Source organism: Streptomyces sp. SD15, assembly GCF_054462255.1.
This window is the reverse complement of sequence record NZ_JBTLMO010000002.1, coordinates 1-114917: the sequence shown is the minus strand read 5'-3', so window position 1 is coordinate 114917 and position 114917 is coordinate 1. Positions and strand designations below refer to the sequence as shown.

105 protein-coding genes, 2 pseudogenes and 1 riboswitch (1 of these 108 running past the window's edge) are annotated in these 114917 nt (G+C 70.2%); of the genes and pseudogenes, 85 read left to right on the top strand and 22 right to left on the bottom strand.

Features of this window, described 5'->3' with window-relative positions; genetic code table 11:
- Positions 1-596, bottom strand: the 5' portion of a protein-coding gene (locus ACX28W_RS02440; protein WP_458997077.1) for an exonuclease domain-containing protein. The gene continues 130 nt to the left of window position 1, outside the view; 596 of the gene's 726 nt are visible here — the first part of the coding sequence; its start codon is at positions 594-596; the stop codon falls past the left edge of the window.
- Between the two features lie 170 nt (positions 597-766).
- Here ACX28W_RS02440 and ACX28W_RS02435 point away from each other — a divergent pair, with 170 nt between their 5' ends.
- The 3 genes from ACX28W_RS02435 (at position 767) to thrS (ending at position 4639) form a co-directional block, all read left to right on the top strand.
- Positions 767-1333 carry a DUF4365 domain-containing protein gene (locus ACX28W_RS02435; protein ID WP_362069818.1) on the top strand — a complete coding sequence of 189 codons (567 nt, stop codon included), beginning with the start codon at positions 767-769 and terminating at the stop codon, positions 1331-1333.
- The gene (locus tag ACX28W_RS02430; RefSeq protein WP_458997076.1) at positions 1330-2547 is read left to right on the top strand and encodes a hypothetical protein; all 1218 of its coding nucleotides are present in this window, start codon (positions 1330-1332) and stop codon (positions 2545-2547) included. The genes ACX28W_RS02435 and ACX28W_RS02430 overlap by 4 nt, the downstream gene beginning before the upstream one ends.
- A 115-nt stretch (positions 2548-2662) precedes the next feature.
- A complete protein-coding gene (gene thrS, locus ACX28W_RS02425) occupies positions 2663-4639 on the top strand; it encodes a threonine--tRNA ligase (protein WP_458997075.1) in 1977 nt (658 codons plus the stop codon).
- A gap of 59 nt (positions 4640-4698) precedes the next feature.
- On the opposite strand, the gene ACX28W_RS02420 is transcribed toward thrS, so the two are convergent.
- Positions 4699-5355 carry a potassium channel family protein gene (locus tag ACX28W_RS02420; RefSeq protein WP_458997074.1) on the bottom strand — a complete coding sequence of 219 codons (657 nt, stop codon included), beginning with the start codon at positions 5353-5355 and terminating at the stop codon, positions 4699-4701.
- Positions 5356-5422: 67 nt separating this feature from the next.
- Here ACX28W_RS02420 and ACX28W_RS02415 point away from each other — a divergent pair, with 67 nt between their 5' ends.
- Positions 5423-5983, top strand: coding sequence for an HIT family protein (locus ACX28W_RS02415; RefSeq protein ID WP_458997073.1), 561 nt, complete (start codon positions 5423-5425; stop codon positions 5981-5983).
- 160 nt (positions 5984-6143) lie between these two features.
- Here ACX28W_RS02415 and ACX28W_RS02410 read toward each other — a convergent pair whose 3' ends face one another.
- Positions 6144-7817 carry a CvpA family protein gene (locus ACX28W_RS02410; protein ID WP_458997072.1) on the bottom strand — a complete coding sequence of 558 codons (1674 nt, stop codon included), beginning with the start codon at positions 7815-7817 and terminating at the stop codon, positions 6144-6146.
- A 207-nt stretch (positions 7818-8024) separates the two neighbouring features.
- Positions 8025-10220 carry an elongation factor G-like protein EF-G2 gene (locus ACX28W_RS02405; RefSeq protein WP_458997071.1) on the bottom strand — a complete coding sequence of 732 codons (2196 nt, stop codon included), beginning with the start codon at positions 10218-10220 and terminating at the stop codon, positions 8025-8027.
- A 216-nt stretch (positions 10221-10436) separates the two neighbouring features.
- On the opposite strand from ACX28W_RS02405, the gene pgsA reads away from it, so the two are divergent.
- From pgsA to ACX28W_RS02325, 16 genes are all read left to right on the top strand, one after another.
- On the top strand, positions 10437-11156 hold the full coding sequence (pgsA, locus tag ACX28W_RS02400; RefSeq protein WP_458997263.1) for a phosphatidylinositol phosphate synthase: 720 nt from the start codon (positions 10437-10439) through the stop codon (positions 11154-11156).
- Positions 11153-12064 (top strand): phosphatidylinositol mannoside acyltransferase, encoded by a 912-nt coding sequence (locus ACX28W_RS02395; protein ID WP_458997070.1) that lies wholly within the window; start codon positions 11153-11155, stop codon positions 12062-12064. Before pgsA ends, ACX28W_RS02395 begins: the two co-directional genes overlap by 4 nt.
- Positions 12061-13221: a glycosyltransferase family 4 protein gene (locus ACX28W_RS02390; protein ID WP_458997069.1), complete on the top strand. Its 1161-nt coding sequence runs from the start codon at positions 12061-12063 to the stop codon at positions 13219-13221. Before ACX28W_RS02395 ends, ACX28W_RS02390 begins: the two co-directional genes overlap by 4 nt.
- A 2-nt stretch (positions 13222-13223) precedes the next feature.
- Positions 13224-14189 (top strand): formylglycine-generating enzyme family protein, encoded by a 966-nt coding sequence (locus ACX28W_RS02385; RefSeq protein WP_458997068.1) that lies wholly within the window; start codon positions 13224-13226, stop codon positions 14187-14189.
- Positions 14190-14214: 25 nt separating this feature from the next.
- A complete protein-coding gene (locus tag ACX28W_RS02380; protein WP_458997067.1) occupies positions 14215-14760 on the top strand; it encodes a LemA family protein in 546 nt (181 codons plus the stop codon).
- Between the two features lie 393 nt (positions 14761-15153).
- The gene (gene pdxS / locus ACX28W_RS02375; RefSeq protein WP_458997066.1) at positions 15154-16077 is read left to right on the top strand and encodes a pyridoxal 5'-phosphate synthase lyase subunit PdxS; all 924 of its coding nucleotides are present in this window, start codon (positions 15154-15156) and stop codon (positions 16075-16077) included.
- A gap of 13 nt (positions 16078-16090) precedes the next feature.
- Entirely contained in the window at positions 16091-16696 is a 606-nt protein-coding gene (pdxT, locus tag ACX28W_RS02370; protein ID WP_458997065.1) for a pyridoxal 5'-phosphate synthase glutaminase subunit PdxT, read from the top strand.
- A gap of 75 nt (positions 16697-16771) precedes the next feature.
- On the top strand, positions 16772-17524 hold the full coding sequence (locus ACX28W_RS02365) for a YebC/PmpR family DNA-binding transcriptional regulator (protein ID WP_458997064.1): 753 nt from the start codon (positions 16772-16774) through the stop codon (positions 17522-17524).
- Between the two features lie 199 nt (positions 17525-17723).
- Positions 17724-18266 carry a crossover junction endodeoxyribonuclease RuvC gene (gene ruvC, locus ACX28W_RS02360; RefSeq protein WP_362069858.1) on the top strand — a complete coding sequence of 181 codons (543 nt, stop codon included), beginning with the start codon at positions 17724-17726 and terminating at the stop codon, positions 18264-18266.
- Positions 18263-18871, top strand: a complete 609-nt coding sequence (gene ruvA, locus ACX28W_RS02355) for a Holliday junction branch migration protein RuvA (protein WP_458997063.1) — start codon at positions 18263-18265, stop codon at positions 18869-18871. Before ruvC ends, ruvA begins: the two co-directional genes overlap by 4 nt.
- A 132-nt stretch (positions 18872-19003) precedes the next feature.
- On the top strand, positions 19004-20098 hold the full coding sequence (ruvB, locus tag ACX28W_RS02350; RefSeq protein ID WP_458997062.1) for a Holliday junction branch migration DNA helicase RuvB: 1095 nt from the start codon (positions 19004-19006) through the stop codon (positions 20096-20098).
- 163 nt (positions 20099-20261) lie between these two features.
- Positions 20262-20795 carry a preprotein translocase subunit YajC gene (yajC, locus tag ACX28W_RS02345; protein ID WP_458997061.1) on the top strand — a complete coding sequence of 178 codons (534 nt, stop codon included), beginning with the start codon at positions 20262-20264 and terminating at the stop codon, positions 20793-20795.
- A 142-nt stretch (positions 20796-20937) separates the two neighbouring features.
- Positions 20938-22707, top strand: coding sequence for a protein translocase subunit SecD (gene secD, locus ACX28W_RS02340; protein ID WP_458997060.1), 1770 nt, complete (start codon positions 20938-20940; stop codon positions 22705-22707).
- Between the two features lies 1 nt (position 22708).
- Entirely contained in the window at positions 22709-23833 is a 1125-nt protein-coding gene (gene secF, locus ACX28W_RS02335) for a protein translocase subunit SecF (protein WP_458997059.1), read from the top strand.
- A complete protein-coding gene (locus ACX28W_RS02330; RefSeq protein ID WP_458997058.1) occupies positions 23830-24369 on the top strand; it encodes an adenine phosphoribosyltransferase in 540 nt (179 codons plus the stop codon). Before secF ends, ACX28W_RS02330 begins: the two co-directional genes overlap by 4 nt.
- A gap of 231 nt (positions 24370-24600) precedes the next feature.
- On the top strand, positions 24601-27120 hold the full coding sequence (locus ACX28W_RS02325; RefSeq protein WP_458997057.1) for a RelA/SpoT family protein: 2520 nt from the start codon (positions 24601-24603) through the stop codon (positions 27118-27120).
- A gap of 95 nt (positions 27121-27215) precedes the next feature.
- Here the strand turns inward: ACX28W_RS02325 and ACX28W_RS02320 are convergent, their stop codons facing one another.
- On the bottom strand, positions 27216-28445 hold the full coding sequence (locus ACX28W_RS02320) for a DUF349 domain-containing protein (RefSeq protein WP_458997056.1): 1230 nt from the start codon (positions 28443-28445) through the stop codon (positions 27216-27218).
- Between the two features lie 135 nt (positions 28446-28580).
- Positions 28581-29402 (bottom strand): peptidylprolyl isomerase, encoded by an 822-nt coding sequence (locus ACX28W_RS02315; protein WP_458997055.1) that lies wholly within the window; start codon positions 29400-29402, stop codon positions 28581-28583.
- A 180-nt stretch (positions 29403-29582) separates the two neighbouring features.
- Here ACX28W_RS02315 and ACX28W_RS02310 point away from each other — a divergent pair, with 180 nt between their 5' ends.
- The 5 genes from ACX28W_RS02310 to rpsD all read left to right on the top strand — a co-directional run bounded on the left by ACX28W_RS02310 (position 29583) and on the right by rpsD (position 34942).
- Positions 29583-30296, top strand: coding sequence for an MBL fold metallo-hydrolase (locus tag ACX28W_RS02310; protein ID WP_458997054.1), 714 nt, complete (start codon positions 29583-29585; stop codon positions 30294-30296).
- 11 nt (positions 30297-30307) lie between these two features.
- Positions 30308-31570: a histidine--tRNA ligase gene (gene hisS / locus ACX28W_RS02305; protein ID WP_458997053.1), complete on the top strand. Its 1263-nt coding sequence runs from the start codon at positions 30308-30310 to the stop codon at positions 31568-31570.
- 399 nt (positions 31571-31969) lie between these two features.
- Positions 31970-32605, top strand: coding sequence for a vitamin K epoxide reductase family protein (locus tag ACX28W_RS02300; protein ID WP_458997052.1), 636 nt, complete (start codon positions 31970-31972; stop codon positions 32603-32605).
- A gap of 44 nt (positions 32606-32649) precedes the next feature.
- Positions 32650-34005: a replication-associated recombination protein A gene (locus ACX28W_RS02295; RefSeq protein WP_458997051.1), complete on the top strand. Its 1356-nt coding sequence runs from the start codon at positions 32650-32652 to the stop codon at positions 34003-34005.
- Positions 34006-34327: 322 nt separating this feature from the next.
- Positions 34328-34942: a 30S ribosomal protein S4 gene (gene rpsD, locus ACX28W_RS02290; RefSeq protein WP_046260069.1), complete on the top strand. Its 615-nt coding sequence runs from the start codon at positions 34328-34330 to the stop codon at positions 34940-34942.
- Between the two features lie 36 nt (positions 34943-34978).
- On the opposite strand, the gene ACX28W_RS02285 is transcribed toward rpsD, so the two are convergent.
- Positions 34979-37147, bottom strand: coding sequence for an ATP-binding protein (locus tag ACX28W_RS02285; protein ID WP_458997050.1), 2169 nt, complete (start codon positions 37145-37147; stop codon positions 34979-34981).
- Positions 37148-37361: 214 nt separating this feature from the next.
- Between ACX28W_RS02285 and ACX28W_RS02280 the strand changes: the two genes are divergently transcribed.
- The 13 genes from ACX28W_RS02280 (at position 37362) to nusB (ending at position 50464) form a co-directional block, all read left to right on the top strand.
- A complete protein-coding gene (locus ACX28W_RS02280; RefSeq protein ID WP_458997049.1) occupies positions 37362-37796 on the top strand; it encodes a DUF948 domain-containing protein in 435 nt (144 codons plus the stop codon).
- 7 nt (positions 37797-37803) lie between these two features.
- Complete coding sequence (locus tag ACX28W_RS02275; RefSeq protein ID WP_362069908.1) at positions 37804-38160, top strand: DUF6167 family protein; 357 nt, start codon at positions 37804-37806, stop codon at positions 38158-38160.
- A complete protein-coding gene (alaS, locus tag ACX28W_RS02270; RefSeq protein ID WP_458997048.1) occupies positions 38160-40832 on the top strand; it encodes an alanine--tRNA ligase in 2673 nt (890 codons plus the stop codon). Before ACX28W_RS02275 ends, alaS begins: the two co-directional genes overlap by 1 nt.
- Positions 40833-40870: 38 nt before the next feature.
- A complete protein-coding gene (ruvX, locus tag ACX28W_RS02265; RefSeq protein ID WP_458997262.1) occupies positions 40871-41335 on the top strand; it encodes a Holliday junction resolvase RuvX in 465 nt (154 codons plus the stop codon).
- A gap of 122 nt (positions 41336-41457) precedes the next feature.
- Entirely contained in the window at positions 41458-43206 is a 1749-nt protein-coding gene (mltG, locus tag ACX28W_RS02260; protein WP_458997047.1) for an endolytic transglycosylase MltG, read from the top strand.
- On the top strand, positions 43187-44023 hold the full coding sequence (locus ACX28W_RS02255) for a shikimate dehydrogenase (protein ID WP_458997046.1): 837 nt from the start codon (positions 43187-43189) through the stop codon (positions 44021-44023). Before mltG ends, ACX28W_RS02255 begins: the two co-directional genes overlap by 20 nt.
- Before the next feature lie 177 nt (positions 44024-44200).
- Positions 44201-45385: a chorismate synthase gene (gene aroC / locus ACX28W_RS02250; protein WP_458997045.1), complete on the top strand. Its 1185-nt coding sequence runs from the start codon at positions 44201-44203 to the stop codon at positions 45383-45385.
- 29 nt (positions 45386-45414) lie between these two features.
- Positions 45415-45897: a shikimate kinase gene (locus ACX28W_RS02245; RefSeq protein ID WP_458997261.1), complete on the top strand. Its 483-nt coding sequence runs from the start codon at positions 45415-45417 to the stop codon at positions 45895-45897.
- A complete protein-coding gene (gene aroB / locus ACX28W_RS02240) occupies positions 45894-46985 on the top strand; it encodes a 3-dehydroquinate synthase (protein WP_458997044.1) in 1092 nt (363 codons plus the stop codon). Before ACX28W_RS02245 ends, aroB begins: the two co-directional genes overlap by 4 nt.
- 208 nt (positions 46986-47193) lie before the next feature.
- Positions 47194-48069, top strand: coding sequence for a Pro-rich N-terminal domain-containing protein (locus tag ACX28W_RS02235; protein ID WP_458997043.1), 876 nt, complete (start codon positions 47194-47196; stop codon positions 48067-48069).
- 223 nt (positions 48070-48292) lie between these two features.
- Complete coding sequence (locus tag ACX28W_RS02230) at positions 48293-49399, top strand: aminopeptidase P family protein (RefSeq protein ID WP_458997042.1); 1107 nt, start codon at positions 48293-48295, stop codon at positions 49397-49399.
- A 61-nt stretch (positions 49400-49460) separates the two neighbouring features.
- Positions 49461-50027 carry an elongation factor P gene (efp, locus tag ACX28W_RS02225; RefSeq protein WP_010988257.1) on the top strand — a complete coding sequence of 189 codons (567 nt, stop codon included), beginning with the start codon at positions 49461-49463 and terminating at the stop codon, positions 50025-50027.
- Between the two features lie 2 nt (positions 50028-50029).
- Positions 50030-50464 (top strand): transcription antitermination factor NusB, encoded by a 435-nt coding sequence (gene nusB / locus ACX28W_RS02220; protein WP_458997041.1) that lies wholly within the window; start codon positions 50030-50032, stop codon positions 50462-50464.
- Positions 50465-50664: 200 nt separating this feature from the next.
- Here the strand turns inward: nusB and bldD are convergent, their stop codons facing one another.
- The gene (gene bldD, locus ACX28W_RS02215) at positions 50665-51165 is read right to left on the bottom strand and encodes a transcriptional regulator BldD (RefSeq protein ID WP_391353437.1); all 501 of its coding nucleotides are present in this window, start codon (positions 51163-51165) and stop codon (positions 50665-50667) included.
- 253 nt (positions 51166-51418) lie between these two features.
- On the opposite strand from bldD, the gene pyrR reads away from it, so the two are divergent.
- The 14 genes from pyrR to ACX28W_RS02145 all read left to right on the top strand — a co-directional run bounded on the left by pyrR (position 51419) and on the right by ACX28W_RS02145 (position 68190).
- Positions 51419-52006 carry a bifunctional pyr operon transcriptional regulator/uracil phosphoribosyltransferase PyrR gene (gene pyrR, locus ACX28W_RS02210; protein WP_458997040.1) on the top strand — a complete coding sequence of 196 codons (588 nt, stop codon included), beginning with the start codon at positions 51419-51421 and terminating at the stop codon, positions 52004-52006.
- 137 nt (positions 52007-52143) lie between these two features.
- Positions 52144-53121, top strand: a complete 978-nt coding sequence (locus ACX28W_RS02205) for an aspartate carbamoyltransferase catalytic subunit (RefSeq protein WP_266756494.1) — start codon at positions 52144-52146, stop codon at positions 53119-53121.
- A gap of 4 nt (positions 53122-53125) precedes the next feature.
- On the top strand, positions 53126-54412 hold the full coding sequence (locus tag ACX28W_RS02200; protein ID WP_458997039.1) for a dihydroorotase: 1287 nt from the start codon (positions 53126-53128) through the stop codon (positions 54410-54412).
- Positions 54409-54987 (top strand): PH-like domain-containing protein, encoded by a 579-nt coding sequence (locus tag ACX28W_RS02195; RefSeq protein ID WP_458997038.1) that lies wholly within the window; start codon positions 54409-54411, stop codon positions 54985-54987. The genes ACX28W_RS02200 and ACX28W_RS02195 overlap by 4 nt, the downstream gene beginning before the upstream one ends.
- Entirely contained in the window at positions 54984-56120 is a 1137-nt protein-coding gene (gene carA / locus ACX28W_RS02190; protein WP_458997037.1) for a glutamine-hydrolyzing carbamoyl-phosphate synthase small subunit, read from the top strand. The genes ACX28W_RS02195 and carA overlap by 4 nt, the downstream gene beginning before the upstream one ends.
- A complete protein-coding gene (gene carB / locus ACX28W_RS02185; protein WP_458997036.1) occupies positions 56113-59421 on the top strand; it encodes a carbamoyl-phosphate synthase large subunit in 3309 nt (1102 codons plus the stop codon). Before carA ends, carB begins: the two co-directional genes overlap by 8 nt.
- A 70-nt stretch (positions 59422-59491) precedes the next feature.
- Complete coding sequence (locus ACX28W_RS02180; protein ID WP_458997035.1) at positions 59492-60598, top strand: quinone-dependent dihydroorotate dehydrogenase; 1107 nt, start codon at positions 59492-59494, stop codon at positions 60596-60598.
- A 32-nt stretch (positions 60599-60630) separates the two neighbouring features.
- A complete protein-coding gene (gene pyrF, locus ACX28W_RS02175; RefSeq protein WP_458997260.1) occupies positions 60631-61473 on the top strand; it encodes an orotidine-5'-phosphate decarboxylase in 843 nt (280 codons plus the stop codon).
- A gap of 311 nt (positions 61474-61784) precedes the next feature.
- Positions 61785-62108, top strand: a complete 324-nt coding sequence (locus ACX28W_RS02170; RefSeq protein WP_016638838.1) for an integration host factor — start codon at positions 61785-61787, stop codon at positions 62106-62108.
- 37 nt (positions 62109-62145) lie between these two features.
- Positions 62146-62703, top strand: coding sequence for a guanylate kinase (gmk, locus tag ACX28W_RS02165; protein WP_458997034.1), 558 nt, complete (start codon positions 62146-62148; stop codon positions 62701-62703).
- Between the two features lie 47 nt (positions 62704-62750).
- Complete coding sequence (gene rpoZ / locus ACX28W_RS02160) at positions 62751-63023, top strand: DNA-directed RNA polymerase subunit omega (protein ID WP_003982715.1); 273 nt, start codon at positions 62751-62753, stop codon at positions 63021-63023.
- Between the two features lie 126 nt (positions 63024-63149).
- Positions 63150-64352, top strand: a complete 1203-nt coding sequence (gene coaBC, locus ACX28W_RS02155; protein ID WP_458997033.1) for a bifunctional phosphopantothenoylcysteine decarboxylase/phosphopantothenate--cysteine ligase CoaBC — start codon at positions 63150-63152, stop codon at positions 64350-64352.
- A 240-nt stretch (positions 64353-64592) separates the two neighbouring features.
- Positions 64593-65816 (top strand): methionine adenosyltransferase, encoded by a 1224-nt coding sequence (metK, locus tag ACX28W_RS02150; RefSeq protein ID WP_458997032.1) that lies wholly within the window; start codon positions 64593-64595, stop codon positions 65814-65816.
- 226 nt (positions 65817-66042) lie between these two features.
- Positions 66043-68190 carry a primosomal protein N' gene (locus ACX28W_RS02145; RefSeq protein WP_458997031.1) on the top strand — a complete coding sequence of 716 codons (2148 nt, stop codon included), beginning with the start codon at positions 66043-66045 and terminating at the stop codon, positions 68188-68190.
- Positions 68191-68269: 79 nt separating this feature from the next.
- Here the strand turns inward: ACX28W_RS02145 and ACX28W_RS02140 are convergent, their stop codons facing one another.
- Positions 68270-68812, bottom strand: coding sequence for a hypothetical protein (locus ACX28W_RS02140; protein WP_458997030.1), 543 nt, complete (start codon positions 68810-68812; stop codon positions 68270-68272).
- A gap of 637 nt (positions 68813-69449) precedes the next feature.
- Here ACX28W_RS02140 and fmt point away from each other — a divergent pair.
- From fmt to ACX28W_RS02080, 12 genes and pseudogenes are all read left to right on the top strand, one after another.
- Positions 69450-70382, top strand: a complete 933-nt coding sequence (fmt, locus tag ACX28W_RS02135) for a methionyl-tRNA formyltransferase (RefSeq protein ID WP_458997029.1) — start codon at positions 69450-69452, stop codon at positions 70380-70382.
- Positions 70383-70478: 96 nt separating this feature from the next.
- Positions 70479-71909 (top strand): RsmB/NOP family class I SAM-dependent RNA methyltransferase, encoded by a 1431-nt coding sequence (locus ACX28W_RS02130; protein ID WP_458997028.1) that lies wholly within the window; start codon positions 70479-70481, stop codon positions 71907-71909.
- Between the two features lie 83 nt (positions 71910-71992).
- Positions 71993-72406 (top strand): annotated as a pseudogene (locus ACX28W_RS02125) (mycothiol transferase); the annotation flags it as partial.
- Entirely contained in the window at positions 72334-73020 is a 687-nt protein-coding gene (gene rpe / locus ACX28W_RS02120; protein ID WP_458997027.1) for a ribulose-phosphate 3-epimerase, read from the top strand. The pseudogene ACX28W_RS02125 and the gene rpe, both read left to right, overlap by 73 nt.
- Positions 73021-73098: 78 nt before the next feature.
- Positions 73099-74145: a sugar-binding transcriptional regulator gene (locus ACX28W_RS02115; RefSeq protein ID WP_458997026.1), complete on the top strand. Its 1047-nt coding sequence runs from the start codon at positions 73099-73101 to the stop codon at positions 74143-74145.
- A gap of 169 nt (positions 74146-74314) precedes the next feature.
- On the top strand, positions 74315-74743 hold the full coding sequence (locus ACX28W_RS02110) for a guanyl-specific ribonuclease (protein ID WP_458997025.1): 429 nt from the start codon (positions 74315-74317) through the stop codon (positions 74741-74743).
- Positions 74740-75072 (top strand): barstar family protein, encoded by a 333-nt coding sequence (locus ACX28W_RS02105; protein ID WP_362069989.1) that lies wholly within the window; start codon positions 74740-74742, stop codon positions 75070-75072. Before ACX28W_RS02110 ends, ACX28W_RS02105 begins: the two co-directional genes overlap by 4 nt.
- 309 nt (positions 75073-75381) lie before the next feature.
- Positions 75382-76848: a GuaB1 family IMP dehydrogenase-related protein gene (locus ACX28W_RS02100; protein ID WP_458997024.1), complete on the top strand. Its 1467-nt coding sequence runs from the start codon at positions 75382-75384 to the stop codon at positions 76846-76848.
- A 58-nt stretch (positions 76849-76906) separates the two neighbouring features.
- A pseudogene (locus ACX28W_RS02095) lies at positions 76907-77185 on the top strand (amino acid permease C-terminal domain-containing protein); the annotation flags it as partial.
- 10 nt (positions 77186-77195) lie between these two features.
- The gene (locus tag ACX28W_RS02090) at positions 77196-77648 is read left to right on the top strand and encodes an Lrp/AsnC family transcriptional regulator (protein ID WP_458997023.1); all 453 of its coding nucleotides are present in this window, start codon (positions 77196-77198) and stop codon (positions 77646-77648) included.
- Positions 77649-77810: 162 nt separating this feature from the next.
- Complete coding sequence (locus ACX28W_RS02085; RefSeq protein WP_458997022.1) at positions 77811-78599, top strand: carbon-nitrogen hydrolase family protein; 789 nt, start codon at positions 77811-77813, stop codon at positions 78597-78599.
- A gap of 41 nt (positions 78600-78640) precedes the next feature.
- Complete coding sequence (locus ACX28W_RS02080) at positions 78641-80350, top strand: flavin monoamine oxidase family protein (protein WP_458997021.1); 1710 nt, start codon at positions 78641-78643, stop codon at positions 80348-80350.
- Between the two features lie 23 nt (positions 80351-80373).
- Here the strand turns inward: ACX28W_RS02080 and ACX28W_RS02075 are convergent, their stop codons facing one another.
- Together ACX28W_RS02075 and ACX28W_RS02070 are read right to left on the bottom strand one after the other, a co-directional pair.
- Positions 80374-81303 carry a TIGR03619 family F420-dependent LLM class oxidoreductase gene (locus ACX28W_RS02075; RefSeq protein ID WP_458997020.1) on the bottom strand — a complete coding sequence of 310 codons (930 nt, stop codon included), beginning with the start codon at positions 81301-81303 and terminating at the stop codon, positions 80374-80376.
- 67 nt (positions 81304-81370) lie between these two features.
- Complete coding sequence (locus ACX28W_RS02070) at positions 81371-82075, bottom strand: DUF5995 family protein (RefSeq protein ID WP_458997019.1); 705 nt, start codon at positions 82073-82075, stop codon at positions 81371-81373.
- Between the two features lie 181 nt (positions 82076-82256).
- On the opposite strand from ACX28W_RS02070, the gene ACX28W_RS02065 reads away from it, so the two are divergent.
- Positions 82257-83375, top strand: coding sequence for a glycoside hydrolase family 6 protein (locus ACX28W_RS02065; RefSeq protein WP_458997259.1), 1119 nt, complete (start codon positions 82257-82259; stop codon positions 83373-83375).
- On the opposite strand, the gene ACX28W_RS02060 is transcribed toward ACX28W_RS02065, so the two are convergent.
- Positions 83357-84748 carry a uracil-xanthine permease family protein gene (locus ACX28W_RS02060; RefSeq protein WP_458997258.1) on the bottom strand — a complete coding sequence of 464 codons (1392 nt, stop codon included), beginning with the start codon at positions 84746-84748 and terminating at the stop codon, positions 83357-83359. The two genes, ACX28W_RS02065 and ACX28W_RS02060, sit on opposite strands and share 19 nt — an antisense overlap.
- A 177-nt stretch (positions 84749-84925) precedes the next feature.
- Between ACX28W_RS02060 and ACX28W_RS02055 the strand changes: the two genes are divergently transcribed.
- Positions 84926-85387 carry an acyl-CoA thioesterase gene (locus ACX28W_RS02055; protein ID WP_458997018.1) on the top strand — a complete coding sequence of 154 codons (462 nt, stop codon included), beginning with the start codon at positions 84926-84928 and terminating at the stop codon, positions 85385-85387.
- Here the strand turns inward: ACX28W_RS02055 and ACX28W_RS02050 are convergent.
- Positions 85347-86567 (bottom strand): MFS transporter, encoded by a 1221-nt coding sequence (locus tag ACX28W_RS02050; RefSeq protein ID WP_458997017.1) that lies wholly within the window; start codon positions 86565-86567, stop codon positions 85347-85349. The two genes, ACX28W_RS02055 and ACX28W_RS02050, sit on opposite strands and share 41 nt — an antisense overlap.
- Positions 86568-86730: 163 nt before the next feature.
- Here ACX28W_RS02050 and ACX28W_RS02045 point away from each other — a divergent pair, with 163 nt between their 5' ends.
- The 10 genes from ACX28W_RS02045 (at position 86731) to ACX28W_RS02000 (ending at position 96043) form a co-directional block, all read left to right on the top strand.
- Positions 86731-87924, top strand: coding sequence for an ROK family transcriptional regulator (locus tag ACX28W_RS02045; RefSeq protein WP_458997016.1), 1194 nt, complete (start codon positions 86731-86733; stop codon positions 87922-87924).
- 462 nt (positions 87925-88386) lie between these two features.
- Positions 88387-88517, top strand: a riboswitch (FMN riboswitch).
- A 150-nt stretch (positions 88518-88667) separates the two neighbouring features.
- Entirely contained in the window at positions 88668-89303 is a 636-nt protein-coding gene (locus ACX28W_RS02040; protein WP_458997015.1) for a riboflavin synthase, read from the top strand.
- The gene (locus ACX28W_RS02035) at positions 89300-89944 is read left to right on the top strand and encodes a nicotinamide mononucleotide transporter family protein (protein ID WP_458997014.1); all 645 of its coding nucleotides are present in this window, start codon (positions 89300-89302) and stop codon (positions 89942-89944) included. Before ACX28W_RS02040 ends, ACX28W_RS02035 begins: the two co-directional genes overlap by 4 nt.
- Complete coding sequence (locus tag ACX28W_RS02030; protein ID WP_458997013.1) at positions 89941-91230, top strand: bifunctional 3,4-dihydroxy-2-butanone-4-phosphate synthase/GTP cyclohydrolase II; 1290 nt, start codon at positions 89941-89943, stop codon at positions 91228-91230. The genes ACX28W_RS02035 and ACX28W_RS02030 overlap by 4 nt, the downstream gene beginning before the upstream one ends.
- A 19-nt stretch (positions 91231-91249) precedes the next feature.
- Positions 91250-91735, top strand: a complete 486-nt coding sequence (ribH, locus tag ACX28W_RS02025; protein ID WP_266467742.1) for a 6,7-dimethyl-8-ribityllumazine synthase — start codon at positions 91250-91252, stop codon at positions 91733-91735.
- Positions 91736-91769: 34 nt separating this feature from the next.
- On the top strand, positions 91770-92042 hold the full coding sequence (locus ACX28W_RS02020) for a phosphoribosyl-ATP diphosphatase (RefSeq protein WP_020128904.1): 273 nt from the start codon (positions 91770-91772) through the stop codon (positions 92040-92042).
- Positions 92043-92109: 67 nt separating this feature from the next.
- Positions 92110-92967, top strand: a complete 858-nt coding sequence (gene hisG / locus ACX28W_RS02015; protein ID WP_458997012.1) for an ATP phosphoribosyltransferase — start codon at positions 92110-92112, stop codon at positions 92965-92967.
- A 14-nt stretch (positions 92968-92981) separates the two neighbouring features.
- On the top strand, positions 92982-93437 hold the full coding sequence (locus tag ACX28W_RS02010) for a PH domain-containing protein (protein ID WP_458997011.1): 456 nt from the start codon (positions 92982-92984) through the stop codon (positions 93435-93437).
- Positions 93438-93635: 198 nt separating this feature from the next.
- Complete coding sequence (locus ACX28W_RS02005) at positions 93636-94961, top strand: hemolysin family protein (protein ID WP_458997010.1); 1326 nt, start codon at positions 93636-93638, stop codon at positions 94959-94961.
- Positions 94958-96043: a hemolysin family protein gene (locus tag ACX28W_RS02000; RefSeq protein ID WP_458997009.1), complete on the top strand. Its 1086-nt coding sequence runs from the start codon at positions 94958-94960 to the stop codon at positions 96041-96043. Before ACX28W_RS02005 ends, ACX28W_RS02000 begins: the two co-directional genes overlap by 4 nt.
- Positions 96044-96109: 66 nt before the next feature.
- Here the strand turns inward: ACX28W_RS02000 and ACX28W_RS01995 are convergent, their stop codons facing one another.
- Positions 96110-97975 carry an AAA family ATPase gene (locus ACX28W_RS01995; protein WP_458997008.1) on the bottom strand — a complete coding sequence of 622 codons (1866 nt, stop codon included), beginning with the start codon at positions 97973-97975 and terminating at the stop codon, positions 96110-96112.
- Between the two features lie 463 nt (positions 97976-98438).
- On the bottom strand, positions 98439-99092 hold the full coding sequence (locus ACX28W_RS01990) for a uridine kinase family protein (protein ID WP_458997007.1): 654 nt from the start codon (positions 99090-99092) through the stop codon (positions 98439-98441).
- A 189-nt stretch (positions 99093-99281) separates the two neighbouring features.
- On the opposite strand from ACX28W_RS01990, the gene ACX28W_RS01985 reads away from it, so the two are divergent.
- Complete coding sequence (locus ACX28W_RS01985; protein WP_458997006.1) at positions 99282-100634, top strand: peptidase C39 family protein; 1353 nt, start codon at positions 99282-99284, stop codon at positions 100632-100634.
- 145 nt (positions 100635-100779) lie between these two features.
- Here ACX28W_RS01985 and ACX28W_RS01980 read toward each other — a convergent pair whose 3' ends face one another.
- Positions 100780-101220 carry a M1 family aminopeptidase gene (locus ACX28W_RS01980; RefSeq protein WP_458997005.1) on the bottom strand — a complete coding sequence of 147 codons (441 nt, stop codon included), beginning with the start codon at positions 101218-101220 and terminating at the stop codon, positions 100780-100782.
- The gene (locus ACX28W_RS01975; RefSeq protein WP_458997004.1) at positions 101217-101459 is read right to left on the bottom strand and encodes a hypothetical protein; all 243 of its coding nucleotides are present in this window, start codon (positions 101457-101459) and stop codon (positions 101217-101219) included. The genes ACX28W_RS01980 and ACX28W_RS01975 overlap by 4 nt, the downstream gene beginning before the upstream one ends.
- 179 nt (positions 101460-101638) lie before the next feature.
- Between ACX28W_RS01975 and ACX28W_RS01970 the strand changes: the two genes are divergently transcribed.
- From ACX28W_RS01970 to ACX28W_RS01960, 3 genes are all read left to right on the top strand, one after another.
- Entirely contained in the window at positions 101639-101785 is a 147-nt protein-coding gene (locus ACX28W_RS01970) for an SCO1431 family membrane protein (RefSeq protein WP_362070059.1), read from the top strand.
- 136 nt (positions 101786-101921) lie between these two features.
- Entirely contained in the window at positions 101922-102581 is a 660-nt protein-coding gene (locus ACX28W_RS01965; RefSeq protein ID WP_458997003.1) for a TetR/AcrR family transcriptional regulator, read from the top strand.
- 245 nt (positions 102582-102826) lie between these two features.
- Entirely contained in the window at positions 102827-103999 is a 1173-nt protein-coding gene (locus ACX28W_RS01960; RefSeq protein WP_458997002.1) for an acyl-CoA dehydrogenase family protein, read from the top strand.
- A 648-nt stretch (positions 104000-104647) separates the two neighbouring features.
- Here the strand turns inward: ACX28W_RS01960 and ACX28W_RS01955 are convergent.
- Entirely contained in the window at positions 104648-105085 is a 438-nt protein-coding gene (locus ACX28W_RS01955) for a hypothetical protein (protein WP_458997001.1), read from the bottom strand.
- A gap of 267 nt (positions 105086-105352) precedes the next feature.
- On the opposite strand from ACX28W_RS01955, the gene ACX28W_RS01950 reads away from it, so the two are divergent.
- The 4 genes from ACX28W_RS01950 to fxsA all read left to right on the top strand — a co-directional run bounded on the left by ACX28W_RS01950 (position 105353) and on the right by fxsA (position 109476).
- Entirely contained in the window at positions 105353-105793 is a 441-nt protein-coding gene (locus tag ACX28W_RS01950) for an Lrp/AsnC family transcriptional regulator (protein ID WP_266824639.1), read from the top strand.
- A gap of 47 nt (positions 105794-105840) precedes the next feature.
- Positions 105841-107466, top strand: coding sequence for an amidohydrolase (locus ACX28W_RS01945; protein WP_458997000.1), 1626 nt, complete (start codon positions 105841-105843; stop codon positions 107464-107466).
- Positions 107467-108005: 539 nt separating this feature from the next.
- Entirely contained in the window at positions 108006-108797 is a 792-nt protein-coding gene (locus ACX28W_RS01940; protein WP_458996999.1) for a polyprenol monophosphomannose synthase, read from the top strand.
- Between the two features lie 100 nt (positions 108798-108897).
- A complete protein-coding gene (gene fxsA / locus ACX28W_RS01935) occupies positions 108898-109476 on the top strand; it encodes an FxsA family membrane protein (RefSeq protein ID WP_458996998.1) in 579 nt (192 codons plus the stop codon).
- A 244-nt stretch (positions 109477-109720) separates the two neighbouring features.
- Here the strand turns inward: fxsA and ACX28W_RS01930 are convergent, their stop codons facing one another.
- The 4 genes from ACX28W_RS01930 to yczE all read right to left on the bottom strand — a co-directional run bounded on the left by ACX28W_RS01930 (position 109721) and on the right by yczE (position 113248).
- Positions 109721-110095, bottom strand: coding sequence for an RNA polymerase-binding protein RbpA (locus ACX28W_RS01930; RefSeq protein WP_003977404.1), 375 nt, complete (start codon positions 110093-110095; stop codon positions 109721-109723).
- Between the two features lie 254 nt (positions 110096-110349).
- On the bottom strand, positions 110350-111699 hold the full coding sequence (locus ACX28W_RS01925) for an MFS transporter (RefSeq protein WP_458996997.1): 1350 nt from the start codon (positions 111697-111699) through the stop codon (positions 110350-110352).
- 41 nt (positions 111700-111740) lie between these two features.
- The gene (locus ACX28W_RS01920) at positions 111741-112508 is read right to left on the bottom strand and encodes a glycerophosphodiester phosphodiesterase (RefSeq protein ID WP_458996996.1); all 768 of its coding nucleotides are present in this window, start codon (positions 112506-112508) and stop codon (positions 111741-111743) included.
- The gene (yczE, locus tag ACX28W_RS01915; protein ID WP_458996995.1) at positions 112505-113248 is read right to left on the bottom strand and encodes a membrane protein YczE; all 744 of its coding nucleotides are present in this window, start codon (positions 113246-113248) and stop codon (positions 112505-112507) included. Before yczE ends, ACX28W_RS01920 begins: the two co-directional genes overlap by 4 nt.
- A 34-nt stretch (positions 113249-113282) precedes the next feature.
- On the opposite strand from yczE, the gene ACX28W_RS01910 reads away from it, so the two are divergent.
- Positions 113283-114782: an SCO1417 family PLP biosynthesis transcription factor gene (locus tag ACX28W_RS01910; RefSeq protein WP_458996994.1), complete on the top strand. Its 1500-nt coding sequence runs from the start codon at positions 113283-113285 to the stop codon at positions 114780-114782.
- The last annotated feature ends 135 nt before the right edge of the window (positions 114783-114917 follow it).

The window sequence follows — 114917 nt, the reverse complement described above, 5'->3', positions numbered from 1 at the left end:
AACTCGGCCGGGGAGAGCCGCTCCAGCCGGGCCGCGAAACGGCGCCCGACCGCTCGTACGACATCCATCGAGGCCAGCGCGTCGGCCTCCGCGTCATGCGCGCCCTCCAGCGCCACCCCGTAGTGCGCGCACAGATCGGTCAGCGTGCGACGACCCTTGCGATAGCGGTCCAGATGTTTGTCGAGGACCCTCGGATCGAGCACCAGCAGCGGCGCCGTCTCGAACCAGCGATCCAGGCAGGAGGCACGATGACGGCGCAACTCCCGGTCCAACAGCGTCAGATCGAACGGCGCGTTCATCACCACGAGAGGACGGCCCGCCGCCGCCTGCTCGCCCAGCATCCTGGCTATCTCGTCCATCACCGGCGACGGCCAACGGCCGTTGCGCTGCAGATGTTCATCCGTCAGCCCGTGCACCGCCGTCGCCCCCTCGGGCACCGGCACTCCCGGGTTCACCAGCCACCGGGTCACCCGTGGCCGGGAACCCGCGGCGTCCTGGACGACGACGGCGGCCGACACGATCCTGTCGGTCTCGACGTCCACGCCCGTGGTCTCCGTGTCGAACGCGGCCAAAGGGCCCTCGTACCAGCACGTCATATGGACACAACTCCTCGTTCACCCACGGCAGCTGACGCACCGTCTTCTGCCCGTTTGGTGATACCCGGGCTGTTTGCGCCGTACGCCGGAAGGAGACAACAGAGGTACGGGTCTTTGCAGATCAGCGACCCGACGCGCGGACTCTCCTGGCTTGGAAGGCTGTTGGACTCATGGCACTCGCGCAGCCCGAGCGGGGCGGGCTGCTGCCCCAGCGGACGGCACCCCATCGCGGCACACTCGCCACCACCGCCTGCATGGAGACACTTCAGGTGGGCTACTTGCACGCCGTCGCGGCGGCTGCCGGCTGCTCGCTGTCCCAGCCCTTTCCCGACAACGGCATCGACTGGCACGTCAGCCACAGCGCCCCCGGGCACACGGTCGACGACGAAGTCACCATCAAGGTGCAACTCAAGTGCACGTACCAGATCCCGCCGAACCCGCCGGGGCCCGCCTTCTCCTTCACGCTCGACAACGCCCACCTGGAGAAGCTGGCCCGCACCCCGGTCTCGGTGCACAAAATACTGGTCGTGATGCTCGTGCCCAGATCCCAGGACGACTGGCTGCGCGCCAGCCACGACCGCCTCGACCTGCGGCACTGCTGCTACTGGACCAACCTCGCCGGCCACGCCATCACCGGCCGGACCCGGACCACCGTGCGAATACCGACCTCGCGCATCTTCGACGACCGGGCGCTCTGCGAGATGATGACGCGAGTCGGGACGGGAGGCAGACCGTGACGCACCGCCCGATCGACGAACCCCTCCGGCCGGTCAGGCCGCACCCCGTCGAGGACCAGTGGCCCGAGCCGCCCGAGCCCGGCCAGGTCGACCCCGCCGTGCTCAGCGCACTCCTGCACCGACACGGCTGGCAGCGCCGCGGGGGAGCGGCGGGACGGTACGGCAGGTGGACCCCACCGGGACCCGCCGGCGGCGGCACGAGCCTGCTCGTGCCGGAGAACCGGGCCTTCCCCGACAGCGACGACCTGCTCGGCGAGGCGCTCGTCGCGCTCTCCCGCAGCGGTTCGCCGTCCGCGCGCGACGTGCTGGTCGCGCTCGCCGTGCCCAGCGACGAGATCCGCTGGTGGCGCGACGTCCCGACCGGACCGGTCGGCGCCACGCCCTGGAGCGTCGAGGAGCGGCTGCGCATGGCCGCCCGCCAGATGTTGCTCGCGGCGGCGCTCGCCACGCGTGCGCGTGCGGGCTATTACGGCGCCCGGCACCGCAGGCCCGCCGCCGCGGCCCTGGAGAACGTCCTCGTCGGCGCCGACCCCGGCGGACGCCGACTCACCGCCTTCGTGCCCGTCACCACCGGCCGACCGCTCTCCGTACGCCTGCACCAGGCGCTGTACGCCGCCCGTGAGGCCATCGACTACCAGCGGGCCACCGGCGGCATGGACGCCTTCGACGCGGCCGTCGAGGCGGGCGTCAGCCACGAACTCACCGAGGCCGTCGTCGCCCTCGTCCGCGGCACGGAGGGCGCCCGCATCGCCGTCGAGTGGGCACCCGCCGCCGGAGTCCCCGAGGGCTGCACGGCCCCCGCCGAGGCCATCGAGTTCTCGCCCGGCGACCTGCCCGTGCTGCGCCAGGCCGGGGCCCGCTATCTGCGCGAGGAGCCGTCCATGCCGGTGCGCATCACGGGTGCCGTGGTGCGGATGCGCAGGTCGGAGCCGCGCGGCGAGGGCACCGTCCGGCTGCGGGTCATCGCCGGGGCGGAGGTCTCGCACGTCCGGATGACCCTCGATGAGGAGGCGTACCGAATAGCGGGACAGGCGCATCTGGTGGGACTGCCGGTGCGGGTGCACGGGCGGCTGGAGAGCCGCGGCGGATTCCGTCGGCTCACCGACGCCTCCGGAGTCGTGCCCGTGCAGGTCGACGAGGCCGAGCGGGACCGGCTGATGAAGTCGCTCCAGGAGAACCTGGACTTCTTCGAGGAGGCGTGCAGCGGGGACTGAGAGCGGCTGTGACCAGCGGAAAGGTTAACCGTTTCGCGGGTGACGTCTCCGGCTCGGTACGATTCCCGGTGCGTGCGTGGTTACGTACGCGACCACCTTCAGTCAGGAGAGACCGGTGTCAGACGTCCGTGTGATCATCCAACGCGATTCCGAGCGGGAAGAGCGCGCGGTGACGACGGGCACTACGGCCGCCGATCTCTTCGCCGGTGAGCGCACCATCGTCGCCGCCCGCGTGCGTGGCGAGCTCAAGGATCTCGCGTACGCGCTGGCCGAGGGGGACGAGGTCGAGCCGGTCGAGATCTCCTCCGAGGACGGCCTGAACATCCTGCGCCACTCCACCGCGCACGTCATGGCCCAGGCCGTGCAGGAGCTCTTCCCCGAGGCGAAGCTGGGCATCGGCCCGCCGGTCAAGGACGGCTTCTACTACGACTTCGACGTCGAGAAGCCCTTCCACCCCGATGACCTCAAGGCCATCGAGAAGAAGATGCAGGAGATCCAGAAGCGCGGGCAGCGCTTCTCGCGGCGCGTCGTGACCGACGAGGCGGCCCGCGAGGAGCTGGCCGACGAGCCCTACAAGCTGGAGCTCATCGGGATCAAGGGATCCGCGTCCTCGGACGACGGCGCGGACGTCGAGGTGGGCGGCGGCGAGCTGACCATCTACGACAACCTCGACGCCAAGACCGGCGAGCTGTGCTGGAAGGACCTCTGCCGCGGTCCCCACCTGCCCACCACCCGGAACATCCCGGCGTTCAAGCTGATGCGCAACGCCTCGGCATACTGGCGCGGCAGCGAGAAGAACCAGCAGCTCCAGCGCATCTACGGCACCGCCTGGCCGACCAAGGACGAGCTGAAGGCGCACCTCGACTTCCTCGCCGAGGCGGAGAAGCGCGACCACCGCAAGCTCGGCTCCGAGCTGGACCTGTTCTCCATCCCGGAGCAGATCGGCTCCGGCCTCGCCGTCTTCCACCCCAAGGGCGGCGTCATCCGCCGGGTCATGGAGGACTACTCGCGGCGCCGCCACGAGGAAGAGGGCTACGAGTTCGTCTACACCCCGCACGCCACCAAGGGGAAGCTCTTCGAGACCTCGGGCCACCTGGACTGGTACGCCGACGGCATGTACCCGCCCATGCAGCTCGACGAGGGCGTGGACTACTACCTCAAGCCCATGAACTGCCCGATGCACAACCTGATCTTCGACGCGCGCGGCCGCTCGTACCGTGAACTGCCGCTGCGCCTCTTCGAGTTCGGGACCGTGTACCGGTACGAGAAGTCGGGCGTCGTGCACGGCCTGACCCGGGCCCGCGGCTTCACCCAGGACGACGCGCACATCTACTGCACGCGCGAGCAGATGGCCGACGAGCTCGACAAGACGCTCACCTTCGTGCTGAACCTGCTGCGGGACTACGGCCTCACCGACTTCTATCTGGAGCTGTCCACCAAGGACCCGGAGAAGTCCGTCGGCTCCGACGAGGCCTGGGAGGAGGCCACCGAGACGCTGCGGCAGGTGGCCGAGAAGCAGGGCCTTCCCCTGGTCCCGGACCCGGGTGGCGCCGCGTTCTACGGGCCGAAGATCTCCGTCCAGACCAAGGATGCGATCGGCCGGACCTGGCAGATGTCGACGGTGCAGCTCGACTTCAACCTGCCGGAGCGGTTCGACCTGGAGTACACCGGACCGGACGGCTCCAAGCAGCGGCCGGTCATGATCCACCGTGCGCTCTTCGGCTCTATCGAGCGCTTCTTCGCGGTGCTCCTCGAGCACTACGCGGGCGCGTTCCCGGCCTGGCTGGCGCCCGTGCAGGCGGTCGGCATCCCGATCGGCGACGCGCACGTCGAGTACCTGGAGAAGTTCGCCGTCGAGGCGCGGAAGAAGGGCCTGCGCGTCGAGGTCGACTCGTCGTCGGACCGCATGCAGAAGAAAATCCGCAACGCGCAGAAGCAGAAGGTGCCCTTCATGGTCATCGCGGGCGACGAGGACATGGCGGCCGGCGCTGTCTCCTTCCGCTACCGCGACGGCTCGCAGGAGAACGGCATCCCGGTCGACGAGGCGATCGCCAAGATCGTGAAGGTCGTCGAGGAACGCGCGCAGGTCTGACGCGTACGGCGATTCTCTGACGCCTGTGTCGCGTATGTCGTGCGAGGCCCCCGGGATGCTCAGGCTCCCGGGGGCCTTTCGTCGCCCTCGCGCGCGAACACCTGCAACAGCCACGACGAGAACGACCCCGTCACCGCGCCGAGCAGCGCCAGGCCGCAGGCCATCAGCCCCACGGCGATCACTCGTCCCCACCGCGTCACGGGGGTGACATCGCCGTAGCCGACCGTCGCGAGTGTGGAGCAGGTCCACCACACCGAGTCCCCGAAGGTGAGGATCGTCGCGTTCGGCGCCGCGTGCTCCACCTGATAGACGGCGAGGGCACCGGCGAAGCCCAGGAGGGTCACGGAGAGGGTCGCGTACGTGATCACGCGCGCGTGCAGGCTGAATCGGGGCTGTCCGTGGCGGCGCTGTACCGCGTCGTAGAGCTTGACGATCCGCAGCGGGCGCAGCAGGGGCAGGGCGAGTACCAGGGTGTCCAGCCAGTGTGTCCGTACGAAGCGCAGGCGCTGCCCGCTCAGCCGCCAGCGCACGGCGTAGTCGACGGCGAACAGGGCCCAGGTGACGAGCAGGGCCGCCAGGCAGGCGTTCTTCCACTCCTCGGCCAGGCCGTGGGCCAGGACAAGGGCGGCGTACAGGGAGAGAAACAGCAGTGACCCCAGGCCGAGCGGGATCTCGGTGCGCCGCTCCCAGCGGGCCTGTGGGCTGTCGTCGTCCATTGCGCCAGCTTGGCCGCAGGTCCTTTTGTACGGCCCCCGCCGACACGCCGCGAACGGGCGAAGCCATATGCTTCCCCACATGACGAGTGAGCCGGAGCAGCAGATCGGAGTGGGAACGCAGGACGCGTTCCAGCGCTTGTGGACGCCCCACCGGATGGCTTACATCCAGGGCGAGAACAAGCCCACCGGCCCGGGGGCCGAGGACGGCTGTCCGTTCTGCTCGATCCCTGCCAAGTCCGACGAGGACGGGCTCATCGTCAAGCGCGGTGAGCAGGTGTACTCGGTGCTCAACCTGTACCCGTACAACGGCGGCCACCTCATGGTCGTGCCCTACCGCCACGTCGCGGACTACACCGACCTGACCGCCCCGGAGACCGCAGAACTCGGTGAGCTGACCAAGCAGGCGATGACCGCGCTGCGCACCGCCTCGGGCGCGCACGGCTTCAACATCGGTATGAACCAGGGCACTGTGGCGGGTGCGGGCATCGCCGCGCACCTCCACCAGCACATCGTGCCTCGCTGGGGCGGCGACACGAACTTCATGCCGGTCGTAGGCCACACCAGGGTCCTGCCCCAGCTCCTCGCGGACACCCGCAAGATGCTGGCAGAGGCCTGGCCGACGCGGTAATCGGCCGCTGTGCCGGGGCGCCTTGTCGCGGGCGCCCTGGCAGACGCGCCCCTCAGGGGGCGCGGGGCCGTGACATGTGCGGCTCCGGCGCGTGGGTGCGACCAGCCCACCACGACCCGCACCGAACCCACCGCCGTTTCCCCGCGAATCCGCCGGAAGTCTACGCGTCGTAGGCGTCCGCCTTCCGCGGCGACGGGTCCTGGACCGCTCCGCTGAGGAACGACGAGCGGTTGCCGAACTTCTCCGTGTCGACGCCGTTCTCGTCGAGGACCTTGATCGCCGCTGCGTGCACCACGCGGAGCACGGGCGTCGCGGCGCGCAGCGCGTCGTCGGCCATGAAGCGGTGCCGCCACGGCTGGTCGGCCCAGGCGTGCCGGAGGCCGAAGGGCTCGGGGAGTGTCAGGGAGCCGCCGAGCCAGTTCAGCAGCGGTGGGTACCCGGTGAGCGGGGCGCGCGCCGCGAGTCGCACGACCTCGTCGGTGGTGACCAGCGGCAGCTTCACCTTGCGGGTCTCCCAGAACTTGACGGCCTTGGCGACCTCTTTTGTCGGCGCCTCGGGCTTGCTGGTGAACAGCGAGTGCACGGGCCCCAGCGCATGGCCGGTGATCTCGATGCGCAGTGTCTCGTGCAGCACGGTCACGGTGATCAGCATGGTGATGATCAACTGGCCGTCCCACAGCGTCCACTGAACGCCGAGGTAGTGCCGGTCGCCGCTGCCGAACTGCTGCTTGTTGCAGATGTCCTGTATGGCGTGGGTCTTGATCGTGTACGCCTCCACGTCCGTACCGCCCGGGCGCGACACCGCTTTGGCGTTCTCGCCGACCGGCGAGACGATCCAGTGCTTTATCGAAGGCTTCGTAAAACCACCGGTGTTGAGCGGGCCGCGCTCCAGCATGCGGAGCTTGTCGTGGACGGAGCGGATGACGTCCCAGCTGCGGAAGGGGTGGATCTCCTTGTCCGGGTCCTTGGGCACCAGGTCCTCGGCGAGCTGCCAGCTGCCCCAGCGGGTGCCCATGCCGAGTATGCCCTTGGGGCCGGCGTAGAAGACCGAGTTCGACTGCTGCTCGGCGCTGAGGTTGGCCAGGGACTGGCGCAGCCGCTCGGCCGCGGTCTCGCCCGGGCTGCCGGGCACGGCCTCGGGGATCTTGGCGCCGATGCCGCCGCCGGACAGGAGGCTGTCCCAGCGCTCGCGCAGGTCTTTGGCGGTGCGCTCGCAGATCTGCTTGGCCCAGAGCCAGCCGACGACCGGGAGGACGACCGACGCGCGTGCGTACCAGGCCCAGAAGCCGGTGAACGGCATGCGGATGAGGAAGAGCACGGCGAAGGCGCCGACGGCGACCAGGAGCGCGGTGGCGAGGGCGCCGGCGCGCTTGTTCGTCTGCTTGGCGATCATGGATCGGAGCTGGAAGACCAGCAGCCAGGCCAGGAGTCCGGGCAGGAAGAGCACGCCGCACAGCACCATCACGGCCGACAGCCAGTTGTCCCGCTCCCTGCGGATGCGGTTCGCCGCGAGACAGTGCTCCACGACGACTTGCGGTTCGGTGCCGAAGGACTGGATGAGCGGCTTGCGCTCCGCGCCCAGCATGCGGTCCACCACTGCCCGCCCGAAGGCCTCGCCGAGGTTGGGCTTGAAGATCGTCGCCCACTTGCGGCCGGAACTGACGGTGGACTCGTGCCATTCGTTGTTGGCTTTGAGGATCTCCGTGACGTCGCTGTCCCGGTACGCCGCCGAAGCGAGGGCGAAGGTCGCCGCCGTCTGGCCCGCGGAGCCCGAGAGCGGCACCTGCGCCCCGGGAGTGAAATCGAAACCGTCGAACGCCACTTCCGCCCCCATCGCCGCCGCACCCCGCTCCTGCGGCTCTTCCCGACTTACCTGCCCCGCACACCTGTTGATCAGGTCATCGTCTTGATCAGGTTCTCAGAGTATCGGCCGTGACCGACATTCGTCGGCGGACGGCCGAAGCCGCCCGCCGACGGATGAAGCGATGAACGGAGCGATGAATGGAGCGATGAATGGAGCGACGGATGAAGTATTGAACTGTCAGGCGTCCTGGGCCTGTTCGCGGATCCTTTCGGCGACCTGAGGCGGCATCGGCTCGTGCCGCGCGTAACTGCGGTTGAAGCGTGCGGTGCCGTGCGAGACGGAGCGCAGATCGACGGCGTACCGCCCGATCTCGATCTCCGGGACCTCGGCCCGTACGAGCGTGCGCCCGCCACTCGCCTGCTCGGTGCCGACGACCCGGCCGCGACGCCCGGACAGGTCGCTCATCACGGCGCCCACATAGTCGTCGCCGACCAGAACCGTCACTTCGGCCACCGGTTCCAGGAGATGGATCCTGGCGTCGGCGGCCGCCTCGCGCAGGGCGAGCGCGCCCGCGGTCTGGAACGCGGCGTCGGAGGAGTCCACGGAGTGCGCCTTGCCGTCGAGCAGGGTGATCCGTACGTCGATGAGCGGATAGCCCGCGGTCACGCCCTTGGCGGCCTGGGTGCGCACGCCCTTCTCGACGGACGGGATGAACTGCCGGGGCACGGCCCCGCCGACGACCTTGTCCACGAACTCGACGCCCGAGCCGTTCGGGAGGGGCTCGACCTCGATCTCGCAGATCGCGTACTGACCGTGGCCGCCGGACTGCTTCACATGGCGCCCGCGCCCCGCGGACCTGTCGGCGAACGTCTCCCGTAGGGAGACCTTGTGCGGTACGACGTCGACCTGGACGCCGTAGCGGTTGCGCAGCCGTTCCAGGGCGACGTCCGCGTGGGCCTCGCCCAGGCACCACAGAACGACCTGGTGGGTGTGCTGGTTCTGCTCCAGGCGCATGGTGGGGTCCTCGGCGACCAGCCGTCCCAGCCCCTGCGAGAGCTTGTCCTCGTCGGCCTTGCTGTGCGCCTGGATGGCGAGCGGCAGCAGCGGGTCGGGCATCTGCCAGGGCTCCATGAGCAGTGGGTCGTCCTTGGCCGAGAGCGTGTCGCCGGTCTCCGCCCGGTTGAGCTTCGCCACGCACGCCAGGTCGCCCGCGATGCAGTGCGTGAGGGCGCGCTGCTGCTTGCCGAACGGCCTGGACAGGGCGCCGACGCGCTCGTCGACGTCATGGTCCTCGTGGCCGCGGTCGGCGAGGCCGTGGCCCGAGACGTGCACCGTCTCGTCGGGGCGCAGGGTGCCCGAGAAGACGCGTACGAGGGAGACCCGGCCCACATAGGGGTCGCTGGCCGTCTTCACGACCTCGGCGACCAGCGGCCCGTTCGGGTCGCACGCCTTGACCTCGCGCGCCGCGCCGTCCGGTGTGGTCACCGTGGGCGCCGCGCGCTCCAGCGGGGTCGGGAAACCGCCGGAGACCAGCTCGAGGAGTTCGACCGTGCCGATCCCCTGACGGGCGCCCGCGGGGGCGGGGGCGGCAGCCAGTACGGGGAAGAAGACCCCGCGCGCCACGGCCCGTTCCAGGTCCTGCACGAGTGTCTTGACGTCGATCTCCTCGCCGCCGAGATAGCGGTCCATGAGGGTTTCGTCCTCGCTCTCGGCGATGATCCCCTCGATCAGCCGGTTGCGCGCCTCCTCGATCAGCGGCAGCTGCTCGGGGCCCGGCTCCGCCTCCTTGCGCTCCCCGGAGGAGTAGTCGAACAGTCGCTGCGTAAGGAGCCCGATCAGCCCGGTCACGGGCGCGTGCCCGTCGGGTCCCTGTGTGCCGTGCAGCGGCAGGTACAGCGGCAGTACGGCGTCGGGGTCGTCCGCGCCGAAGGCCTCCGCGCAGGTCCGGGTCATCTCGTCGAAGTCGGCCCGGGCCGCTTCGAGGTGGGTGATCACGATGGCTCGCGGCATGCCGACCGCCGCGCACTCCTCCCATACCAACCGGGTCGAGCCGTCCACGCCGTCCGAGGCGGAGACGACGAAAAGGGCCGCGTCCGCGGCGCGCAGACCAGCCCTGAGTTCACCGACGAAGTCGGCGTATCCGGGGGTGTCGAGAATATTGATCTTGTATCCGTCCCAGTCGACGGGTACCAGGGAGAGCTGCACCGAGCGCTGCTGCCGGTGCTCGATCTCGTCGTAGTCGGAGACGGTGCCGCCGTCCTCCACGCGGCCCGCCCGGTTCACCGCTCCCGCCGTCAGCGCGAGAGCTTCCACCAGAGTCGTCTTGCCCGATCCGCTGTGGCCGACCAGCACCACATTCCGTACGGACGCGGGGTGGTCGGCCGCTGTAGCCCTGCCGGCGGCTCCGGGGTGTGTGTTCGCCTTGTCGCCCATGGCCTTGCCTCCCGTGCACGGTGAGGTCACTGTGGGCGCGGGCATACCGGATCCGCGTGCGGTGCGGCACCGATGACGCCCGCGGTTCTTCGAGCTTTGCACTCGCGTCACGGTGCGTCCATACGGCGGACGGGATCGCGCCATGACACCGGCGGCATCCCGTCGAGACGCGGGGTGCGGGTGCCCGACCGTCGCACCCGCACGCGCGTGACTACGATGGGCCAGCCGGTAGCCATAAGGGGCCGCACGGCGACACCGACCCTCGGGAAGGCCATGCTGAACAAGTACGCGCGTGCATTCTTTACGCGTGTCCTCACACCGTTCGCCGCGTTTCTCATCCGCCGGGGGGTGAGCCCCGACACGGTCACCCTCCTGGGCACGGCCGGAGTCGTGGTGGGCGCGCTGGTCTTCTACCCCCGGGGGGAGTTCTTCTGGGGCACGGTCGTCATCACGCTCTTCGTCTTCTCCGACCTCGTCGACGGCAACATGGCGCGCCAGCTCGGCCGCACCAGCCGCTGGGGCGCCTTCCTGGACTCCACGCTCGACCGGGTCGCCGACGGCGCGATCTTCGGCGGCCTGGCGCTCTGGTACGCGGGCGGCGGCGACAACAACGCCCTGTGCGCCGTCTCGATCTTCTGCCTGGCCAGCGGCCAGGTGGTCTCGTACACCAAGGCCCGCGGTGAGTCGATCGGCCTGCCGGTCGCCGTCAACGGCCTGATCGAGCGCGCCGAACGCCTGGTGATCTCGCTGGTCGCGGCGGGCTTGGCGGGGCTGCACAAGTTCGGGGTGCCCGGCATCCAGTGGCTGCTGCCCATCGCCCTGTGGATCGTCGCCGTCGGCAGCCTGGTGACGCTGATCCAGCGCGTCGTCACGGTGCGCCGCGAGTCCGCGGAGGCGGACGCGGCCGCCGCCCAGAACAGTGGGGCCACGTCGTGACCAGCCTCCAGGAGCGACTGGTGGACGGGGCGTACGCAGCCGGCTGGAGCACGATCAAGAAGCTCCCCGAGCCGGTCGCCGTGCGCCTCGGCCGCACGGTCGCGGACATCACCTGGAAGAAGCGCGGCAAGGGCGTACGGCGCCTGGAGAGCAACTACGCACGCGTGGTGCCCGGCGCGACCCCGGAGCGGCTCGCCGAGCTCTCCCGGGCGGGCATGCGCTCGTATCTGCGCTACTGGATGGAGTCCTTCCGCCTTCCGGCCTGGAGCGAGGAGCGCGTTCGGACGGGTTTCGACGCCAAGGACCTGCACTACCTGACGGACTCCCTCGCGTCCGGGCGAGGCGTCATCCTGGCCCTCCCGCACATGGGCAACTGGGACCTCGCGGGCGCCTGGGTGACCACCGCACTCCGGACGCCCTTCACGACGGTCGCCGAGCGCCTCAAACCGGAATCGCTGTACGACCGTTTCGTCGCCTACCGCGAGGGTCTCGGCATGGAGGTCCTGCCGCACAGCGGGGGTTCGGCGTTCGGCACACTGGCCCGCCGGCTGCGCGACGGCGGTCTGGTCTGCCTGGTCGCCGAACGCGATCTGTCCGCGTCCGGCGTCGAGGTCGAGTTCTTCGGCGAGGCGACCCGGATGCCCGCGGGGCCGGCCCTGCTGGCGCAGCAGACCGGCGCCGCGCTGCTGCCGGCGACGCTCTGGTACGACGACTCGCCGGTGATGCGGGGGCGCGTTTATCCCCCCGTCGAGGTCCCCGGGACAGGTACCCGGGCCGAGAAGACGTCTGTCATGACACAGGCGCTGGCCGATGCCTTCGCCACCGGTATCGCCGAACACCCGGAGGACTGGCACATGCTGCAGCGCTTGTGGCTCGCGGATCTCGATCCGACGAAGGGCTCCCCGTGAGGATCGGCATCGTCTGCCCGTACTCCTGGGACGTGCCGGGCGGCGTCCAATTCCATATCCGCGACCTGGCCGAGCACCTCATCCGCCTCGGGCACGAGGTTTCCGTGCTCGCCCCCGCGGACGACGAGACACCTCTGCCGCCGTACGTCGTCTCGGCCGGCCGGGCCGTTCCGGTGCCGTACAACGGCTCCGTGGCGCGACTGAACTTCGGCTTCCTGTCCGCGGCCCGGGTGCGGCGCTGGCTGCACGACGGCACCTTCGACGTGATCCACATCCATGAACCGGCCTCGCCGTCCCTGGGACTGCTCGCGTGCTGGGCCGCACAGGGGCCCATCGTCGCCACCTTCCACACCTCGAACCCGCGCTCGCGCGCGATGGTCGCCGCGTACTCGATCCTGCAGGCGGCCCTGGAGAAGATCAGCGCCCGGATCGCGGTGAGCGAGTACGCGCGCCGCACCCTCGTCGAACACCTGGGCGGCGACGCGGTCGTCATCCCGAACGGCGTCGACGTCGACTTCTTCGCCCGCGCCGAGGCCAAGCCCGAGTGGCAGGGCGACACCCTCGGCTTCATCGGCCGCATCGACGAGCCCCGCAAGGGCCTGCCCGTCCTCATGAAGGCACTCCCGAAGATCCTCGCCGAGCGCCCGGGGACCCGGCTCCTGGTCGCCGGACGTGGCGACGAGGAGGAGGCCGTGGAGTCGCTGCCGTCCGAGATGCGCTCGCGCGTCGAGTTCCTCGGCATGATCAGCGACCAGGACAAGGCCCGCTTCCTGCGCAGCGTCGACCTGTATGTGGCGCCCAACACCGGCGGCGAGAGCTTCGGCATCATCCTGGTGGAAGCGATGTCGGCGGGGGCGCCGGTACTGGCCTCCGATCTCGACGCCTTCGCGCAGGTCCTCGACCATGGGGCGGCCGGGGAGCTGTTCGCCAACGAGGACGCGGACGCGCTGGCCACCGCGGCCGTACGACTGCTCGGCGACCCCGAGCGCCGGGCCGAGCTCCGCACGCGGGGGAGCGCCCATGTGCGGCGCTTCGACTGGTCGACCGTCGGGGCGGACATCCTGTCCGTCTACGAGACCGTGACGGACGGGGCGGCGGCGGTGGCCGCGGACGAGCGCACCGGGCTGCGGGCGCGGTTCGGGCTGGCCCGGGACTGAGCGTGACGGACAGGTCTGCCCCGGGCGGGACAGAGTCGTGCTGCGCGCCCGCGCGCGGCGAGGCCAGTTCGCTTTTCCAACTGGCGGCGCCCGCTCGGCGGAGGCGTGAAGGTCCGGCGCGCGACGGTCGCGACGTTTCAGCCATCACCTTGCCCGGCGGTGCGTTCCGTATGGGCGACGCCTTCGGCGAGGGGTACCCGGACGACGCCGAGGGGCCGGTCCGTACGGTGATCCTCGAGCCGTTCCGGATCGACGCGACGGCCGTCACCAACGCCCGCTTCGCCGACTTCGTGCGGGAGACGGGGTACGTGACGGAGGCGGAGCGATACGGCAGTTCCTTCGTGTTCCATCTGCTGCTGCATCCACGCGCGCGGGACGCGGTTTTCGGGGCGGTCGCCGCGGCACCCTGGTGGCTGGGCGTCGAGGGCGCCCGCTGGAGCGCGCCCGAGGGTCCCGGCTCGGACGTCGACGGGCGTGCGGACCACCCGGTGGTGCACGTCTCGTACCACGACGCTCTCGCGTACTGCGCCTGGGCGGGCGCCCGGCTGCCCACCGAGGCCGAGTGGGAGTACGCGGCTCGTGGTGGTCTCGAGGGGCGCCGCTACCCCTGGGGTGACGATTTCGCGCCCGGCGGGCAGGAGCGGATGAACACCTGGCAGGGGGAATTCCCCCGGGTCAGCACCCGCCCCGGCGGCGTCACCGGGACCGTCCCCGTGGACGCGTACGAGCCCAACGGCTTCGGCCTGTACAACACTTCGGGCAACGTGTGGGAGTGGTGCGCCGACCCCTTCTCCGCGGCGGACGCCGCCGGGGCGGGCGCCGAGCAGCGCGTCATCCGTGGCGGCTCCTACCTGTGCCACACCTCGTACTGCAACCGCTACCGGGTGGCGGCCCGGTCGAAGAACACGCCCGACTCCTCGACCGGGCACGGCGGGTTCCGCTGCGCCTGGGACGTGACGGCGGGGTGACCGCACCGGGGTAGCCTTGCCGCCCGTGACCGCAACCCTGATCTGGATCCTCGTCGGCCTCGTCGCGATCGGCCTCTACCTGAGCTGGACCGCGGGGCGTCTCGACCGGCTGCACGCCCGGATCGACGCCGCGCGCGCCGCCCTCGACGCGCAGTTGTTGCGCCGTGCCTCGGTCGCCCAGGAGTTGGCGACCTCCGGGGTTCTCGATCCGGCCGCCTCGATCGTGCTGTACGAGGCGGCGCACGCTGCCCGGCAGGCGGAGGAGGAGCAGCGTGAGGTCGCCGAGAGCGAGCTCAGTCAAGCGTTGCGGGCCGTTTTCGGGGAGGCGCAGCAGGTGGAGGCGGTGCGGGAGGCGCCGGGTGGCGAGGCGGCGGCAGGTGAGCTGGCTCAGGCGGTGCGGCGGGTGCCGATGGCTCGGCGCTTCCACAACGACGCGGTACGTGCCGCGCGTGCCCTGCGTCGGCACCACAAGGTGCGTTGGTTCCGGCTCGCTGGGCACGCGCCGTTTCCCATGGCCTTCGAGATGGACGACGAGCCGCCGACGGCCCTCGCGGACCGTCCGACCAGCTGAACGCCCCGGGGTTTCCCGCCCCCGCCGCCCCTACCGGTCCCATCCCTGGGGGCTGCGCCCCCTGGACCCCCGCTCGCCCGAAAGGCTCGTCCTCAAACGCCGGACGGGCTGGATATCCCCGGCCGGGGTCAGAAGATTTTCAGCGCCGGGCCGCACTCTTTCAGCCCGTCCGGCGCTTGAGGACGAGACCGTTCAGGTCGAAGCGGGGGTCTGGGGGCGGAGCCCCCAGGGGACGGGAATGGGTAGGGGCGGCGGGGGCGAACACCCCCCCCGCCTCCACCCCCACACACCGAAAAACGAGCCACCGCCTCCCCATTGGCCCTTGCTGTGGCCTGGTCGCGAGATGTTCCCTCGGTGCTGCAGAAACCCTCTTTCACCGAGTGAGGTCAACCCGTGTCCAGCACCCTCTCCAACTCCGCCCAGCCCGCTGAAAGCACTGCGACCGGCACCGCGCGCGTGAAGCGCGGCATGGCCGAGCAGCTCAAGGGCGGCGTGATCATGGACGTCGTCACGCCCGAGCAGGCGAAGATCGCCGAGGATGCGGGCGCCGTCGCCGTCATGGCCCTGGAGCGGGTCCCGGCCGACATCCGCAAGGACGGCGGTGTGGCCCGCATGTCCGACCCGGACATGATCGAGGGCATCATCGACGCCGTCTCGATCCCGGTGATGGCGAAGTCGCGGATCGGCCACTTCGTCGAGGCCCAGGTGCTCCAGTCCCTCGGCGTCGACTACATCGACGAGTCCGAGGTCCTCACCCCGGCCGACGAGGTCAACCACTCCGACAAGTGGGCCTTCACGACCCCCTTCGTCTGCGGCGCCACCAACCTGGGCGAAGCCCTGCGCCGCATAGCCGAGGGCGCGGCCATGATCCGCTCCAAGGGCGAGGCCGGCACCGGCAACGTCGTCGAGGCGGTCCGCCACCTGCGCCAGATCAAGAACGAGATCGCCAAGCTGCGCGGCTTCGACAACAACGAGCTGTACGCCGCCGCCAAGGAGCTGCGCGCCCCGTACGAGATCGTCAAGGAGGTCGCCGAGCTGGGCAAGCTCCCGGTCGTGCTGTTCTCCGCCGGTGGTGTCGCCACCCCGGCCGACGCCGCCCTGATGCGCCAGCTCGGCGCCGAGGGCGTCTTCGTCGGCTCCGGCATCTTCAAGTCCGGTGACCCGGCCAAGCGCGCCGCCGCCATCGTGAAGGCGACCACCTTCTACGACGACCCGAAGATCATCGCGGAAGCGTCCCGCAACCTGGGCGAGGCCATGGTCGGCATCAACTGCGACACCCTCCCCGAGACCGAGCGCTACGCCAACCGCGGCTGGTAAGGCAACACCACTCATGAACACCCCCGTCATAGGCGTCCTGGCTCTCCAGGGCGACGTACGGGAGCACCTGATCGCCCTGGCCGCGGCTGACGCCGTGGCCAGGCCGGTGCGGCGCCCCGAGGAGCTCGCCGAGGTGGATGGCCTGGTCATCCCCGGCGGCGAGTCCACCACCATCTCCAAGCTGGCCGCTCTGTTCGGGATGATGGAGCCCCTGCGCGCACGCGTGCGGGACGGCATGCCGGTCTACGGCACCTGCGCGGGCATGATCATGCTCGCCGACAAGATCCTCGACCCGCGCTCGGGCCAGGAGACGTTCGGCGGCATCGACATGATCGTGCGCCGCAACGCCTTCGGACGTCAGAACGAGTCCTTCGAAGCGGCTGTCGACGTCAAGGGCGTAGAGGGCGATCCTGTAGAGGGCGTCTTCATCCGCGCCCCCTGGGTCGAATCCGTAGGCGCCGCGGCCGAAGTGCTCGCCGAGCACGAGGGCCACATCGTCGCCGTACGCCAGGGCAACGCGCTCGCCACGTCGTTCCACCCCGAACTGACCGGCGACCACCGCGTGCACGGCCTCTTCGTCGACATGGTGCGCGCGAACCGCTCACCGGAGTCCTTGTAGGATCTGGGGGTCCCCCCAGACTCTTAAGGTCTGGGGGAGTTCGTGCAGGATGGGTTACGCGAAGGAGACAGGCAGATGTCCGGCCACTCTAAATGGGCTACGACGAAGCACAAGAAGGCCGTGATCGACGCCAAGCGCGGCAAGCTCTTCGCGAAGATGATCAAGAACATCGAGGTCGCGGCCCGCACGGGTGGCGCCGACCCCGCCGGCAATCCCACGCTGTTCGACGCCATTCAGAAGGCCAAGAAGAGCTCGGTCCCGAACAAGAACATCGACTCCGCGGTCAAGCGTGGCGCCGGCCTCGAAGCCGGTGGCGCCGACTACGAGACGATCATGTACGAAGGCTACGGCCCGAACGGTGTCGCGGTGCTCATCGAGTGCCTCACCGACAACCGCAACCGCGCCGCCTCGGACGTCCGGGTCGCCATGACCCGTAACGGCGGCAACATGGCCGACCCGGGTTCCGTCTCGTATCTCTTCAACCGCAAGGGCGTCGTGATCGTCCCCAAGGGCGAGCTGACCGAGGACGACGTCCTGGGTGCCGTGCTCGACGCGGGTGCCGAGGAGGTCAACGACCTGGGCGAGTCCTTCGAGGTGCTCTCCGAGGCGACCGACCTGGTCGCGGTCCGCACCGCCCTCCAGGAAGCCGGGATCGACTACGACTCGGCCGACGCCAACTTCGTCCCGACCATGCAGGTCGAGCTGGACGAGGACGGCGCCCGGAAGATCTTCAAGCTGATCGACGCGCTCGAGGACAGCGACGACGTGCAGAACGTCTTCGCCAACTTCGACGTCAGCGACGACGTGATGGAGAAGGTCGACGCCTGAGGCGCGAGGCTTCCTTCTGGCGGGCTGGTGGGACGCGTCCTACCGGCCCGCCGTCGTTGTCAGTGGCAGCAGATAGCCTGGCGACAACAGATGATGATCGTCGCCCGCGGGACCGCAACCATCAATTGAGCAACCACGACGGCGATCAGCCACCTCCGCGAAAGCGGCGGCGGTTTAGCCGCAGAAGGGGCGCATTGGGGTGCGGGTACTGGGGGTTGACCCGGGGTTGACCCGGTGCGGTGTCGGCGTGGTCGAAGGTGTCGCGGGCCGGCCCCTGACCATGCGCGGCGTCGGTGTCGTACGCACCCCGGCGGACGCCGAATTGGGCCTGCGCCTCGTCGCCATCGAGCAGGGCATCGAGCAGTGGCTCGACGAGTACGAACCCGAATTCGTCGCCGTGGAGCGGGTGTTCAGCCAGCACAACGTCCGTACGGTGATGGGCACGGCACAGGCCAGCGCCGTCGCCACGCTCTGCGCCGCCCGGCGCGGCATCCCCGTCGCCCTGCACACCCCGAGCGAGATCAAGGCCGCCGTCACCGGCAGCGGCCGCGCCGACAAGGCACAGGTGGGCGCCATGGTCACCCGCCTCCTTCGGCTCGACGCGCCCCCCAAGCCCGCCGACGCCGCCGACGCTCTCGCCCTCGCCATCTGCCACATCTGGCGCGCACCCGCCCAGAACAGACTCCAGCAGGCCGTCGCCCTGCACGCATCGAAACTCGCATCGAAAGGGCGTACCGCATGATCGCCTTCGTCAGCGGCCCGGTCGCCGCCCTCGCCCCCGACTCCGCGGTGGTCGAGGTGGGCGGCATCGGCATCGCCGTCCAGTGCACGCCGGGCACGCTCTCCGGGCTGCGCATGGGACAGCCGGCCAAGCTCGCCACCTCCCTCGTCGTACGCGAGGACTCGCTCACTCTCTACGGCTTCGCCGACGACGACGAGCGGCAGACCTTCGAGCTGCTGCAGACCGCGAGCGGCGTCGGCCCGCGCCTGGCCCAGGCCATGCTGGCCGTGCACACGCCCGACGCCCTGCGCCGCGCGGTGGCCACCGACGACGAGAAGTCGCTCACCGCCGTCCCCGGCATCGGCAAGAAGGGCGCCCAGAAACTTCTCCTCGAGCTCAAGGACCGGCTCGGCGAGCCGCTCGGCACGAGCACGGGAATCGGGTCTCCGGTCAGCACCGGCTGGCGCGACCAACTGCACGCCGCCCTGATCGGCCTCGGGTACGCGACCCGTGAGGCCGACGAGGCCGTCTCCGCGGTCGCCCCGCAGGCGGAGGCCGCCGCGGGCGCACCCCCGGTGGGCCAGCTGCTGAAGGCCGCCCTGCAGACCCTCAACAGAGCACGCTAGGGGCCGTGAGCCCCGAAGCCCGTAGGACCCCCCTGCGACCGCGAGGCACAAGCAACGCTGTGCTTCCCCGGGGGACGCACCCCGGACCCCCGGCCGACGACTCACCCGGCCCGCACGGCTAGGAGAACTTCAGTGAACTGGGACGACACGACCGACGAGACCGCCGCCGAGCGGCTTGTCGGCCCCGCCGCGGAGCGGCTGGTGGGCTCTGTCGCCGACCGTGAGGACCAGGCCGTCGAGGCGGCCCTGCGCCCCAAGGACCTGGACGAGTTCATCGGCCAGGAGAAGGTCCGCGAACAGCTCGACCTCGTCCTGCGCGCCGCACGCGCGCGCGGCGCCACCGCCGACCATGTGCTCCTCTCCGGCGCCCCGGGCCTCGGCAAGACCACCCTCTCGATGATCATCGCGGCCGAGATGGGCGCCCCGATCCGCATCACCAGCGGCCCGGCCATCCAGCACGCCGGAGACCTCGCCGCGATCCTCTCCTCGCTCCAGGAGGGCGAGGTGCTGTTCCTCGACGAGATCCACCGCATGTCCCGGCCGGCCGAGGAGATGCTCTACATGGCGATGGAGGACTTCCGCGTCGACGTCATCGTCGGCAAGGGCCCCGGCGCCACCGCGATCCCGTTGGAGCTGCCGCCGTTCACCCTGGTCGGCGCCACCACGCGCGCGGGACTGCTGCCGCCCCCGCTGCGCGACCGCTTCGGGTTCACCGCGCACATGGAGTTCTACGAGCCCGCCGAGCTGGAGCGTGTCATCCACCGCTCCGCGAGCCTCCTCGACGTCGAGATCGACTCCCACGGCGCCGCCGAGATCGCCGGCCGCTCCCGGGGCACGCCCCGTATCGCCAACCGCCTGCTGCGCCGTGTACGGGACTATGCGCAGGTGAAGGCCGACGGCGTCATCACGCGCGAGATCGCGGCGGCCGCGTTGAAGGTCTACGAAGTCGATGGCCGCGGCCTCGACCGCCTCGACCGCGGCGTCCTGGAAGCCCTGCTCAAGCTCTTCGGCGGCGGCCCGGTCGGCCTGTCCACGCTCGCGGTCGCGGTGGGGGAGGAGCGCGAGACCGTCGAGGAGGTCGCCGAGCCCTTCCTGGTGCGGGAAGGCCTGCTCGCCCGGACACCGCGCGGTCGGGTCGCGACCCCGGCCGCCTGGGCGCATCTCGGCCTCACCCCGCCCTCCCGGTCAAACGGGGGAAACGGACAAGGGGACCTGTTCGGGGCGTGACGGCGAGGGCACTCGCGAGGTCAGGAACCCCGGTGCCATGCTGAGCGTTGTTCCCTGAGTGCGGACTCGCTTAGACTCCGCCGATGCCGCCCTTGTCGGCGACGTACATACCCCCATCCAGCAGGCCGCTCACCATTGCGGTCGAAGAAGGAAGTTCCGACCCGTGAGTCTCGTGACCCTCCTCCCGTTCATCGTGCTCATCGGGGCCATGTTCCTGATGACCCGGTCGGCCAAGAAGAAGCAGCAGCAGGCCGCGTCCATGCGCAATGAGATGCAGCCCGGCTCCGGCGTGCGCACGATCGGTGGTATGTACGCCACCGTCAAGGAGGTCAACGAGGACTCGGTCCTTCTTGATGCGGGCCCGGGTGTCGACCTGCTCTTCGCGAAGAACGCGATCGGCGCCGTGCTCTCCGACGACGAGTACAACCGCATCGTCCACGGCATCGAGCACGAGCTGGAGGCCGACGGTTCGATCGTTCCGGACGACGCCTCCTCCCTCACCAAGACCGACGAGCCCGCCGCCGACGTCGCTTCCGACGCTTCCGACGCCAAGCCCCTCGACCTCGGCAAGAAGGACGCCGCGGACGAGCCGTCCGACAAGGTCGACGAGACCGCCGAGGCGAAGGTCGAGGCGAAGGCCGACAAGGACGACGAAGCCGAGCCGAAGAAGACCGACGGCGAGTCCGACGCGAAGTAGGCACCCCCCGGGGACGCGGCGCGATCCGCTCGTGCCCCGCGTCTCCCGGGATGTGCGTCTTACCGCACGGAGTCCCGACACCATGTCATGGCCGCCCACGCGCTGACCCCGCGCGAGGCGGCCCGAGAGGGAGTACGAGAAGGTGGCAGCACCGAAGAAGGGCCGGAGCGCGAGCGCCCAGAGCAGGCCGGGGCGCTCGCTGGCCCTCATCCTGATCGCCATCGTGGCGCTCACCGGGGGGATGTTCCTCTCCGGGCACACCACTCCGCGTCTCGGCATCGACCTCGCCGGCGGCACGAGCATCACGCTCGAAGCGAAGAACGAGCCGGGCCAGCCGAACGCGATCAACAAGACCAACATGAACACCGCGGTCGACATCATGAACCGCCGTGTCAATGGTCTTGGCGTCTCCGAGGCGGAGGTCCAGACCCAGGGCGATCGCAACATCATCGTCAACATCCCCAAGGGCACGAACTCCAAGCAGGCCCGGGAGCAGGTCGGCACCACCGCCAAGCTCTACTTCCGTCCGGTCCTGACCACCGAGGTCACCGGGACGGCCGCGACGGCCAGCCCGTCGACGAGCGCCTCCGGCAGCGCGTCGCCGAGCGCCTCCGAGTCGGCCGCCGACAAGGCGACCTCGTCCTCGTCGAGCTCCGCGAGCCCGTCGGCCACCGCCACCTCCCAGGGCCGCGCGGTCACCGACGCCCTGAAGGCCGACTCCACGCCGTCCGCGAGCAGCTCCGCGACTTCCTCGGCCTCCGCCAGCGCCTCCCCGTCCGCGAGCAGCAGCGCCGACGCCGCGACCACCGCGCTCCAAGCGCAGTACACCGCGCTCGACTGCACCGACCCGGCGGTCCGGGCCAAGACCGGCGAAGGCGTCAAGCCCACAGACACCACCGTGGCCTGCGGCCAGAACTCCTCGGGCCAGTGGCAGAAGTACATCCTCGGCCCCGCCGAGGTGTCGGGTACGGACATCAAGTCGGCCTCCGCCGTCTTCGACACCCAGAGCACCGCGGGCTGGAAGGTCACCATGGACTTCACGTCCGGTGGCTCCAAGAAGTTCGCCAGCATCACCGGCAAGCTCGCGCAGAACCAGTCCCCGCAGAACCAGTTCGCCATCGTCCTCGACGGTGAGGTCGTCTCCGACCCGTACGTCAACCAGGCGCTGACCGGCGGCAGCGCGGAGATCTCCGGCAGCTTCGACCAGACCGAGGCGCAGGACCTGGCGAACATGCTGAAGTACGGCGCGCTGCCGCTCACCTTCAAGGAGGCGAGCGTCACCACCGTCACCGCCGCGCTCGGCGGTGAGCAGCTCGAAGCCGGTCTGATCGCGGGCGGCATCGGCCTGGCCCTGGTCGTCGTCTACCTGGTGGTCTACTACCGGGGCCTGTCGCTCATCGCGATCGCCTCCTTGCTGGTCTCCGGCATCCTCACGTACGTGATCATGGCGCTGCTCGGTCCCACCATCGGGTTCGCACTGAACCTGCCGGCCGTCTGCGGTGCGATCGTCGCGATCGGTATCACAGCGGACTCGTTCATCGTGTTCTTCGAACGCATCCGGGACGAGATCCGCGAGGGCCGCTCCCTGCGGCCCGCCGTCGAGCGTGCCTGGCCACGGGCCCGGCGCACCATCATGGTGTCCGACTTCGTGTCGTTCCTGGCCGCCGCGGTGCTCTTCATCGTCACCGTCGGCAAGGTCCAGGGCTTCGCGTTCACGCTCGGTCTGACCACCGTGCTCGACGTGGTCGTGGTCTTCTTCTTCACCAAGCCGCTGATGACGATCCTCGCCCGCAAGAAGTTCTTCGCGAGCGGCCACAGCTGGTCCGGTCTCGACCCGAAGCGACTGGGCGCCAAGCCGCCGCTGCGCCGCACCCGTCGCGCTTCCGCCCCCGTCGACACGAAGGAGGCGTGAGATGTCGAAACTCGGCACCCTCGGCGCCCGGCTCCACCGCGGCGAGATCGGCTACGACTTCGTCGGCAAGCGCAAGATCTGGTACGGCATCTCGATCCTGATCACCATCACGGCCATCCTCGGCCTGACGGTGCGCGGCCTGAACATGGGCATCGAGTTCCAGGGCGGCGCCGTCTTCACCACCGAGAGGACCAGCGTCTCGGTGTCCCAGGCCGAGACGTACGCGGAAGAGGCGTCCGGCCACGACGCGATCGTCCAGCAGCTCGGCAACGGCGGCCTGCGCATCCAGATCGCCGGCATCGACACCGGCAAGTCCGACCAGATCAACGAGCAGCTCGCCAAGGACCTCAAGGTCGACGCTGACAAGATCAACGCGGAGCTGGTCGGCCCCAGTTGGGGTGACCAGATCGCCAACAAGGCCTGGCAAGGCCTGGCGATCTTCATGGTCCTCGTCGTGATCTACCTGGCGATCGCCTTCGAGTGGCGCATGGCCTTGGCCGCGCTCGTCGCACTGATCCACGACATCACCATCACGGTCGGCATCTACGCCCTGGTCGGCTTCGAAGTCACTCCAGGCACCGTGATCGGTCTGCTCACGATCCTCGGCTACTCGCTCTACGACACGGTCGTCGTGTTCGACAGCCTCAAGGAACAGACGAAGGACATCACCAAACAGACCCGCTGGACCTACAGCGAGATCGCCGACCGCTCGATCAACGGCACGCTGGTCCGCTCCATCAACACCACGGTGGTCGCGCTGCTGCCGGTCGCGGGCCTGCTGTTCATCGGTGGCGGTGTGCTCGGCGCGGGCATGCTCAACGACATCTCGCTGTCGCTGTTCGTCGGCCTCGCGGCCGGTGCGTACTCCTCGATCTTCATCGCCACGCCGCTCGTCGCCGACCTCAAGGAGCGCGAGCCGCAGATGAAGGCCCTGAAGAAGCGCGTGCTCGCCAAGCGGGCTCAGGCCGCCGCGAAGGGCGAGCCCCTGGAGACCGAGACCGAGGTCTTCGACGAACCGCTGGACGACGACGAGCCGGAGGACGCCGCAACGGCGGTCGTCGGCCCGCGCAGCCAGCCCGCTTCCCGCAGCCGTGGCCGCGGCCGACCCTCGGGAAAGCGCCGATGACCGACATCGAAGGGCTGCTGCTCAGCCGTATCCGTGACGTTGCCGACTACCCGGAGCCGGGCGTGATGTTCAAGGACATCACCCCGCTCCTGGCGGACCCCGCGGCGTTCACGGCGCTCACCGAAGCGCTGGCCGACATCGCCGTCCGCAACGAAGCCACGAAGATCGTCGGCCTGGAGGCCCGCGGCTTCATCCTCGGTGCCCCCGTCGCCGTCCGTGCCGGGCTCGGCTTCATCCCCGTACGCAAGGCGGGCAAGCTTCCCGGAGCGACGCTGTCGCAGGCGTACGACCTGGAGTACGGCTCCGCCGAGATCGAGGTCCATGCCGAGGACCTGGTCGCGGGCGACCGTGTCATGGTCGTCGACGACGTCCTCGCCACCGGTGGCACGGCCGAGGCCTCGCTCGAGCTGATCCGCCGGGCGGGCGCCGAGGTCGCGGGCGTCGCCGTACTGATGGAGCTCGGCTTCCTCGGCGGCCGCGGCCGCCTGGAGCCGGCCCTCGCGGGCGCTCCGCTGGAGGCGCTCCTCAAGGTCTGAGCGTCCTGAGGACCCAGCAAGGTCCGATCCCCCCGGGGAAAGCCTCAGGAAAGGCCTGAGACACCCCTAGGACACCGCAGAGGCGGGCCCGGAGGAATCCGGCGCCCGCCTCTTGCGTTGCTCCTGTACGAGGCCGTCCCAGCGGCCGAAAGAGAGTCCGACGCTCAGGATCGCTACCATGGGGTATCCGGAGCCTGACCGGGGGACCCGGATCGCGCACGAGGAGTCCTCTTGCCAGACGAGGCCCAGCCACTCACCGCCGCCAAGCCCGAGCCCACCTCGGGTCCCGCGGACACGCCCGCCAAGAACGCCACCAGCGGGCCGGTCGAACACGCCCAGTCCGCGCCGGACGACAAGGCGGCCGAGCAGCCACGCCCCAAGCCGGCCACTCCCGAGCGCCCCGCGAGCACCCCGGCAGTCCGTTCCGCGGCGGGCCAGCCCACGCGCACCGGCGGCTCCTCCAACCGCGTACGGGCCCGCCTCGCCCGGCTCGGCGTCCAGCGCTCCAACCCGTACAACCCGGTCCTGGAGCCGCTGCTGCGGATAGTGCGCAGCAATGACCCGAAGATCGAGACGGCGACGCTCCGGCAGATCGAGAACGCCTACCAGGTCGCCGAGCGCTGGCACCGCGGCCAGAAGCGCAAGAGCGGCGACCCGTACATCACGCACCCGCTCGCCGTGACCACGATCCTCGCCGAACTCGGCATGGACCCGGCCACGCTGATGGCGGGCCTCCTGCACGACACCGTCGAGGACACCGAGTACGGCCTCGACACCCTGCGTCGCGACTTCGGCGACCAGGTCGCCCTCCTCGTCGACGGCGTCACCAAACTCGACAAGGTCAAGTTCGGCGAGGCCGCGCAGGCCGAGACCGTGCGCAAGATGGTCGTCGCCATGGCCAAGGACCCCCGCGTCCTGGTCATCAAGCTCGCCGACCGTCTGCACAACATGCGCACCATGCGCTACCTCAAGCGCGAGAAGCAGGAGAAGAAGGCGCGCGAGACCCTGGAGATCTACGCGCCTCTCGCCCACCGGCTGGGCATGAACACCATCAAGTGGGAGCTGGAGGACCTCGCCTTCGCGATCCTCTACCCCAAGATGTACGACGAGATCGTGCGCCTTGTCGCCGAGCGGGCCCCCAAGCGCGACGAATACCTCGCCATAGTGACCGACGAGGTCCAGTCCGACCTGCGCGCCGCCCGCATCAAGGCCACCGTCACCGGCCGCCCGAAGCACTACTACAGCGTCTACCAGAAGATGATCGTCCGCGGCCGTGACTTCGCGGAGATCTACGACCTGGTGGGCATTCGTGTACTGGTCGACACGGTGCGCGACTGTTACGCGGCCCTCGGCACGGTGCACGCGCGATGGAACCCGGTCCCCGGCCGGTTCAAGGACTACATCGCGATGCCCAAGTTCAACATGTACCAGTCGCTGCACACGACGGTCATCGGACCCAACGGCAAGCCCGTCGAACTCCAGATCCGTACGTTCGACATGCACCGCCGTGCCGAGTACGGCATCGCCGCGCACTGGAAGTACAAGCAGGAGCCCTCCGCCGGTGCCTCCAAGGTGCGCACCGACGCCCCGAGGAGCGCGGGCAAGGACAAGGACGCCGTCAACGACATGGCGTGGCTGCGCCAGTTGCTCGACTGGCAGAAGGAGACCGAGGACCCCAGCGAGTTCCTCGAGTCCCTGCGCTTCGACCTGTCCCGCAACGAGGTCTTCGTCTTCACGCCCAAGGGCGACGTCATAGCGCTCCCGGCGGGCGCGACCCCGGTGGACTTCGCGTACGCGGTCCACACGGAGGTCGGCCACCGCACCATAGGCGCACGGGTCAACGGCCGCCTCGTACCGCTCGAATCCACGCTGGACAACGGCGACCTGGTGGAGGTCTTCACCTCCAAGGCGGCCGGCGCGGGCCCCTCCCGCGACTGGCTCGGCTTCGTGAAGTCCCCGCGCGCCCGCAACAAGATCCGCGCCTGGTTCTCCAAGGAGCGCCGCGACGAGGCGATCGAGCAGGGCAAGGACGCCATCGCGCGCGCCATGCGCAAACAGAACCTGCCGATCCAGCGCATCCTGACCGGCGACTCCCTGGTCACCCTCGCGCACGAGATGCGCTACCCCGACATCTCGTCGCTGTACGCGGCGATCGGCGAGGGCCATGTCGCCGCGCAGAGCGTCGTGCAGAAGCTGGTGCAGGCGCTCGGTGGCGAGGAGGCGGCCACCGAGGAGATCGACGAGTCGGTTCCGCCCGCGCGCGGCCGCGGCCGCAAGCGGCGCTCCAACGCCGACCCGGGTGTCGTCGTCAAGGGCGTCGACGACGTGTGGGTCAAGCTCGCCCGCTGTTGTACGCCCGTCCCCGGCGACCCGATCATCGGCTTCGTCACCCGCGGCAGCGGCGTCTCGGTGCACCGCAGCGACTGCGTCAACGTCGACTCGCTGTCCCGTGAGCCCGAGCGCATCCTCGAGGTCGAGTGGGCGCCCACCCAGTCCTCGGTCTTCCTGGTCGCCATCCAGGTCGAGGCCCTGGACCGCTCCCGACTCCTCTCGGACGTCACGCGCGTCCTGTCGGACCAGCACGTCAACATCCTGTCCGCGGCCGTCCAGACGTCCCGCGACCGCGTCGCCACCTCCCGCTTCACCTTCGAGATGGGCGACCCCAAGCACCTGGGGCACGTCCTGAAGGCGGTCAGGGGCGTCGAGGGCGTCTACGACGTGTACCGCGTCACTTCGGCCCGCAGGCCGTAATCGGCCGCTACGTAGAGGGGCTCCCGTACGCACCGTACGGGAGCCCCTCTACGTAGCAGCGGAAAAACTCAGCCGCCTCAGCCGCCTCAGCCGCCTCAGCCGCCGAACTCCTGCAGCCCCTTCAGCGCCTGGTCGAGCAGCGCCTGACGGCCGTCGAGCTCCCTCTGGAGCTTGTCGGCCTTCGCGGTGTTGCCCGCGGAGCGCGCCGCCTCGATCTGGCCACGGAGCTTGTCCACGGCAGCCTGCAGCTGACCGGTCAGACCCTCGGCACGCGCGCGTGCCTCCGGGTTGGTCCGGCGCCACTCGGCCTCCTCGGACTCCTGGAAAGCCCGCTCCACCGCGTGCATCCGGCCCTCGACCTTCGGGCGGGCGTCGCGCGGCACATGGCCGATGGCCTCCCAGCGCTCGTTGATCGAGCGGAAAGCGGCCCGGGCCGCCTTCAGGTCCTGCACCGGGACGAGCTTCTCGGCCTCCTCGGCCAGCTCCTCCTTGAGCTTCAGGTTCTCCGTCTGCTCCGCGTCCCGCTCGGCGAAGACCGAGCTGCGCGCCGCGAAGAAGACGTCCTGGGCGCCGCGGAAGCGGTTCCACAGGTCGTCCTCGTGCTCGCGCTGGGCGCGGCCCGCGGACTTCCAGTCCGTCATCAGCTCGCGGTAGCGCGCCGCGGTGGGACCCCAGTCCGTCGAGCCGGACAGCGACTCGGCCTCCGCGACCAGCTTCTCCTTGGTCTTGCGGGCCTCCTCACGCTGCGCGTCCAGCGAGGCGAAGTGCGCCTTGCGCCGCTTGGAGAACGCCGAGCGGGCATGCGAAAAGCGGTGCCACAGCTCGTCGTCCGACTTGCGGTCGAGTCGTGGCAGCCCCTTCCACGTGTCCACCAGGGAGCGCAGCCGCTCACCGGCCGCCCGCCACTGGTCGCTCTGCGCCAGTTCCTCCGCCTCGACGACCAGCGCCTCCTTGGCGTGCCGCGCCTCGTCGGACTGCTTCGCGCGCTGGACCTTGCGCTCCTCACGGCGCGATTCGACCGTCTCGACGAGCTTGTCCAGCCGCTGCCGCAACGCGTCCAGATCACCCACCGCGTGGTGGGCGTCCACCTGCTCGCGAATGTGGTCGATGGCCGTCTGCGCGTCCTTCGCCGACAGGTCGGTGGTCTTCACTCGCTTCTCGAGGAGGCCGATCTCGACAACCAGGCCTTCGTACTTGCGCTCGAAGTAAGCCAGCGCCTCATCAGGAGAGCCGGCCTGCCAGGAACCGACGACCTGCTCGCCGTCGGCCGTACGCACGTACACGGTCCCCGTCTCGTCGACGCGGCCCCACGGGTCGCTGCTCACAGCGCCTCCTCCACATGATGCCTGCGAGGGGCTTCAGTGCCCCCGGGCATCGTCCACAGTTTCGTCACGGCCAACATAGGCGACCAGCACGGCGGCTGTCCGCATCCAGCGCGACCGAAATTTCGCAGTTGACGGTCAGGATTTCGTCACGGTCATCTTGTTGACGACGACGGTCGCGTTGGGCGCGCCATCGCCCTGGCCTGTGCTCTCGCCGGCCGCCGCGATCTTCTTGAGGACCGTCAGGCCGGACTTGGAAATAGTTCCGAACGGTGTGTAGCTGGCCGGCAGCTGACTGTCCTGGTACACGAGGAAGAACTGGCTGCCGCCGGTGTGCGCCGTGCCGGTGTTCGCCATGGCGACCGTGCCTGCCGGATACACGCCGCCCTTGAGGGTTTTGTCCTTCAGGTTCTCGTCCGGGATCGTGTACCCGGGACCGCCGCTGCCGGTGCCCTGCGGGTCACCGCACTGCAGCACGTAGATGCCGTTCGTGGTGAGCCGGTGGCACTTGGTGTGGTCGAAGAACCCCTTGCCCGCGAGGAAGCTGAACGAGTTCACGGTGTGCGGGGCCGCGGCCGTCTTCAGGGCGATGTCTATGTCGCCGCAGGTCGTGGCCATCTTCATCGTGTAGTCCGCGGACTTGTCGATGGTGACCGCCGGCTCCTTCTTCCAGCTCAGCGACTTCGCCGCGCCCTCGGCGGCCTTCTCGCACGGATCCGGTGCCGCGCTCGTCGCCGAAGCGCTCGGGGTCACCTCCGCGCCCGCGTTGGCCTTCTTGTCGTCGCCGTTGAACACCCCGGTCGCGTACGACACCACGCTGCCGACGACGACCACACCGAGGACCGATGCGATCACCGAGTTGCGCATGTTCGTCTTGCGCCGCGCGGCCGTACGCCGCTGCTGCTGCCGCAAGAACTTCTCCCGGGCGAGCTGACGTCGCCGCTGTTCCTGGGTGACCACCGGGTTATCTCCTCATGCGTCTCGTACGTCAAGTGGGACGCGTGCGTCTTGTGAGCCGACCGCCTGCGTGTGCCCCGTACCGTATATGGGTTCGCTGAGGAATCGGCAGCGCCGGTAGGCTCTGATCCACAGCCGCCCACCCCGTACGACACATCGCGTACGCCACCACGAAGGACGATCGTGCTCATTGCCGGGTTCCCCGCCGGGGCCTGGGGCACCAACTGTTACTTGGTCGCCCCCGCCGCGGGTGAGGAGTGCGTGATCATCGACCCGGGCCATCAGGCCGCCCAGGGAGTCGAGGACACGCTTCTGAAGCATCGGCTCAAGCCCGTCGCGGTCATCCTCACCCATGGCCACATCGACCATGTCGCCTCGGTCGTCCCGGTGTGCGGAGCGCACGACGTACCGGCCTGGATCCACCCCGAGGACCGGTACATGATGAGCGACCCGGAGCGGGCGCTCGGCCGGTCCATCGGGATGCCGCTGATGGGCGAGCTGACGGTGGGGGAGCCGGACGACGTGAAGACGCTCACCGACGGCGCGCGACTGGAACTCGCCGGCCTGGAGCTGTCCGTCGCGCACGCGCCCGGCCATACGAAGGGGTCGGTGGCCTTCCGGATGCCCGAGAGCGCGGACATCCCGTCCGTGTTCTTCTCCGGGGATCTGCTCTTCGCCGGCTCCATCGGACGCACCGACCTGCCCGGCGGTGACATGGACGAGATGCTCGGCTCGCTGGCCCGCGTGTGCCTGCCGCTCGACGACTCGACCGTGGTGCTGTCCGGCCACGGCCCCCAGACGACCATCGGCCAGGAGCGCGCCGCCAACCCGTATCTGCGGCAGGTGGCAGCCGGCCAGGGAGCTGATGTGAACACCGCTCCCCGACGAGGAATGTGACGAGACTTTCCGTGAGCACCTTCAAGGCCCCCAAGGGCACGTACGACCTGATTCCGCCGGAGAGCGCCAAGTACCTCGCCGTGCGTGAGGCGATCGCCGCCCCGCTGCGGAACTCCGGCTACGGCTACATCGAGACGCCCGGCTTCGAGAGCGCCGAGCTGTTCGCGCGCGGGGTCGGTGAGTCCACCGACATCGTGACCAAGGAGATGTACGCCTTCGAGACCAAGGGCGGCGACAAGCTGGCGCTGCGCCCCGAAGGCACCGCGTCCGTGCTGCGCGCGGCGCTCGAGGCCAATCTGCACAAGCTCGGCAATCTGCCGGTCAAGCTCTGGTACTCGGGCTCGTACTACCGCTACGAGCGCCCCCAGAAGGGCCGTTACCGCCACTTCTCGCAGGTCGGCGCCGAGGCGATCGGTGCGGAGGACCCGGCGCTCGACGCCGAGTTGATCATCCTGGCGGACCAGGCGTACCGCTCGCTCGGTCTGCGCGACTTCCGGATCCTGCTCAACTCGCTGGGCGACAAGGAGTGCCGTCCCGTCTACCGGGCTGCCCTCCAGGACTTCCTGCGTGGGCTGAGCCTGGACGAGGACACGCTGCGCCGCGCCGAGATCAACCCCTTGCGCGTCCTCGACGACAAGCGCGACGACGTACAAAAGCAGTTGGTCGGCGCGCCGCTGCTGCGCGACTACCTGTGTGACGGGTGCAAGGCGTACCACGAGGAGGTGCGCGAGCTGATCACCGCCGCGGGCGTCTCCTTCGAGGACGACCCGAAGCTGGTGCGCGGCCTCGACTACTACACCCGGACCACCTTCGAGTTCATCCACGACGGTCTGGGTTCCCAGTCCGCCGTGGGCGGCGGCGGGCGCTACGACGGGCTGTCCGAGATGATCGGCGGTCCTGCGCTGCCGTCCGTCGGCTGGGCACTGGGTGTCGACCGTACGGTTCTCGCGCTGGAGGCGGAGGGCGTCGAGCTCGAACTTCCCGCGGCCACCAGTGTGTTCGCGGTGCCGCTGGGTGAGGAGGCTCGGCGGGTGCTTTTCGCCAAGGTCACGGAGTTGCGGAGGCTGGGCGTTGCCGCGGACTTCTCGTACGGGGCGAAGGGGCTCAAGGGGGCGATGAAGAACGCGAACCGGTCGGGTGCGCGGTACACGATCGTCGCCGGGGAGCGGGATCTCGCCGAGGGTGTCGTGCAGCTCAAGGACATGGAGTCCGGTGAGCAGGTTGCGGTCGGGGTGAGCGAGATCGTGGCGGAGGTCGAGGCCCGACTGGGCTGAGGCCGGGCTTCCTCGCCCCCGCCTCTCCTACCCGTCCCATCCGTTCCTGAGGGCTTCGCCCCCCAGACCCCCGCCTTCGTCCGAAGGGCTCGTCCTCAAACGCCGGACAGGCTGACATACCCAGCCCGTCCGGCGTTTGAGGACGAGGCCGTCCAGGCGGAACGGGGGTCTGGGGGCGGAGCCCCCAGGGGATGGGAATGGGTAGGGGCGGCGGGGGCGAAAAAAAGGCCCTCAGCCCGGCGATGCCGACGTGTGGCCATGCCGATGAACCTCCCGCCGAAACCGAGCACTCCGGGACGACCGCGCGTACCTCCTTATGCCCATCGAACGGTGGGCACACATGCGCGTGCGGCACAATGTCGGTGCCCGCAGGCCCTTCGAAGCTACGGAAACGGCGTGATGAGCAAGACGACAGTCAAGGACGTCTCCACCGACCCGGAACGCGTCGACGGTCCCCGGACGGTCGGCGGCAGCCGTGCGCTCGCCCTGATGCTGGTGATCACCGGCGCGGCCGGGCTGCTCGCCGCGTGGGTCATCACGATCGACAAGTTCAAGCTGCTGGAGAACCCGAACTTCGTGCCGGGGTGCAGCCTGAACCCGGTCGTCTCCTGCGGCAACATCATGAAGAGCGACCAGGCCTCGGCCTTCGGGTTCCCGAACCCCATGCTGGGACTCGTCGCGTACGGCATGGTGATCTGCGTCGGCATGACCCTGCTCGCGCGGGCCACGTTCCCGCGCTGGTACTGGCTGACCTTCAACGCGGGCACGCTCTTCGGCGTCGGATTCTGCACCTGGCTGCAGTTCCAGTCGCTGTACCGCATCAACTCGCTGTGCCTGTGGTGCTGCCTCGCCTGGGTCGCCACGATCATCATGTTCTGGTACGTGACCTCGTCCAACGTCCGCAACGACTTCCTGCCCGCCCCGCGCTGGCTGAAGAGCTTCTTCGGCGAGTTCACCTGGGTCCTGCCGGTGCTGCACATCGGCATCATCGGGATGCTGATCCTGACCCGCTGGTGGGATTTCTGGACCAGCTGACAGCCCTGCGGGCAATGTCAGTGGCGTGACATAGGGTTTTGTACGTGGAGCCCGACTTGTTCACCGCCGCAGCAGAAGAACGCCAGGAGAAGGACCCGACCGGCAGCCCCCTGGCGGTACGGATGCGCCCGCGCACCCTCGATGAAGTCGTGGGCCAGCAGCATCTGTTGAAGCCGGGCTCGCCCCTGCGCAGACTCGTCGGCGAGGGGAACGGCGGCCCGGCGGGACCATCCTCGGTGATCCTCTGGGGCCCGCCCGGCACCGGCAAGACGACCCTCGCGTATGTCGTCTCCAAGGCCACCAACAAGCGCTTCGTGGAGCTCTCCGCGATCACCGCGGGCGTCAAGGAAGTGCGCGCGGTCATCGACGGTGCACGCCGCGCCACCGGCGGCTTCGGCAAGGAGACCGTTCTCTTCCTGGACGAGATCCACCGCTTCAGCAAGGCGCAGCAGGACTCCCTGCTCCCGGCCGTCGAGAACCGCTGGGTGACCCTGATCGCCGCGACCACCGAGAACCCGTACTTCTCGGTGATCTCCCCGCTGCTCTCCCGCTCCCTCCTCCTCACCCTCGAACCCCTCACCGACGACGACGTGCGCGGTCTCCTCAAGCGCGCGCTCACCGACGAGCGCGGCCTGCGGGAAGCCGTCACCCTCCCCGAGGACACCGAGCAGCACCTGCTGCGGATCGCCGGCGGTGACGCCCGCCGCGCCCTGACCGCCCTGGAGGCCGCCGCCGGGTCCGCGCTCGACAAGGGCGAGCCGGAGGTCACCCTCCAGACCCTGGAGGAGACCGTCGACCGCGCCGCCGTGAAGTACGACCGCGCCGGCGACCAGCACTACGACGTGGCGAGCGCCCTGATCAAGTCCATCCGCGGCTCGGACGTGGACGCCGCGCTGCACTACCTGGCCCGGATGATCGAGGCGGGCGAGGACCCCCGCTTCATCGCCCGCCGCCTGATGATCTCCGCCAGCGAGGACATCGGACTGGCCGATCCGAACGCGCTGCCCATAGCCGTGGCCGCCGCCCAGGCCGTCGCGATGATCGGCTTCCCCGAGGCCGCGCTGACCCTCAGCCACGCCACCATCGCCCTCGCCCTGGCACCGAAGTCCAATGCCGCGACGATGGCGATCGGCGCCGCCATGGAAGACGTACGCAAGGGACACGCGGGTCCGGTGCCGATGCACCTGCGCGACGGGCATTACAAGGGCGCGGCCAAGCTCGGGCACGCCCAGGGGTACGTGTATCCGCACGACCTGCCCGAGGGCATCGCCGCCCAGCAGTACGCCCCGGAGGAGCTCAAGGACCGGGAGTACTACGCGCCGACCCGGCACGGCGCCGAGGCGCGCTACGCGGACGCGGTGGAGTGGACCAGGAAGCACCTCGGTCGAGGGCGGCCCTGATCGGCCTGTAACATGTGTGGAAGCGCTGCGTCCCGTGTCCGGCTCCGGTCGGCACCACCAGAACGGGACATCCAGCCGGAGCCCCTGCCTCCACGGAGGGATTCCAGGAGCGTCGCGCACCGTCGAAGGTGTCGCGGGCAGCCCACCACCACCCGGTCTTCCGGGAACGGTCGGTGGGCCACTCGCGTGCTGCACGTATGTGCCCAGACCAGGGAGCGGCTGCCCAGCGGGTTCGACCGACCGGACCCGCGGGGTTTCCCAGGCTGCGGATGCGACCTCCTTTAACTCTGGTGAGCCGAAAACCAGGAAAGAGAAAAAGACAGTGGCGAATCAGTCCCGCCCCAAGGTCAAGAAGTCGCGTGCCCTCGGCATCGCGCTGACCCCGAAGGCCGTCAAGTACTTCGAGGCCCGCCCCTACCCGCCGGGCGAGCACGGCCGCGGCCGCAAGCAGAACTCGGACTACAAGGTCCGTCTGCTCGAGAAGCAGCGTCTGCGCGCGCAGTACGACGTGTCCGAGCGCCAGCTCGTCCGCGCCTACGAGCGTGCCTCCAAGGTTCAGGGCAAGACCGGTGAGGCCCTGATCATCGAGCTCGAGCGCCGTCTCGACGCGCTGGTCCTGCGTTCGGGCATCGCCCGCACGATCTACCAGGCCCGCCAGATGGTCGTCCACGGCCACATCGAGGTCAACGGTGGCAAGGTCGACAAGCCCTCGTTCCGTGTCCGTCCCGACGACGTCGTGATGGTCCGCGAGCGCAGCCGCAGCAAGACGCTGTTCGAGGTCTCCCGCGCGGGCGGGTTCGCCCCCGACGGCGAGACCCCGCGCTACCTCCAGGTGAACCTCGGCGCCCTGGCGTTCCGCCTGGACCGTGAGCCGAACCGCAAGGAGATCCCGGTGATCTGCGACGAGCAGCTCGTCGTCGAGTACTACGCCCGCTGATCTTCCAGCGGACGTAGCACCACCTGCGCGTCAGCGTCAGCCCGTCGTCTCCCCACCCTTCGAGGTGGGCGAGACGGCGGGCTTTTGCGTGTCCGGGGGCAGCCTGCGAGGCGACGGCACCGCGCCGAGCGGCCGGGCCCCGGCCCGCCCCAGCGCCCGCGCCACCGCCGCCTTCTGGCCGAGCCGTGCCCCCGCCCGTACGCACTCCTCGTACCGCTCATCGCCCAGCCGCTCCCGGGCCATGGCCTCGCACCGCTCGTGCGGGGCGTTGTAGTAGGCCGAGCCGAACAGCGGCAGGCCCACCGACGGCCACATCCGGGCCGCCGCCCCTTGCAGCAGCGCGGCCTCGGCCGGATCGCCCTGCACCGCCGTGACCAGCGCGAGGAGCTCGATCGAGAGGACCGTGCCGAGCAGATCGTGGAAGGCCGGCGCGATGCCGAGGCACTCCTGAAGGAGATCCCGGGTCCGCGCCGCATCGCCGTCGGCCAAGGCTTCGTACGCCAGTACGTACAGCGCGTACGTCAGCGCCCAGCGCTCCCCATGGTCCTCGCAGACCTGGCGGACGTCCTCGCACAACCGCACCGCGCCCGGCAGATCGCCCTGGAACGCCAGCGCCATCGCCAGCTCGACCTGGCCCATCAGTACATTGCTGTTCAGCTCGCCGATCTCGTGATATCGGCTCAGCGCCGAGCGCAGCAGGGTTTCCGCGCCCGCCATGTCGTCCGTGATCAGCGCCAGACAGCCGGTGCGGTGCTCGGCGTACGCGAACGCGATGGCGTTGCCGGTGCGCTCCGCCTCCTCGCGGCACTCCTGGAGCGCGGTCAGCGCGGGCACCGTGTCGCCCTGCAGGATCGCCACATAGCCGAGCACCCACAGGGCCTTCAGCCGCGACTGGTCACCATCGCCGTCGAGATCCACGGCGCGTTCCAGCCAGTGCCGTCCCTCCGACAGTCGGCCGCAGCCGACCCAGTGGAACCACAGGGTGCCCGCGAGGTACTGGCCCAGATGCGCCTCGCCCGGCTCGGTCAGGCAGTACTCCAGGGCGTGGCGCAGATTCGGCAGCTCCGTCTCGACGCGCCCGGCCACCTCACCCTGCCGCGGAGAGAACCAGTCCAGCTCGCACCAGGTGGCCAGGCCCAGATACCAGTCGCGGTGGCGACGGCGCAGCCTGCCCGCGTCGCCCACCGCCTCCAGCCAGTCCCCGCCGTACGCCCGGACCGTGTCCAGCATGCGGTAGCGCGGGCCCGCCGCCGTCTCCTCGCGGGACAGCACCGACTGCGCGAGCAACTCGCCCAGCAGGTCGAGGACGTCGTCGGCGTGCAGTCCGTCGCCGCTGCAGACGTACTCGGCGGCCTCCAGGTCGACATGTCCGGCGAACACCGAGAGCCGCGACCACAGCAGCCGCTCCTCGGGTGTGCACAGCTCATGGCTCCAGCCGACCGCCGTACGTAAGGTCTGGTGCCGGGGCAGTGCGTCGCGCCCGTCGCCGGTCAGCAGCCGGAAGCGGTCCTCGAAGCGGGACAGGAGCTGCGCGGGGGACAGGGCGCTCAGCCGCCCCGCCGCCAGCTCGACCGCGAGCGGGATCCCGTCCAGGCGCCGGCACAGCTCCCGGACGTCCGACCGGTTGCCGTCGTCGAGCGCGAACCCGGGCACCCGGGCCGCCGCCCTGTCCTCGAACAGCTCCGCGGCCTCCGACTCGGTCAGCGGCGCCAGCGGGAACAGCCGCTCGCCCTCGACCGCCAGCGGCCTGCGCCCCACGGCGAGCACCCGCAGCCCCGGCGTACGCCGCAGCAGCTCGCTGATCAGCGCGGCGCACGCGTCCACCAAATGCTCGAACCCGTCCACGACCAGCAGGAGTTGACGCTCGGCGAGATGGTCGAGGAGCACCTGGCGCGGTGGCCTCGACGTCTGATCCGTCAGACCGAGGGCCTCCACGAGCGCGTGGGCGACGAGGTCCGGATCGCGTACCGCGGCCAACTCCACCCGCCACGCCCCGCCGGGCCACCGCGCGCCCGCCGCGGCACGCGCCGCGAGGCGCGACTTGCCGACGCCACCCATGCCGGTCACCGTCACCAGCCGGGCCCTGCCCAGCTCCTCGGCCAGCTGCGCGAGTTCGGCCGAGCGGCCCACGAACGCGTTGAGTTCCAGGGGCAGATTGCCGTGCGGCGCACCATCGGAGCGCTGGGACCGGTGAAAGTGCTGCATGGACTGCGGAGCGTACTGACCCGTAAGCACTCCGTACAATCCTGTCGCGCAACTCCGGTCCCGTCGGGGCGGTAATGCGGTACGGAGCGGCGGCCCTGGCGCGATAGGCTCGGGGGACGACTTTTCGATGGTCAAGCACGATGTTCAAGCACGATGTTCAGGCGCGATGTTCAGGTCCGATATTCAGGCACGTACTTAGGGAGCGGGTGCGACAGTGTCCGGTGGAGAGGTGGCCGGGATCCTGGTGGCCGTCTTCTGGGCGATCCTGGTCTCCTTCCTCGCCGTCGCACTGGCGAGGCTGGCCCAGACGCTCAGGGCGACCACCAAGCTCGTGGCCGACGTGACCGACCAGGCCGTCCCCCTGCTGGCCGACGCCTCCACGGCGGTGCGCTCCGCACAGACCCAGATCGACCGGGTCGACGCCATCGCATCGGACGTCCAGGAGGTCACGTCGAACGCGTCGGCGCTCTCCACGACCGTCGCGTCCACCTTCGGCGGCCCGCTGGTGAAGGTCGCGGCGTTCGGCTACGGCGTCCGCCGGGCCCTCGGCGGCCGCCGAGAGAACGTGCCCCCCAAGGCGTCCCGGCGTACCGTGATCGTGGGCCGCACCGTCCCGTCCGCGCGACGGGGAAAGCGGAAGAAGGACTGACGCAGCGATGTTCCGCCGTACGTTCTGGTTCACCGCCGGCGCAGCCGCAGGTGTGTGGGCCACCACCAAGGTCAACCGCAAGCTCAAGCAGCTGACCCCCGAGAGCCTCGCGGCCCAGGCCACGAACAAGGCGATCGAGGCCGGGCACCGGCTCAAGGACTTCGCGCTCGACGTCCGCGACGGCATGGCCCAGCGGGAGGCCGAACTCGACGAGGTGCTCGGCCTGAACGCGCCCGTCGACCACGAGCTCCCCGGTCCGCGACGCCACACCGCGATCGAGAACCGCAACAATCCGAACTACAGCAAGAACCCGACGTACGTCGAGAGGTCGACGTACTCGCACAACCGGAATGAGGACCACTGATGGAGTCGGCCGAGATTCGCCGCCGCTGGTTGAGCTTCTACGAGGAGCGCGGTCACACCGTCGTCCCCTCGGCGTCGCTCATCGCGGACGACCCGACTCTGCTCCTGGTCCCCGCGGGCATGGTCCCTTTCAAGCCGTACTTCCTCGGTGAGGTCAAGCCGCCGTGGTCGCGCGCCACCAGCGTGCAGAAGTGCGTGCGCACGCCCGACATCGAAGAGGTCGGCAAGACCACCCGCCACGGCACGTTCTTCCAGATGTGCGGCAACTTCTCCTTCGGCGACTACTTCAAGGAAGGCGCCATCACCTACGCCTGGGAGCTGCTCACCTCGCCCCAGGACAAGGGTGGTTACGGGCTCGACCCCGAGCGTCTGTGGATCACGGTCTACCTCGACGACGACGAGGCCGAGTCCATCTGGCGCGACAAGATCGGCGTCCCGGCCGAGCGCATCCAGCGCCTCGGCAAGAAGGACAACTACTGGTCCATGGGCGTCCCCGGCCCCTGCGGCCCGTGTTCCGAGATCAACTACGACCGCGGCCCCGAGTTCGGCGTCGAGGGCGGCCCGGCCGTCAACGACGAGCGGTACGTGGAGATCTGGAACCTGGTCTTCATGCAGTACGAGCGCGGCGAGGGCACCTCGAAGGAGGACTTCGAGATCCTCGGCGACCTGCCCAGCAAGAACATCGACACCGGCCTCGGCATGGAACGCCTCGCCATGATTCTGCAGGGCGTGCAGAACATGTACGAGATCGACACCTCCATGGCCGTCATCAAGAAGGCCACCGAGCTGACGGGTGTCGAGTACGGCGCCGCCCACGACTCCGACGTCTCGCTGCGTGTCGTCACCGACCACATGCGCACGTCCGTGATGCTCATCGGCGACGGCGTGAGCCCCGGCAACGAGGGCCGCGGCTACGTCCTGCGCCGCATCATGCGCCGTGCCATCCGCAACATGCGTCTGCTCGGCGCCACCGGTCCGGTCGTCAAGGACCTCATCGACGTCGTGATCGAGATGATGGGCCAGCAGTACCCGGAGCTCGTCACCGACCGGCAGCGCATCGAGACCGTGGCCCTCGCCGAGGAGGCCGCCTTCCTCAAGACGCTGAAGGCCGGCACGAACATCCTCGACACGGCCATCACCGAGACCAAGGAGTCCGGCGGCGCCGTCCTCGCCGGCGACAAGGCGTTCCTGCTCCACGACACCTGGGGCTTCCCGATCGACCTCACCCTCGAAATGGCCGCCGAACAGGGCCTTTCCGTGGACGAGGACGGCTTCCGGCGCCTGATGAAGGAGCAGCGGGACAAGGCCAAGGCCGACGCCCGGGCCAAGAAGACCGGCCACGCCGACCTCGGTGCCTACCGTCAGATCGCCGACGCCGCCGGTGAGACCGACTTCATCGGCTACGACCGGACCGAGGGCGAGTCGCGCATCGTCGGCATCCTCGTCGACGGTGTGCCCTCACCCGCCGCCACCGAGGGCGACGAGGTCGAGATCGTCCTCGACCGCACCCCGTTCTACGCCGAGGGCGGCGGCCAGATCGGCGACACAGGCCGCATCAAGGTGGACACCGGCGCCGTCATCGAGGTCCGCGACTGCCAGAAGCCCGTTCCTGGCGTGTACGTCCACAAGGGCGTCGTCCAGGTCGGCGAGGTGACCGTCGGCGCGAGCGCCCAGGCCACCATCGACGCCCGCCGTCGCACGGCCATCGCCCGCGCCCACTCGGCCACGCACCTCACCCACCAGGCGCTGCGCGACGCCCTCGGCCCCACGGCCGCCCAGGCCGGTTCCGAGAACCAGCCGGGCCGCTTCCGCTTCGACTTCGGCTCCCCGGCGGCCGTGCCCACGGCCGTGATGACCGACGTCGAGCAGAAGATCAACGAGATCCTGACCCGCGAGCTGGACGTCCAGGCCGAGGTCATGTCCATCGACGAGGCCAAGAAGCAGGGCGCCATCGCCGAGTTCGGCGAGAAGTACGGCGAGCGGGTGCGCGTCGTCACCATCGGCGACTTCTCCAAGGAGCTGTGCGGCGGCACGCACGTCAACAACACCGCCCAGCTCGGCCTGGTCAAGCTGCTCGGCGAGTCGTCGATCGGCTCCGGTGTGCGCCGCATCGAGGCTCTGGTCGGCGTCGACGCCTACAACTTCCTCGCCAAGGAGCACACGGTCGTCGCCCAGCTCCAGGAGCTGATCAAGGGCCGCCCCGAGGAGCTCCCGGAGAAGGTCTCCGCCATGCTCGGCAAGCTGAAGGACGCCGAGAAGGAGATCGAGAAGTTCCGCGCGGAGAAGGTCCTCCAGGCCGCCGCCGGTCTCGCCGGGTCCGCCAAGGACGTACGCGGTGTCGCTCTCGTCACCGGCCAGGTCCCGGACGGCACGACCGCCGACGACCTGCGCAAGCTGGTCCTCGACGTGCGCGGCCGCATCCAGGGCGGCCGGGCCGTCGTCGTGGCCCTGTTCACCACAGTCAATGGCAAGCCGCTCACGGTCATCGCCACCAACGAAGCCGCCCGCGAGCGCGGCCTCAAGGCCGGCGACCTGGTCCGCACGGCCGCCAAGACCCTCGGTGGCGGCGGTGGCGGCAAGCCGGACGTCGCCCAGGGCGGCGGCCAGAACCCGGCCGCCATCGGCGAGGCCATCGACGCGGTCGAGCGGCTCGTCGCCGAGACGGCCAAGTGAGCGCGGACGGTCAGGAACAGGGCGGAGACGGCCCGGGCATGCGCCGCGGCCGTCGGCTCGCGATCGACGTCGGGGACGCCCGGATCGGGGTCGCCTCGTGCGACCCCGACGGGATCCTCGCGACCCCCGTCGAGACGGTGCCGGGACGCGATGTGCCCGCCGCCCAGCGCCGGTTGAGGCAACTCGTCGAGGAGTACGAGCCGATCGAGGTCGTCGTCGGGCTCCCTCGCTCCCTCAAGGGGGGCGAGGGCCCGGCCGCCGTCAAGGTCCGAGCCTTCGCGCAGACCCTCGCCCAGGGGATCGCGCCCGTTCCGGTGCGGCTCCTCGACGAGAGGATGACCACAGTGACGGCCAGTCAGGGGCTGCGTGCCTCGGGCGTGAAGTCCAAAAAGGGTAGGTCCGTCATCGATCAGGCGGCCGCCGTCATCATCCTGCAGCAGGCCCTGGAGTCCGAACGGGCGTCTGGAAAGGCACCGGGCGAGGGCGTCGAAGTGGTCATCTGATCGCGGTACGGTAACGTTCCGCGCGATGCGGCGGTGTGCGAACAGCCACTGCACAGCGAAGAGGCGGACGGGAGCCGAGCCACCAGCGCCAGCAGCCACCGCCTCGCGGCTCTAGGGGATCGATGACTGAGTATGGCCGGGGCCCAGGCTCCGAACCGTGGAATCCGGAGGACCCGTTGTACGGGGACGGCGGATGGGGAGGGCAGGCCGCCGACGGCCAGTCCCCCTACGGCGGCCAGCCGCAGCACTATCCGCAGCAGCCGCAACAGCAGCAGGCGCAGTACGGCGACTGGGGCAGTGGTCAGCAGGGCGCCTACGGCCAGGATCAGCAGCAGTATCACGACCAGGGCCAGCAGCACTTCCGCGAGCAGGGGCACCAGCAGTTCGCCGGCCAGGGCCAGCAGCAGTACGTGGACCAGACGCAGCAGCAGTACGTCGATCAGGGGCAGCAGCCCTACAACGGCCAGGCGCCGCAGGGTTACGACAACGGCGGCTGGGACAACGGGACGCAGCACCAGGTCGCTTACGCCGCCGACCCGGCCGACCCGTACGGGAACCAGACCGTCGCGTACGGCGGCGAGCAGCCCGACTTCTACGGCACCCCCGACGCCTACCCGCCGCCGGAGCCGCCCGCCCGCCGCCGTGCCGAGCCGGAGCCGCAGCCCGACTGGGATCCCGGTCCCGACCAGGGCGAGCACGCCTTCTTCGCGGGGGGCGGCGACGATGACGACGTCGACGACGACCCGAAGGCCGGCCGCGGCGGCCGGAAGGGCAAGGGCGGCAAGGAAAAGAAGCGTCGCAACGGCTGTGCCTGCCTGGTGGTCGTCCTGGTCTTCGGCGGTGGCATCGGCGGAGTCGGATACTTCGGGTACCAGTTCTACCAAAATCGTTTCGGCCCGGCTCCGGACTACGCGGGTAACGGTACGGGCCAGGTGGTGACCGTCGAGATCAAGAAGGGCGCGGGCGGTTATGAGATCGGGCAGGCGCTGAAGGCGGCCGGCGTCGTCAAGAGCGTCGACGCCTTCGTCTCGGCGCAGCAGCAGGACCCCGAGGGGACGACCATCCAGGCGGGCGCCTACCTGCTGGAAAAAGAGATGTCGGCCGCCAAGGCCATCGAGATGATGCTCGATCCCAAGAGCCAGAACAATGTGATAGTCGCTCCCGGGCAGCGCAACGTCGCCATTTACGCCGCGATCGACAAGAAACTGGAACTGTCCAGCGGTACCACCAGGAAAATCGCCGAGAAGGAATACAAGACCTTCGGGCTGCCGAAATGGGCGAACAACAACAAGGACATCAAGGATCCGCTCGAAGGTTTCCTCTATCCGGCGACCTATCCCGCTGCCAAGGGTATGAAGCCCGCGGCGATCCTGAAGCAGATGGTGACGCAGGCGGCGTCGAAGTACGCCACGTACGACCTCGAGGCCAAGGCCGAGGAGCTCAACCTGGACGACCCGCTGCAGGTCATCACGGTCGCGAGCCTTGTCCAGGCAGAGGGCAAGACCCATGACGACTTCCGTAAGATGGCTGAGGTGGTCTACAACCGTCTCAAGTCCACGAACACGGAGACCAACCAGCTGCTTCAGTTCGACTCCTCCTTCAACTACCTGAAGGGCGAGAGCAACATCAACATCAGCGAATCCGAGATCAACAGCAACCAGGACCCGTACAACACGTACACGCAAAAGGGTCTGCCGCCCGGGCCGATCGGTAATCCCGGTGACGACGCACTCAAGGCGGCGTTGGATCCGACCGACGACGGATGGATCTACTTCGTGGCGACCGACGGTGAGAACAAAACCGAATTCGCCGAGACCTATGCGGAATTCGAGCAACTCAAGGAAAAGTTCAATGAGAGCTCGGGCAACTGACGCCCACCGAGCCGCCGTACTCGGTTCCCCGATCGCCCATTCCCTCTCGCCGGTGCTGCACCGCGCCGCGTACCGGGCACTGGGACTCGACGACTGGTCGTACGACCGTTTCCAGGTCGACGAGGAGGGGCTGCCCGGGTTCTTCGGGGAGTTGGGGCCCGAGTGGGCGGGCCTGTCGCTGACCATGCCGCTCAAGCGGGCCGTGATGCCGCTGCTCGACGAGATCAGTGACACGGCGGCGTCGGTGGAAGCCGTGAACACCGTCGTGTTCACCGAGGACGGCCGTGTCGGTGACAACACCGACATTCCCGGGATGGTCGCCGCCCTGCGCGAGCGCGGCATCGAACAGGTGGACTCCGCCGCCATCCTCGGCGCGGGCGCCACCGCCTCCTCCGCGCTGGCCGCACTGGCACGGATCTGCACCGGCGAGGTCGTCGCGTATGTGCGCAGCTCCGAACGTGCCGCCGAGATGCGGCAGTGGGGCGAGCGGCTCGACGTGGAGGTGCGTACGCGGGACTGGGCGGACGCCCACCAGGCCCTGCGCGCCCCGCTCGTGATCGCCACGACCCCGGCGGGCACGACGGACGCGCTCGCCGCCGCGGTCCCGGAGCGGCCCGCGACCCTCTTCGACGTGCTGTACGAGCCGTGGCCCACCGATCTCGCGGCCCGCTGGTCGGCCTACGGCGGTGCCGTCGTCAGCGGACTCGACCTGCTCGTGCACCAAGCGGTGCTCCAGGTCGAGCAGATGACCGGGCGTTCTCCCGCGCCGCTCGACGCCATGCGCAAGGCGGGCGAGCAGGCGCTCGCGAGTCGCTGAGCGCTGCTCCTGCGGGTGCGGATCCGTCCGCCTGGTGGACCTGCGGCCGGACAACGACCCAGGACATGGGAGGATCGGAGGTGGCGGGCCAGGGCCGCGCACCCGGTCGCGCCGTCGCCGTACGCGAGGACGCGCGTACGCAGCAGCAGCACCAGGGCGCGAGCATGAGGAGCACCGTTGAGCAGGTTGCGCTGGCTGACCGCGGGGGAGTCCCACGGTCCCGCACTTGTCGCGACGCTGGAGGGCCTTCCCGCCGGCGTGCCGATCACCACGGAGATGGTGGCCGACCACCTGGCCCGGCGGCGCCTGGGCTATGGACGCGGTGCCCGGATGAAATTCGAACGCGACGAGGTCACCTTCCTGGGCGGCGTTCGCCACGGGCTCACGCTCGGTTCGCCGGTGGCCGTCATGGTCGGCAACACCGAGTGGCCCAAGTGGGAGCAGGTCATGGCGGCCGACCCGGTCGACCCGGCGATCCTCGCCGACGTGGCCCGCAACGCCCCGCTGACCCGGCCGCGGCCCGGTCACGCCGACCTCGCCGGCATGCAGAAGTACGGCTTCGACGAGGCCCGGCCGATCCTGGAGCGCGCCTCCGCCCGTGAGACCGCCGCCCGCGTGGCACTGGGCGCGGTGGCCCGGTCGTACCTGAAGGAGACGGCCGGGATCGAGATCGTCTCGCACGTCGTCGAGCTGGCCGCGACCAGGGCGCCGTACGGCGTCTACCCCAAGCCCTCCGACGTCGAGAAGCTCGACGCCGACCCGGTGCGCTGCCTGGACGCCGACACGTCGAAGGCGATGGTCGCCGAGATCGACCAGGCCCACAAGGACGGCGACACCCTCGGTGGTGTGGTCGAGGTGCTCGCGTACGGTGTGCCGGTGGGCCTCGGCTCGCACGTGCACTGGGACCGGCGGCTCGACGCCCGGCTCGCGGCCGCGCTGATGGGCATCCAGGCGATCAAGGGCGTCGAGGTCGGCGACGGCTTCGAGCTCGCCCGGGTGCCGGGCTCCAAGGCGCACGACGAGATCGTCCACACCGAGGACGGCATCCGGCGCACATCCGGCCGCTCCGGCGGCACCGAGGGCGGTCTCACCACCGGTGAGCTGCTGCGCGTGCGCGCCGCGATGAAGCCGATCGCGACGGTGCCGCGCGCCCTGGCCACCATCGACGTGGCCACCGGCGAGGCCGCCAAGGCGCACCACCAGCGCTCCGACGTCTGCGCGGTCCCGGCCGCCGGCATCGTCGCCGAGGCCATGGTCGCCCTCGTCCTGGCGGACGCGGTGGCCGAGAAGTTCGGTGGCGACAGCGTCCCGGAGACCCGCCGCAACGTGCGGTCGTACCTCGACAACCTGGTCGTGCGGTGACCGCTCCGCGCGTCGTCCTCGTCGGCCCGATGGGCGTCGGCAAGTCCACGGTGGGCGCGTTGGTCGCCGAGCGGCTCGGCTGCGCCTTCCGGGACACGGACGACGACATCGTGGCCGAGCAGGGCCGTTCCATCGCCGAGATCTTCGTCGACGAGGGCGAGACGGTCTTCCGTGCCATCGAGAAGCGGTCGGTCGGCCGGGCACTCGCCGAGCACGACGGCGTGCTGGCGCTCGGCGGTGGCGCGATCCTCGACGCGGACACCCGCGCGCTGCTCGCCGGACACACCGTCGTCTACCTCTCGATGGACGTCGAGGAGGCGGTCCAGCGCACCGGCCTGAACGTGGCCCGCCCGCTGCTCGCCGTCAACCCGCGCCGGCAGTGGCGCGAGCTGATGGAGGCGCGCCGTCACCTCTACACCGAAGTCGCCCGCGCGGTCGTGGCCACCGACGACCGCACCCCCGAAGAGGTCGCCCAAGCGGTCCTCGACGCACTGGAGTTGAAGGAAGCATGAGCGAGGCAGTGACCCGTATCCAGGTCGGCGGCACCGCGGGCACCGACCCCTACGAGGTCCTGGTCGGCCGTCAACTCCTCGGAGAACTGGGCGGATTGATCGGCGACAAGGTCAAGCGAGTCGCCGTGATCCACCCCGAGGCGCTCGCCGAGACCGGTGAGGCGCTCCGTGCCGACCTGGCCGGGCAGGGCTTCGAGGCCGTCGCCATCCAGGTGCCGAACGCGGAGGAGGCCAAGACCGCCGAGGTCGCCGCCTACTGCTGGAAGGCTCTTGGCCAGTCCGGCTTCACCCGCAGCGACATCATCGTCGGCGTGGGCGGCGGTTCCACCACCGACCTGGCCGGTTTCGTCGCCGCGACCTGGTTGCGCGGGGTGCGCTGGATCGCCATCCCCACCACCGTGCTGGCCATGGTGGACGCGGCGGTCGGCGGCAAGACCGGCATCAACACCGCCGAGGGCAAGAACCTCGTCGGCTCCTTCCACCCGCCCGCGGGCGTCCTGTGCGACCTGGCCGCGCTCGACTCGCTGCCCGTCCACGACTACGTCTCCGGCCTCGCCGAGATCATCAAGGCCGGCTTCATCGCCGATCCGACGATCCTGGAGCTCATCGAGGCCGACCCCGAGGCGGCCCGCACTCCCGCGGGCCCGCACACCGCCGAGCTCATCGAGCGGTCCATCAAGGTGAAGGCCGAGGTCGTCTCCGGCGACCTCAAGGAGTCGGGCCTCCGCGAGATCCTCAACTACGGCCACACCCTCGCGCACGCCATCGAGAAGAACGAGCGCTACCAGTGGCGGCACGGCGCGGCGGTCTCGGTGGGCATGCACTTCGCCGCCGAACTGGGCCGTCTGGCGGGCCGGTTGGACGACGCGACCGCCGACCGGCACCGCACGATCCTCGAATCCGTGGGTCTCCCGCTGAGCTACCGCTACGACCAGTGGCCCAAGCTCCTGGAGAACATGAAGGTCGACAAGAAGTCCCGCGGCGACCTGCTGCGCTTCATCGTCCTCGACGGGCTGGCCAAGCCGACCGTCCTGGAGGGCCCCGACCCGGCCGTTCTCCTCGCCGCCTACGGCGAAGTGGGGGAGTAACGCCCAACGGGCCCGCACTTGGCCCGATTTGCCCTTCGTCGGCGGGCACTTCATCCCTTCCCCGGCCGTTCACACAACGGCGGCCGGGGAAGGTACCGTTCGGTAGCGACGGGACCGAGGCCCCATTCGCCGGCGCCCATTGCCTGCCGCGAGTGAGACGCGTCCCGGAGGCGAACGAGCCAAGAGACACGAGACGGAGTGGCACCGGATGCAGCACGCAGTGGGGGCTCCGCTGCCGCCGCCCCACCAGCCGGGGCACGGACCGGCCACCGGCGGCTGGCCGCCGGCCGCGCAGCACCCGGGACACCCGGGCGGGCACCCCGGTCCGGCACCCTCGAGCCCGCCTGCCCCCGGCTTCGTCGGCCCTCCCCCGGGACATCCTCCGGCACCACCGTCACACCTGCCACAGCCCGCGCCTCCGCAGCACGCCCCCGCGCCGGACACCACGGGCCATGTGCAGCTGCCCCCGGGCGGCCCGGTCGGCATGCCGAGCGCGCCGCCCGCCACGGGCGTCTCCGATCTCACGTCGACCACGCTCGCGGTGCTGCTCATCGGCCCGGCGGGCGCGGGCAAGACCAGCGTCGCCAAGTACTGGGCGGACCACCGCCGGGTCCCGACGGCCCACATCAGCCTCGACGACGTACGCGAATGGGTGCGCTCGGGCTTTGCCGACCCCCAGTCGGGGTGGAACGACCATTCGGAGGCGCAGTACCGCCTGGCCCGCCGCACCTGCGGCTTCGCCGCGCGGAACTTCCTGGCCAACGGCATCTCCTGCATCCTCGACGACGCCGTCTTCCCGGACCGCCCGGTCGTCGGCCTCGGCGGCTGGAAGCGACACGTCGGGCCGGGTCTGCTGCCCGTCGTCCTGCTGCCCGGCCTGGAGATAGTCCTGGAGCGCAACGCCCAGCGCTCCGGAAACCGTCGCCTCGCCGACGAGGAAGTCGCCCGCATCCACGGCCGGATGGCCGGTTGGTACGGCTCGGGGCTGCCCATCATCGACAACTCGCAGCTCGACGTACCGGCCACGGCCCGCGTCCTGGACGACGTACTCGCCCGGTCGATCGCCAGCCCGCCGCAGTGGTAGTCCGCCTGCGGCAATAGACCTGCGGCAATAAACCTGTGGCCAATGCACCTGTGACCAATGCACCTGCGGTCAATGCACGTGCGGTCAATGCACGTGCGGTCAATGCACGTGCGGTCAATGCACGTGCGGTAGTGCATGCGCCCCTGCCGCCCATCCGGCCCTCAACCGCCCGTCCGGCCCCGCTGAACCGGCGCAATTCGGTCAGCGCTCGTAGGCTCGATTCATGTCAGAGGTGTACGGGGCCCGCCGCGAGCGGCTACGAGAGCGCTGTACCGCGGGCGGCAGCGCGGCCGCGCTTGTCACCCGCCCGGCCAACGTGAGGTATCTCGCCGGGGCGGCCCCGCGGGGTGCCGTCCTCCTGCTGGGCAGGGCTGAGGATGTGTTGCTCTGCGGAGGCCCGCCGAGGGGCGAGGCCGACGAAGGGCGGCCCGATGACGCGCTGCGCGTTCAGGTGCTGTCCAGGCCCGGCGGGGACCCCGCTGTCGCCGCGGCCGACGTCGCCGCAGGTCAGGGCGCCGAGTCCGTCGCGGTCGAGGAACACCACCTGACCGTGAGCCGGCATCGGGCCATGGGCTCGGTGGCGCCGCGGCTGCGGCTCACCGACCTGGGCGGTGCGGTGGAGCAGCTGCGGTTGACCAAGGACGAGGAGGAGATCTCCTGTCTGCGGATCGGCGCCGAAATCGCCGACCAAGCGCTGGGTGAACTGCTCGAATCCATCCTCGTCGGCCGTACGGAGCGCCATCTCGCCCTGGAGCTGGAGCGCCGTCTCGTCGATCACGGCGCCGACGGGCCCGCCTTCGCGACCTCGGTCGGCACCGGGCCGAACTCCGGGCGGCGCGGTCACCAGCCCACCGACCGACGGGTCGAGGAGGGCGATTTCCTGTCCGTCTGTCTCGGCGCGACCTACCGGGGCTACCGATGCGAGATCGGCCGTACCTTTGTGATCGGTACCTCTCCAGCCGACTGGCAGATCGAGCTGTACGACCTCGTCTTCGCCGCCCAGCGTGCCGGACGCGAGGCGCTGGCGCCCGGCGCCGCCTACCGTGACGTGGACCGCGCGGCCCGCCAGGTGCTCGACTCCGCGGGGTACACGGAAGGCCTTCCTCCGCTGATCGGGCACGGTGTCGGGCTCGAAATCGACGAGGACCCGCAGCTGGCCCCCGCGGCCATGGGTAAACTGGACGCTTGCGTGCCGGTCACCGTCGAACCGGGGGTCCACCTCCCGGGCCGGGGCGGTGTCCGGATCGATGACACGCTCGTCGTACGCCCCGAGGCGGACGGCGGACCCGAGCTACTCACCATCACGACCAAGGAACTGCTCGCGCTCTAGCTTCTTCGAGCTACGCGCGTGTCCCGGGGTCGTCCACGTCAGTCCAGGAGATTCCGCAACCGTGGCTTCCACGAACGACCTCAAGAACGGCCTGGTGCTCAAGCTCGACGGAGGCCAGCTCTGGTCCGTCGTCGAGTTCCAGCACGTCAAGCCCGGCAAGGGCCCGGCCTTCGTGCGCACCAAGCTGAAGAACGTGCTCTCCGGCAAGGTCGTCGACAAGACGTTCAACGCCGGCGTCAAGGTCGAGACGGCCACGATCGACAAGCGCGACATGCAGTTCTCGTACATGGACGGCGAGTACTTCGTCTTCATGGACATGGACACGTACGACCAGCTCATGGTCGACCGCAAGTCCGTCGGCGACGCCGCCAACTTCCTGATCGAGGGCTTCACCGCCACCGTCGCGCAGCACGAGGGCGAGGTGCTCTTCGTCGAGCTGCCGGCCGCCGTCGAGCTCGTCATCCAGGAGACCGAGCCGGGTGTCCAGGGCGACCGCTCCACCGGTGGCACCAAGCCCGCCACCCTGGAGACCGGCCACCAGATCCAGGTCCCGCTCTTCATCACCACCGGTGAGAAGATCAAGGTCGACACCCGTACGAGCGACTACCTCGGCCGGGTGAACAGCTAACCGTGGCTGCCCGCAACACGGCCCGCAAGCGCGCCTTCCAGATCCTCTTCGAGGGTGACCAGCGCGACGTGGACGTCCTGACGGTTCTCGCGGACTGGATCCGGCACTCCCGGACCGACACCCGGCAGCCGCCGGTGAGCGAGTACACGATGCAGCTGGTCGAGGGCTACGCCACGAAGGCGAGGCGGATCGACGAGCTCATCGCGACGTACGCCGTCGACTGGACACTGGACAGGATGCCGGTCGTCGACCGCAACATCCTGCGTCTCGGTGCCTACGAGCTGATCTGGGTCGACGCGACCCCGGACGCCGTGGTGCTCGACGAGGCGGTGCAGCTGGCGAAGGAGTTCTCCACGGACGAGTCGCCCTCGTTCGTGAACGGCCTGCTGGGCCGGCTGAAGGACCTGAAGCCGTCGCTCCGCCGGGACGAGGACTAGACGTACGCGACGTACGTGAAAGCTACGAGAACGCCGGAGGGCCCGCAGCGGATGCTGCGGGCCCTCCGGCGTTCCGGTCCGGTGATGCCTCGCCGGGTACCCATGAGGCTCCCGAGGCCCGCAGAAAGCCGCCGGGGTGGCCGGAACCTGTTGGTCCCGGCCACCCCGGCGGCACGTTTCTGCACAGCTGTCCGAAGGGGTCAGCCCTCGTCGTGGGTGACGGCGCGGCGCGCGTCCGCGTCCAGGACGCCCCAGCTGATCAGCTGCTCGGTGAGGACCGAGGGCGACTGGTCGTAGATGACGGCGAGCGTGCGCAGGTCGTCCTGGCGGATCGACAGCACCTTGCCGTTGTAGTCACCGCGCTGCGACTGGATCGTCGCCGCGTAGCGCTGCAGGGGACCCGCCTTCTCCGCCGGCACATGCGCCAGGCGCTCCAGGTCCAGGACGAGCTTGGGCGGCGGCTCGGCGGCCCCGCCCGGGGTGGTGCCCGGCAGCAGCTCCTGCACGGGGACCCCGTAGAAATCCGCCAGCTCGGCAAGGCGCTGCACGGTGACGGCGCGGTCGCCGCGCTCGTACGAACCGACCACGACCGCCTTCCAACGTCCCTGGGACTTCTCCTCGACGCCGTGGAGGGAAAGGCCCTGCTGGGTGCGGATGGCCCGGAGCTTGGCCCCGAGCTGTTTGGCGTATTCGCTGGACATATAGCTCCCCGGACGCTGTATCAACGTGCGGCTCGGCCGCGCGGCTGGTGACTCTGGTGACTCACTGTGAGGTTACGCAGCGTTACTCTCCCCCGTCAAGCCGAACGGTCCGGGCCGACCCTTCCGTGGGAGTCACCGGCGGTGGCCCGAAGGGGGGTGATCAGGCACGTTTCCGGACTGGTACCGTGGGTGGCGCAATTCCGACGTCCTTTAATGATCCGTCCCGTGAGGCGGAGAAGGAGGTCCGTTTCGTATGGACACAGAGCAGAACCAACAGCAGTACGCGTCCGATGCGCGGCCCGTTCTCGAAGGCCCCGACATCGCCCGGGTGCTGACCCGCATCGCCCACGAGATCGTCGAGCGCGCCAAGGGTGCCGACGACGTGGTGCTCCTCGGCATTCCGACCCGAGGCGTCTTCCTCGCCCAGCGGCTCGCCGCCAAGCTCGAGGAGATCACCGACCGCAAGATCCCGGTCGGCTCGCTCGACATCACCATGTACCGCGACGACCTGCGCATGCACCCGCCGCGTGCGCTGGCCCGCACCGAGATCCCCGCCGACGGCATCGACGGCCGACTGGTCGTCCTCGTCGACGACGTGCTCTTCTCCGGTCGCACCATCCGCGCCGCGCTCGACGCGCTGAACGACATCGGACGCCCGCGCGCCGTTCAACTCGCGGTCCTCGTCGACCGGGGCCACCGCGAACTGCCCATCCGTGCCGACTATGTCGGCAAGAACCTCCCCACGTCGTTGCGGGAGACGGTCAAGGTCCAGCTCGCCGAGGAGGACGGTCGCGACACCGTGCTGCTCGGTGCGAAGCGGACCTCCCCGGGCGGGGAGTAGCAGCCACTCGCGGGCGTGCGCCTCTGACGTACGCCTCCTGAGTGCACTCCATGCACGCCCACGCGCCTGGCTGCGCCCTCTGGGGACACCCCCAGACCTCCGCCTCCCGAACCGAACTGCCTTACGGAGCCTGACAGATGCAGCGTCATCTCATCTCGGCCGCCGACCTCACCCGCGACGACGCCGTCCTGATCCTCGACACCGCCGAGGAGATGGCCCGGGTCGCCGACCGGCCGATCAAGAAGCTACCGACCCTGCGCGGCCGCACCGTCGTCAACCTCTTCTTCGAGGACTCGACCCGCACCCGGATCTCCTTCGAAGCCGCCGAGAAGCGCCTCTCCGCGGACGTCATCAACTTCACCGCCAAGGGTTCCTCGGTGTCGAAGGGCGAGTCCCTCAAGGACACCGCCCAGACCCTGGAGGCGATGGGTGTCGACGCCGTCGTCATCCGCCACGGCGCCTCCGGAGCCCCGTACCGGCTCGCCACCTCCGGCTGGATCGACGCCGTCGTCATCAACGCCGGTGACGGCACCCACCAGCACCCCACGCAGGCCCTGCTCGACGCCTTCACCATGCGCCGCCGTCTGGTCGGCCGGGACGCGGGGATAGGGCAGGACCTGTCCGGCAAGCGCATCACGATCGTCGGCGACGTGCTGCACAGCCGGGTCGCCCGCTCCAACGTCGACCTGCTGCACACCCTCGGCGCAGAGGTCACGCTTGTCGCCCCGCCGACCCTGGTGCCGGTCGGCGTCGAGACCTGGCCCTGCGAGATCTCGTACGACCTCGACAGCACGCTCTCCAAGTCCGACGCGGTGATGATGCTGCGCGTGCAGCGCGAGCGGATGAACGCCGCGTTCTTCCCGACCGAGCGCGAGTACTCGCGGCGCTACGGCCTCGACGGCGACCGCATGGCGCGGATGCCCGAGCACGCCATCGTGATGCACCCCGGCCCGATGGTCCGCGGCATGGAGATCACCGCCGAGGTCGCCGACTCCGACCGCTGCACCGTCGTCGAGCAGGTCGCCAACGGGGTCTCGATCCGCATGGCCGTGCTCTACCTGCTCCTTGGCGGCAATGAGCCCGCCGTCACCCACACCCGTACCGAGGAGAAGTAAGAACATGAGCAAGATCCTGATCCGCGGTGCGAAGGTGCTCGGCGGCGAGCAGCAGGACGTACTCATCGACGGCGCCGTCATCGAGGCGGTCGGCACCGGGCTCTCCGAAGAAGGTGCCGAGGTCGTCGAAGCCGACGGCAAGGTGCTGCTCCCGGGGCTCGTCGACCTGCACACCCATCTGCGTGAGCCGGGCCGTGAGGACTCGGAGACCGTGCTGACCGGTACCCGGGCGGCGGCCTCCGGCGGTTACACGGCCGTGTTCGCCATGGCCAACACCTTCCCGGTCGCCGACACCGCCGGTGTCGTCGAGCAGGTCTACCGGCTCGGCCAGGAGCACGGCTACTGCGACGTACAGCCCATCGGCGCCGTCACCGTGGGCCTGGAGGGCAAGAAGCTCGCCGAACTGGGCGCGATGCACGAGTCCGCCGCCGGGGTCACGGTCTTCTCGGACGACGGCAAGTGTGTGGACGACGCGGTGATCATGCGCCGGGCGCTGGAGTACGTGAAGGCCTTCGGCGGCGTCGTCGCACAGCACGCGCAGGAGCCCCGCCTCACCGAGGGCGCCCAGATGAACGAGGGCGTCGTCTCCGCCGAGCTGGGGCTCGGGGGATGGCCGGCGGTGGCCGAAGAATCGATCATCGCCCGAGATGTCCTGCTCGCCGAGCATGTCGGCTCGCGCGTCCACATCTGCCACCTCTCGACCGCGGGATCGGTCGAGATCGTGCGCTGGGCCAAGTCCCGCGGTATCGACGTCACCGCCGAGGTCACCCCGCACCACCTCCTCCTCACCGACGAGCTCGTGCGGACGTACAACCCGGTCTTCAAGGTCAACCCTCCGCTGCGCACCGAGCGTGACGTCATGGCCCTGCGCGAGGCGCTCGCCGACGGCACCATCGACATCGTCGCCACCGATCACGCGCCGCACCCGCACGAGGACAAGGACTGCGAGTGGGCCGCCGCGGCCATGGGCATGGTCGGCCTGGAGACCGCGTTGTCAGTGGTCCAGGAGACGATGGTCGACACCGGGCTCCTCGACTGGGCCGGGGTCGCCGACCGTATGTCCGTCAAGCCCGCGCAGATCGGGCAGGCAGACGGGCACGGCCGTCCCGTCTCGGCTGGTGAGCCCGCGAACCTCACGCTCGTCGACACGCAATACCGTGGGTCCGTGGACCCCGCGGGTTTCGCCTCGCGCAGCCGCAACACCCCGTACGAGGGACGTGAGCTGCCGGGTCGTGTGACACACACGTGGCTCCGGGGCAAGGCCACGCTCGTCGACGGGAAGCTCACGTGACACCTGCAACTCTGCTCGCAGTGGAACAGAAATCGGCCGAAGTGACCGACTGGGCCGCCCGGATCGGCTGGCTCGTCGGCCTCGCCCTCTTCGTCGCGCTCGTCTACTGGCTGATGCGCGAGGGCTGGAAGTGGCGCGGCACCCTCCAGAGTGACCTGCCCGAGCTGCCCACCGCGCCGGAAGACCTCGGTCCGGCGAAACTGAGCATGAGCGGCCGCTATCACGGCTCCACCACCGCCGGGCAGTGGCTGGACCGCATCGTGGCGCACGGCCTGGGCACCCGCAGCCGGGTCGAGCTCACGCTGACGGACGCGGGACTGGACGTCGTACGCCCCGGGGCCACCGACTTCTTCATCCCGGCCGAAGCACTGCGCGAGGCCCTGCTCGGCAAGGGCATCGCCGGAAAGGTCCTCAGCGAGGGCGGTCTGCTCGTCGTCACCTGGGCGCACGGCGACAAGCTGATCGACTCCGGCTTCCGCTCCGACCGTGCGGCCGAGCACAACGAGTGGGTCGACACCCTGAACAGCATGATCAACAAGAGCATCGACACGATCGACACGGAAGGCGCACGATGACGACCTCCACCAGGGGAGCCGCGAAGGTTCCCGCCGTACTCGTCCTGGAGGACGGCCGGATCTTCCGCGGCCGCGCCTACGGGGCCGTGGGGGAGACCTTCGGCGAAGCGGTGTTCTCCACCGGCATGACCGGCTACCAGGAGACCCTCACCGACCCGTCGTACCACCGCCAGGTCGTCGTGATGACCGCCCCGCACGTCGGCAACACCGGCGTCAACGACGAGGACTCCGAGTCGAAGCGCATCTGGGTCTCCGGCTACGTCGTACGCGACCCCGCGCGCGTGCCGTCCAACTGGCGCGCCCAGCGCTCGCTGGACGAGGAGCTGCGCAACCAGGGTGTCGTGGGCATTTCCGGTATCGACACGCGTGCTTTGACGAGGCACCTGCGCGAGCGCGGCGCCATGCGCGTCGGCATCTTCTCGGGCAACGCACTGCCCGACGAGGGCACCATGCTCGCCGAGGTGCGTCAGGCGCCTGAGATGGTCGGCGCCAGCCTCTCCCAGGAGGTCGCCACCACGGAGGCGTACGTCGTCCCCGCGATCGGGGAGAAGCGTTTCACCGTCGCCGCCCTCGACCTGGGGATCAAGGGCATGACCCCGCACCGGATGGCCGAGCGCGGCATCGAGGTGCACGTGTTGCCCGCGACCGCCACGGTCGAGGACGTGTACGCGGTCAACCCGGACGGCTTCTTCCTGTCCAATGGCCCCGGCGACCCGTCCACCGTGGACCTGACCGTGGTCAAGGCGGTGCTGGAGCGCAAGACCCCCCTCTTCGGCATCTGCTTCGGCAACCAGATCCTGGGCCGCGCCCTCGGCTTCGGCACCTACAAGCTGAAGTACGGCCACCGCGGCATCAACCAGCCCGTGCAGGACCGTACGACCGGCAAGGTCGAGGTCACCGCGCACAACCACGGCTTCGCCGTCGACGCCCCGCTCGACAAGGTGTCCGAGACCCCCTACGGGCGTGCCGAGGTCTCGCACGTCTGCCTGAACGACCAGGTCGTCGAGGGGCTCCAGCTCCTCGACCAGCCGGCCTTCAGCGTCCAGTACCACCCCGAAGCGGCAGCGGGCCCGCACGACGCCGCCTACCTGTTCGACCGCTTCGTATCCCTGATGGAGGGCCAGCGTGCCTAAGCGCACCGATATCCAGTCCGTCCTGGTCATCGGCTCCGGCCCGATCGTCATCGGCCAGGCCGCCGAGTTCGACTACTCCGGCACCCAGGCGTGCCGCATCCTGCGCGCCGAGGGCCTGCGGGTCATCCTGGTCAACTCCAACCCGGCGACGATCATGACCGACCCGGAGATCGCCGACGCCACGTACGTCGAGCCGATCACCCCCGAGTTCGTCGAGAAGATCATCGCCAAGGAGCGCCCGGACGCGCTCCTGCCCACCCTCGGTGGCCAGACGGCCCTCAACACGGCCATCTCGCTGCACGAGGCCGGGACCCTCGACAAGTACGGCGTCGAGCTCATCGGCGCCAACGTCGAGGCGATCAACAAGGGCGAGGACCGCGATCTCTTCAAGGGCGTCGTGGAGGCGGTGAACGCGAAGATCGGGTACGGCGAGTCCGCCCGGTCGGTCATCTGCCACTCCCTGGACGACGTCCTGAACGGCGTCGAGACCCTCGGCGGCTACCCCGTCGTCGTCCGGCCCTCCTTCACCATGGGCGGCGCCGGCTCCGGCTTCGCACACGACGAGGAGGAACTGCGCCGCATTGCGGGTCAGGGCCTGACCCTGTCTCCCACCACCGAGGTGCTCCTGGAGGAGTCCATCCTCGGCTGGAAGGAGTACGAGCTGGAGCTGATGCGCGACAAGCACGACAACGTCGTGGTCGTCTGCTCCATCGAGAACTTCGACCCGATGGGCGTGCACACCGGTGACTCGATCACCGTCGCCCCGTCGATGACGCTCACCGACCGCGAGTACCAGATCCTGCGCGACATCGGCATCGCCGTCATCCGCGAGGTCGGCGTCGACACCGGCGGCTGCAACATCCAGTTCGCGGTGAACCCCGAGGACGGCCGGGTCATCGTCATCGAGATGAACCCGCGCGTGTCCCGCTCCTCGGCCCTCGCCTCCAAGGCGACCGGCTTTCCGATCGCCAAGATCGCCGCGAAGCTCGCCGTCGGCTACACGCTCGACGAGATCCCGAACGACATCACCGAGCAGACGCCGGCGTCCTTCGAGCCGACCCTCGACTACGTGGTCGTGAAGGCCCCGCGCTTCGCCTTCGAGAAGTTCCCGAGCGCCGACTCGACCCTGACCACGACCATGAAGTCGGTCGGCGAGGCCATGGCGATCGGCCGCAACTTCACCGAGGCGCTGCAGAAGGCGCTGCGGTCGCTGGAGAAGAAGGGCTCGCAGTTCACGTTCGTGGGCGACCCGGGCGAGAAGGGTGAGCTGCTGGCCGAGGCGGTCCGTCCGACCGACGGTCGTATCAACACCGTCATGCAGGCCATCCGCGCGGGCGCCACCCCCGAAGAGGTCTTCGAGGCGACCAAGATCGACCCGTGGTTCGTCGACCAGCTGTTCCTGATCAAGGAGATCGCGGACGAGCTGGCCGCCGCCGACAAGCTGGACCCGGAGCTGCTCGCCGAGTCCAAGCGGCACGGGTTCTCCGACGCGCAGATCGCCGAGATCCGTGGTCTGCGCGAGGACGTCGTGCGCGAGGTGCGGCACGCGCTGGGCGTGCGCCCGGTGTACAAGACGGTCGACACCTGCGCCGCCGAGTTCGCGGCGAAGACGCCGTACTTCTACTCCTCCTACGACGAGGAGTCGGAGGTCGCGCAGCGTGAGAAGCCCGCGGTGATCATCCTGGGCTCCGGCCCGAACCGCATCGGCCAGGGCATCGAGTTCGACTACTCCTGCGTCCACGCCTCCTTCGCGCTCAGCGACGCGGGCTACGAGACCGTGATGGTCAACTGCAACCCCGAGACCGTCTCCACGGACTACGACACCTCCGACCGCCTGTACTTCGAGCCGCTGACGCTCGAGGACGTGCTGGAGATCGTCCACGCGGAGTCGCTGGCCGGTCCGATCGCGGGTGTGATCGTGCAGCTCGGCGGACAGACCCCCCTGGGTCTGTCGCAGGCGCTCAAGGACAACGGCGTGCCGGTCGTCGGTACGCCCCCCGAGGCGATCCACGCCGCCGAGGACCGCGGCGCCTTCGGGCGGGTCCTGGCCGAGGCCGGTCTCCCGGCCCCCAAGCACGGCACGGCCACCACTTTCGCCGAGGCCAAGGCCATCGCAGACGAGATCGGCTACCCCGTCCTCGTACGGCCGTCGTACGTGCTCGGCGGGCGCGGCATGGAGATCGTGTACGACGAGACGCGGCTGTCCTCGTACATCGCCGAGTCGACCGAGATCAGCCCTTCCCGGCCCGTCCTGGTCGACCGGTTCCTCGACGACGCGATCGAGATCGACGTCGACGCGCTGTACGACGGTGAGGAGCTCTACCTCGGCGGCGTCATGGAGCACATCGAGGAGGCCGGTATCCACTCCGGCGACTCGGCGTGCGCGCTGCCGCCGATCACCCTCGGCGGGTTCGACATCAAGCGGCTGCGGGCGTCCACCGAGGCCATTGCGAAGGGCGTCGGGGTTCGCGGACTGATCAACATCCAGTTCGCCATGGCGGGCGACATCCTGTACGTCCTCGAAGCCAACCCGCGTGCCTCGCGCACCGTCCCCTTCACGTCGAAGGCGACCGCGGTGCCGCTGGCGAAGGCCGCCGCCCGGATCTCGCTGGGCGCGACCGTTGCCGAACTGCGGGCGGAGGGGCTGCTTCCGGCCACCAGTGACGGCGGTGAGCTGCCGTTCGACGCGCCGATCTCCGTCAAGGAGGCCGTCATGCCCTGGTCGCGGTTCCGCGACATCCACGGACGTGGCGTCGACACGGTGCTGGGCCCGGAGATGCGCTCGACCGGTGAAGTCATGGGCATCGACTCGGTGTTCGGGACGGCGTACGCCAAGTCCCAGGCGGGGGCGTACGGTCCGCTGCCGACGAAGGGCCGTGCCTTCATCTCCGTCGCCAACCGCGACAAGCGCTCGATGATCTTCCCGGCGCGTGAACTCGTCGCTCATGGCTTCGAGTTGCTCGCCACCTCCGGCACCGCCGAGGTGCTCAAGCGCAACGGCATCAACGCGACGGTCGTGCGCAAGCAGAGCGAGGGCGAGGGCCCGAACGGCGAGAAGACCATCGTCCAGCTCATCCACGACGGCCAGGTCGACCTCATCGTCAACACGCCGTACGGTACCGGCGGCCGACTCGACGGCTACGAGATCCGTACGGCGGCCGTGGCGCGGTCCGTCCCGTGCCTGACGACGGTGCAGGCGCTCGCCGCCGCCGTCCAGGGCATCGACGCGCTCAACCACGGTGACGTGGGCGTGCGTTCGCTCCAGGAACACGCCGAGCATCTGACCGCGGCCCGCGACTAGCAGCCCTGAGGGGGACATCGGAAACGGTGTCCCCCTCTTCGTGAGGACTCCATGTCTTCGTGAGGACACCATGTACAAGATCTTTTTCAACCTCGTCTTCCAGCGGATGGACCCCGAGCAGGCCCATCACCTCGCCTTCCGCTGGATCCGCCTCGCCGCCCGCATCCCGGTCCTGCGCACATTCGTCGCCGCCGCGCTCGCACCCCGCCACAAGGAGCTGCGCACGGAGGCGTTCGGGCTGCGGATGCACGGCCCGTTCGGACTCGCGGCGGGCTTCGACAAGAACGCCGTCGCGATCGACGGGATGTCGATGCTCGGCTTCGACCACATCGAGATCGGCACGGTCACGGGGGAGCCGCAGCCCGGCAACCCCAAGAAGCGGCTGTTCCGGCTTGTGCCGGACCGCGCGCTGATCAACCGCATGGGGTTCAACAACGAGGGCTCCGAGGCCGTCTCCGAGCGCCTGGCGGCCCGTACGCCCGTGTTCAGGACCGTCGTGGGTGTCAACATCGGCAAGACCAAGGTCGTTCCCGAGGCGGAGGCCGTCGGCGACTACGTGAAGTCGACGGAGCGACTGGCCCGGCACGCCGACTATCTCGTGGTCAACGTGAGCTCGCCGAACACGCCCGGTCTGCGCAATCTGCAGGCCACCGACGCGCTGCGGCCCCTTCTGAGCGCCGTCCGCGAAGCCGCCGACGGTGCGGTCACCGACCGGCGCGTGCCGCTGCTCGTCAAGATCGCTCCCGACCTCGCCGACGAGGACATCGACGCGGTCGCCGACCTCGCCGTCGAGCTGGGCCTGGACGGGATCATCGCCACGAACACCACCATCGCGCGCGAGGAACTCGGTTTGAAGTCCGAACCCTCCGTGGTCAAGGAGACCGGCGGACTCTCCGGCGCGCCGCTCAAAGCACGCTCCCTGGAGGTGCTGCGCCGCCTCTACGCGCGCGTAGGCGACCGGATCACCCTCGTGGGCGTCGGCGGCATCGAGAACGCCGAGGACGCCTGGCAGCGCATCCTGGCCGGCGCCACGCTGGTCCAGGGCTACAGCGCCTTCATCTACGAGGGGCCCTTCTGGGGTCGCGCCATCCACAAGGGGCTCGCCGCGCGCCTGCGCACAAGCCCGTACGCCACTCTCGCCGACGCGGTCGGCGCCGATGTGAAGAAGGCAGCATGAGCGAGGCAGGCGGCATGAGTGAGGAAGGCAGCATGAGCCCGGAACCCTTCGGCGCCCGGCTGCGCCGCGCCATGGACGACCGGGGCCCCCTGTGCGTGGGCATCGACCCGCACGCCTCGCTGCTCACCGACTGGGGCCTGGGCGACGACCTCGCGGGCCTGGAGCGATTCAGCCGCACCGTCGTCGAGGCGCTGGCCGAGCGGGTCGCGGTCCTCAAGCCGCAGAGCGCGTTCTTCGAGCGCTTCGGGTCGCGCGGCATCGCCGTCCTGGAGAAGTCGGTCGAACAGGCGCGAGCGGCCGGGGCGCTGGTCGTGATGGACGCCAAGCGCGGCGACATCGGGTCGACCATGGCCGCGTACGCGGAGACCTTCCTGTGCAAGGACGCGCCGCTGTTCTCGGACGCGCTGACCGTGTCGCCGTATCTGGGCTATGGCTCCCTGAAGCCCGCGGTGGAGCTGGCGCGCGAGAGTGGCACCGGGCTGTTCGTGCTCGCCCTTACCTCCAACCCGGAGGGCGCCGAAGTGCAGCACGCGGTCCGCGGGGACGGACGCAACGTCGGAGCGGCCATGCTCGGGCATCTGGCCGCCGAGAACGCCGGGGAGACGCCCCTGGGGTCCTTCGGTGCCGTCGTCGGTGCCACGCTGGGCGATCTCTCCTCCTACGACCTGGACATCAACGGACCGCTCCTCGCGCCCGGAATCGGCGCCCAGGGGGCCACGGCGGCCGATCTCGCGGGTGTCTTCGGTGCGGCGGTGCGCAATGTCGTCCCGAACGTCAGCCGGGGTGTTCTTCGTCACGGACCCGATGTCCTCGCGCTGCGGGAGTCCGCGGATCGCTTCGCGGAGGAGATCAGGGCCGCTGTGGCGGCCGCCTGAGTGCTCGGACGGCCGCGCGACAGTCCTCCGATGAGTGTCTCCGGAGCGGCCCGAGTCTGAATACATCCTCAAATCCAGGGCAGTATGTCGTAAATGCCCGGCTCTAGGGAGGCTGACCAGGACTTTTCCTCTGTTCTCGCTGACTCTGGCGCACTTGCCCGCTAGTCTCCGTCGAGTGGGGGCACCTCCCACGCCCCTCAAGGCAGTGGGGGAGAACGGGCAAGCGTGTTGCTCGTAGCTCCCCAGGTGTGGGGCGACTAGGTTCCTCACCGGTCCGTATCCGACAGTTCGACATCCGAGGTGACGTAGGCGTGGCTCTTCCGCCCCTTACCCCTGAACAGCGCGCAGCCGCGCTCGAAAAGGCCGCCGCGGCTCGCCGGGAGCGGGCCGAGGTCAAGAATCGACTCAAGCACTCCGGCGCCTCCCTGCATGAGGTCATCAAGCAGGGTCAAGAGAACGACGTCATCGGCAAGATGAAGGTCTCCGCCCTGCTCGAGTCCCTGCCGGGCGTGGGCAAGGTCCGCGCCAAGCAGATCATGGAGCGACTCGGGATCTCCGAGAGCCGCCGCGTGCGCGGCCTCGGCTCGAACCAGATCGCCTCCCTGGAGCGCGAGTTCGGCGGCTCTGGCGCTTGAGTCCTGGGCACACCGGGATTGCTGGAATAATCGCTGCATGAGTGAACGTCCGCGGCTGACCGTGCTCTCCGGCCCCTCAGGGGTCGGCAAGAGCACGGTCGTCGCTCATATGCGCAAGGAACACCCCGAGGTCTGGCTCTCGGTGTCGGCGACGACCCGCAGGCCACGCCCCGGTGAGAAGCACGGAGTCCACTACTTCTTCGTCTCCGACGAGGAGATGGACAAGTTGATCGCCAACGGCGAACTGCTGGAGTGGGCCGAATTCGCCGGCAACCGCTACGGGACGCCCCGCGCGGCCGTCCTCGAGCACCTGGAGGCGGGCGTGCCGGTCCTCCTGGAGATCGACCTCCAGGGGGCCCGACAGGTTCGCGAGTCCATGCCGGAGGCCCTGCTCGTGTTCCTGGCTCCGCCCTCCTGGGAGGAGCTGGTGCGCAGGCTCACCGGGCGGGGCACCGAGCCGCCCGAGGTGATCGAGCGCCGTCTGGAGGCCGCCAAGATCGAACTGGCGGCCGAGCCCGAGTTCGATGTCACCCTGGTCAACACCTCCGTCGAGGACGTGGCGCGTGAGCTGCTAGCCTTGATGGAAGTTGTTTGATCTTTAGGTCACCTTCAGGTCAATTTCCACCTTTCGGAAGGCAGAGCGTGTCCTCTTCCATCACTGCTCCCGAGGGCATCATCAACCCTCCGATCGACGAGCTCCTCGAGGCCACCGACTCGAAGTACAGCCTCGTGATCTACGCGGCCAAGCGTGCCCGTCAGATCAACGCGTACTACTCGCAGCTCGGCGAGGGTCTCCTCGAGTACGTCGGTCCGCTCGTCGACACCCACGTCCACGAGAAGCCGCTCTCGATCGCCCTGCGCGAGATCAACGCGGGTCTGCTGACGTCGGAGGCCGTCGAGGGCCCCGCGCAGTAATCATTTCTTGCTCATCGCAGGCCCGGCAGCTCATCTGTCGGGCCTGTGGTCTGCTCGGGGGCGCGGGGGTCGTCCCCCGCCGTGATGCAGCATGGGGTTGTACGTTTTCGAGTGTGGGGAGGCCCGGTGGACAAGCCGAAGGTCGTGCTGGGAGTCAGCGGTGGCATCGCCGCGTACAAGGCCTGCGAGCTGCTGCGCAGGCTGACGGAGTCGGGCCACGACGTACGCGTCGTACCCACCGCGTCCGCACTGCACTTCGTCGGCGCCGCCACCTGGTCCGCGCTCTCCGGCCACCCCGTGTCCACCGAGGTCTGGTCGGACGTCCACGAGGTCCCGCACGTCCGCATCGGGCAGGACGCGGACCTGGTGGTCGTGGCCCCGGCGACGGCCGACATGCTCGCCAAAGCGGCCCATGGCCTGGCCGACGACCTCCTCACGAACACCCTGCTCACCGCCCGCTGTCCGGTCGTCTTCGCGCCCGCCATGCACACCGAGATGTGGGAGCACCCGGCGACCCAGGAGAACGTGGCGACGCTGCGCCGCCGCGGCGCCGTGGTCATCGAGCCCGCGGTGGGGCGCCTCACCGGTGTGGACACCGGCAAGGGGCGACTGCCCGACCCCGCGGAGATCTTCGAGGTCTGTCGCCGCGTGCTCGCCCGGGGCGTGACCGAGCCGGATCTCGCCGGCCGTCACGTCGTCGTGAGCGCGGGCGGCACCCGCGAGCCCCTCGACCCGGTCCGCTTCCTCGGCAACCGCTCCTCCGGCAAGCAGGGGTACGCCCTGGCGCGCACGGCGATCGCGCGGGGCGCCCGGGTCACGCTGATCGCCGCGAACACCGGGCTGCCGGACCCCGCGGGCGTGGACGTCGTCCAGGTCGGGACGGCCGTGCAGCTGCGCGAGGCGGTATTGAAGGCGGCCTCGGACGCCGACGCCGTGGTGATGGCGGCGGCGGTGGCGGACTTCCGCCCGGGCACGTACGCGGCCGGGAAAATCAAGAAGAAGGACGGCCAGGAGCCGGAGCCGATCGTTCTGGTCCGGAATCCGGACATCCTCGCGGAGATCTCCGCGGACCGTCCGCGCCCCGACCAGGTGGTCGTCGGCTTCGCCGCCGAGACGGACGACGTCCTCGCCAACGGTCGTACGAAGCTGGAGCGCAAGGGGTGTGATCTCCTCGTCGTGAACGAGGTGGGGGAGCGCAAGACCTTCGGTTCCGAGGAGAACGAGGCGGTGGTTCTCGGGGCCGACGGCAGCGAGACTCCGGTGCCGTACGGGCCCAAGGAGGCTCTGGCCGAGACCGTGTGGGATCTGGTGACACTCCGCCTGCGGTGAATGTCTCATTCGCCTCAACGGATGCCTCCATCCGCGCGAAATCTGGCGTGACGGCACTGGTGGAGACCGGTCGTCATGGCGCAGAATGCGCGTGCCGCAGGTCACAGCGCTTCCGAGAAGCGAGACAAGAGGACCTGCGGGCGAGCGTGACCGATAAACTGTTCTCGGACGATGCCGGGCGCAGCTCCCGTCCCGTCCGCCAATGATCAGCCAGCAGCCGCTGCAACCACAGGGAGCGTTGTGTCCCGTCGCCTGTTCACCTCGGAGTCCGTGACCGAGGGTCACCCCGACAAGATCGCTGACCAGATCAGCGACACCATTCTCGATGCGCTTCTGCGCGAGGACCCGAACTCCCGGGTCGCCGTGGAGACGCTGATCACGACCGGCCTGGTGCACGTGGCCGGAGAGGTCACGACCAAGGCGTACGCGCCGATCGCCCAGCTGGTCCGCGACAAGATCCTGGAGATCGGCTACGACTCGTCGAAGAAGGGCTTCGACGGAGCGTCCTGCGGCGTGTCCGTGTCGATCGGCTCGCAGTCTCCGGACATCGCGCAGGGCGTCGACACGGCGTACGAGCAGCGTGTCGAGGGGGCCGCCGCAGGTGAAGAAGGGGACGAGCTGGACAAGCAGGGCGCCGGCGACCAGGGCCTGATGTTCGGGTATGCGACGGACGAGACCCCGGAGCTGATGCCGCTCCCGATCCACCTCGCGCACCGCCTCTCCCGCCGCCTCTCCGAGGTCCGCAAGAACGGGACCATCCCGTACCTGCGCCCCGACGGCAAGACCCAGGTCACCATCGAGTACGACGGCGACAAGGCGGTCCGCCTGGACACGGTCGTCGTCTCCTCGCAGCACGCGAGCGACATCGACCTTGAGTCCCTGCTCGCGCCCGACATCCGCGAGTTCGTGGTCGAGCCGGAGCTGAAGGCCCTCCTCGACGACGGCATCAAGCTGGAGACCGAGGGCTACCGCCTCCTCGTCAACCCGACCGGCCGCTTCGAGATCGGCGGCCCCATGGGCGACGCCGGCCTCACCGGCCGCAAGATCATCATCGACACGTACGGCGGCATGGCCCGCCACGGCGGCGGTGCCTTCTCCGGCAAGGACCCGTCCAAGGTCGACCGCTCCGCCGCCTACGCGATGCGCTGGGTCGCGAAGAACGTCGTCGCCGCGGGCCTCGCCTCCCGCTGCGAGGTCCAGGTCGCCTACGCCATCGGCAAGGCCGAGCCGGTCGGTCTCTTCGTCGAGACCTTCGGCACCGCCAAGGTCGACGCCGAGAAGATCGAGACCGCCATCGCCGAGGTCTTCGACCTTCGCCCGGCGGCCATCATCCGCGACCTCGACCTGCTGCGCCCGATCTACTCCCAGACGGCCGCGTACGGCCACTTCGGGCGGCCGCTGCCCGACTTCACGTGGGAGCGGACGGACCGCGTGGAGGCGCTGCGCAAGGCTGTCGGCCTGTAGTTCTTCCGGCTTTGTGGTGAGGCCCGGTGCCCCCCTCGGGGGTGCCGGGCCTCACTGTGTCACCTGCCGTGCCTCTCGCCGTCCTCAGCAAGACGGAACCTCGCCGCCCCCGCCAGAACCCCACGGTCAGCGCGATCAGGCTCGTCGTGGGCCGGATCCCGCACGGGGGATCGCGCTGGATCTCGGGCGCGCGGCGGTGTCAGTGCGCTCTGGTAGGAATGTTGGTGTGAGCAGCGTGAATGGGCGGGGCGAGGGCGGTGCGGAGGGTGCGCCGCCCGAGCAGCTTGCGTTGATTCGAGAGGGTGTGCGGCAGGCCAGGGCGCCCAAGGCGAAGCCGCGGACCTGGCGGGGCGCGGCACTCGCCAAGGAATTGCCTGTCGCGCGCGTGCTCGTCGACAAGGGTGTGCTGCATCTTGATCGGTACTTCGATTACGCCGTGCCCGAGGAGCTTGACGCCGATGCGCAGCCGGGCGTCCGCGTCCGAGTGCGGTTCGGAGCCGGGCGGCATCGGGTGCGGGACGGGCGGCGTGAGGGTGGCGGGCTGATCGACGGGTTTCTCGTCGAGCGGCTGGCCGAGTCCGACTACTCGGGCCCGCTCGCCGCGCTGGCCCAGGTGGTGTCTCCCGAACCCGTGCTCGGGCCCGAGCTGCTGGGGCTCGCGCGGGCCGTCGCCGATCGGTACGCGGGCAGTCTCGCCGATGTGCTGCAGCTCGCCCTGCCGCCGCGCAGCGCGCGAGCAGAGGGGAAGCCCTCGCCTCCACCGCTTCCTCCTCCCGGCGTGCCCGCGGTCGGGTCCTGGGTGCGGTACGGGCGGGGGGCGGCCTTTCTGGAATCCCTCGCCGCGGGCGGGGCGCCGCGGGCCGTGTGGAACGCGCTGCCGGGTCCCGGTTGGGCCGAGGAACTGGCGCGGGCCGTGGCCGCGACGCTCGCCTCGGGGCGCGGCGCGCTCGTCGTCGTACCGGACGGTCGGGCCGTGTCTCGCGTGGACGCCGCGCTGACCTCGTTGCTGGGGGAGGGGCGGCACGCGGTGCTCACCGCCGAGGCCGGGCCCGAGAAGCGGTATCGGGAGTGGCTCGCCGTGCGCCGTGGGTCCGTACGGGCCGTGGTGGGGACCCGGGCCGCCATGTTCGCGCCCGTGCGGGATCTGGGGCTGGTCGCCATCTGGGACGACGGGGACGACAGCCACAGTGAGCCGCACGCGCCGCAGCCGCATGCGCGGGAAGTGCTGCTGCTGCGGGCGGCCCATGACAAGTGCGCCTTCCTGCTGGGCAGTTGGGGCTGCACCGTCGAGGCCGCGCAGCTGGTCGAGAGCGGGTGGGCGCTGCCGCTGATCGCGGACCGGGAGCAGGTGCGGGGGGCGGCGCCGCTCGTGCGGACCGTGGGGGACGGGGATCTCGCCCGGGACGAGGCCGCGCGGGCCGCCCGGCTGCCGACGATGGCTTGGCAGGTGGTGCGAGAGGGGCTGCGGCACGGGCCGGTACTGGTGCAGGTGCCGCGGCGTGGCTACGTACCGCGGTTGGCCTGTGCGCAGTGCCGGGCGCCCGCGCGCTGTCGGCACTGCGCCGGGCCGCTGGAGGCGCCGGACGCCGGGGTGCCGCGGTGTACGTGGTGCGGACGGGACGAGGCGGCCTGGCACTGCCCCGAGTGCGGCGGGTTCCGGCTGCGGGCGCAGGTCGTGGGCGCCCGGCGGACCGCGGAGGAGCTGGGCCGGGCGTTTCCGGCCGTGCCCGTGCGAACGTCGGGGCGGGAGCAGGTGCTCGACACCGTGCCCGGGGCGCCCGCGCTCGTCGTGAGCACTCCGGGGGCCGAGCCCGTCGCCGAGGGCGGGTACGCCGCCGCGCTGCTCCTCGACGGCTGGGCGATGCTGTCGCGGCCCGATCTGCGGGCCGGCGAGGACGCGCTGCGGCGGTGGATCGGAGCGGCGTCGCTCGTGCGCGGACAGGGAGAGGGGGGCACGGTGGTGGTCGTGGCCGAGCCGACCTTGCGGCCCGTGCAGGCGCTCGTACGGTGGGATCCTGTCGGGCACGCGGTGCGGGAGCTCGCCGAGCGGGCCGAGTTGGGGTTTCCGCCGGTGTCACGGATGGCGGCCGTGTCGGGGACGGTGGAGGCTGTCAGCGGGTTTCTCGCCGTGGTTGAACTTCCTGGTGACGCCGAGGTGTTGGGGCCCGTGCCGTTGCCTGTCACGGATGCCGGGCGGCCGCGTCGGGTGGGGGCGCCGCCTCCGGGAGAGCACTGGGAGCGGGCGCTCGTTCGGGTGCCCCCGGGCAGTGGCGCGGCGCTGGCGGCCGCGTTGAAGGCCGCGCAGGCGGCGCGGATGGCGCGGGGGGGGAGCGAGCCCGTACGGATTCGGATCGATCCGCCGGACATTGGGTGACGCCGGAGCATGAGCGGGGGCGTGAGCAAGGGGCTGCCTCCCGGGGCTTGGTGGCTCCGAGAGGCAGGCCGAAAGTGGGTCAGCCGTTGCGGGGGCCCGGGAACGCCGTGGGCCTGACCTCGTCGCGGAGCGTGGGGCTGCCCGCCGTCGGCTGGGTCGGCATGGAGCGGGCCGCGGGGACCGTCGGGACGGTGGGAATGCCGGTGTTGACGGTTACAGCGCCGGTGCCCGACGTCTCCGTGGCGCGCTCGGCATCGGCGGCGGCCTGGGCGGCGGCGCGGCGGGCGCCGTAACGGCGGTGCACCGCCTGCTTGGTGACCCCGAGTGCCGAGCCCACCGCGTCCCACGAGAAGCCCAGTGAGCGATCGAAGTCCACGGCGGCCGTGACCAGGGTCTCGACGCTGTCCCGCAGCTCCTGGGCGAGGCGGACGGTCGGGGCGGGGGCGCGTCCGTAGACGACGAAGCCCGTGGAGGGGCCGGAGCGGCGCGGGCGATAGACGTTGCCCAGTTGGGCGGTGAGCGTGCGCAGTGCGTCCACCTGCCGGCGGACCCGCTCGATGTCCCGCACCAGCAAGTGCAGGCTGGCCCGAGCCTGGGCGTCGTGGGTTGCGTGGTCGGCCATGAACAAGCCTCTCGAACCGGCGTTGAAAAGGATCGGGCCGCGATTGCGGCCCCTTGTGGTCAACTCTCTCTTGACCAACGCATTTCCGGGTGAGTGGTCACGCTGCGGGGGCGTAAGGGCATATGCACGGGGCGCGATCGGGGGCGTACGCCCCCGGTGCGGCCTTGACTCGCGTCGCCTTCGGCCTTGGCTCGGGTGTTCCCACCCGGATCGCCCGTGCGAGTGCGTTGTCGGGTGCGGAGTGTCCTGCGGGGGTGTGCCGCCGACGGCGGGTGCAGGTGACACGGAAGTGTGACGAGCTTCGTGGTGTGGGCCGTGGAAGCCCGCGCGGGTCGTCCGGACGTGGCGCGCGCAGAGCGCCCGAGCGCCGAGACACGAGCCCCTGAGCGGCGAGGCACGGGCCCCTGAGCGGTGAGACACGGGCCCCTGAGCGGCGAGCCCCTGAGCGCCCGAGTCGCGAGCCCTCGAGGCCCACGCCCTCGAGGCCCACGCCCTCGAGGCCCACGCCCTCGAGCCCCAACGCCCGCACGCCGCATACACCCCACGCCGCATAGACTGGTGCGCTGTCCGCACCCCGCCTCCACCGGCACGTGTGCGGGGTCTGAAGAGCTCCCGTCCGAGAGGCCAACCGCCACCCATGAAGCTTGTCTTCGCAGGTACCCCCGAGGTCGCCGTTCCGGCTCTGGACGCCCTGATCGCCTCCGGGCGGCATGAGGTGGCCGCCGTTGTCACCCGGCCCGATGCGCCGGCCGGGCGGGGACGGCGGCTCGTCGCGAGTCCGGTCGCCGAGCGGGCGGAGGAGGCCGGGATCGAAGTGCTGAAGCCGGTCAAGCCGCGGGACGAGGAATTCCTGGCGCGGCTGCGGGAGATCGGACCCGATTGCTGCCCTGTGGTGGCGTACGGTGCGCTGCTGCCTCGGGTCGCCCTCGACGTTCCCGTCCACGGGTGGGTCAATCTCCACTTCTCGCTGCTTCCCGCCTGGCGCGGCGCCGCCCCCGTCCAGCACGCGATCATGGCGGGGGACGAGATCACCGGTGCTTCCACCTTCCTCATCGAGGAAGGGCTCGACTCGGGGCCCGTGTACGGAACCGTCACCGAGGAGATCCGGCACACCGACACCAGCGGGGACCTGCTCACCCGGCTCGCCTTCGCCGGTTCCGGGCTGCTCGTCGCGACGATGGACGGCATTGAGGACGGCGCCCTGAAGGCCGTACCGCAGCCGGCCGACGGCGTCACCCTCGCGCCGAAGATCACCGTCGAGAACGCGCACATCGACTGGTCCGCACCGGCGCTGCGGGTCGATCGGGTCGTGCGCGGCTGCACCCCCGCGCCCGGCGCGTGGACCGTCTTCCGCGGCGAGCGGCTCAAGCTCATCCACGCCGCGCCCGTGCCCGAGCGCACCGACCTCGCCCCGGGCGAGCTGTCCGTCGGCAAGAACAACGTGTACGTCGGGACCGGTTCGTACGCCGTCGAACTGCTCTGGGTCCAGGCCCAGGGCAAGAAGCCGATGCGCGCCGCGGACTGGGCGCGCGGGGTGCGCATCGGCTCCGGGGAGCGCCTCGGGGCCTGAACCACCGCCTGCCCCGACACCGTCACCGCCGGGCACAAACCTCGCGGCGTACGCTGATAGACGCACCTTTTTTCCTGGATCCGGAGCACCTTTTTCGTGAGTGAGCAGTCCCGTCGGCCGCACAAGCCCGGCAAGCCCTACCGCCGTCCTCAGAAGGACCCGGTCCGCATGCTCGCCTTCGAGGCGCTGCGGGCCGTGGACGAGCGGGACGCGTACGCGAACCTCGTCCTGCCGCCGCTGCTGCGCAAGGCGCGCGAGAAGGGCGACTTCGACGGACGGGACGCGGCGCTGGCGACCGAGCTGGTGTACGGGACGCTGCGCCGCCAGGGCACGTACGACGCCGTCATCTCGGCCTGTGTCGACCGGCCGCTGCGCGAGGTCGACCCGCCGGTGCTGGATGTGCTCAGCCTGGGCGTCCATCAGCTGCTCGGGACGCGCATCCCGACCCACGCCGCCGTCTCCGCTTCCGTGGAACTCGCCCGGGTCGTGCTCGGCGACGGGCGTGCCAAGTTCGTCAACGCCGTGCTGCGCAAGGTCGCACAACACGACCTGGACGGCTGGCTGGAACAGGTCGCGCCGCCCTACGACGAGGACCCGGAGGACCATCTCGCCGTCGTGCACTCGCATCCGCGGTGGGTCGTCTCCGCGCTGTGGGACTCGCTGGGCGGCGGGCGGGCCGGGATCGAGGATCTGCTGGAGGCCGACAACGAGCGGCCCGAGGTGACGCTCGTCGCCCGGCCCGGTCGCTCCACCGCCGACGAACTGCTCGACGTACTCGGGGACGAGTCCGCGCTGCCCGGTCGCTGGTCACCGTACGCCGTGCGGCTGACCGAGGGCGGCGAGCCGGGTGCCATCGACGCCGTACGGGAGGGCCGTGCGGGCGTCCAGGACGAGGGCAGCCAGCTGGTGGCGCTCGCCCTCGCGAACGCGCCGCTCGACGGACCCGACAAGGCGTGGCTGGACGGCTGCGCCGGACCCGGCGGCAAGGCCGCCATGCTGGCCGGGCTCGCCGCCGAACGCGGCGCCGTGCTGCTCGCCTCCGAGAAGCAGCCGCACCGGGCCGGGCTCGTTGCCAAGGCGCTCGCCGGGAACCCCGGGCCGTACCAGGTCATCGCCGCCGACGGCACCCGTCCGCCGTGGCTGCCCGGCACCTTCGACCGGGTGCTCATGGATGTGCCCTGTACGGGGCTGGGCGCGCTGCGCCGTCGTCCCGAGGCCCGCTGGCGGCGCCGCCCCGAGGATCTGGCAGGCTTCGCACCGCTGCAGCGCGGGCTGCTGCGCACGGCGCTCGACTCGGTGCGGGTCGGCGGTGTCGTCGGGTACGCGACCTGCTCGCCGCACCTCGCCGAGACCCGCGCGGTCGTCGACGATGTGCTCAAGCACTACGACGGTGACGCCGAGCTGCTGGACGCCCGCCCGCTCCTGCCGGACGTACCGGCGCTGGGCGACGGCCCCGACGTACAGCTGTGGCCGCATCTGCACGGGACGGACGCCATGTACCTGGCGCTGATCCGGCGGACCGCCTGATTTCCAGCCGGCGAAGACGGCGAAGACGGCGAAGGCGGCTGAGGGGCTGAGGGGCCGAGGGGGATGCGGCTTGGGGGAAGCGGTCCGAGCTGACGCTTCACCGGGTTCTCGTCCATGTGATCGCCGAGGCCGATCGGCATGCCGGGCACGCCGACAGCGTCCGGGAACTCGTCGACGGGGCCGTGGGACTGCGGGTCGGGGACGGCACCAGGGCGCCAGGGGAGTGGGCCTGGTGGGAGAACCATCGCAGCCGAGGGGAGCGTGCGGCTCAGGAAGCCGACCGAAAGACGGCCGCGGGAAACCGGCCGCGGCGTCGAGCCGGCCGAGCCCGTACGTCCGCAGAACCCCGAGCCCGTACCTCCGTGGAACGGCCCAGTCCTGGACCGAGGAGAGCAACCGGTCCGGGACATGGCAGGCTTGGGGCATGGCCGTGCAGATCAACCCCAGCATCCTGTCCGCCGACTTCGCCCGTCTTGCCGAGGAGGCAAGTGCGGTAGAAGGGGCGGACTGGCTCCATGTCGACGTCATGGACAACCATTTCGTACCGAACCTCACGCTCGGTGTGCCGGTCGTAGAGTCCCTGGCCCGTGCGACGGACACACCGCTGGACTGCCATCTGATGATTGCGGACCCCGATCGGTGGGCGCCCCAGTACGTGGAAGCGGGTGCCGGTTCCGTCACCTTCCACGCCGAGGCCGCCGCCGCGCCGGTGCGGCTCGCCCGCGAGATCCGGGCCAAGGGCGCCCGCGCCTCCATGGCCCTCAAGCCCGCGACCCCCATCGAGCCGTACGAGGATCTGCTCCCCGAGCTCGACATGCTGCTGATCATGACGGTCGAGCCCGGTTTCGGCGGCCAGGCGTTTCTCGACATCATGCTGCCGAAGATCCGCCGCACCCGTGAGTTGATCGGCAAGCACGGTCTTGAGCTGTGGCTCCAGGTCGACGGCGGTGTGTCGGCCTCCACCATCGAGCGGTGCGCGGAAGCGGGCGCGGACGTTTTTGTCGCCGGTTCGGCGGTGTACGGCGCCGCGGACCCGACCCAGGCGGTACGTGCATTGCGCACCCAGGCTCAGGCCGCGACGGCATCGGCGGCGTGGGCGTGCGACCACTGAGCCAAGGGAACGTGAACGCCGCCCATCAGGGCTGATCAAGTACGCCGGATCTGCAAGGATGAACGGCGAACCCAGAGTGTGAACAGAAGTGAGGAGATCGCCGTGTCGGGTATGTCGGCGGGCCGGTCAGCCATGCGGATGGGACCCGCTGAGCTGGTGCAGGCGGCGGCCATGGCCCGCCGCTTCTACCTCGAGGGCAAATCCAAGATCCAGATCGCCGAGGAGTTCGGCGTCAGCCGCTTCAAAGTGGCCCGGGTCCTGGAAACCGCTCTCGAGCGTGATCTCGTGCGGATCGAGATCCGTGTGCCGGCCGAGCTGGACGCGGAGCGCTCCGACGCGTTGCGCGCCCGCTACGGCCTTCGGCACGCTGTGGTGGTCGAGTCCCCGGCCGAGGCCGAGGAGACGTCGCCCGACCCCGAGAACCTCGGCGAAGTGGCCGCCGACCTGCTTGGTGAGCTGGTCAACGAGGGAGATGTGCTCGGCCTGGCCTGGGGCCGCTCCACCATTCACATGGCGGCGGCCCTCGACCGGCTCCCGCCGTGCACGGTGGTGCAGCTGACGGGTGTGTACGACGCCGGGACCGCCGAGCGCGGCTCGGTGGAGGCGGTGCGGCGGGCCGCCCAGGTGTCGGGCGGGGACGCCCACCCCATCTACGCGCCGATGCTGCTGCCCGACGCGGCCACCGCGGCCGCGCTGCGCAACCAGACAGGGATCGCCCGCGCCTTCGAGTACTTCGACAAGGTGACCGTCGCCTGTGTGTCCATCGGCTCCTGGGAGCCCGGCATCTCGACGGTGCACGACATGCTCACCGAGGATGAGCGCGCCCACTACGCGACCCTCGGCGTGGCCGCCGAGATGTCCGCGCACCTCTTCGACGCCGAGGGCCGACGCGTCGGCAGGGACCTGGGCGAGCGCTGCATCACGGTCGAGGCGGACCGGCTGCGGCGCATCCCCGAGGTCGTCGCGATCGCGGGCGGACAGCGCAAGGCGGCCGCCATCGACGCGGTGCTGCGGTCCGGGCTCGTGACGAGCCTGGTGACGGACACGTCGGCGGCGGACTACCTGATGGCGGCGGGCCCGGCGCCGCGCCCCGCACTGAACCGGGCGGACCCGGACGGGCCGTGAGGGTTGCGCACGACGCGTCGTGAGGGGTTCCTGTACGGCACGTCGTGAGGGCTTTGCACCCGGCGTGTCGTGAGGGCTTTGTACGGCGCGCCGTGAGGGTTTTGTACGGCGCGCCGTGAGGGTTTTGTACGGCGCGCCGTGTGGGGACGGGCGTGGCAGCATCGGCGTCATGTTGCTGCGGTCCGGCCCCCGCCTACTCGCGGGCCTTCTCGTCGTCTGTCTGGCGGTCCTGCTGGCGGGCTGCTCGTCGACGGATCCCAGTAACCCCAACACCCCTTCAGCCACGGCTTCGGCCGTGTCGACCCCGTCCTGGGTGGGCGGCATGCGGACGGTCACCGCGGCCCGGCTTCCCGCCGAAGCCCGCAAGACCCTCTCCCTCATCGACAAGGGCGGCCCCTTCCCGTACGCCAGGGACGGCGCCGTCTTCGGCAACTTCGAGCGACTGCTGCCGAAGCACCCACGCGGCTATTACCGCGAGTACACGGTCAAAACGCCCGGCGAGCGCGATCGCGGAGCCCGGCGCATTGTCACCGGGCAGGGCGGTGAGATCTACTACACCGACGATCACTACAACTCGTTCAGGGCGGTGTTGAGATGACGCAAGACCCGGCGGACCGGTACACGGTCACGCTGGACCTCGACGGGGTCACGGACAAGGCGGGCCTGATGGACCGCTGCGCCCGTGCCCTTCAGCTGCCCGACTGGTTCGGCCGCAACTGGGACGCGCTCGCCGACTCCCTGAGCGACCACTCCGTCTGGCCCGAAGGCGCCGTCGAGCAGGGACTGCTGGTCGTCGTACGGGGCTGGCGGCCGTATGCGAAGGCGCGGCCGGACGAGTGGGGGATCGCGCAGGACGTGTTCGCCGAGGCGGTGGACCGGACGGAGACGCTCACAGTGGTGCTCGTACTCGGGGGCGCGGCCCGCTAGCGGGCGCCTGCAGAGAGGCCGGGGGCTGCCCGCCGCCTGGGCTCAGGCGCTCCCCAGAGTCGTCAGTACTCCCCAGCCCCGGTCGCACCAGTGGCCGGGGGCGGCCCATGCGTCCACCGTCACTGGACCGGGATGGTTCCCGGCTCGCGGGCCGCGCACCTACTCGGGTAACGTTTCGACGTAAGGCAGGTTCCCTGCCGGCACCGGAGCCCCCGCACCTCCGCTTTGGAGGACCACACGACGGCGGGGGTCTTTTGTTGTGTCTCTGTGGGAGTGACCTGCATCGTTTCGCGTGAAAATGTGAGACTCATGCGTTTTCTTGAGCCCGGTACGGGACGGCCCGTAGATTCAGCTCCGGTCCCCTATGACCTGACGTACGACGACGTCTTCATGATTCCCAGCCGCTCCGCGGTCGGCTCGCGGCAGAGTGTGGACCTCGCCGCCCCGGACGGCACCGGCACCACGATCCCGCTGGTCGTCGCCAACATGACCGCGATCGCGGGCCGACGGATGGCCGAGACCATCGCCCGCCGAGGTGGCCTCGTCGTCATCCCGCAGGACATCCCGATCGAGGTCGTCACCGAGGTCATCTCCTGGGTCAAGGGACGCCATCTGGTCCTCGACACCCCGATCGTCCTCGCCCCCCACCAGACCGTCGCCGACGCGCTGGCACTGCTGCCCAAGCGCGCGCACAACGCGGGCGTCGTCGTGGACGAGGGCGGCCGCCCGGTCGGCGTGGTCACCGACGCCGACCTCACCGGCGTGGACCGCTTCACGCAGCTGACCGAGGTCATGTCCCGGGACCTGCTGCTGCTCGACGCGGACATCGAGCCGCGCGAGGCCTTCAACCAGCTCGACCACGCCAACCGCCGCTACGCCCCCGCCGTCGACAAGGACGGCAAGCTCGCCGGCATCCTCACCCGCAAGGGCGCCCTGCGGGCCACGCTCTACACCCCGGCCACCGACGCCGACGGCAAGCTGCGTATCGCCGCGGCCGTCGGCATCAACGGCGATGTCGCGAGCAAGGCCAAGCAGCTGCTCGACGCGGGAGCCGACACGCTCGTCATCGACACGGCGCACGGCCACCAGGAGTCGATGATCAGCGCGATCAGGACCGTGCGCGCGCTGGACCCGCAGGTCCCGATCGTCGCGGGCAACATCGTCGCGGCGGAAGGCGTCCGCGACCTCGTCGAGGCGGGCGCGGACATCATCAAGGTCGGGGTCGGCCCCGGCGCCATGTGCACCACCCGCATGATGACCGGCGTCGGCCGACCGCAGTTCTCCGCCGTCCTGGAATGCGCCGCCGAGGCCAGGAAGTACGGCAAGCACGTGTGGGCCGACGGCGGTGTCCGCCACCCGCGCGACGTCGCCATGGCGCTGGCCGCGGGCGCCTCCAACGTCATGATCGGCTCCTGGTTCGCCGGGACGTACGAGTCCCCCGGCGACCTCCATCAGGACGCCGACGGGCGCCTGTACAAGGAGTCGTACGGCATGGCGTCCGCGCGCGCGGTCCGCAACCGCACGAGCGAGGAGTCGGCGTACGACCGCGCCCGCAAGGCCCTCTTCGAGGAGGGCATCTCCACCTCCCGCATGTTCCTGGACCCGGCTCGCCCGGGCGTCGAGGACCTGATCGACTCGATCATCGCGGGCGTCCGCTCCTCCTGCACCTACGCCGGTGCGGGCTCCCTCGAGGAGTTCGCCGAGAAGGCGGTCGTCGGCATCCAGAGCGCTGCGGGCTACGCCGAGGGCAAGCCGCTGCACGCCAGTTGGAGCTGACGCAACACTCTTGGGTACGGCCCCCGTTGTCCCGCCCGCCGGGAGAACCGGGGGCCGTGTGCTCTACGGCCAGACCCGCATCCTCTTCGCGATGTCCAGAGACGGCCTGGTGCCCAGGGCGCTCGGCAAGGTGCCCCCGAAGACCGGCGCGCCCCGCCTCGACGGGCCGGCTCTGCCCGTCCCGGGCTTCGGTTTCTGCGCGTACAACATGTTCAGCCTCGACACCGTGACCTGGGTCGTCTTCGGGTGCTGGATGGCCGCGGGTCTCGTGTTCTACTTCCTGTACGGCTATCGCCGTTCCCGCCTCGCTGTAGCAGCCGTATCAGAAGTGAAGTGAACCACCCGCAGTGCTGAACGATCTCGACGAACGCATCGTGCACGCCCTCGCCGAGGACGCCCGCCGCTCCTACGCGGACATCGGGCAACTGGTCGGCCTGTCCGCGCCCGCCGTGAAACGGCGCGTGGACCGGCTGCGCGCCACCGGAGCCATCACCGGCTTCACCGTACGGGTCGACCCGGCGGCGCTCGGTTGGGAAACCGAGGGGTTCGTCGAGATCTACTGTCGGCGCAAGACCTCGCCGGAGACCATCCAGCGGGGCCTGGAGCGCTACCAGGAGGTCGTGGCCGCGTCCACCGTCACGGGTGAAGCGGATGCGGTCGTTCAAGTGTTCGCGTCTGATATGCGACATTTCGAGCGGGTGCTGGAGCGGATTGCGGGGGAGCCGTTCGTGGAGCGGACCAAGTCCGTGCTGGTGCTGTCGCCGTTGCTGCGGAGGTTTTCTTCCGGGTCGCCTACGTAGGCGGCGCTCTATCGGGCGGGCGCACAACGAATCGCTGTCAGGGCCGCGGTGGACGCAATGAATCGTTCGTTGGCGCGCAACGGGTGCTTCTTGTCCGGTCGTGGCTGCCGACCGTACCGTCTATCTGGCCCCCACACCCCTCCGTACCGGTGAGGAACACGCATGCGCACAGCCCTGCTCCAGAGCTCCGGCCGCCCCGGCTCGATCGTCGAGAACCTCAAGGTCCTCGACGAGGCCGCGGGCCGTGCCGCCGCCGCGGGGGCCGGGCTGCTGGCGGCGCCGGAGATGTTCCTCACCGGGTACGCGATCGGCGACGACATCGCCCGCCTCGCCGAGCCCGCCGACGGAGACTCGGCGGACGCGATCGCCGAGATCGCCACCCGCCACGGCATCGCGGTCGCCTACGGCTACCCCGAGCGCTCCGGCGAGCTGGTCCACAACTCCGCGCAGCTCATCTCCGCCGACGGCAGCCGGCTCGCGAACTACCGCAAGACCCACCTCTTCGGCTGCTTCGAGCGCGACCACTTCACCCCCGGGGATCAGCCGGTCGTCCAGACCGAGCTGAACGGCCTCCGCGTCGGCCTGATGATCTGCTACGACGTCGAGTTCCCGGAGAACGTCCGGGCGCACGCCCTCGCCGGCACCGACCTCCTCCTCGTGCCGACCGCGCAGATGCACCCCTTCCAGTTCGTCGCCGAGTCCGTCGTCCCGGTGCGCGCCTTCGAGAACCAGATGTACGTCGCGTACGTCAACCGGGTCGGCCCGGAAGGGGAGTTCGAGTTCGTCGGGCTGTCCACGCTGGCCGGGCCCGACGGGGTCGCCCGCACCCGGGCCGGACGCGCCGAGGAGCTCGTCCTCGCCGACGCGGACCCCGTCCTCCTCGCGGCCTCCCGTGCGGCGAACCCGTATCTGCAGGACCGCCGCCCCGGCCTCTACGGCTCGCTGGTCTGAACCCCCCTGTCTTTGAATTTCGCGCAAGGAGTCCGTACCCCATGACGTCCACGGTGCCCACCGCCGTCCAGCACGCCGACGCAACTCAGCCGCCGATCACCATGTTCGGCCCTGACTTCCCGTACGCGTACGACGACTTCCTCGCGCACCCCGCGGGCCTCGGCCAGATACCCGCGACCGAGCTCGGCACCGAGGTCGCGGTCGTCGGCGGTGGTCTGTCCGGCATCGTGGCCGCGTACGAACTGATGAAGATGGGTCTCAAGCCCGTCGTGTACGAGGCCGACCAGATCGGCGGACGGCTGCGGACAGTCGGCTTCGACGGGTGCGACCCCTCGCTCACCGCCGAGATGGGCGCCATGCGCTTCCCCCCGTCCTCCACCGCCCTCCAGCACTACATCGACCTGGTGGGCCTGGAGACCCGGCCGTTCCCCAACCCCCTCGCCGAGTCCACGCCCTCCACGGTCGTGGACCTCAAGGGCGAGTCGCACTACGCGACCACCGTCGACGACCTGCCGCAGGTCTATCGCGACGTGATGAACGCCTGGAACGCCTGCCTCGAAGACGGCGCCGACTTCTCCGACATGAACCAGGCCATGCGCGAGCGCGACATCCCGCGCATCCGCGAGATCTGGGCGAAGCTCGTCGAGAAGCTCGACAACCAGACCTTCTACGGTTTCCTCTGCGAGTCGGATTCCTTCAAGTCCTTCCGGCACCGTGAGATCTTCGGCCAGGTCGGCTTCGGCACGGGAGGCTGGGACACCGACTTCCCGAACTCGATCCTCGAAATCCTGCGCGTCGTCTACACCGAGGCCGACGACCACCACCGCGGCATCGTCGGCGGCTCCCAGCAGCTGCCGCTGCGGCTGTGGGAGCGCGAGCCGGAGAAGATCGTGCACTGGGCGTACGGGACCTCGCTGGCCACGCTGCACGACGGGGACCCGAGGCCCGCCGTGACCCGCCTCCACCGCACCGCGGGCAACCGGATCACGGTGACGGACGCGAACGGCGACATCCGCACCTACAAGGCGGCGATCTTCACCGCCCAGTCCTGGATGCTGCTGTCGAAGATCGCCTGCGACGACTCGCTCTTCCCGATCGACCACTGGACGGCGATCGAGCGGACCCACTACATGGAGAGCTCGAAGCTGTTCGTGCCTGTCGACCGGCCTTTCTGGCTCGACAAGGCCGTCGACGACAGGGGAAATCCGACCGGCCGTGACGTCATGTCGATGACGCTCACCGACCGGATGACCCGCGGCACCTACCTCCTGGACGACGGCCCGGACAGGCCCGCCGTCATCTGCCTCTCCTACACCTGGTGCGACGACAGCCTGAAGTGGCTGCCGCTCTCCGCGAACGAGCGGATGGAGGTCATGCTGAAGTCGCTCGGTGAGATCTATCCGAAGGTCGACATCAGGAAGCACATCATCGGCAACCCGGTGACCGTTTCCTGGGAGAACGAGCCCTACTTCATGGGCGCGTTCAAGGCCAACCTGCCCGGCCACTACCGCTACCAGCGCCGCCTGTTCACCCACTTCATGCAGGATGCGCTGCCCGAGGACAAGCGGGGCATCTTCCTCGCGGGCGACGACATCTCCTGGACGGCCGGCTGGGCCGAGGGCGCCGTGCAGACCGCGCTGAACGCGGTCTGGGGGGTCATGCACCAGCTGGGTGGGGCGACCGACCCGACCAACCCCGGGCCCGGCGACGTCTACGACGAGATCGCGCCGGTGGAACTGCCCGAGGACTGAGGCCGGGCCGGTCCGTCAGCGGATCACACTCCGGCAGCTCGCGCCGCCGAGTACACCTCGGCGGCCAGGTCCTTGAGCTCCTCGGCGTCCCGCGGGGCGTCGAGGAAGTCGAGGAAGAACTCGTCGAGGCCGACCTCGGCGTGCGCCGCGAGGTCCGTCACGATCTGGTCGATGTTGCCCTGGAAGGGCTGGCGGTCCGTGCCGTCGTACGCCTTGGCCGTGTATTGCAGGTTGATCCGCCCCACCGACTGGAGCGGCTCGGTGCGCCCGCGCTCGGCCGCGAAGTCCTGCACCTGCTGCCACTGCGTGGCGAGTTGGTCGACGCCCATGACCACCGGCATCCAGCCGTCGCCGCGCTCGACGAGCCGGGTCATCGCCTTCTTGCTGAAGGCGGGCAGCAGGATCGGGATCGGCCGGGCGGGCTTGGGGGCGACGACCGCCGATGCGATCTTGGTCAGGCGGCCCTCGTACGACACCGGGTCCGGGCCCCACACCGCGTGGCACACGTCGAGGACCTCGTCCAGGACCTGGCCGCGCTCCTCGAACGGCGCCACCCCCGCGGCGGCGTACTCGTCGAGCGACCAGCCCGTGCCGAGGCCCGCCACGACCCGGCCACCGCTCGCCGCGTCCAGCGTGCCGAGGGTCCTGGCCAGCTGGAACGGGCCGTGCAGCGGGGCGACCAGGACACTGGTGCCGAGCCGGGCCCGCCGGGTGGCCGCCGCGGCCAGGGTCAGCGTCACCAGCGGTTCGGCGAGGCCGCGGTACGCATCGGGCCAGGGCAGGTTCGGCACGTTGTACAGCCCCTGGGTCGCGGGCTCGGGGAACAGGGCGCGCTCGAACACCCACAGGCTCTCGTAGCCGATCTCCTCGGCCACGCGCGCCACGTCCGGCACATCACGTCCGATGTCGTACTGCCGCGTTTGAGGAAGACTCAGACCCAGTCGAGCAGCCATGCTTGTGCTCCTTTGCATCAGGCATTTGAATCGTCAACGTATCGCGTACGGCGTCGAGTTCTGTGCCCTACGCGGTGGTTTGGCCGGATCTGTGCCGTAGGGGCGTGAGCAGTATCCGGCCCGCCAGGCCCACCGCGGCATCGAGGCCCTCGCCGAACTCCTGAGCGAGTTCGGGGAGTCCGCGCAGCGCCCACAGTGCCCGCGCCGCCGACCAGGTGGCGTCGCGCGCCCGCTCCAGGCTCCAGGAGCCGAGCAGATGGGTGAGCGGATCGGCGATCTGGAGCAGATCGGGGCCCGGCATCAGATCTTCGCGGATGCGCTCCTCCAGCGAGACGAGGAGGTCGCCCACGCGGTCGAACTCATCCTCCAGATCGGCCGGTTCGCAGCCCAGCGTACGACAGGTGTCCACGACGGCCAGGGCCAGATCGTGTCCGATGTGCGCATTGATGCCCGCGAGCGCGAACTGCAGCGGGCGTACTCCGGGATGGCGCCGGAACTGCAGCAGCGGCCGCCAGCAGGCGGGCGGGCGCCCCTCCTCGGCCACCCTCAGATAGCGCTCGGCGAAACGTACATCCAGCGTGATCGCGGCCTCGGTGTCGGGGAATTCCCCGGTGTCCAGGCGCCGGTCGAACTCCTCGGTGACGGCGAGGTAGACGCGGTTGAAGACCGCGACCCCGTCCCGCTCCGGCAGGGTCGCCGCCAGCACGCGCATACGGGCGACGACTGCGTCCACGGTGTTCACGGGATGGGCGAACTGTTCCAACTGCGCCATGGGGGCAGGGTCCCAGTCCTAGGCTGACTCGAGTGCCGCCGGGCCGGACACTTCCCCGGAATGGGGGAACGCGGTCGTGGCGGGAGGGTGGGAGTGGGGGGATCAGTACGTGTCAGGCTTACGTGGTCAGCGCCTGGCCGCACGCAGGGCCGAGCGCAGGCGTGCCGCCCGGCGCGGTGCCATGGTCGTGGCCGCCTCGGTCGTCGCGGCGGTCGGCGCGGTGACGGGGATGATGTCCGCGCTCGACGACGGGCGTCCCTCCGACGACGCCAAACCGCTGGTGACCCGATCGCCCAGCCTGCTGCTGCCGCTGCCCGACGTACCGACTCCGTCGCCCACGCCGACGTCGGCCTCGCCGTCCCCGTCGAAGTCCGCTGCCGTGAAGCGGAGCCCGACGCCCGCCAGGAGCGAACCGAAGCAGGAGACCGTGGCCGCCCCCGTCCGTCTCTACCGCCACCCCGAGTCCCAGGTCCTCGACTGGGTCGCGTCCCATCCCGGCGACTCCCGGCGCGCGGTCATCGAGTCCCGCATAGCCGACCGCCCGGCCGCCGTCTGGTTCGCGGACTTCACACCGGCCACCATCACCGCGCGGGTCAGGGCGGTGACGGCGGGCGCCGCGGCCGGGGGCCGGGTCCCGGTCGTCGTGCCGTACGCCATCCCGCAGCGCGACTGCGGCGGCGCCTCCCAGGGCGGGGCGAGTGACCTCGCCGCGTACGACGGGTGGATCGACAACTTCGCGGCGGGCCTCGGCTCCGACGAGGTCGTCGTCATCCTGGAGCCCGACTCGATCGCCCAGGCCGACTGCCTCTCGGCGGGCGCGCGGGCCGACCGCTTCGCCTCGCTGGCCCGCGCCGGCCGCGTCCTCAAGGCCGCCAACCCCAAGGCCCGGGTCTACTACGACGCGGGCCACTCCGGATGGAAACCGGCCCCTGCCCAGGCCGCGTTCCTCAAGCAGGCGGGCGCCGCCTCGGCCGTCTCCTCCAACGGCATCTTCACCAACGTGTCCAATTTCCACCGTACGAGCGCGGAGACCGCGTACGCCCGGCAGGTGCTGTCCGCGCTGGGCGGCCCCGCGAGCCTGGGCGCCGTCATCGACACCAGCCGCAACGGCAACGGCGCCCCGGCCGACGGCGAGTGGTGCGATCCCGCGGGCCGGAAGATCGGAGAGGCGCCGACCCTGAACACCGGGGAGGCCAGGATCGACGCCTATCTGTGGGTGAAGCTGCCGGGGGAGTCCGACGGGTGCAAGGGCACGCCGGGGACCTTCTCGGCCGACTACGCCTATGAGCTGGCGCGCTGAGAGTCCTCGTCGTACGAGGAGGTGCCCTCGTCCAGCAGTGGCTCCTGCGTCTTGAGGTGGGCCGGGGCCATCGCGCGCAGCGCGTGGTACCCGGTGATCACGACGAGCGTGCCCAGCGCGATGCCGCTCAGGGAGAAGTTGTCCGTGAACTCCAGCGTGACGCCGCCGACGCCGATGATGATGCCCGCGGCGGCCGGTACCAGGTTCAGCGGGTTGCGCAGATCGACCCTGCCGTTGAGCCAGATCTGGGCACCGAGCAGGCCGATCATGCCGTACAGGATGACGGTGATGCCGCCGAGCACACCGCCGGGGATCGCCGCCACGACCGCGCCGAACTTGGGGCAGAGGCCGAACAGGAGCGCGAAGCCCGCGGCGGCCCAGTAGGCGGCCGTGGAGTAGACGCGGGTCGCCGCCATCACGCCGATGTTCTCGGAGTACGTGGTGTTGGGCGGCCCGCCGAGCGCCGTGGAGAGCATCGAGGCCACGCCGTCCGCGGAGATCGCGGTGCCCAGCTTGTCGTCCAGCCGTTCCCCGGTCATCTCGCCGACCGCCTTCACATGCCCCGCGTTCTCGGCGACCAGCGCGATCACGACCGGCAGCGCGACGAGGATCGCCGACCACTGGAAGGACGGGCCGTGGAAGGACGGCAGACCGATCCAGTCGGCCTTGCCGACGCCGGAGAGGTCCAGGCGCCAGTGGTCCGTCACCTTGCCGCTCGCGTCCACCGAATGGATCTTGCCGAAGATCCCGTCGAAGGCCCACGAGATCCCGTACCCGAAGACCAGCCCCAGGAAGATCGCGATCCGTGACCAGAAACCGCGCAGGCACACCACGGCCAAACCGGTGAACAGCATGGTGAGCAGGGCCGTCCACTGGTCCTGCGGCCAGTACGTGGACGCGGTCACCGGCGCCAGGTTGAAGCCGATCAGCATGACGACCGCGCCGGTCACGATCGGCGGCATCGTGGCGTGGATGATCCGCGCCCCGAACCGCTGCACGGCGAGGCCCACCAGGAACAGTGCGACGCCGACCACGAAGACCGCGCCCGTCACCGTCGCGCTGCTGCCGCCCTGGGCGCGGATCACCGCCGCGACGCCCACGAAGGACAGCGAGCAGCCGAGGTAGCTGGGCACCCTGCCGCGGGTGGCGAGCAGGAAGATGACGGTCGCGAAGCCCGACATCATGATCGCGAGATTCGGGTCGAGGCCCATCAGTACAGGCGCCACGAAGGACGCCCCGAACATCGCCACCACGTGCTGGGCGCCGAGCCCGGCCGTGCGTGGCCAGGAGAGGCGTTCGTCGGGGCGGACGACCGCTCCGGGGGCGGGGGTACGCCCGTCGCCGTGCAGTTTCCAGCGCACGCCGAGGTCCATGGTGAGGCTTCGCTTTCTTAGTACGTCCATCTGTCCGGACCATTGTCGCGGGCTGACCAGGACCTTTCGACCGCGGGTGGAGTGAGCCCGCGGAGCATGGCGTCCTGAGCGTTTGCTTAGGATGGGTGTTGTTTTGAGCCAAGCGATTCTCGTCCCGTACGCCCAGGAGCCCCGCCCGTGACCGCCGAAGCATCACTCGCCGCCCCCGCCCTCGGCTACGGCCGGCTGGTCCCCGTCACCGTTCACTTCGACGACCTGGACGCGCTCGGGCTGCTCCACAACGCCCGCTACCCGGTGATGGTGGAGCGCGCCTGGGCCACGCTGTGGAACGAGCACGGCTTCGGCTTCGAGGGCGACTGGGAGGCGGCCGGCGACTTCTGCAACGCCGTCAAGGAACTGCGGATCAGCTACGACGCCCCGGTCGACCGGCCCGGTGGGTACGCCGTCCATCTCTGGCTGGAGCGGCTCGGGAACACCGGACTGACGTACGGCTTCCGCTTCTGCTCGGCCGACAGCGCGGTCACGTACGCCCAGGGCACGCGGGTCCTCGTCCGGCTGGACGCCGGAACGCTGCGCCCGACGCCGTGGAGCGACCGCTTCAGGGCCGTGGGTCGGGAACTTCTGCGCTCGCGGGGCTGACCCGCGGGCGGTCGCGGTCGCCCGCGCGCAGCACACCCGCGAACGCGGCGAGTCCGCCCGCCAGGACCGTGACCAGCCCGAACGACACCACAAGGCTTGTCGCCTGGGCCAGCGCGCCGATCGCGCTCGGCGCGATCAGGCCCGAGGTGTACGTGATGGTGGCGACGCCCGCGATGGCCTGGCTGGGGTTGGGACCGCTGTGACCCGCCGCCGCGAAACAGAGCGGGACGACGACCGCGATGCCGAGACCCAGGAGGCCGAAGCCGCTCATCGCGACCGCGGGGCTGTCCGCGACGACGATGAGCAGCCCGCCGAGCACGGCCAGCACACCGCCCACCCGTACGGTGCGCACCGCGCCGAAGCGGTTCACGACGGAGTCGCCCACGAGCCGGGCCAGCGCCATGGTCAGCATGAAGCCGGTCGTCGACGCCGCCGCGAGGCCGGCCGACGTGCCCAGCTCGTCCCGCAGATAGAGGGCCGACCAGTCCAGGCTCGCGCCCTCCGCGAACACCGCACAGAACCCGACCGCGCCGATCAGCAGCGCGGACCTGGGCGGCAGCGCGAACCTCGGCGGCGGCTCCTCGTCCTCGGTCGGCTGCAGATCGAGGACCCAGCGGCAGGCGACCACTCCGAGGAGGGTGAGGCTCGTGGCCGCCAGCGCGTGGTGCAGGCGCGCGTCCGAACCCAGATGCGCGGCGAGGGTGCCCGCCGCCGAGCCGATCAGGGCGCCCGCGCTCCACATGCCGTGCAGTCCGGAAATGATCGACTTGCCGAGCCGGCGCTCGACTTCGACGCCCAGCGCGTTCATCGCGACATCCGCCATGCCCGCCGTGGCGCCGTAGGTGAACATCGCCAGGCACAGGGTGAGCAGGTTGGGCGCCAGGGACGGGAGGATCAGGGACAGAGTCCACAGGGCGATCAGGCCGCGCAGTGCGGAGCGGGACCCGAAGCGGTGGCTGATGCGTCCCGCCAGCGGCATCGAGACGGAGGCGCCGAACGCCGTGAAGGCGAGCGCGAACCCGAGCTGGCCCGCGCTCACCGAGGCGTGGTCCTGGATCCATGGGACGCGGGTCGCGAAGGACCCGGTGACCGCGCCGTGCACCGCGAACACGGCGGCCACGGCGTACCGTGCGCGCTTCAACTCGCGCATGTCGTCGACCATTTCCACCGCTTTGCCCATTTCACCCATGGTGCCGCTGCCCCTCCCTGGATGTCCTCCCTGCGCTGCCGCCGTAAACTATCAGGAAGCCTGCCTGATAAATAGACGTTTGAGAGCCGGGGGTGGCCGGGCGGCATGTGCCCCACGCGTCCGGGAGGAACCCGTGATCTGGGAGGATCCCGCCATGCCCGCATCACCGAGCACCGCCCGGGCCATCAACGACCGGCTCGCCCTGCGCCTGCTCCAGCAGGAAGGTCCCTTGACGGCAGGGCAACTGAAGCAGCTCACCGGACTGTCCCGGCCCACCGTCGCCGACCTCGTCGAACGCCTCGCGGCCGCCGGGCTGATCTCGGTCGTGGGGGAATCGGGGGAGCAGCGGCGCGGTCCGAACGCGCGGCTGTACGGCATCGTCGCCGACCGCGCGCAGCTGGCCGCTCTCGACGTCCGTACCGAGGGCGTCTCCGTCGTTGTCGCCGACCTGCTCGGCACGGAACTTGCGCGCGCGTCCGTGCCCATCACGGACGACACGGGAACCGGCTCCGCCGTCGAACAGGCGGTCGCCCTGGTGGAGCGCGCGGCGAAGGAGGCCGGGGCCGAGCGGCTGCACACCGTGGGCATCGGCGCGCCCGGCCTGATCGACCCCGCCACCGGCGAACTCCGCAACTCCTCGGGCCTGCCCGAGTGGCACCGCCGCCTCGTCGCCGCCCTCCAGGAACGGCTCCCGGCCCGCGTGATCGTCGAGAACGAGACGAACCTCGCCGCCCTCGCCGAACAGCGCGAAGGCGCCGCCCACGACCGCGACACGTTCGTCCTGCTCTGGCTCGGCCACGGCACCGGCGCGGCCGTCGTCCTCGACGGCAGGCTCCGCCGCGGTGCCTCCGGCGGCACCGGCGAGATCGGCTTCCTGCCCGTCCCCGGCACCGGCACACTGCCGTCGGCGACGGACTGCGAAGGGGGCTTCCACTCCCTGGCGGGGGCCGCCGCTGTCGCGGAACTCGCGGCGAGGTACGGGGTGGTGGCGCCGGCGTCCCCCGGTGAACCGCAGGCGGCGGCGATGGTGCGGGCGGCGGTGGCGGCCCGGGGCGAAGGTGTGACGGCCGCGGACGGTTTCCTCGACGCGCTCGCCGATCGTCTCGCCATCGGTGCCGCTTCCGTTGTGGCCGTTCTCGATCCCGGCTGTGTGGTGCTGGCCGGTGAGGTCGGGCAGGCGGGCGGGGACGTGCTCGCCGCGCGGGTCGAGCGGCGGCTGGTCCGGATGTCGCCGTTGCCCGTGGAGGTGCGGGCGAGTGGGCTGGGTGGGGGTGCGGTGTTGCGCGGTGCGCTCCTGACCGCGCGCGACGGCGCCCAGGACGAACTCTTCGCCCCTCCGCCGCGCTAGCCCCTCGACCGGTCTCTCGCCCGCGCCGCCCCTACCGTCCCCAAGCTCTCGGCTTCGCTCGAGCAGGGGGGCTCCGCCCCCAGGCCCCCAGGGGGGGGCTCGGCGAGGCTCGTCGTCACGGCTCAAGCCCGGCAGAGACCGGGGTGGAGACCCGGCGGCGGGGCAAGGGCCTCCGTCACCGCCGCCGGGTCGCTCGTGGGCGGGTTCGACTCCCGCACACCTCGGGTTGCACACCTCGGCTGCAACGACACATCGAGCGCCCGACTTTAAAAGGACTAGACCAGGGCGGTCAATGGGTATGGACCAATGAGTGGATCACTGTCAAGGATGAAAGGTCCCGGGGGAGTTGGCTTCCGGGGGTGTCGCCGCAGAAGTCCATCCGGATCGCCTGTGAGGCAACCCACAGGCATTCACTCGCATGGGTGTGGATCGGGCGTGGCACACTGATTGCTGTACCAGAAGCAGCGCACTCCGGGGTCGGTGAAAGTCCGAACCGGCGGTTACAGTCCGCGACCCGGTCGCTTCCAGCGGCCGGTTGACCAGGTGAAATTCCTGGACCGACGGTTAAAGTCCGGATGGGAGGCAGTGCGCGGCGGGCGGGCATTCGTGCGCGCTGCCGTTTGTTTCGACGCGTCCTTCGGGATGTGTCCCATACGGCTCGCTCCCGATGTCGCGGTCCGTTCATTCTGTCGTCATCGACAGGCCCCGGAGTCCGTGCCCTATGAGGCAGGAGGACCCGGGAAGTGTTCACCGGAATCGTCGAAGAGCTGGGTGAGGTCACCGCCGTCGAGAATCTCGACGACGCCTCCCGCTTCCGTCTGCGCGGCCCCGTCGTCACGCAGGGCGCACAGCACGGCGACTCCATCGCCGTGAACGGAGTCTGTCTCACGGTCGTCGAACACGAGGACGACTGGTTCACCGCCGATGTCATGGCCGAAACCCTGGACCGCTCCAGCCTCGGCGCCCTGACCGTCGGTTCCCGTGTGAACCTGGAGCGCCCCATGGCCGTGGGCGAGCGCCTCGGCGGGCACATCGTCCAGGGCCACGTCGACGGCACCGGCGCGATCATCGAGCGCAAGCCGTCGGAGAACTGGGAGATCGTGAAGGTCTCGCTTCCCGCGGACCTCTCCCGCTACGTGGTCGAGAAGGGTTCCATCACCGTCGACGGCATCAGCCTCACCGTCGTCGACGCGGGCCCCGATTACTTCACCGTCAGCCTCATCCCGACCACCCTCGACCTGACCACGCTCGGCCGCAAGCAGCCCGGCGACCCGGTCAACCTCGAGGTCGACGTCATCGCCAAGTACGTCGAGCGGCTGCTCGGCGCGCGTGGCGAGCAGCCGGTCGCGCTGCCGGACACCCAGGGGAGCGCGCAGTGAACTGGCTCAACTCCGAGGCGTTCACGCTCTTCGGACAGCACATCAAGTGGTCCGACATGATCGGCAACACGTTCGGTCTGATCGCCCTCGCGCTCGGCTGGCGGCGCTCCCTATGGAGCTGGCCCGTGCAACTCCTGTCCGGCGTCATCCTCTTCGCGGCCTTCGCCAACAGTCACCTCTCCGGCAGCGCCGGCAAGCAAGTCGTGGTCATCGTCGTCGCCCTGTGGGGCTGGTGGCAGTGGAACCTCGGCAAGGGTGAGGGCCAGGACGGCTCCATCGCCGTACGGTTCGCCACCTGGCGCGAACGCGCTTACCTGGTGGGCGCCGCCGCGCTCGGCACCCTCGTGGTGGGTGGTCTGTTCAAGGCGTTCCCGACCCTCTCCTGGGACCCCTGGCCGGACGCCTACATCTTCGTCGGCACGATCGTCGCCATGTACGCGCAGGCACGCGGCATGGTCGAGTTCTGGTTCGCCTGGCTGCTGGTCGACGTCGTGGGCGTCCCGCTCAACTTCGCCAACGGCTACGCCTTCTCCGGTTTCGTCTACGTCGTCTACGGCGCGCTCGTCCTGTGGGGCATGCGCGACTGGTGGCTGCGCTCCCGCAAGGCCGGGCAGCCCGCCCTGGAAGGAGCCCTGGTATGACCACCACCCCCGTCTGGTACAGCACCGACAACATCGAGGACTTCGCGCTCGACCCGGTCGAGAAGGCCATCGCCGACATCGCGGCAGGCCGCCCGATCGTGGTCGTCGACGACGAGGACCGGGAGAACGAGGGCGACCTCGTCATCGCCGCGGAGAAGGCGACCCCCGAGATCATCGCCTTCATGATGAGCGAGTGCCGTGGGCTGATCTGCGCGCCCATGGAGGGCGACGAACTGGACCGGCTCCGGCTCCCGCAGATGGTCGACGACAACACCGAGTCGATGAAAACCGCGTTCACGGTGTCGGTGGACGCATCCGCGGCTCACGGTGTGAGCACCGGCATCTCGGCATCCGACCGTGCCACCACGCTTCGGCTCCTCGCGGACGGCAGTGCCCAGGCGGACGACTTCGTCCGCCCCGGCCACATCTTCCCGCTGCGCGCCAAGTCAGGCGGCGTCCTCGCCCGCAACGGCCACACCGAGGCCGCCGTCGACCTCGCCCGCCTCGCCGGACTGCGCCCCGCGGGCGCGATCGTCGAGATCGCCGGTGAGGACGGCCGGATGCTACGGCTGCCCGAGCTGATCCCGTTCGCCCGCAAGCACGGCCTGACGATCATCTCCATCGAGGACCTGATCGCCTACCGCCGTACCGCCGAGCCCACCGTCCGCCGCGAGGCCAAGACCCAACTGCCCACCGGTTTCGGTGAGTTCACGGCGTACGGCTATCGCTCCACTGTCGACGGGGTCGAGCACATCGCCCTCGTCCACGGGGAGATCGGCGACGGCGAGGACATCGTCGTGCGCGTCCACTCCGAATGCCTGACCGGCGACATCTTCCACTCCCTGCGGTGCGACTGCGGTCCCCAGCTCCAGACATCCATGGAGCGCATCCAGACCGAGGGCCGGGGCATCGTGGTCTACCTGCGCGGGCACGAAGGGCGCGGCATCGGTCTGATGTCCAAGCTGCGCGCGTACGAGCTCCAGGAGCGCGGCCGGGACACCCTCGACGCCAACCTCGAGCTCGGTCTGCCCGCCGACGCCCGGGACTACGGCGCGAGCGCCCAGATCCTCAAGGACCTCGGTGTCCACAGCCTGCGCCTGATGACCAACAATCCCGACAAGACCGACGCGCTCGTCCGGCACGGCCTCAAGGTCAGCGGCCGGGAGCCGATGCCCGTACAGGCGGGCGAGCACAACCTCCGCTACCTGCGCACCAAGCGGGACCGGATGGGGCACGACCTGCCCTGGCTGGACACGACCACCGTGTCGGCCTGCGGCAACCAGTAACAGAGAACTGAGGAGAGACGTGAGCGGCAAGGGTGCACCCGAACTGTCCGTACGCAACTGCGGCGACCTGCGCGTCGCGGTCATCGCGGCACAGTGGCACGAAAAGGTGATGGACGGTCTCGTCGACGGCGCGCTGCGCGCCCTGCACGAGCTGGGAATCGACGAACCGACCCTGCTCAGGGTCCCGGGCAGCTTCGAGCTGCCGGTCGTCGCCAAGGTCCTCGCGGGGCGCGGTTACGACGCGATCGTCGCGCTCGGCGTCGTCATCCGCGGCGGCACCCCCCATTTCGAGTACGTGTGCCAGGGCGTCACCCAGGGCCTCACCCAGGTCTCCATCGACACCGGAGTCCCCATCGGGTTCGGCGTGCTGACCTGCGACACCGAGGAGCAGGCGCTCGACCGCGCGGGCATCGAGGGTTCCAACGAGGACAAGGGGCACGAGGCGGTGACGGCTGCCGTGGCGACGGCGGCCACCCTCCGCTCAGTATCTGAACCGTGGCGTTAGGTCGGCCGGCACAACGCGTAAAGTGGGCGCCACCATGTCCAAGAAGACGTTCGAGGAGCTCTTCACCGAGCTCCAGCAGAAGGCCGCCAACGGCGATCCCGCCACCTCACGCACCGCCGAGCTCGTCGGCAAGGGCGTCCATGCCATCGGCAAGAAGGTCGTCGAAGAGGCCGCCGAGGTCTGGATGGCCGCCGAGTACGAGGGCAAGGAAGCCGCCGCCGAGGAGATCTCGCAGCTCCTGTACCACGTCCAGGTGATGATGGTGGCGCGCGGGATCTCCCTCGACGACGTGTACGCCCACCTCTGAGCCGTAACCGCAACGCCCACACCGTACGAACGAACAACCGTACGCACGAACAAAGGAAGCCGACCTCATGCTGCGCATCGCCGTCCCCAACAAGGGTTCCCTGTCAGGCCCTGCGGCGGAGATGCTGCATGAGGCCGGCTACCAGCAGCGCCGGGAGGCCAAGGAGCTCAGGATCGTCGACCCGGAGAACGAGGTCGAGTTCTTCTACCTCCGCCCCCGCGACATCGCGATCTACGTCTCCTCGGGCCGCCTCGACATCGGCGTCACCGGCCGCGACCTGCTCATCGATTCCGGGGCCAAGGCGGAGGAGATCCTGCCGCTCGGTTTCGCCCGCTCCACCTTCCGTTTCGCCGGCAAGCCCGGCACCGCGAAGGGCATCGAGGACCTCGCCGGGATGACCGTCGCCACCTCGTACGAGGGCATTGTCGCGGGGCACCTCGCCGACCGCGGCATCGATGCCTCCGTCGTGCACCTCGACGGCGCCGTCGAGACCGCCATTGAGCTGGGCGTCGCCGAGGTCATCGCCGACGTCGTCGAGACCGGCACCTCGCTGCGCAACGCGGGCCTGGAGGTCTTCGGCGACCCGATCATGAAGTCCGAGGCCGTCGTCATCCGCCGTGTCGGAGCCGACACCTCCGAGGACGCCGAGCCCAAGGTGCAGCAGTTCCTGCGCCGCCTCCAGGGCGTCCTGGTCGCACGGACGTACGTGATGATGGACTACGACTGCCGCGCCGAGCACCTGGAGAAGGCCGTCGCCCTCACCCCGGGCCTGGAGTCGCCGACCATCTCGCCGCTGCACAACGAGGGCTGGGTCGCCGTCCGCGCCATGGTTCCCGCCAAGGAGGCCCAGCGGATCATGGACGACCTGTACGCACTCGGCGCACGGGCCATCCTGACCACGGCCATCCACGCCTGCCGCCTCTGAGGATTCTCCGAGCCATGTCCGACCTTCCCGAACTTCCCGTCACTTTTCGGCCGGGCCGCACCCGGGCCGTCCTGCTCACCGCGGGCGCCGCGATCTTCGTGGTCATCACGGTGGTCGCGATGCTTCTGGAGCAACTCAGCCCGGGGGAGCGCCTCAGCTTCGTCTTCACCGCGGCGCTGCTCTTCGGCGTGCTCCTCATGCTCTCCCGGCCCAAGGTCGTCGCCGACGAGAACGGCGTCACCGTCGTCAACATCACCAGCAGGCGCCATCTGGACTGGGCGGAGATCCTCCAGGTCAACCTGCGCCCCGGCGACCCCTGGGTGTTCCTCAACCTCAGCGACGGCACCAGCCTGCCCGCCCTCGGCATCCAGCCGGGCATCGCCAAACAGCGCGCCATCGACGACGCCCGCACCCTGCGCGCGCTCGCCGAAGCCCGCTCCATCCGTGACCCCGAGCAACATCACGGCTGACTCGCGGCCTTCCAACCTGCCGCACTGGCCCATGTCTTGATTAATCTGTTGGCGGAGGCGTTTCTTTGCGCCTCCGCCACTGATGTGCCACCCGGCATTCAGAGGCCCCCTGCTACCCGAGGAGTGACTCCCTCCAGCGATGGACGGATCGTCCTGTAGTACCTGCGCCGCCCCCTCCCGACATATCGAGGCGGCGGCATGACCATCCCCCTGCTGCTCCTTGGGGCGGCGTTCCTGCTGATTCTCGCCAACGGCTTCTTCGTGGCGGCGGAGTTCGGCCTTGTCACGGTCGAGCGGCCCGACGCCGAGAAGGCCGCGGCCGACGGCGACCGACGGGCCGGTACGGTCGTCGAATCGCTCAAGGAGCTGTCCTTCCAGCTCTCCGGCACCCAGCTCGGCATCACCATCACCTCGCTCGTCGTCGGCATGCTCGCCGAACCGGCGCTCGCCGAACTGCTGCACGGACCCTTCACCGCGACCGGACTGCCCGAGGGCGCCGTGTCCGGCGTCGCCGTGGTGGTCGGCATGCTGCTCGCCGCGGCCGTGCAGATGGTCGTCGGCGAACTCGTGCCCAAGAACTGGGCGGTGTCCAAGCCGCTGCAGGTCGCCCGCTTCGTCGCCGGCCCGCAGCATGTCTTCTCCAGCCTGTTCCGCCCGGTGATCGCCGCGCTCAACACGGTCGCCAACCGGCTCGTCCGCGCCCTCGGCGTCGAGCCCACCGAGGAGCTGGCCTCCGCCCGCACCCCCGGCGAACTCGTCTCCCTGGCCCGGCACTCGGCACAGGCCGGAACCCTGGAGCAGGACACCGCGGATCTCTTCGTACGGACCATCTCCCTGGCCGACCTGACCGCGCAGCACGTCATGACCCCGCGCGTGAAGGTCAGCGCGCTCCAGTCGTCGGCGACGGCCGAGGACGTCGTCAACCTCACCCGCGCCACCGGCCTGTCCCGCTTCCCCGTCTACCGGGAGCGGATCGACGAAATCGTCGGCATGGTGCACCTCAAGGACGCCCTCGCGATCCCTTCGCACGACCGGCTGCGCACCCCCGTCGGCCGGATCGCGCAGGCGCCGCTGCTCGTCCCGGAGACGCTGCCCGTGCAGCCCCTCCTGGAGCAGCTGCGCAACCAGCAGCCCATCGCCGTGGTTGTCGACGAGTACGGTGGCACGGCCGGTGTCGTCACCCTGGAGGACATCGTCGAGGAACTCGTCGGCGAGGTCCGCGACGAGCACGACGGTCAGGACCTGCCGGAACTCGCCGCCGCGCCGAGCGAGGACGGGCGACCCGCGTGGGACGCCGACGGCAGCTGCCGGGTGGATGTCCTGCAGCGCATAGGCCTCGACGTGCCCGAGGGGCCGTACGAGACCGTGGCGGGCCTCGTCGCCGATCTGCTCGGGCGGATCCCGGCCCCCGGCGACAAGGCCGAACTCCCGGGCTGGCGGCTTTCGGTGCGCCAGGTCGGGCACTACCGCGCCGAACGGGTACGTCTCGTGCGGACCGCGCCGGTCGCGGAGGCCGTCCGATGAGCGTGCTTCAACTCCTGTTCGCCGTCCTGCTGGTGCTCGCCAACGGCTTCTTCGTCGGCGCCGAGTTCGCGCTCGTCTCCGTGCGGCGCAGCCAGATCGAACCACTGGAGTCCGCGCGGGCCCGGCAGGTCCTGTATGGCCTGGAGCGGCTGCCGCAGATGATGGCCGCGGCCCAGTTCGGCATCACCATCTGCTCGCTGACGCTCGGCGCGGTCGCGGAGCCGACCGTCGCCCAGCTGCTCGAGCCCGTCTTCGAAGCGGTCCATCTGCCGCACGGGGTGATCCACCCCCTCGGGTACGTCATCGCGCTCGCGGCCGTCGTCTTCTTCCACCTCGTCATCGGCGAGATGGTGCCGAAGAACCTCGCGATGGCCGCGCCGGAGAAGACGGCACTGTGGCTGAGCCCCGGTCTGGTCGCCTTCGCGCGCCTGTGCCGGCCGGTCACGGTGGCGCTGGGCGCGTGCGCGCGGCTGATCCTGAAGCTGTTTCGCGTGGAGCCCAAGGACGAGGTCGAGGCGGTCTTCACCAGCGAGCAGCTCAACCGTCTGGTCGAGGACTCGGGCCAGGCGGGCCTGCTGGACCCCAAGGAGCAGGAACGGTTGGAGGACGCCCTCGAACTGGGCTCCCGCCCGGTCACGGACGTCCTCCTGGACCGCGACTCGCTGGTGACCGTCGGCCTCTCCGTCACGCCGGGCCAGGTCGTCGCGCTCACCGCCCGCACCGGGTACTCCCGGTTCCCCGTGGTCGCGGAGAACGGCGCGTTCATGGGATACCTGCACGTGAAGGACGTACTCGATCTGGAGGAGTCCGAGCGGGCGGTGCCCCAGCACATCTGGCGCCCCATGACGACCCTGCGCTGCGAACTTCCGCTGGACGACGCCCTGACGGTGATGCGCCGTGCCGCGACGCATCTCGCCCAGGTCGCCGACGCGTCGGGCCGGGTGCTGGGCCTGGTGGCGCTGGAGGACGTACTGGAACTGCTCGTCGGTGAGGTGCGGGACCCGGCACACCGGGACGCGGCACCGGCGCGGGTCACGGAGGCCCGCCCCAGCGAAACACCGGAACAGGCGCTGGCGAGCTGACAGCGAAACCCCGGGTCCCCTCGGCTGCCGTACGGCCGAGGGGACCCGGGTTTTTGTCATGATGTGTCACATTGCTGACGGATCCTGCGGTCCCCGCCCCGACAGCACCTCGCCGTACGCCTGCATCAGGTCAGGCAGCCGCAGGGTCGACAGGTCGTCGCGGGACGGTGTGCTCGGGTAGCCGGAGAGCCGCAGATCGCGGTACGCGCAGCTCTTCTCGTAGAGGGTGCGCAGGAAGCGGCCGTTGCCGAGTTCGTCGATCCAGCCCTGGTCGACGACGTGGCCGTTGATGGAGCGGAGTTCGTCGAGGGCCTCCTCGTCCCAGATGTCGCCGTTCTCGGCGGCCAACACCTCGCCGATGGAGGTGAGTTCGAGGGGGCGGTAGGAGGGGAAGTCGACGCGGGTGGTGAAGCGGGAGGAGAGACCGGGGTTGGCGGCCAGCAGACGGTCCATGCCCTCCGGGTAGCCGGCCAGGATCACGACCAGGTGGTCGCGGTTGTCCTCGGCCCGCTTCAGCAGGACTTGCAGGGCCTCGTCGCCGTACGCGTCGCCCTTGCCGTAACCGGAGTTGGACAACGAATAGGCCTCGTCCACGAAGAGGACTCCGCCGATCGCGGAGTCGATCAGTTCGTTGGCCTTCACGGCGGTCTGGCCGAGGTATTCGCCCACCAGGTCCGCCCGTTGGGCTTCCACCAGATGGTCGCCGCCGAGCAGCCCGAGCGCGTAGAAGACCCGGCCGAGAATGCGGGCCACCGTGGTCTTGCCGGTGCCCGAGGGGCCGGAGAAGACGAAGTGCCGCTTCGGCGGCTGGACCGGCAGGCCCTGCCCGGCCCGCAGCCGCGCCATGTTCAACTGCGCCGACAACGCCTTCACTTGGCGCTTGACGGGCTCCAGACCCACCATGCGTTCCAGCTCGGCGAGCGCCTCTTCCAGTAATGCCGGGTCGGTCGGCCCGGCGGGCAGCGGCTGCACCGGCACCACGGCCTTCTCGCGCACCATGTCGGTCTCGGGAGGCAGCGCACCCGGCGGCAGCGGATCGGGCTCCGACAGCTTGAGGTCGCGGCCCTCGGCGCCGAACAGCGGATCGATGCCGTCCGGGCCCTCCATCACGTCCTGCCCGACCCCGGCGAGCGTGATCGCCGCCAGGTCGGCGGCGGCATCGTCGTACCCGTCGCCCTCGGAGATCGCCGCGAGCCGCGCCGAGGTGTCCATGAAGGCCGGGTCGACCCGGTGCACAGCCCGGTACAGGGGCAGCGCGGCTGCCGACCGTCCGGTGCCCTCGTGCGCCCGCGCCAGCCAGTACCGCAGCTCCTTGCGCTGCGGCTGCTCACTGCGGCAGCGCATCAGCGCGGACGACAGCAGCGGTTCCGCCTGCCCGAACATCTCCAGCCTGACCCGGGCCATGCCGCCGAAGAGGCCGGCCTCTATGCCCAGCATCGGATCGTCGATCAGCGGATCCGTGTGCCGGACCAACTGGTCCCAGTCCTTGACCAGATAGGCGCGGCAGGCGTGCAGGAACCGCACCTGCGCGTCGGCATCGACCGGCGGCAGACCCGCCAACGCCCGGTCCAGCTCGGGGACATGGCGTCCGTCCAGCCAGTGCGAGGCGTGCGCGAGCAGCAGATCGCGCGGGCTCTCCAACACCGGTTGCACCCACCAGCCCAACCAGTACCAGGAGTTGAGCCTGCGCCGATGGCGCGAGCGCTGCTCCCCGAAGCGGTCCCGGTGCCGGAACATCCGCAGCAGCGCGGTCGTCGTTTCCACGCGTAGCGCGTGCAGTCCGAGCCAGCCGTCCGCCATGCCCGGGTCCATCCGGACCGCGGCCCGGAACTCCTCCTCCGCCTGCGGGTAGGCGCCCATCGTGTAGGCGTCCACACCTCGCAACCAGGCGAGGTCGGCCGGGGCCTCGGGGCCCTGCGTGCCGAAGTCCATCACGTCCCCCACAAACCGTGCCCCCGATGGTCGGGGGTGTCTTGTGGATCAAGACGCCCCCTTGCCGCCGGGCGGTGCCCGTCGGCAGCCTTGGCCGAACCACTGTGCCGCGGACGGGAGTTGCATCGGTGCACTGAGCAGCCGTCCGAAGGTCGCACCGAGAGGCATCGTACCTGCGGTGCCTACGCGGGCCGAAGGGTGCCGCACGCCCCGTTCCACGAGGTGGGAGCAGATGGGGCGCACAGCACACGGTGACCGAGCGTGAGCGAACCGCGGCGCGCGGCGCCCGGAAAGAGAGGGTGTGGGCAGAACGAAGCCCCCGATCACGGGGGAACAACCGGGGGCTTCGCGTCTGAGGGCGGCTTCGAAAGGCCGCACATTCAGAACGTAAGACCTGTACGGCCCCCCGGTCAAGCCGAGTTGAAGCACTGACGCAACTTCTCCCGCAAGGGTCTTCACGAGTTCAGCACATTGCGGATGGGTCGTCACCGTGAGTGATGGGCTGGTCTGGTCCAGAGGTTTCAGCCGGCTTCGAAAGCACCTCGTACCCCTCAGAACTCTGTCGCACCAGAAGATCGGCGAAGGGTCTCGAGGGATCCTGGAGGAAGTGCCGACGCTCCGCGGAGACCCACCCGGCCCAGAACTCGCCCAGCGCCTCGCCGTCCCGCCGCCGCCCGCGCGTCCAGGCCTCGTCGTGCGGCAACTCCATCCACAGCAGCCGCGCGAGATACGGGCGCAGCGCGCGCCGGCCCGCGCCGACGCCCTCGAGCAGGATGACCGGCGCGGGCGGCAGTTCGCGGAGGGGCCCGAAGCCGCGGGCGGTCCAGTCGTACGGGGCATAGCGCGCGGCCTCGCCGCGGCGCAGCGGCTCGACCACCTGGTCCAGCAGCCGCCCCGTCCAGGCGAAGAGCTCCCCATGCGTCGCGATGTCGTCGAGGTGCAGCACGGGCGCGCCGCCCAGTGCCGCGGCCAGCCGTCCGGCGAAGGTCGACTTTCCGGAGCCCGCGTGTCCGTCGACGCCGATCAGGCGGACGGGGCCGCAGGAGGGCGGCAACCGGCGCAGGCGGGAGGCGAGGTCGTGCAGCACGATTTCGGAGGGGTGGTGAGGTGAGGGCACGTGTCCAGGAAACACCCTTGTCGCGGGGACGATCGGCCAGGGTCGGCGCGCCCGCGTGCGTCGCAGGTCATGTCAGTGGTCCCGACCAATATTGGTGGGCGCGGCACAGGCCGAAGTGCTGGCAGGAGCCGCCTCGCGCCGTCCATAGTGGGGGACCGCCGCTTCCGGACGAACTGGGGGTCCCCACCCATGACCAGAGCTTCAGAGCCGTCCCGCAGATCCCTCCTGGCCGTGGCGGTCGCCGCGGCGGCGGCCGGCACCGCGGGTCCCGCGGCCGCGGCCACCCCGGCCAGGTCGGTGGGAGCGCCCTCAAGCTTCGTGGACAACCGCGCCTGGACCTCGTACGCCGACTGGCGGACCGGTACCGCGAAGGGCACACGGGCCGTGGCGGGCGTCCGTCCAGGCCTGGTGATCGCCACCCCGGCCGGCACCGCGGACTACACCGATCCGCACACCGGCAAGACCGCCACCTGGGAGTACGCGACCTGGACCACCCCGGTCCACCAGCTCACCGTCCCCGCCACCGAGGCCATCGTCTCCTGGAACGCGCACACCCCGGCGGGCAGTTGGCTCCAGGTCGAGCTGGCGGGCACCTACTCCGACGGCACCGCCACCCCCTGGTACGTGATGGGCCGCTGGGCGGCCGGTGACCAGGACATCAAGCGGACCTCGGTCGACGACCAGAAAGACGGCAGAAGCAGCGTCTGGACGGACACGTTCTCCCTCGACGACGCGGCCTCGGGCCTGCGCCTCGTCTCGTACCGGCTGCGACTGACCCTGTACCGCACCCCGGGCACCAGGATCACGCCCACGGTGTGGCGGCTCGGCGCGATGGGCTCCGACATCCCCGACCGCTTCACCGTCCCCGCCTCCACCCCCGGCCTGGCCCAGGAGCTGAACGTCCCGCGCTACTCCCAGGAGATCCACGCGGGCCAGTACCCCGAGTACGACAACGGCGGCGAGGCCTGGTGCAGCCCCACCTCCTCGCAGATGATCACCGAGTACTGGGGGCGCAGGCCGACGGCGGGGCAACTGGCCTGGGTCGACCCGGACTACGCCGACCCGCAGGTGTGCCACGCGGCCCGCTACACCTACGACTACCAGTACGGCGGCTGCGGCAACTGGCCCTTCAATTCCGCGTACGCGGCGACGTACAAGGACCTCCAGGGTGTGGTGACCCGGCTCGGCTCGCTCACCGACCTGGAGACGCTGATCGCCGCCGGCGTCCCGGCCATAACGTCCCAGTCGTTCCTCGAGTCCGAACTGACGGGGGCGGGTTACGGCACCTCGGGCCACCTCATGACCGTCATCGGCTTCACCGCGGACGGCGATGTGATCGCCAACGATCCGGCGTCGTCGAGCAACGACGCGGTGCGCCGCGTCTACAAGCGGCGCGAATGGGAAAACATCTGGCTCCGTACGAAGCGGTACAACGCCTCCGGGAAGGTCGTCTCCGGAACGGGCGGAGTCTGTTATCTGTACTTCCCGGCGCAGCTGTCGGCGCGGCAGCGCACGGCGCTCGCGGCGGTGGGCGTGCGGTGAGAAAGGGGCGGCCCGGTGGGGCCGCCCCGCCGGACTCGGCCGGACTCGGCCGGACTCGGCCGGACTCGGCCGGACTCGGCCGGACTCGGCCGGACTCGGCCGGACTCGGCCGGACTCGGCCGGACTCGGCCGGACTCGGCCGGACTCAGCTCTGGACCGGATTGACCACCCAGTCCGGGTGGTTGGGCATCGGCGGGGTCTTCGCGCCGTACAGCCACGGGTGCAGGAAGCCGTCGAGGTCCGTGCCCGCGACCTTCGACGCCAGATCGATGTAGTCCCGCGTACTGGCCGTCCTGCCGCGGTACGTGCTGACCCAGGCCCGCTCGATCTTCCCGAACGTCTCCTGGCCGACCTTCTCGCGCAGCGCGTACAGGACGAGCGTCGAGCCGTCGTACCGCATCCGCTTGAAGAGATTCGGCTCGGTCGGCTCGGCCGGGGCGCCGAAGTCGTGGCGCGACTGATCGTGGTTCTCGTACGCCGTCTTCATCGTGCCCTCGAAGCTCACGCCGCCGTGCGCCTCCGAGTACAGCCACTCGTAGAACCGCGCGTGGCCCTCGCTCACCCACAGGTCGGACCAGGTCTTCATGCCGACGCTGTCGCCGAGCCACTGACGTGCACCAGGTTTCGCTCGGCGCTGACCTGGTCGCCGAGCAGATCGGCCTTCGGAATCAGGGAGAGCGTCTGCGTCTCCAGGGCCACCTCCAGGTCCGTGTCACCGACGAGGAGGCCGTACCGGTCGAAGGGATACGGGCCGAGCCGCTCCTCGAGCCAGGCGATGTGGTCGGCGGTGAGCTTGCGGTACTGCTGTTGTGTGAGGAGACGCACACGCGCGGAGCACCGTTGCGGAGAACAGAGGCATTCGACGGTGGTCGAAGCGATCGGCGTGACCAAGGTCTCTACCGCTGCAACCCGATCCGGTGGCAAGGTGGTCGAGTCGGTGGGGAGCCGACGGGAGGTGGGGGAACTGCACCGCACCATTCCGTCAGCTACGTCAGTGAGAAGCCATGACCGCGACCTCCGCCACCGCCAGCCGTGTCCGCGCCCGCACCGGCGGCCCCAAGGACGACGGCCCCAAGATCCTCGAACACATCGCGGGCTGGACCTTTGTCGTGGTCCTGGCGATGCTCGTCACACAGCTCGGCCTGCTGTGAGCTGAGGTCTCGCAGGAGGGACGGAGGACGGCCCTCCAGAAGTCGGCCCTGGCAGTCGATCGGACTCGAACGAGCAGGTGGCGTCGGTCTGCCATACTGCGAGCGTCCCGCTGACAGTCGGAGACTAGGGCCGGAATTGAATCATAGTCAACAGAGCGCTGTCGACCGCCCCAGGGTGCGCGGCACCGATCGCTCACTGGCGCGTCGCGCCGAACTCATCGCCATCGGACGGAAGTTGTTCGCCGACACGTCGTACGACGCGCTGTCGATGGATGACATCGCGCGACAGGCGCGCGTCGCCAAAGGGCTGATCTACTACTACTTCAAGTCCAAGCGCGGCTACTACCTCGCCATCGTCGAGGACTCCGTCGCCGACCTGGTCTCCCGCGCGGCCGGCGGCCTCGAACTGCCCCCGGTGGAACGGGTCCATCGCTCCATCGACGGCTATCTGCGCTACGCCGAGCACAACCAGGCCGCGTACCGCACCATCATCACCGGTGGAGTCGGCTTCGACACCGAGGTGCAGGCCATCCGGGAGGGCGTGCGCGAGGTCATCGTCCAGACCATTGCCGAAGGTGCCTACGGCAGGCGCAAGATCGCGCCGCTGCCCCGGATGGCTCTGCTCGGCTGGCTCTGCAGCGTCGAGGGTGCGACGCTCGACTGGATCGGCCATCAGGAACTGCCGCGCGACACCATGCGCGAGCTGCTGGTGAAGATGCTGGGCGGCGCGATGCGTGCGGTCGAGGAGATCGACCCCTCCTATCCGGCCCCGGGGCCCGCTCGCCGGGACACCTGAGCGAGGGCGGGGATCACTCGCCCCGCCCCGACTCGGTTCGGACCCCCTTTCCCTTTCTTTTAATAAGCGGTCGTTAACTGGTGACTCGATGCCTCCGATCGGGCATACTCACAGCGCCACGGTCGCTGGTCAGGTCGTTCTCCACCCCGGAACGGCAGCATCGGCTGGGCCACGTAAGACCCGGCGGAAGGCGCCCCACCCCATAGGCCCGTCCGCCCGTGCCCGACAGGGAGGAGAGCGTCGCCATGCCCGACCGCGCCCCGCAGCCGGTGGACCGGCCATTGCCCACGGACGAGGCCCGGGATCTGATCTCGCTCGTCCGGGACATCGCACAGCGCGAGATCGCCCCCAAGGCGGCCGAGGAGGAGGACGCCGGGCACTTCCCGCGCGATGTCTTCCGCCTGCTGTCCGAGTCGGGCCTGCTCGGACTGCCCTACGACTCGGAATACGGCGGCGGCGACCAGCCGTACGAGGTCTACCTCCAGGTCCTCGAAGAGCTCGCCGCGGCCCGCCTCACCGTCGGTCTCGGCGTCAGCGTGCACTCCCTCTCCTGTCACGCCCTGGCGAACTACGGCACCAAGGAACAGCAGGTCGAGCACCTGCCCGCGATGATCGGCGGCGGCCTTCTCGGCGCGTACTGCCTCTCCGAGCCGTCCTCCGGTTCGGACGCCGCCTCCCTGCGCACCAAGGCCGTGCGGGACGATGAGGGCTGGGTGATCACGGGCACCAAGGCCTGGATCACACACGGTGGAGTCGCCGACTTCTACACCGTGCTCGCGCGCAGCGGAGGCGAGGGCGCGCGCGGAATCACCGCCTTCCTGGTGCCGGGCGACGCCGAAGGGCTGAGCGCCGCGCCGCCCGAGAAGAAGATGGGCATGAAGGGATCGCCCACCGCCCAGGTCCACTTCGACGGTGTGCGGGTCGACGACGACCGGCGCATCGGCGACGAGGGCCAGGGCTTCGCGATCGCCCTGTCCGCGCTCGACTCCGGGCGGCTGGGCATCGCGGCCTGCGCGATCGGCGTGGCCCAGGCGGCGCTGGACGAGGCGGTCGCGTACGCCACCGGGCGCGAGCAGTTCGGGCGGCCGATCTCCGACTTCCAGGGACTGCGCTTCATGCTCGCCGACATGGCGACGCAGATCGAGGCGGGCCGGGCGCTCTATCTGGCGGCGGCACGGCTGCGCGACGCGGGCCGACCGTTCTCCAAGCAGGCGGCCATGGCCAAGCTCCTGTGCACGGACACCGCGATGAGGGTCACCACGGACGCCGTCCAGGTGCTCGGCGGTTACGGCTACACCGCGGACTTCCCGGCCGAGCGCTATATGCGCGAGGCCAAGGTGCTGCAGATCGTCGAGGGCACCAACCAGATCCAGCGGATGGTCATCGCCCGTCACCTCGCGGGTCCCGACTCGCGCTGAACTGGTTCAGGCCGACCGGGGGCGCCGTCAGCCGGACCCACTCCGGGTCGTGGCGCCCCGGCAGGGTGCGACCGCGATCGGCCCAAGTGCGGATCAGGGCGCGGTAGATGGGGGGATCCTGGGGGGACGCCGGCGCCTGCTGAACCGATTCTGCCGGAGCTGGGACGAGGACCCGATGCCGACGCCCGGTCGTTGAATATGTGGGGGTCATACCGAGGCAACGCGCGGGCGGGCGGGCAGGTCACCGATCATCGGAATCGGCTGTGAGTTCGCGACGGGCCCGTACGGGGGTTTCGTCCGAGGCGCGAAATCCGGCTCCGGGTCGTCATCCGATGCACCGTCAACGGTGCTGCGCGGACGGCCGCACTCCTCAGGTGTCAACGTCAACCGCCGTGCGCACAGGGAGACCTGCTGTGCCCGGCGATCGCCCGGATGCCTTCGTCGAGTACGTCGACGCCTCGACGTGCAGCCGATGTCCCCGACGAGCACCCCGTGCGGTCACCGTCCCGCCACCGGATCCGGACATGCCGACCCCGCACCACGGCAGCCTGCGAGCCATGGTGCAGGGCAGCTACTGAAAGGGGCCGGGTGCCGGTCGCTGAGCGCTCAGTGGGCGCTCGGTGAGCGCTCGGTGAGCGCGAAGGCCGGTCAGGCGGCCTGGCGGCGCATCCCGGGGACGCGCATCGGGCGCGAGCCCGGGCCGCCGACGTGCGAGAACGGCTGGGTCCGCCAGTCGAGGCCCTGAGGGAGCGTCAACAGGAGGGCCGTGTCCTGCTCCTGAAGTTCCGTGGACTCGTCCGCGGGGCGGGCGTCGGCCGCGGCGCGGCCGGTGCCGGCGCAGACCGTGAGCCCGAACGGGTTCCACGGCGAGGCGCACAGCGCGTGCTCGGGCAGGACCTGCTCGTCCGCCAGGAGCGCGATGGGCTGGGCGCAGTCCGGGCAGATCACCCGGTACATCTCGAAGGTGTCGTAGGCGTCGAACTCCTCACCGTCGACGGCGTCCGGTTCGACGCCCTCCGGCTCGGGCTCGACGACCGACTGCGGCCGCTTGGATGCGGTACGACCAGGACGCTTAAGACTCTGCATGGGTTTCTCCCCCTCGGGTGGGCCGACAAGGCACTGCGACCTCGACCACAGCAAGCACTTCCCGTCCCGTCTCTGCGGTAATCACGAGAACATCACGGACCCGGTTGTGGCACTGTGTCGTTCGTCACATGCCGCCCGCAGGTGCCCGGCGCGGTGCATTTGTCCCCCGGGCGGCTCACAACCCGCTCCAGGCCACATCACAAACCGGGTATGACCTGCGCCGCTGAGGTATCCGGTGGGTTCAAGGGCCCTGTAGGTTCTTGCGTCATGGAGGAGCTGGACCGACAAATTGTGCAGCTGCTCGTCGCAGACGGGCGGATGAGTTACACCGACCTGGGCAAGGCCACGGGCCTGTCCACGTCCGCCGTGCATCAGCGGGTGCGCCGACTGGAGCAGCGCGGGGTCATCCGCGGCTATGCCGCGGTCGTGGACCCGGAAGCCGTCGGGCTGCCCCTGACCGCCTTCATCTCGGTGAAACCGTTCGACCCCAGCGCCCCCGACGACATCGCGGAACGCCTCGCGGGCGTGCCCGAGCTCGAGGCCTGCCACAGCGTCGCGGGCGACGAGAACTACATCCTCAAGGTGAGGGTCTCGACCCCGCACGAACTGGAGGAGCTCCTCGCCCGCCTCCGTACCCTGGCGGGCGTGTCGACGCGTACCACCGTGGTGCTGTCCACGCCGTACGAGGCGCGGCCGCCCCGGATCTGACCGCCCCGGGCATCGACCGGTCGTCGGCAGGCGCGAGACTGTTCCCCATGAGTGAGAGCACCGCCTCGTCGGACACCGTGCTGCTGCGCGGTGGAGAAGTCCACAGTCCCGCCGATCCCTTCGCCACCGCGATGGTCGTCGAACGCGGGCAGATCGCCTGGGTCGGATCGGAAGGCGCGGCAGACGCCTTCGCGGACGGGGTCGCCGAGGTCGTGGACCTCGAAGGCGCGCTGGTCACCCCGGCGTTCACCGACGCTCACGTGCACACCACCGCTACCGGGCTCGCCCTCACCGGCCTCGACCTCTCCGACGCGCCCTCCCTGGACGCGGCCCTCGCTCTCGTACGCGACTTCGCCGCCGCCCGTCCCACCGACCGGGTGCTGCTCGGGCACGGCTGGGACGCGGCCCGCTGGCCCGGCGGACGCCCCCCGACCCGCGCCGAACTCGACGCGGCGACCGGCGGACGCCCGCTGTACCTCTCCCGCATCGACGTGCACTCCGCCGCGGTCACCACCGCGCTCCTGGACCTGGTGCCGGGAGTCACGGCACGAACCGGGTACGCGCCAGACGCCCCGCTGACCCGCGACGCCCACCACGCCGTCCGCGCCGCCGCCCTCGGTGCCGTTTCCCGGGAGCAGCGCACCGAGGCCCAGCGTGCCGCGCTCGCCCACGCCGCCTCGCTCGGCATCGGATCCGTGCACGAGTGCGCGGGCCCGGACATCTCCTCCGAGGACGACTTCACCGGACTGCTGCGGCTCGCCGCCGAGGAGCCGGGCCCCCGGGTCGTGGGCTACTGGGCCGAGCGGGCCGAAGAGGGCGTCGAGAAGGCCCGGGCGCTGGGCGCGGTCGGCGCCGCGGGCGACCTCTTCGTCGACGGCTCCCTCGGCTCCTACACCGCCTGTCTGCACCAGCCGTACGCCGACGCCGACCACACCGGCACCGCCTACCTGGACGCGGCCGAGGTCGCCGCGCATGTGGTGGCATGCACCGAGGCGGGCCTCCAGGGGGGCTTCCACGCCATCGGGGACGCCGCGGTGACCACCGTGGTCGAGGGGGTGCGCGCCGCCGCCGAGAAGGTCGGCCTGGCCCGCGTCCGCGCCGCCCGGCACCGCGTCGAGCACGCCGAGATGCTCACCCCCGAGACCATCGCCGCCTTCGCCGAACTCGGCCTCACCGCCTCCGTGCAGCCCGCCTTCGACGCGCTGTGGGGCGGCGAGGACGGCATGTACGCCCAGCGCCTGGGCGCCGAGCGGGCCCGCGCCCTCAATCCCTTCGCGGGCCTGCTGCGGGCCGGTGTCCCGCTCGCCCTGGGTTCCGACAGCCCCGTCACGCCCCTCGACCCGTGGGGCACCGTCCGCGCCGCCGCCTTCCATCGCACGCCGGAGCACCGGGTGTCCGTGCGCGCCGCGTTCACGGCGCATACGCGTGGCGGCTGGCGGGCGATCGGACGGGACGACGCGGGTGTCCTGGTGCCGGGGGCGCCCGCCGACTACGCCCTGTGGCGCACCGCCGAGCTCGTCGTGCAGGCGCCGGACGACCGGGTCGCCCGCTGGTCCACCGACCCCCGCTCCGGCACCCCCGGGCTGCCGGATCTGAGCCCCGGTGGCGACCTGCCCGTGTGTCTGCGCACCGTCGTCGGCGGTCGGACGGTTTTCGTACGGCCGGGCGAGTGATCTCCCAGGGCGGCGCGGTGGTGATCGACCACCGCCGCCGCGTCGCGCGACCTGCGAATCCCCCGGGCTGACCAGCTGAGAGGCGAGGAAGTCGCAGGTCGGACGGCTGTTGACAGTTGGCCGCGGGTGGCCGGTAGGTTCGGCCGGGTCCACCACCGGACGTCCGACCGGAGAACTTCCAGGCAGTCGCCGGAGTGCCGCTGGGTCAGGGGTGGTGTGCCGCACCGGCGCACCACCACTGGGAGCCAGGCTCAGCGCTCGCGCCACGGCGAGGGAACGTTCGTGCCTGTCGGCAGGGTGTGACCCGGGTGGGGCCCGGACGTCCAGTAGACAACGGCTTTCGGTCGACCCGCAGCCAGCGGGTCCCTGGTCGGCCCGAAGGGCGCCGGGCCCCGATCCGCAGCGCGGTGCGCCGCCGCGGGAAGCACGCTCCTACCCGGCTCTTGGCGATTCGACACCCTCTTACTCCTGCGCCGACGCGTCAGCGCAGGCTGCGGCCACTATGGTGGACCCCTGCGTACGGACATGAAGGGGCAGTAGTGAACGACGGCGACGGGACCCTCGCGGCAGGAGCCCAGGGGAGGCGGTTCGGCCCGCTCGGCACGGCCTTGGTGATCATCCCGACCTATAACGAGGCGGAGAACATCAAGAAGATCGTCCGCCGGGTACGTGCCTCGGTGCCCGATGCACACGTTCTTGTGGCGGACGACAACAGCCCCGACGGCACGGGCAAGCTCGCCGACGAACTGGCGGTCGAGGACGACCACGTCCAGGTGCTGCACCGCAAGGGCAAGGAAGGCCTGGGTGCCGCGTATCTCGCGGGCTTCCGCTGGGGCCTGGAGCACGGCTACGGCGTCCTCGTCGAGATGGACGCCGACGGCTCGCACCAGCCGGAGGAGCTGCCCCGGCTGCTGACCGCCCTCAAGGGCGCCGACCTCGTGCTGGGTTCGCGCTGGGTGCCGGGCGGACGCGTCGTGAACTGGCCCAAGTCCCGCGAGTTCATCTCACGCGGCGGCAGCCTCTACTCGCGTCTCATGCTCGACGTACCGATCCGGGACGTCACGGGTGGCTACCGCGCCTTCCGCCGCGAGACCCTGGAGGGGCTAGGCCTCGGCGAGGTCGCCTCCCAGGGGTACTGCTTCCAGGTGGACCTGGCTCGGCGCGCGGTCAAGGCGGGCTGTCACGTGGTCGAAGTCCCCATCACGTTCGTCGAGCGGGAATTCGGCGACTCCAAGATGAGCCGCGACATCCTCGTGGAGGCCCTGTGGCGGGTCACCACATGGGGCGTGGGGGAGCGGGTGGGCCGGATCGGCGGGCGGAGGCCCTCCTGACCCGGGGTTTTCGTTCCAGCCGACACAGGGACTTCGATCCACAGCTGCTGTTGATCATCCGCTTATCCCGTACTGAGGCGCACCCAGGCACACTGGGTGCATGACGACTGGCGCACCGACTCCCACGTACCCCGCCCGGCCGCGGCGTTCCCGGCTGCGCACCTTCCTGCCGCTCGGCATCGCCGCCTGGCTGGTGCTGGAGATCTGGCTGTTGACCGTGGTCGCGGCTGCGGCGGGCGGCGGCGCCGTGTTTCTTCTGATCGTCGCCGGGTTCGTGCTGGGCGCCGTGGTCATCAAGCGGGCCGGCCGACGGGCCTTCCGCAACCTCAGCGAGACGCTGCAACAGCAGCAGAACGGCGTGACCCCGACGAGCGGGGGCGGCAATGGCAACGGGCTGATGATGCTCGGCGGCCTCCTCCTGATGCTCCCCGGGCTCATCTCGGACGCCCTGGGCCTGCTCCTGCTGGTCCCGCCGCTCCAGAAGGCCCTGAGCCGCTACACCGAGCGCACCATCGAACGCAAGATCCGCGAGGCCGCCCCCGGCACCGTCGGCGGCGTCTTCCAGCAGACCCGCATCCACCGCCCCGACGGCAAGGTGGTTCAGGGCGAGGTCATCAGGGACGAGGGCCCGCAGGCCCCGAACGCGCAGCCGGGCCCGCACCCACCGCTGACCCACTGATCGCTGGGGCGGGCTCGGACATCCAGCCCGTCCGGCGCTCGAGGACGAGCCCGCCAGGGCGAAGCGGGGTCTGGGGCGGCGGCCCCAGGACGGGCCGCCCCACCATCCCGCACCCGCACGCACCACCGCCGCGCGATTCCGCACCACCGCCGCCGCGCACCACGCACAAAGCCGCAGACCTCGTACCCAGAAGGTACGGCGCCTGCGGCTCCGTGCGTGGTATGCCACCCAACCCCCGGAGGGGTTACGCGGACTTGCGGCTGTCCCGCGGATGCACCGCGATGTTCATCGCGCCGGAGCGCAGGACGGCCAGGCGCTCCTCGAGGACCTCTTCGAGTTCCTCTCGGGTGCGCCGCTCCATCAGCATGTCCCAATGCGTACGCGCGGGCTTGGCCTTCTTTTCCTCAGGGCCGTCGCCGTCCACCAGGAGTGCCTGCGCCCCGCAGACCTTGCACTCCCACTCCGGCGGGATCTCCGCCTCGACCGAGAAGGGCATCTCAAACCGATGCCCCTTCTCGCATGCGTACTCCACGGCCTGGCGCGGGGCCAGGTCGATGCCGCGGTCCGTCTCGTAGCTGGTCACCACGAGGCGCGTGCCGCGAAGAGCTCGCTCACTCATGAATCGTGCCTCCCGGGCTTGTCGCCCACAGGACAGGTGTCGCTGTCGTCGTCATCCGGTCAACGTCCGGTCGGCGGTAAAGATTCCCGTTCCGGGTCATGCTCGCCGTCGTAGCCGCCCCTTGTTGTACCCACCTGCGCCCGGTTTGTCACATCTGACAGCAGATGTCACCCAGCGTTTCGGCTTCTTTGACGCGCAGTAACGGTACGCCTGGCAGGCCAAACGCGTACACTACCGGCCTTTGGCCTCGGGCGCTAAATCCTGTCCGGTACGGGATTGCCGGCGTCCCGCACCGCTGCTCGCACCGGAACCCGTGCGAGCAGCACAAAACCGATGACGAAGAAGGCCACCAGGGAGAGGATCGCGTCCCGATAACTTCCCGTCAGCTGGTAGGTCAGCCCGAACAGAAGCGGGCCCAGCCAGCTCATGCCCCGGTCGCTCATCTCGTACGCGGAGAAGTACTCGGCCTCCTTCCCGCTCGGCACCAGATGCGAGAACAGCGAGCGCGACAGCGCCTGGCTGCCGCCCAGGACGAGGCCGATACCGGCGGCCAGGACGAAGAACCAGAAGGGCGCGCCCGCGGGCAGGAAGTACCCGGCGCCGAGCGTCACGGTCCAGGCGACGAGGGAGCCGAGAATCGTGCGCTTGGCGCCATAGGTGCGTGCCAGCCGTCCCATGCCCAGGGCGCCCACGACCGCGAGCAGCTGGACCAGCAGCACGGCGACGATCAGGGTCGACTGGCTGAGCCCCAGCTCCTCGGACCCGTACAGCGAAGCCTGCGAGATGACCGTCTGGATGCCGTCGTTGTAGACGAGATAGGCGAGCAGGAAGGCGAGGGTGAGCGGTTTGCCACGCATGTCGCGCACGGTGGCCGCCAGCTGCCGCCAGCCCGGCACGGAGGCCTTCCCGGACGGTGCCGCACGGCGATCGCGCAGCCGTTTGAGCGGTACGAGGGTGAAGGCGCCCCACCAGACGCCCGCGGAGGCCAGACAGATGCGGACGGCCGTCGACTCGGAGATGCCGAAGGAGTCGTGGGCCGTGAACAGGATCAGGTTCACGACCAGAACCAGTGAACCCGCCGCGTAACCGAAGGCCCAGCCGCGGGACGAGACCGCGTCGCGCTCCTCGGGCGGGGCGATCTGCGGCAGATAGGAGTTGTAGAGGACCATCGACACGGCCACCGAGGCATTGGCGACGATCAACAGCAGGCCGCCGAGCAGATAGCGGTCGCCGGCCAGGAAGAACATGCCCGTGGTGGCCGCGGCGCCCACATAGGCGGAGGCCGCGAGGAGCGGCTTCCTGCGGCCGGTGCGGTCGGCGGCCGCGCCCGCGATCGGCATCACGAAGATCGACAGGATGACGGATGCCGAGACCGAGTACGCGAAGAAGGAGCCGGCCCGGATCGGGATGCCCAGAGGGTGCACAAAACCGTCCGCGTCCGCCGCGTGCTTGGCGACCGACGTCAGATAGGGGCCCAGGAACACGGTGAGCACGCTCGTCGAGTAGACGGAGCACGCCCAGTCGTAGAAGTACCAGCCACGCTGCTCGCGCCGCCGGTCGGCGGCCTCCTGGGCCGCCTGTGCCCGCACGGTGTCGGTGCCCACCCGTGCCCTCGCTTCCCCGTGAACGGGCCGCGCGAGAGGGCTCAGACCCAGGTGCCCCGGTCCTCCAGGACCCTGCGCAGCGTGTCGATGTGATCGGTCATGATGCCATCGACTCCCAGGTCCAGGAGCCGGTGCATGTGATCCGCCTCGTTCACCGTCCACACGTGCACCTGCAGCCCGCGCGCGTGGGCGGCGCGCAGAAAGCGCCGGTCGACCACCGGCACGCCCGACTGGGACTCGGGCACCTGGGCGGCGATCGCCGAGTCGCGCAGCGCCGCCGGTATGCCGTACGAGCGCAGCCGAAGCCCCAGGACGCCCTTGGTGCCGTACGAGGTGGCCAGGCGCGGTCCGGCCAGGCGCTGGGCCCGGAAGACCCGCGCCTCGGAGAAGGAGCCGACGCAGACGCGGTCCCAGGCGTCGGTGCGGCCGATCAGGTTGAGCAGGGGATGGAGGGCGGGTTCGGCCTTGACGTCGACGTTCCAGCGCACGTCGGGGAAGGTCTCCAGGAGCTCTTCGAAGAGGGGCAACGGTTCCTTGCCCGCCACGCGCGCGTGGCGCACGTCTGCCCAGGGAAGGTCCGCGATCCGGCCCACGCCGTCCGTCACCCGGTCGAGGGTCGCGTCGTGGAAGGCGACGAGCTTGCCGTCCGCCGTCGCGTGCACATCCGTCTCGATGTAGCGGTAGCCCGCCTCCACCGCGTGCCGGAACTGGGCGACGGTGTTCTCCAGGCCGTCCGCGGCCCCGCCCCGGTGGGCGAAGGCGATCGGGCCGGGGTGGTCGAGGTACGGATGGCGTATGCGCATGCTCACCCAGGCAGTATCGCGCGCTCGGGTTGACCGACGGCAACGACCGTGCTGCCCCCCGGTGCCGGGCGAACGGCGAAAACACGCAGGAAGAGCTGGGCGAGAGGGCCGATCGCGACGGCGTACAGCACCGTGCCGATGCCGACCGTGCCGCCGAGCGCGAAGCCGGTCGCGACGACCGCCAGTTCGAGGGCGGTGCGCACCAGCCGGATCGAGCGGCCCGTACGCCGGTGCAGGCCCGTCATCAGGCCGTCGCGCGGACCCGGACCGAAGCTGGCCGATATGTAGAGGCCCGTCGCCACGCCGTTCAGCAGGATGCCTGCCAGGAGCAGCGGAATCCGTACGGCCAGGGCGTGCGCGCCCGGCACCAGGGCGAGCGTGCCGTCCATGGCGATGCCGACCACGAAGACGTTCGAGACCGTGCCGAGGCCCGGGCGCTGGCGCAGCGGGATCCACAGGAGCAGCACCGCCGCGCCCACGATGATCGACACCACGCCGATCGTCAGGCCGGTCAGCTCGGCGAGTCCCTGGTGCAGTACGTTCCAGGGCTCCAGACCGAGGCCCGACTCCACGAGCAGGGCCGAACTCGCGCCGTACAGCGCCAGGCCGACGTACAGCTGGACGAGCCGACGGGGGAGCCGCGCGGACTCCGTGCGTGTGGACTCGGATCGTATGGACAAGAGATGCCCCCCGGTGGTGGTAGTGGCCTGACGCGTGACATTCTGTGGCTTGGTAGAAGATGCCATCCAAGGCCAATCCGGGATAGGTGGACTGGAAATCATGGCGCAGTGGACTTCGGCAGTGGGTGCCGCGCAGCTCGCTCGGTTGCTCAACTCCCAGCAGGAACGCCCCGCGGGGCCCGGCACGCGCCGTCCGCCCGCCTATCGAGCGCTCGCCGACGGCATCCGGTTGCTCGTGCTGGAAGGCCGGGTTCCGGTCGCCGCGCGGTTGCCCGCGGAGCGGGAGCTCGCCCTGTCCCTGTCCGTCAGCCGTACGACGGTCGCCGCGGCCTACGAGGCACTGCGCGGCGAAGGCTTCCTGGAGTCCCGCCGGGGAGCGGGCAGTTGGACCGCCGTGCCGGCCGGGAACCCGCTGCCCGCGCGCGGTCTGGAACCGCTGCCGCCCGAGGCCCTCGGCTCCGTGATCGACCTCGGCTGTGCGGCGCTTCCCGCGCCCGAGCCGTGGCTCACCCGTGCCGTGCAGGGGGCCCTGGAGGAGCTGCCGCCGTACGCGCACACGCACGGCGACTATCCGGCGGGGCTGCCCGCACTGCGCGAGATGATCGCGGAGGGGTACACCGCGCGCGGCATTCCGACCATGCCCGAGCAGATCATGGTGACGACCGGCGCGATGGGCGCGATGGACGCCATCTGTCATCTCTTCGCCGGGCGCGGTGAGCGCATCGCGGTCGAGTCGCCCTCGTACGCCAACATCCTCCAGCTGATGCGGGAGGCCGGCGCCCGGCTGGTGCCCGTCGCCATGGCCGAGGGACTCGCCGGGTGGGACATGGACCGCTGGCGGCAGGTGCTGCGGGACTCGGCGCCCCGGCTTGCCTACGTCGTCGCCGACTTCCACAACCCGACCGGCGCCCTCGCTGACGAGGACCAGCGCCGTAGCCTCGTGGACGCGGCCCGCTCCGCCGGGACCGTGCTGGTCGTCGACGAGACGATGAGCGAGCTGCACCTGGACGAAGGGGTGGAGATGCCACGTCCCGTCTGCGGCTTCGACCCCGCCGGGTCCACCGTCATCACCGTCGGGTCCGCGAGCAAGGCGTTCTGGGCGGGGATGCGGATCGGATGGGTGCGGGCGGCCCCTGAAGTGATCCGCAGCCTTGTCTCCGCGCGTGCGTATGCGGACCTCGGCACGCCGGTGCTGGAACAGCTCGCCGTCAACTGGCTCTTCAGCACCGGGGGTTGGGAACGAGCTGTCGAGATCCGGCGTGAGCAGGCCCGGAACAACCGGGACGCGCTCGTCGCCGCCGTACGCCGGGAGCTGCCCGACTGGGAGTTCTCGGTTCCGCGGGGCGGGTTGACGTTGTGGGTACGGACCGGGGGGTTGTCGGGGTCGCGGCTCGCCGAGGCGGGGGAGCGGGTGGGGGTGCGGGTCCCCTCCGGGCCGCGGTTCGGGGTGGACGGGGCCTTCGAGGGGTATGTGCGGCTGCCGTTCACCGTGGGGGGTGCGGTGGCTGAGGAGGCGGCGGTGAGGTTGGCCGCGGCGGCGCGGCTGGTGGAGACGGGGGGAACTGGGGGGAGTGAGGCGCCGCGCATGTTCGTGGCTTAGAAGTCATCTCATTTGGCCGGGTAAGCTGCCGGTCGTGGCAGGGATCGTTGAGCGGCTGGTGCCGGACGAGTTGTGGGAACTGTTCCAGCGGGTGGTGCCGGAGGCGCCGTCGCGGCCTCAGGGCGGTGGCCGGCG

What these genes read in the sequence shown, in the direction of transcription:
- ACX28W_RS02435 (WP_362069818.1), top strand. Translation starts at nt 767, where the DNA reads ATGGCACTCGCGCAGCCCGAGCGGGGCGGGCTGCTGCCCCAGCGGACG.
- ACX28W_RS02420 (WP_458997074.1), bottom strand. Translation starts at nt 5,355, where the DNA reads ATGGACGACGACAGCCCACAGGCCCGCTGGGAGCGGCGCACCGAGATC.
- ACX28W_RS02415 (WP_458997073.1), top strand. Translation starts at nt 5,423, where the DNA reads ATGCTTCCCCACATGACGAGTGAGCCGGAGCAGCAGATCGGAGTGGGA.
- ACX28W_RS02410 (WP_458997072.1), bottom strand. Translation starts at nt 7,817, where the DNA reads ATGGGGGCGGAAGTGGCGTTCGACGGTTTCGATTTCACTCCCGGGGCG.
- ACX28W_RS02405 (WP_458997071.1), bottom strand. Translation starts at nt 10,220, where the DNA reads ATGGGCGACAAGGCGAACACACACCCCGGAGCCGCCGGCAGGGCTACA.
- pgsA (WP_458997263.1), top strand. Translation starts at nt 10,437, where the DNA reads ATGGGCCAGCCGGTAGCCATAAGGGGCCGCACGGCGACACCGACCCTC.
- pdxT (WP_458997065.1), top strand. Translation starts at nt 16,091, where the DNA reads ATGAACACCCCCGTCATAGGCGTCCTGGCTCTCCAGGGCGACGTACGG.
- ACX28W_RS02365 (WP_458997064.1), top strand. Translation starts at nt 16,772, where the DNA reads ATGTCCGGCCACTCTAAATGGGCTACGACGAAGCACAAGAAGGCCGTG.
- ruvA (WP_458997063.1), top strand. Translation starts at nt 18,263, where the DNA reads ATGATCGCCTTCGTCAGCGGCCCGGTCGCCGCCCTCGCCCCCGACTCC.
- secF (WP_458997059.1), top strand. Translation starts at nt 22,709, where the DNA reads ATGTCGAAACTCGGCACCCTCGGCGCCCGGCTCCACCGCGGCGAGATC.
- ACX28W_RS02330 (WP_458997058.1), top strand. Translation starts at nt 23,830, where the DNA reads ATGACCGACATCGAAGGGCTGCTGCTCAGCCGTATCCGTGACGTTGCC.
- ACX28W_RS02300 (WP_458997052.1), top strand. Translation starts at nt 31,970, where the DNA reads ATGAGCAAGACGACAGTCAAGGACGTCTCCACCGACCCGGAACGCGTC.
- ACX28W_RS02285 (WP_458997050.1), bottom strand. Translation starts at nt 37,147, where the DNA reads ATGCAGCACTTTCACCGGTCCCAGCGCTCCGATGGTGCGCCGCACGGC.
- ACX28W_RS02275 (WP_362069908.1), top strand. Translation starts at nt 37,804, where the DNA reads ATGTTCCGCCGTACGTTCTGGTTCACCGCCGGCGCAGCCGCAGGTGTG.
- alaS (WP_458997048.1), top strand. Translation starts at nt 38,160, where the DNA reads ATGGAGTCGGCCGAGATTCGCCGCCGCTGGTTGAGCTTCTACGAGGAG.
- ruvX (WP_458997262.1), top strand. Translation starts at nt 40,871, where the DNA reads ATGCGCCGCGGCCGTCGGCTCGCGATCGACGTCGGGGACGCCCGGATC.
- mltG (WP_458997047.1), top strand. Translation starts at nt 41,458, where the DNA reads ATGACTGAGTATGGCCGGGGCCCAGGCTCCGAACCGTGGAATCCGGAG.
- ACX28W_RS02255 (WP_458997046.1), top strand. Translation starts at nt 43,187, where the DNA reads ATGAGAGCTCGGGCAACTGACGCCCACCGAGCCGCCGTACTCGGTTCC.
- ACX28W_RS02245 (WP_458997261.1), top strand. Translation starts at nt 45,415, where the DNA reads ATGGGCGTCGGCAAGTCCACGGTGGGCGCGTTGGTCGCCGAGCGGCTC.
- aroB (WP_458997044.1), top strand. Translation starts at nt 45,894, where the DNA reads ATGAGCGAGGCAGTGACCCGTATCCAGGTCGGCGGCACCGCGGGCACC.
- ACX28W_RS02235 (WP_458997043.1), top strand. Translation starts at nt 47,194, where the DNA reads ATGCAGCACGCAGTGGGGGCTCCGCTGCCGCCGCCCCACCAGCCGGGG.
- ACX28W_RS02230 (WP_458997042.1), top strand. Translation starts at nt 48,293, where the DNA reads ATGTCAGAGGTGTACGGGGCCCGCCGCGAGCGGCTACGAGAGCGCTGT.
- bldD (WP_391353437.1), bottom strand. Translation starts at nt 51,165, where the DNA reads ATGTCCAGCGAATACGCCAAACAGCTCGGGGCCAAGCTCCGGGCCATC.
- pyrR (WP_458997040.1), top strand. Translation starts at nt 51,419, where the DNA reads ATGGACACAGAGCAGAACCAACAGCAGTACGCGTCCGATGCGCGGCCC.
- ACX28W_RS02205 (WP_266756494.1), top strand. Translation starts at nt 52,144, where the DNA reads ATGCAGCGTCATCTCATCTCGGCCGCCGACCTCACCCGCGACGACGCC.
- ACX28W_RS02200 (WP_458997039.1), top strand. Translation starts at nt 53,126, where the DNA reads ATGAGCAAGATCCTGATCCGCGGTGCGAAGGTGCTCGGCGGCGAGCAG.
- carA (WP_458997037.1), top strand. Translation starts at nt 54,984, where the DNA reads ATGACGACCTCCACCAGGGGAGCCGCGAAGGTTCCCGCCGTACTCGTC.
- ACX28W_RS02180 (WP_458997035.1), top strand. Translation starts at nt 59,492, where the DNA reads ATGTACAAGATCTTTTTCAACCTCGTCTTCCAGCGGATGGACCCCGAG.
- pyrF (WP_458997260.1), top strand. Translation starts at nt 60,631, where the DNA reads ATGAGCCCGGAACCCTTCGGCGCCCGGCTGCGCCGCGCCATGGACGAC.
- gmk (WP_458997034.1), top strand. Translation starts at nt 62,146, where the DNA reads ATGAGTGAACGTCCGCGGCTGACCGTGCTCTCCGGCCCCTCAGGGGTC.
- ACX28W_RS02140 (WP_458997030.1), bottom strand. Translation starts at nt 68,812, where the DNA reads ATGGCCGACCACGCAACCCACGACGCCCAGGCTCGGGCCAGCCTGCAC.
- fmt (WP_458997029.1), top strand. Translation starts at nt 69,450, where the DNA reads ATGAAGCTTGTCTTCGCAGGTACCCCCGAGGTCGCCGTTCCGGCTCTG.
- rpe (WP_458997027.1), top strand. Translation starts at nt 72,334, where the DNA reads ATGGCCGTGCAGATCAACCCCAGCATCCTGTCCGCCGACTTCGCCCGT.
- ACX28W_RS02110 (WP_458997025.1), top strand. Translation starts at nt 74,315, where the DNA reads ATGTTGCTGCGGTCCGGCCCCCGCCTACTCGCGGGCCTTCTCGTCGTC.
- ACX28W_RS02105 (WP_362069989.1), top strand. Translation starts at nt 74,740, where the DNA reads ATGACGCAAGACCCGGCGGACCGGTACACGGTCACGCTGGACCTCGAC.
- ACX28W_RS02100 (WP_458997024.1), top strand. Translation starts at nt 75,382, where the DNA reads ATGCGTTTTCTTGAGCCCGGTACGGGACGGCCCGTAGATTCAGCTCCG.
- ACX28W_RS02085 (WP_458997022.1), top strand. Translation starts at nt 77,811, where the DNA reads ATGCGCACAGCCCTGCTCCAGAGCTCCGGCCGCCCCGGCTCGATCGTC.
- ACX28W_RS02080 (WP_458997021.1), top strand. Translation starts at nt 78,641, where the DNA reads ATGACGTCCACGGTGCCCACCGCCGTCCAGCACGCCGACGCAACTCAG.
- ACX28W_RS02075 (WP_458997020.1), bottom strand. Translation starts at nt 81,303, where the DNA reads ATGGCTGCTCGACTGGGTCTGAGTCTTCCTCAAACGCGGCAGTACGAC.
- ACX28W_RS02070 (WP_458997019.1), bottom strand. Translation starts at nt 82,075, where the DNA reads ATGGCGCAGTTGGAACAGTTCGCCCATCCCGTGAACACCGTGGACGCA.
- ACX28W_RS02065 (WP_458997259.1), top strand. Translation starts at nt 82,257, where the DNA reads ATGGTCGTGGCCGCCTCGGTCGTCGCGGCGGTCGGCGCGGTGACGGGG.
- ACX28W_RS02060 (WP_458997258.1), bottom strand. Translation starts at nt 84,748, where the DNA reads ATGGACCTCGGCGTGCGCTGGAAACTGCACGGCGACGGGCGTACCCCC.
- ACX28W_RS02050 (WP_458997017.1), bottom strand. Translation starts at nt 86,567, where the DNA reads ATGGGCAAAGCGGTGGAAATGGTCGACGACATGCGCGAGTTGAAGCGC.
- ACX28W_RS02045 (WP_458997016.1), top strand. Translation starts at nt 86,731, where the DNA reads ATGCCCGCATCACCGAGCACCGCCCGGGCCATCAACGACCGGCTCGCC.
- ACX28W_RS02030 (WP_458997013.1), top strand. Translation starts at nt 89,941, where the DNA reads ATGACCACCACCCCCGTCTGGTACAGCACCGACAACATCGAGGACTTC.
- ACX28W_RS02020 (WP_020128904.1), top strand. Translation starts at nt 91,770, where the DNA reads ATGTCCAAGAAGACGTTCGAGGAGCTCTTCACCGAGCTCCAGCAGAAG.
- hisG (WP_458997012.1), top strand. Translation starts at nt 92,110, where the DNA reads ATGCTGCGCATCGCCGTCCCCAACAAGGGTTCCCTGTCAGGCCCTGCG.
- ACX28W_RS02010 (WP_458997011.1), top strand. Translation starts at nt 92,982, where the DNA reads ATGTCCGACCTTCCCGAACTTCCCGTCACTTTTCGGCCGGGCCGCACC.
- ACX28W_RS02005 (WP_458997010.1), top strand. Translation starts at nt 93,636, where the DNA reads ATGACCATCCCCCTGCTGCTCCTTGGGGCGGCGTTCCTGCTGATTCTC.
- ACX28W_RS02000 (WP_458997009.1), top strand. Translation starts at nt 94,958, where the DNA reads ATGAGCGTGCTTCAACTCCTGTTCGCCGTCCTGCTGGTGCTCGCCAAC.
- ACX28W_RS01995 (WP_458997008.1), bottom strand. Translation starts at nt 97,975, where the DNA reads ATGGACTTCGGCACGCAGGGCCCCGAGGCCCCGGCCGACCTCGCCTGG.
- ACX28W_RS01985 (WP_458997006.1), top strand. Translation starts at nt 99,282, where the DNA reads ATGACCAGAGCTTCAGAGCCGTCCCGCAGATCCCTCCTGGCCGTGGCG.
- ACX28W_RS01980 (WP_458997005.1), bottom strand. Translation starts at nt 101,220, where the DNA reads ATGAAGACCTGGTCCGACCTGTGGGTGAGCGAGGGCCACGCGCGGTTC.
- ACX28W_RS01970 (WP_362070059.1), top strand. Translation starts at nt 101,639, where the DNA reads ATGACCGCGACCTCCGCCACCGCCAGCCGTGTCCGCGCCCGCACCGGC.
- ACX28W_RS01960 (WP_458997002.1), top strand. Translation starts at nt 102,827, where the DNA reads ATGCCCGACCGCGCCCCGCAGCCGGTGGACCGGCCATTGCCCACGGAC.
- ACX28W_RS01955 (WP_458997001.1), bottom strand. Translation starts at nt 105,085, where the DNA reads ATGCAGAGTCTTAAGCGTCCTGGTCGTACCGCATCCAAGCGGCCGCAG.
- ACX28W_RS01950 (WP_266824639.1), top strand. Translation starts at nt 105,353, where the DNA reads ATGGAGGAGCTGGACCGACAAATTGTGCAGCTGCTCGTCGCAGACGGG.
- ACX28W_RS01945 (WP_458997000.1), top strand. Translation starts at nt 105,841, where the DNA reads ATGAGTGAGAGCACCGCCTCGTCGGACACCGTGCTGCTGCGCGGTGGA.
- fxsA (WP_458996998.1), top strand. Translation starts at nt 108,898, where the DNA reads ATGACGACTGGCGCACCGACTCCCACGTACCCCGCCCGGCCGCGGCGT.
- ACX28W_RS01930 (WP_003977404.1), bottom strand. Translation starts at nt 110,095, where the DNA reads ATGAGTGAGCGAGCTCTTCGCGGCACGCGCCTCGTGGTGACCAGCTAC.
- yczE (WP_458996995.1), bottom strand. Translation starts at nt 113,248, where the DNA reads ATGGCATCTTCTACCAAGCCACAGAATGTCACGCGTCAGGCCACTACC.
- ACX28W_RS01910 (WP_458996994.1), top strand. Translation starts at nt 113,283, where the DNA reads ATGGCGCAGTGGACTTCGGCAGTGGGTGCCGCGCAGCTCGCTCGGTTG.